This is a genomic window from Beijerinckia mobilis (assembly GCF_000745425.1).
Taxonomy (GTDB): domain Bacteria; phylum Pseudomonadota; class Alphaproteobacteria; order Rhizobiales; family Beijerinckiaceae; genus Beijerinckia; species Beijerinckia mobilis.
Window position 1 is genome coordinate 115,344 of sequence record NZ_JQJH01000001.1, and the last position, 115,343, is coordinate 230,686.

Consider the following 115,343-nt stretch of genomic DNA (forward strand, 5'->3'; position numbering starts at 1 on the left):
CGACCGATGCTTCCTCCGCCACCGGCCAGACGCCCAGCGCATCGCCCGGCTGATAGGAGAGCCCGGTGCCGGACAGGTCGAAACCGATCAGCCGCGTTTCCTTGTCAGAAGCCGACCCGCTCAGCCGCCGGTTCAGACATAAGGATACGGTGACGGGATGATCGCGGCTCACCCGTTTCGGCTCGACCGCAGACATGCCTTTGGATGACGCGGTGATCGTCACAGCCGTCGCCGGCGCCAGGGCTTCGGCAGGCGGCTGTCCCGCTTTGCTTTTGGCCAAATGGGTTAGCAGCCGGCCCCGCCAGTCCTCGACATCCTCTTCGTAATCGGGCTCGCAATCGAGGCGAGGCAGGATGGCCGTTGCCCCAAGCGCGCTTAAACGGCCGTCGAGCGCACGGCCGAAGCCACAGAAATTGGCATAGGACGAATCTCCCAGCGCGATCACGGCGTAGGAAAGACCCGAGAGTTTGTCGTCGCGGCCAAGCAAGGCGTTCCAGAACGGCGCACCATTATCCGGCGCCTCGCCATCGCCGAATGTCGAGACGACGAACAGTACCGTGCCTTGCAAGAGATCACGCGCCCGTCGTTCCTCAAGACCGGAGCAGAGGACGCGATGCCCCGCCTCCTGCAGCCATCGCGCGATCTCACCCGCCAGCGTCTCGGCACGCCCCGTCTGCGAGGCCCAAAATATCTGGATCGGTTCCTGCCTGCCGAAAGCATCGCTGGTGGCCTCCGGCCTGCTGCGGGAAAACAGGCCCGCCAGCATGCCATCGAAATGCAGGCGCTGGCCGGGTGTCAGCGGCGCGTGATCCGGCACCACCGGCAAGTGCGTCTCCGCACCGGAATCCCCGGCCGCGACGCCCGCCAGAAAGCCGCCGAGCCACAGCCGTGCCTCAACCGAAAAATCCTCCGGCACCGCGACGGACACGCCCAGCAGATTGGCGAGCGTCTCGATCTTTCCCTTCATCATCGCCTGCTCATTCGATCGACCGGAAGCCGCCACGGCCTGTACAGCTGGTTCCTTTTCGCCAAAGGCCCGGAGGCTGTTGTGGCCATAGGATGGTGCTACGGCTTCCAGAGCCACGGCGCATAATTTGAAGCCCGGCTGCAGCGAGATCGGATCGACGCAATCGCCGGTCAGCGCATTCACCGCGAGATTGGGGCCGAAACGGTCGTTCCAGTGAAACGGCGCGAAGCAGGTTCCCGGCGCGACGCGGTCGCTGAGGCGCGCGGGCAGAATGGCTTCGCCCCGGCGCGACCTTATGCGCACCGGCTGCTCCGCGCTGATGCCGAGACGCGCGGCATCGTCCGGATTGAGTTCCACGAAGGAGCCGGGGTTGAGACGGTTCAGGCTGTCGACACGCCCGGTCTTGGTCAGCGTATGCCATTGATGTTGCAGACGCCCGCTGTCGAGCAGAAAGGGATAATCGCCTCCCGGCTGTTCATCCGCCGCGAGATAGGGGCACGGATGAAACAAAGCCCGTCCATCAGGCTTGGGAAAATGCGGCCAGGGCCATTGCCGGCCGGGCGCCGGGGCCTGCGCCGGATCGACATAGCGGATCGGGTGCCGCGCCGCCGCATCCTGTGGCGGGCTCGGCCATTGCACCGGCCCCTGCAGCAGCCGCTCATGGCTGATGCCGCGCAGATCGTAACCAGTTTCAGGATTGGCGAAGCGGCTAAGCTCGGCGAAGACTTCGGCGGCGCTCTCATAGGCAAAAGCATCGCCATAGCCGAGCGCGCAAGCAACCTTTGCGATGATCTGCCAATCCGGCAAAGCCGAACCCGGCGCTGGCACGGCCTTGCGGGCGAGCGTCAGCGTGCGATCGGAGGAAACCTGCACGCCATCGCCTTCCGCCCACAAGGCTCCCGGCAGCAGAATATCGGCATAGGCGCCGGTTTCGGTATCGGCATAGGCATCCTGAACGATGATCAGTTCTGCCTTTTCCAAAGCCTCGATCACCCGGCCACGATTGGCGACCGATGCCACGGGATTGGTGCAGATGACCCAGAGTGCGCGGATCTCGCCACGCGCCATGGCATCGAACAGGCCGATCGTGCCCAGCCCCGCTTCCGCGCGAATGGTTCCTTCCGGCAAATTCCATTGCGCCTCGGTAAAGGCGCGGTCCTCGGCGCGTGTCGCCACGCGCTGGCCGGGCAGACCCGCACCCATATAGCCCATCTCGCGCCCGCCCATGGCATTGGGCTGGCCGGTAAGGGAAAAAGGCCCCGCGCCCGGGCGGCATATGGCGCCGGTGGCAAGATGCAGATTGCAAAGCGCATTGGTGTGAAACGTGCCGGCGACGCTTTGGTTGAGCCCCATGGTCCACAGACTCATCCAGGCATTCGCCTCGCCAATCCAGCGCGCCGCCGTCTCGATGTCGGCGGCGGCGAGCCCCGTCAGACCGGCGACATGCGCGGGCGTATAGGGCGCCAGAAAATCCGGCATCGCCCCAAAGCCGCTGGTGCAGGCTGCAATGAAATCCGCATCGATCGCACCATCACGCACCAGTATGTGCAACAGCCCGTTCAACAGAGCGAGATCGGTTCCGGAGCGGATTTGCAGAAACAGATCCGCCTTGTCGGCCGTCGCCGTCCGGCGCGGATCGACGACGATCAGTTTTGCCCCCGCGCGCTTGCGCTCGAGCAGGCGCAGAAACAGGATCGGATGACAATCGGCCATATTGGCGCCGATCACGAAGAACAGATCGGCGGCCTCGAAATCCTCGTAGCTCCCGGGCGGCGCATCGGCGCCGAGCGAGAGCTTGTAGCCCGCCCCGGCGCTCGCCATGCAGAGACGCGAATTGGATTCGATATGTTGCGTGCGCAAATAGCCCTTGGCGAGCTTGTTGGCGAGATATTGCGCCTCGATCGACATTTGTCCCGAAACGTAAAGCGCGATCGCATCCGGCCCATGCCGCTCGATGAGCGCGCGGAGCCGTTCCGCGATCCCGGCAATCGCCGCATCCATCGGCAACGGCACCGGCGCACCACCACGCACCGGGCGCGACAACGCCCCGGTCAGGCGGGCCGGCGTATTGATCGGCTTGTCGCAGGAACTGCCCTTGGTGCAGAGCCTACCGCCATTCGCCGGATGATCGGCATCCCCGCGGATACGGGTGATGCGATCATTCTCGACCTCCATGACGATGCCGCAGCCCACCCCGCAATAGGGGCAGACGGAACGGATGGTTTCAGCCGTCATCGCTTCAGACCAGAGCCGGCGCAAGCCCGGCCGGGGCGGTCTCCTCACGGCCACGGATTTCCACCTTGCCGTCGCAGAGCCGCGTCTCCCAGGTTCGCAGCTTTTTGCTCTCATCTTCCAGACAGACACCGTCGGTCAGACGGAAATGCTGCTTGTAAAGCGGCGAGGCAACGACGAGATGGCCCTTGAGATCGCCGATGATGCCGCGCCCGATGACATTGGCGTTGGAAAACGGATCGTGATTGTCGACGGCAAAGACGATCGGCTCGCCGCTGCCGCCCGGCACCCCATTGGGCAGATAGAACAGAGCAATCTGGGCGCCATCCTGCCAGGCGACCACGCCGGAATTGGCGACGAGATCCTTGACGCCGCACACATTCGTCCAGCCTTTCGGACCGCTGCCGGCAAAGCTCTCCGGCAGATTATCGGCGGGCTTCACCTGATCGCGCTCCGGCACCATGCGGATGTTCGGATCGGGCCGGGAATCGTTGACGAAGGTGCGGAAGCGTTTCAGCTTTTCCTCATCCGTCAAAACCTCCTGCCATTCGCAGCGATAGCTCGCGACCACGGCCTGCATCTGACGTTCAAGTTCATCGCAGATGCCGAGCGAGTCATGGATAATGACATCGCGCAGATAATCGAGCCCGCCTTCGAGATTTTCCCGCCAGGCGGCGGTACGCTGCAGCCGATCGGCGGTGCGCACATAAAACATCAGGAAGCGGTCGATATATTTGACGAGCGTCTCAAAATCGAGATCGGTCGCGAAGAGTTCGGCATGGCGCGGACGCATGCCACCATTGCCGCAGACATAAAGATTCCAGCCGACTTCGGTGGCGATGACGCCGACATCCTTGCTCTGCGCCTCGGCGCATTCGCGCGTACAGCCGGAGACCGCGAATTTCAGCTTGTGCGGTGCCCGCAACCCCTTGTAGCGGTTTTCGAGATCCAGCGCGCGGGCAACGGAATCCTGCACCCCGTAACGGCACCAGGTGCTGCCGACGCAGGATTTCACCGTTCTCGTCGATTTGCCATAGGCATGGCCGGTCTCGAAACCGGCGGCGAGCAATTCGCCCCAGATATCGGGCAGCTGATGCAATTGCGCGCCGAAGAGATCAATGCGCTGGCCGCCGGTGATCTTGGTATAGAGCCCGTATTTCTGCGCCACTTGGCCGAGCACGATCAGTTTTTCCGGAGTGATTTCGCCGCCGGCAATCCGTGGCACCACGGAATAAGTGCCATTCTTCTGCATATTGGCCATGAAAGTATCATTGGTATCCTGCAGCGGAATGTAGGCGGGATCGGTGATCGGCTCGTTCCAGGCGGAGGCCAGAATGGAAGCGGCGGCAGGCTTGCAGATATCGCAGCCGAGCCCACCATTGCCATAGCGCGCCAGCAGATCCTCAAATGTCCTGATCGCATGGACGCGGACGAGCGAATAAAGCTCCTGCCGCGTATAGGAGAAATGCTCGCAAAGACTGTGATCGACACTGATGCCGCGCGCCGCGAGTTCACTCTCGAAGACCTGTTTCAGGAGGCTCGCACAACCGCCGCAGCCGGTGCTGGCCTTGGTTTCCTTTTTGAGGGTCGCGAGATCGCCGCAACCGCCGTCGATCGCCTCGCAGACGCGAGCCTTGGTAACATTATGACACGAACAGAGAGTGGCCGTGGCGGGCAGCGCATCGGCACCGAGCAGCGGCGCGCCGCCTGATTGCGGCAGGATCAGCGCGGCGGGATCGGCGGGAGGGCGCATATCATTCTGCACATATTGCAGAATCGTATCGTAATAGCTGTTGTCACCGACGAGAATCGCGCCGGTGATATGTTTGCGGTCGGCAGAGAGCACGAGACGGCGATAGCTGCCGTCGGTCTCGCCAATGAAGCGATAGCTCGCCGAGCCCGGCGCCGTACCATGCGCATCCCCGATCGAACCGACATCGACGCCGAGCAGCTTCAACTTGGTCGAGAGATCGGCGCCGGTGAAGGCAGCTTCCTCGCCGGCGAGGACGGCGGCCGCCGTTCGCGCCATCGTATAGCCCGGCGCGACGAGGCCGAAGATCTGGTCACGCCATGAGGCGCATTCGCCAATGGCCATGATCGAGGGATCGGAACTGCGGCATTGACCATCAATGGCGATACCACCACGCGCACCGAGCACCAGTCCACTTTCCCGCGCCAGCGCATCCCGGGGACGGATACCGGCGGAAAAGACAATGAGATCGGTTTCGAGAAAAGTCCCGTCAGCGAAGACGAGGCGATGACGCCGCTGACTGCCCGCAATGATTTCCTGTGTCGCATGAGCGGTCCGCACACCGATGCCCAAAGCCTCGATCCGCTGTTTCAGCGCCCGGCCGCCATCGTCATCGAGCTGAACCGGCATGAGGCGCGGCGCGAATTCTATGACTTCGACCGCGAGATCAAGCGATTTGAGCGCATTGGCGGCTTCGAGGCCTAGCAGACCGCCACCGATGACGACTCCATGGCTTGCACCCACCGCAGCGGCACGGATCGCATCGAGATCATCGAGCGTGCGATAGACGAGCCCGGCGCTGCCAACATTGCCGGGCACCGGGGGCACGAAAGGATAGGAGCCCGTGGCAAGAACCAAAGTCTTGTAAGACATGGCGCCCGCATCGGTGAGGATCAACTGCTTCTGCCGGTTGATCGAACGCACGGGGGCGGCAAGATGCAAAGTCACGCCATGGGCGGCATGAAAATCCTCCTGATACAGTCCCAGCGTCTTGGCATCCTGCCCTTTCATGTAATCGGACAGATGCACGCGGTCATAGGCATGGTGACGCTCCTCGCCGAAGACATGGATGGCGAAACGCTCGTTGAGCCCATGCGCGACGAGCTGTTCGACGAAATGATGTCCGACCATGCCATTGCCGACGACGAGAACGGTCTCGCGCGCATTGAATTCAGTCATGGGGATTCCTCAAGACGAAAGGGACAGGGTTCAGGCGCGTCGCCGGATGGGGTCCACGGCAGCCAGCGCGAGCCTGAAACAGTCTGTATGTGTTGCGATGGGTGTATGAAGTCCGGCGCCCCGGGAGATGCGGGGCGCCGGACAGGCGGGGATGGTCAGGCCGCTCCGGCGACCTTGCCCATATCCGCGCCGGAAATCGCTTCCTCGGAAGCCGAACGCCAACGGCGCTGACAATAAAGGAGGCCGAGAAGCGCCAGAACAGCCAGCAGGCTGAAGAGCAGGAAGCCCGGGCCGTAGGAACCAGTGAGCTGCCGCGATGCGCCGAGCGAGGAAGCGAGATAGAAGCCACCGACGCCGCCGCTCATGCCGACGAGACCCGTCATGATACCGATGGAATGCGCGAAATGTTGCGGCACGAGCTGGAAGACAGCCCCATTGCCCATGCCGAGCGCCAACATGCCGAGGATGAAGACTGGCAGAGCCAGCCACATCGAGGGCAGACCGGCACCAACAATCGCGAAGACGATGGCGGCACCAATATAGAAGACAATGAGAGCCTTGACCCCGCCAACGCGATCAGCAATCGCGCCACCAACGGGACGGACGAAGGAACCGGCGAAAACGACGAGCGCCGTGCAGGTTCCGGCCCATGTCGGCGCCAGGCCATATTGATCGTTGAAATAGATGGTCAGCGAGGAAGCAAGCCCGACAAAGCCGCCGAAAGTGACACTGTAGAAGAACATGAACCACCAGCAATCCGCCTTTTTCAGCAGCGGCAGCCAGGCGGACAGAGGCCGGGCGGCCGGACGGCGCGGCGAATCCTTCGCAAGCACGATGAAGATGACGAGAACGATCATCAGCGGGATGGCGGCGAGGCCGATGACATTGAGCCAGCCATAAAGAACGGAGAGGCCCGGAGCGAACAAAGCCGCGAGCGCGGTTCCCGAATTGCCGGCGCCGGCGATGCCGAGCGCCGTGCCCTGATAATGCGGCGGATACCAGGAAGAGGCGAGTGGCAAGGCCACCGCGAAGGAAGCCCCGGCGAGACCGAGAACCAGCGCCAGCGCGAACATGAATTCATAGGAATGCGGCGCGATGAACCAGGTGGTCACGAGCCCCGCAATCACGACGATCTGTGCCGCGATACCAACGCGGCGCGCGCCATAACGATCGACGAAAGCGCCGAGCACGACGCGCAGAATGGCGCCCGCCAGCACTGGCGTTGCAACCATGAAGCCTTTTTGGGCAGCGTTGAGATGCAAATCCTGCGCGATCGAGATCCCGAGCGGACCCAGAAGCACCCACACCATGAAGGAAATATCGAAATAGAGAAAAGCGGCAAACAGCGTCGGCAGATGCCCTGCCTTGAGGAAACCTCGATCCATGGGTTTCGGTCCGATGACGAAGGTCGTACAAGATCGCTTCGTCGCCCATCTGGGCCAGGCAAGCCGCCGATGACCTGCCGGTTCGTTTTGGGCCAGCGGAATGTCGGATGGTTCCGAACCCATTCCGTGACTTGAAGCCTTTTCAAAGAATAGCGAAAAGACTTTCGGCCCGCGCCACATCCTTCCGCCGTTGAAAGGATGCTTCAATCGAACAGGGTATTTCAGTCTTGCCGCATCATCTTCTCCACGATCGGTCGATCGTCTTATTGGAGGGAATACGACAAGCCTTTACCCTGTGCAATTTGACGCAAGCTTTATGCCACACTGGAGAAATGATCGTTCTTTGCCGACAGCCCGTACGATCAAGGCGCACACAAGCATTTCAATGCCTTGACAGCAAACATTGTGCACATTCTTAAGGCAGTTTGATGGGCCTGCCCCACGGGCTGACTGTGAGAGGCGGAAGAAAAACCTACAAACCCTCGGGAAGCTTGGAACGCATCATCTCCCTCCGGTTGATGCGCCGCCCATCGACGATAAAGGTCCCGTCGCCAACGGCATGGATCGTCTTTTTCTCCTTGCGGGCCTTATCGTAATAAGCGGCCACACCAGCAAGGACGATGATATTGTGCCGCTCGACGATGTCGACAACCCGACATTCGATATTGGCCAGACATTCGCCGATAAGCGGCGCCCGGACATGGTTCGCCGGAACACGGGTCAGGCCGAATGTCGCGAATTTATCCGTATCTTTTCCCGAACACGTACCAATGCCGACAATTGTATCGATCAGATCCACGGTCGGAAGAGCGATCACGCATTCGCGCGTGTTCTCGAGCGCGGCATAGGAATAATTCCAAGGTCCGGTGGTTATGGCGAAGGAGGCGGAAAAATCCAGAACCATGGTCCAGCTGATGGTCATGACATTGTCTTTGTGACCATCATGCGTCGCGACCAGGATCACGGGACCCGGTTCCAACAGTGTGAACGCCTTGCTGATCGGCAGGGTCTCCATGCCTTCCTCCCTTCCCCGCTCCATTCACTCGCTATCCTGCCATTCCATACGATTGGTCGGCAAAACCTCTTTCATTTCCGTCATCTGGTTGAGCAAAGTGATATGATCTGGGTTGAAAACTTGCGTATGCGCTCCGGCGAGGAGACGATAGAGGTCGAAGGCTGCGGCCGCCTCTTCGCCCTTGTTCTGTAACAGCAGAATATTGGCGAGTGTATTGAGCGCCGAGGCGAGATCAGCGGTAAATCGCCGGGGTTGCCGATCCGCGAGAGAACGAAACAAGGCCGAAGCTTCTCTCGCCAGACCGAGCGCCGCCTCAAGCCGATCGAGACGCCGCAGCCTGTTTGCGTGATTATTCAGCGAACCCGCAAGATGATGGGTAAAGGCGTCAGGCCGCCGTTCCGCGAGCCGGCGATAGAGCAATGTCGCTTCCTCGGCGGCAGCGAGCGCTTCCGCATCGCGTTCAAGATCGCTCAGGCGATTGGCCAATGTATTGAGCGAACCTGCAAGGTTCGGCAGATAGACATCGGGATAGGCCATCGCCAAGGGACGGCGCAGGCTGACCGCTTCTTCCGCCGCGCATAAAGCCTCCTCGAACCGCCCGTTCGCGGCGAGACTATTGGCCAATGTATTCAGTGAAGCCGCAAGATCAGGTGTAAAGATATCCGGGCGGCTTTGCGCGAGGCGGCGGCGGATCACGACGCTTTCCTCTGCTGCCTCAAGGGCCTCCACGACGCGGTTGAGTGCGCTCAAACCATTGGCCAGCGTATTGAGCGAAACGGCAAGATCGCGCAGGAAGCGTTCGGGCTCGCATTCCGCAAGAGCGCGGCGCAGCCGCACACTTTCCTCCGCCTTCGCCAGCGCTTCCTCACGCCGGCCAACATCGCGCAAACGATTGGACAATGTGTTGAGCGCCATGGCAAGCTGGGGCGTGAAGGATCGCGGATCACGATCCGCCAGAAGAACAAATTGCTCCACGGATGTCTGCGCGACGGCCAAAGCCTCCTCTCGCAGGCCAAGATCGGTGAGCTTATTGGCAAGATTGTTCCGCGCCGTCGCGAGAACGGGAGCGAAGACCGCCCTTTGTGTATGCGAAAGCTGCTCGTAAAAGGTGACCGCCTCACGCATGATTGCAAGCGCCTCCTCACGCCGCCCCAAGGCGCTCAGCCTGTTGGCGAGATTGTTGAGCGCGCCGGCGAGATCCGCTGTGAAAATCTCGGGCGCGAGGCGACTCAAGGTGCGATAATGGCTCACGGCCTCATCGGCTATCACCGCAGCCTCTTGGCGCACGCCCAGATCACTGAGGCGATTACCAAGATTGCTGAGCGTCATCGCCAGCGCCGGCATAAACTGCTGCGGCGTCCTCGCCGCGAGACGCCGATAAATCTCGACGGCCTCACGCGCGGGCACAAGCGCATCGGCACAACGATCAAGGTCACCGAGGCAGCTTGCAAAAATATTGAGGGAAAAACCGAGATCGGCCTCTGCACTCTCACTACCCTCTGCGGTCAGCAGGTGGCGCAGGGCAAGAGCCTCCTCGGCAGCACAGAGCGCCACGCTCCGTCCGCCAGCCTCGCTGAAAAGATTGGCGCAAAGCTCAAGACTGTAAGCAAGACCCGCCATCGCTGCAGGCTGCTTCTGCTGGGCGAGTGGGCGATAGAGCGAGACGGCTTGATTGGCCTCCGCAAGGGCCTCACTCCATCGGCCGTGGCGGGCGTGGGTCAGCGCGCGCTCACGCAGGGTATGCGCCTCATCAAGAAGCTGGTTCATCGATCGCGGCCTTCTGTGATCCCTACAAGGCGGCTTGAGGCCCATCGTCCGGCATTCCGGAGCAACAAAGGCGCGCACAAGACTATCGGTATTTTCGAAAAAGCCATAACCGCATCATTGAATAGCCAGACACCGAAACAGGACGACTTTTAGCTGATCGAGAACGAGAAGATAGGCAGCAACGACGCCTAACAGCAGAAGAATAAGCCCGAAACTGACCGGCGTCATGAAAATGCCAAGGCTCGCCATAGCCGTGACCGCGAGCAGATCCAGGATCGAGCTCGTCATCAGCCAAAAACTTGGGCGCGACCGCCAGAACGGGCCGCGCTCACGGACCAGATAGACATTCCCCTGCCCGGTCGCGACGAGCATGAGGAAGACCAGGGTCTGCAATTCCCCCAGCGTAAGGCCAAGGAGGTCACGGCCGACGAAGAACACGCTGAAGGAAAGGATCAGGACCAGAGCCGCCAGCACCCCGCCCGTCAGCATCAACAGGCGCAGATCCCAGCGATCCGGCTGCGGCGAATAGGACACATTGTCGGTGGCAATCGACATGGTGACAAAATCATTGGTGAACAGCAGCAGAACGATCAGGAACGGCGTGATCACGAAAACCTGCGTGATGATCACGCCAATCGTCAGAAAGACAGCGATTTCGATCGTCTTCATGATCTTGTTGATCGTGTAGGTCAGCATACGCTGATAGATATGGCGGCTGATCCGTACGGCCGTCAGCATGTCGGTAAGGCCTGGCGCGGTGAGGGCAACGCCCGCTGCGGCACGGGCGACATCCGTTGCGCTTGCGACGGCTACGCCGACATCGGCCTGCCTTAGCGCAGGCGCGTCATTGACACCATCGCCCGTCATGCCAACGATGTGACCGGCCGATTGCAGCAACCGGATCAGGCGGATCTTGTCTTCGGGAAAGACACGGGCATAGACGCCATAATCAAGAGCCCTGGCGCTGTCGAGAGATGCGACCATGTCGGCGGAGGCGACCGGCCCATCGATGCCAATTCTTTTGGCAATGGCATTTGCCGTGACGGCATCGTCGCCCGTCACCATAATGACTTTGATCCCGAGTTCCTTCAATCCCTCCACCAATGCAGCGGAATCGGCGCGCGGCGGATCTTCCAGGGCGATGAGGCCCGCTAGCCGCAAGTCGGCGCGGCTCGTACCCTGGCCCACGGCCAGAACACGCGCTCCCGAGGCAGCAAGTCGCGTGATCGCCTCCCGAGTCACCACCTCTTGATTGATAGCCTCCTTTTTATCGGCTGCTCCGGCGACCAGAGCGGCGACGGCCTGCGGCGCACCCTTGACCACCCAAAGCGGCGCCTCCGCTCCCTCATAATGGCCGAGCGAATAGCGGCTGGCCGGATCGAAAGGAATGAAGTCGATCCGGCGCGGAGGAGCAGCAAGCAGATTGCGTGCGGCCGCCGCACTCAAAATGGCAAGGTCAATCGGATCCTGCGTCGCTGGATCGCTGGCAAGCGCGGCGAAGCGCAAGAGTTCATCGTCCGATGACGCCGTGAAACGGGTAAGCGCCGCGAGCGTCAGGCGGTTTTCCGTCAGCGTGCCGGTTTTGTCCGTACAAAGCACATCCATACCTGCCGCTTCCTCGATTGCCGAGAGACGTGTCAAGAGCACGCCGGAGCGCGCCAGTTCGGCCGCACCAAGAGCCGTTGCCAGGGTGAACGTCGCAGGCAAAGCCGCCGGAACGGAAGCGACGATCAGGATCAGCGCGAAGGACAAAACCTCTTCCGGCGGCAGGCCCGCCCAGAATGCGTAAACGAGCAGCGCGGAGATCAGCACGGCATCGATCGCAATCAGAATGCGCACGATCTTGAAGATGATCTCCGCCAGATGGCTGGTCGATCGCGCCGTCCGCACCAGTTCGGCTGTCTTGCCAAAACGGGTACGCGGTCCCGTCGCGATCACTTCGCCGGTCGCTTCCCCGCGCCGCACGATCGCTGCCGCATAGGCCGTCGCGCCTGCTCCAGCTTCGACACCGAGAGATTCGCCAGTCAAGCTCGACTGATCGAGTAAAATGCCGCCTTCGAGAATATGGATGTCCGCCGGCGACAGATCCCCCATGCGCAGATGGACGATATCGCCCGGCACGAGTTCCGCCGACACGATCGATCGCCAGCAGCCGCCGCGCAGCACGCGCGCATTGGCTGCGAGCCGATGCCTCAGAAGGTCGAGCGCCTTGCCGGCCCGTCCTTCCTCGACGAAGCTGATCAGGGCGTTGACGCCGAGCAGCGCGCCAATGACGGCGGCCTCTCCGGACTTCCCCAACAGAAATTGAAGGAGAATGACCGCTTCCAACATCCATGGAATTGGTCCCCAGAGCTTCTTCAGAAACTCGATCAGCGGATGAGTGTGCTGCTCCGGAATCACATTCTGCCCATAATGCGCCAGACGGCGACGCGCTTCCTCCTCCGTAAGGCCGGTCAAACCGTAATCTGTCTTTGCACTGCTGGACGGCTGATCCATGCGGCTTCTCTCCACCGACGAGCCGGAGTGTGGACCGCGCCGATCAGATTTTCTCGCGATCAATGAAGTGAAACGGCAAGCTTGTCTTTCTACCTTGGACATTGAAACGGTTCAATTCAGCTTTGTTGCTTACACGCGCGGCATCGCTCTTGTGGAAAACGGCAGGGCGCGCGATAACATTAAGCCGAATGATAGCACCGTCTTTTCGAAAGCTATTTGAGACATTGATACCAAGTCTCGATGAGAATGCCCTGTGCGCCTACCCGCGCAATGCTTTAACCTGAGCCAATTTCGCTTGAGATATGATTCGATCCCCCGGATGAGAAGTCCGCGCTGAAGGATTTGTTCCTGCCGCCTAAACGGCGACGCCACCTGCCGAGATGAAGCTGGTCCTCTGTGTTAAGGACGGTTGTTTTCATATGGCGGTCGATCTGCGCCATGACCCATCCACCTATCTGCAATAACAAGCCGATGAATATCGGTCGAAAGCGCGAAAAGGGTTATCATCCCGGCAGCCCCCGCCTCCGGCTTCCTGGTGATGGAGGTGGCGAGCGAGATGTTGTAACGTCGCTTTGTATATTACGTGCCCGAATCCGCGCGCGGTATTGCCTGGAACAACCCCGCACTTGGGAACAACAGGCCGCTGTCCGCCACCGACCTTTCGGAACTCGACCGCAACCATTTGCTGATTACGCCAAAATTTAAGGGATTCGATTGATGAAATGCCGTCATTGCCAAACGCCACTCGAACATGTGTTCCTCGATCTCGGTTTCGCACCACCGTCGAATGCCTATTTGAACAAGGAACAGATGCAGGCGCCAGAACTGTATTTTCCATTGAAGCTCTTTGTCTGTCATCAATGCTGGCTGGTACAGACGCTCGATTTCACACGCGCCGACGAATTGTTCAGCGCCGATTATGCCTATTTCTCCTCCGTCTCCTCAAGCTGGCTCAACCATGCGAAGCTTTATGCCGAAATGATCATGAAGCGCCTCGACCTTGACCAGAACAGTCTCGTGATCGAGGTCGCTTCCAACGACGGATATCTTTTGAGAAACTTCGTGGCGGCCGGAATTCCGTGCCTTGGCATCGAGCCCACGGCAAGCACGGCACGAGCGGCACGGGAAATCGGCGTGCCGGTGCTGGAAGAGTTTTTCGGCGAGGTTTTGGGGCAAAGGCTGGCCAAGGAAGGCAGGCAAGCCGATCTGATCGCGGGCAACAACGTCTTTGCCCATGTGCCCGACATCAACGACTTCACCAGGGGACTAAAGGCAGCGCTGAAGCCCGGTGGCACCATCACGCTGGAATTTCCGCATCTGATGCAGCTGATCGCATACAATCAGTTCGACACCGTATATCATGAACATTTTTCCTATCTGTCGCTCCATACGGTCGAACGGATTTTCTCGTCGGCGGGCTTGCGTGTATGTGATGTGGAGGAATTGCCAACCCACGGCGGGTCGTTACGGGTCTATGGCTGTCATGAGAACGACGCGCGCGCTGACGCGGCTTCTGTCGCAGCATTGCTGGCGCAGGAGGAAGCGGCGGGGCTGCATGATCTTGCCCTCTATGACACGTTCCAGGCGCGGGCCAACAAGGTGAAGGACGATTTCCTTTCCTTCCTGATCGCAGAAAAGGCAGCAGGACGCATGGTCGTGGCCTATGGCGCGGCGGCGAAGGGAAATACGCTGATCAATTATGCGGGGGTGAAGCCGGACCTGCTACCCTATGTCTACGATGCCGCGGCCTCCAAGCAGTGGAAATTCATGCCCGGCAGCCACATTCCGATCCTGCCCCCCTCAATGATCACAAAGCTGCGGCCGGACTCAATCGTTGTGTTACCGTGGAACATTGCAACAGAAGTGAAAACGCAGATGGCGCACACAAAGGAATGGGGGGCAAGGTTCTTCACGGCCGTGCCAGAGATGATGGAACTGCCATAAAGATCGTCATTACGGGTGGTTGCGCGGGGTAAAATGCCACCGCGCACCATATGCCAAGCTTTATGGCCACGCGAGTGGCACGTTGCGGCGGCGATCACAGGTTCCAGCCTTGCATCTCGCCTTGGACATTTGGTTTGCATGTCCAAAGCGGCGGGATGTTTACGAAAGACGCTTGAACCGACTTACCAACCAGGACCCCAGTAGCCGGGCCCGAACGGGCCATAACCCATCCCCGGTCCCCATCCCCAGGCGCCCCAGTTCCAGCTGGCATCCTGATATTCGAGCGCAATCATCTGCTGCTGATCCAGAAGCTGCTTCTGCTGGCGATAGGCCTGATAACGCGCAAAAGCTGTCTGATCGCCGACATAGAGGCAGTTACACACCAGAGGGTCAGCATAGACATAGGTTACGGCATTGCCGCGAACACGTCTCAGAAACTGGTGTGGCGGTAGTTGTTTCAACATGGCTTGCCGCTGCGGCGTATTCGCCGGCCGGCTGATGAAACCGGCGGCCGCCAAATGGTCTTCAGCCTCGCTCACGACCTGCTGTTGTGTCGCGCAGGCCCCGAGCAACATAAACGCCGCGGAGGATAAAATCGCCGCAATTCTTCCAGGAAAAGCCATCCTGATCCCCTTCTTCCCCTAACAGGAATCGTATGATGCCATAATTCAGAAAACCATTGGCAAAAATTTATCAGGTCTCCCGATTGATATCGGGCCTCAACGAGCAAGACCGACTAACTCCTGAGGGTCACGAGGGGCAATTCCGTTATTTTGAAAAGACGATTATCATGGAATTTCGGACGCAACGGACTTTGAAGCTTGAGCGCATAGATGCGGCAGGAATTTTCCAATCAAGAATCATTGGCCCTATCGGGGTTCCGAATCGGCCTGTGAAGCCGACCCGGTCTCACACATGAACATGCCGAATAACTGATCCGTCAAATTCACGCGGAGGTTACCTGCGATCAAGTATAGTCTTTCATCGCAAAGACAAGGATTTGTGTAAATTTCCACCGAGACACGGAAAGGGTTCGCCGCAGCTCGACAGGAAACCCCGTTTCCGTAAGTCCGTTGAAAAGACCTTGCCCACCGTCCCTCCCATCAAAAAAGACGGAATCCCAACAAACTGCAATGGAAAAGACGCGATTCCTTTTTATCGAGGGAGGCTTTATCTGATCAAAGGTACCATTGCAGGGTCAAAATGCGATGAATGTGCTTGCAAGAAAATTCAGAGCAGATCCCTGACCTTTAAAATAGGTAACGCTCGGCTTATCCGTATAAGTGGCACCGACCGTAAGCGATAAACCAGGTCCGAACTTCCATAAATAGGATGCCGTGATCGAATTATTGGCGTGGCGCGCGTAGGTCCCAGTTTTTACTGCCGAGAGATTCGTCAGATCGGCAAAATAAGAGCTCAATACATTATGCTGGTAGACGATCGATATCATGTCCGACGGTCGGGAATCGAATAGGCCGAAGCTATAGAGGCGTGCTTCGTAATATTGGCTGAAAATATTCGTCTGCGGCGGTGCATACATGAATGACACACCGCCGTAGATGCCGCGGTAAGCCTTTATCGGCGAGGAAGGTTCGATTTGCCAGAACTGGCGGTCATACAAGACGTAATACCCGTAATTCGTGCTCTCGCCATTGGTCTCATAATTATGAAACAAAGATGAATTGTAGATGATACCGGACCGAAACCACGTATAGGGATTATCCGGAGCCGCTTTCTGCTTATAACCAATCTCATCAATATAAAGGGCGCGCGCCCCAGGAAGGTTAAAGTCGAGACCGACCGGATTGGCACGCACCGAGTCATAAATCGTTGAAGAGGTGGGCGCCATGCTTCGTGCAACGCCGAACTGGTTATAGAAATTCTCTGCCATATTATATTTCATCCAGGCAGTCGGCTGCGTGACAAGCGACGCCGAAAGACCGAGCTGAATGGGAATTGAAGAGCTGGGACCGAAGGGATTTTGTAATTGTCCACCGACATAAATGCCTACGAAAGTCTGGGCATTGGACAAATAACCAAAACCCAATTCGACTTTCCTGTCGAAAAGACTTTGGTAATAGGCAAGCCGGTAAAATCCATAATTAGTCGGGATATAGGGCTGCCAGCTGCTGTTGACAAAACTGCTTCCAATCTGGAGCTGCCCATCAGGAATTCCATATTGAGAAAGGTCGTATGTCAGAAACATATTGGTTTGACTATTGATACTGCCTCGTTCTCCCCAATAGGTTTGCTTGCCCCTCGGATTCGTCAACGGCGTATCGAGTGTATTGACCGCAAAGGCGGATATATTGCCGGCCCAAAACCCAATTCCATATCGCGCGAGGTTTGATCTCCAACCATCGGTATCTTGCGTTAATGTATTACCGTAGGAGAAGAAAGGAATATTCCATCCCTTCCAGCCATAGACCGTGTCAAGCTGAGAGATAGACAATCTTGGAGGAGCATTCTTTACGATATCACCTTCCGCATTCACACGGCTACCTGATTGCTCTGAGCGCTCTGCTTCTGCAAGAGCCTCCAGTGAGCACAGGGTTGTTCCCATGCCAGTTCCAACCAAAACAGGTAATAAAGAGGTCATGCGACACAATAGCCCCGTGACGACACGCCTTGGTCTGGGGCATGATCTCGCATGCATTCCAAAATATTTCACCCCGTCCTCCCCGTATTATATATTTATCATCACCCGTTCAAATTCTTGGCCGCTAGGCCTCACTCATCGAATAGACTGTCGACATGTGATGAGAATGTTGAATGATTATCGATGACATTGCCTCAGGTGGCACCGCTTTTCGAAGACCATTCGCCGTTTATTCATTCAGCGTTTATTTCGCTGGATCACGATTTGCCACGGTTGTACCCAGATTTTCATTTCGGTGCTGGCACGCATCCATAAAATTTGTAGCCCTACTCCGTTGTCGCTCGGAGACGGAGCGTTCGCATCAATTGTAGCCCTGAGGCAATCGTCATCGCTTATTGTGTGTTTTCTCTGATTCTTGCGACATCGAGAGCGACATCGAGGATCATATCTTCCTGTCCTCCCACCATGCGTCTGCGTCCAAGTTCGACGAGGATCTCACGTGTATCGACGCCATAGATTTTCGAGGCATTTTCGGCGTGGCGCAGGAAGCTCGAATAGACGCCGGCGTAGCCCAGCGACAGGCTTTCCCGGTCCACTCGCACAGGGCGATCCTGCAGTGGACGGACAAGGTCGTCGGCAGCATCCATCAGGCGGTAAAGATCGCAGCCGGTGTCGAGGCCCTTGCGATTGAGCACGGCGATAAGGGCTTCGAGCGGGGCATTACCTGCACCGGCGCCCATGCCGGCGAGCGAGGCATCGACCCGGACCGCACCAGCCTCGATGCCCGCGACGGCATTGGCGACGCCGAGCGTCAGATTGTGATGCGTATGCACGCCGATTTCCGTTTCCGGCTTTAAGGTGTCGCGCATCGCACGGACTCGGGCGAAATAATCCTCCGGCAGAAGCGCTCCGGCGGAATCCGTCACATAGACACATTCAGCGCCATAGCTCTCCATCAACTTGCCCTGCTCCGCCAGTCGCTCCGGCTCGAGCATGTGGGACATCATCAGGAAGCCAACCGCATCCATGCCGAGATCACGCGCTGCCGCCAGATGCTGACGCGAGACATCGGCTTCCGTGCAATGGGTCGCGACCCGTACTGAACGGGCACCGGCCGCATAGGCATTTTTCAGATCATGGGTGGTGCCGATACCGGGCAAGAGCAGAACAGTGACAACAGCATGCGTGCAGACCTCCGCCACGGCGGCGATCCAATCGGCGTCGTCATGGGCGCCAAAGCCGTAATTGAATGTCGAGCCAGTCAGGCCGTCACCATGCGAGATTTCAATGGCATCGACCCCCGCCGCGTCAAGAGCGCGGGCGATCAACCGGACTGTGTCGATCTCATATTGATGGCGAACAGAATGCATGCCATCACGCAGGGTGACGTCCTGGATGTAAATCTTGTCAGTGTTCGGACGCGCCATCATGCAGCCTCCTTCGCAAGCACTGCCCCGGCCCAGCGATCGGCTGTGACCAAAGCCGCCGAGGTCATGATATCGAGATTGCCGGCATAGGCAGGCAGGTAATGGCCTGCACCTTCCACTTCGAGAAGGATGGTGGTCTTCAATCCGGTCGCGAGGCCGATGCCGGGTATGCGTACCGGAGCATTGTCACCGATGACATCGAACTGCACATTCTGTTTCAAGCGGTAGCCCGGCACATAGGCGTTCACGGCCTGCACCATGTCGAGAATCGAGGCTTCTATGGCCTCGCGCTCACCACCCTGGGAGAGGGTGAAGATCGTATCGCGCATGATTGGCGGCGGATCTGCTGGATTGAGGATAATCATCGCCTTCCCGCGCTCCGCTCCGCCCAGTTGCTCGATAGCCTTCGAGGTCGTCTCGGTGAATTCATCGATATTGGCGCGCGTGCCCGGGCCCGCCGACCGTGAGGAAATGGTCGCGACGATTTCGGCATAGACGAGGCGTTGGACAGCCCGACGGACGGCATAGACAATGGGAATTGTGGCCTGCCCGCCGCAGGTCACCATATTGACATTAGACTCGTTGATATTAGCATTTCCATTAACGGCAGGGATGGTGAAGGGGCCCAGGGCGGCGGGCGTGAGGTCGATGACCTTTTTGCCATGAGCCTGAAGCAGGGTATTGTTGGTGGCATGCGCCTTGGCGGATGTCGCGTCGAACACCAGTGCGATCTCACTGAACCGCGGCATACGCATCAGCCCCTCAATCCCTTCATGCGTCACCGGAACGCCAAGACGTACAGCGCGGGCGAGGCCATCAGAATCAGGGTCAATGCCAACCAACGCACCCATTTCGAGGTTCCTCGCAGTGTGCACGACCTTCATCATCAGATCAGTTCCGATATTGCCGGAGCCGATGATCGCGCATTTCAGTTTGGCCATTTCCATCAACTCCCGAAATATTTGATATTGTTCCCGTGCTGTCGGGCAGCTGCATAAAATTCGGCGCCTTTTTCAGCGACCGCATTCCACCAGTTTGCGCAAATCCACTCTGGGATCGGCGAGCAGGGCGCGATCCGTCACCTTGAAACGATTGGCGATCATGGTACGGATCGGCCTCATTTCTCGTCCATTGTCGATTGTGACAGCGCCGACAACCACATCGTCCACAAGCCCCAGCATTGTGGATTTGAAGCCCTCCCCTGTATTCCGATGAAGCCATTCCGATGCTTCATGAGAACCGGCGACCTGAAAGTTATGTCCATACTGGTCGGTCCAATACCAGGGCACATCCATGGAACAGGGTTCCCCGGTAACCATGCTACGCCCGACAGCCGCGCCTTGGCTCTGCGCATTGGCCCAGGTTTCAAAACGCTGGTGATGACGCGTCGCCGGATTCCATTGACGCACGGCATCCCCGGCGGCGTATATCTCCGGCCGGCTGGTACGACCGTATTCATCCACGACAATGCCATTTTCCACATGCAACCCAGCGGAGACAGCGAGCTCAGTATTGAGTTCAACACCGATGCCATAGACAACCAGATCACCGATGAATGGACGGCCATCTTCAGCGCGCAATAAGACGTCGCCATTGTTGCTGCATGAGGCCCCGTTCAGGGTTACCCCCAATTCGAACCTCACTCCCTTTTCGACGTGTAATCGGCGCAAGATATCAACGAGCGGATCAGGAGTGCCTCTGGCCATCAGGCGGTCAGCACGTTCGATCACAGTCACTGTTGCACCAAGAGCAATGGCACTTGCCGCGACCTCGAGTCCGATAATGCCGCCTCCCACCACCAAAAGACGGCAACCGGGTGTAAGCGCGCTGCGCAATCTCTCCGAGTCGTCGCGTGTCCGCAGGGTGAATACGCGCTCGCCAAGCTGATCAAGCAGCGGGTAGGCACGCGCCCGCGCGCCGGTTGCGAGCAGCAATTTATCGAAGGTAAACTCCTCGCCGGAGGCAAGCGTGAGACGATGTGCGGCCGAATCGAGCCGCACTACGGAGCCGCCAAACAGACATTCGATATTCTTATCCGCATAATAGGTTTCGGGATAAATGGTCAGTTGCGCCGCTTCGGGCTTCACTAACATTTCCTTTGAGAGCGGCGGCCGCTCATAGGGCGGATATGGTTCAGCACCCACCAGAAGGATTCGCCCGCTGAAGTTTGCCTCCCGCATGGCGGCTACGGCAGAAGCGCCGGCCCGGCCGCCCCCCACAACAACATACACAGGTACATCGCTTACATCGGCCCTTGCGTTCATCATTCTGCCCTCACGCAACCAGGCTTTCGGCGCTGACCATGCCCATGCCGGCGATCCATTCATCGATTGGATGGTAATAACGTCTCCGCGCTTTATAGCGGCCTGCGGCTTTGAGACTGGCAAAGGCAGCGATCCATGTGCGAATTTCGTGTCCCCCGCGTCCTCCCCGTTCCAGGATTTCGTCGTCCGTCATGGTAAGGAAACGATCGAGATCATCGTTGAGAAAATTGTCGATGAGGCCAAGATCCCATTCCGGATCGAGTGGCTGCGAATTCCCCTTGCGCTCGGCAAGCAGCCGGCCATTGTTCAACACATTCTCCTGGCGCTTGCGCCGCGCCTCTGGCGTTGGATTACGGCCAGCAATCAGGAATTCCTCTACTTCTGGTGGGACAGAGCCAAATTGCGGCGTCGGCGGATCATGCGAGAGGCCGCCAGAACCGATGACGAGAATGCGCTCAGGCCGCCCAGCGAGGAAACGCCCCACCGCATCCCCAAGCTTCAACACACGCCGGCAGGGTGGCAGGGGCTTTGCTGCGCTATTGATGAAAATGGGAATGGTGGGATAGCGCGTCACACTGCCGGTCAACAATTCCAGTGGCTGGGTGAAACCGTGATCCGCCTGCATGCGATAGGAATAGGCTACATCAACATCGTTTGCATTGACAAACTTCACCAAGTCATGGGCAATGGCCTCGGGCACATTGAGTGGACCTTCGCCGATATCCCAATCACCGGCGCATTGCGCGCGTATGCCAATGCAAAATGGCGGCATCAGATCGTAAAAAAAGCCGTTGAAATGGTCAGGGGCAAACAGCACGATCATTTCCGGATCATATGTCTCAACTTCCTGCGCAAGATGCGCGAACATGTCACGTGCGGTGGTCTCGACCTGGGGCTCAGGGTGGATGAAATCCATCATCGGGCTATGCGACACACAGATGAGTTTGAGACACATGATGCAGATCCTCCCATGATGATACGCCGACGCGTTTGTTGTTGTGTCGGTTAGAGCGTCAATCCACCGGCGACATGCCGGATGCCGCGAATTCCAAGTCCGCAGTCGGCATTGATCAACACACCTGAGAGCGTCCGATTGTCCGTACGGGAAGCCAGAAGCACATAGGGACCGGTGAAATCGGCGGGTTCGGGGAAGAACTGGAGCGGCAGAATCGCCCGGATCGCCTCGGGAGTGCGCGAATCCATAATTCTTTTATCCTGCTGGCCAAGTGCCTCTGGGCCGCGCAAATCGCTCGCCATGCCGCTCGGTCCTACCGCGTTGACACGCACTTTCGGTGCAAGTTCGTAGGCGAGCTCCCGTACGAGCCCGACAGCTGCATGCTTCGAGGCCGTGTAAAGAGGGCCTCCGCCTCCTGGATAAAAGGCCGCATTGGACAGGGTGAAGATCATGCTGCCCTGTGATTTGAGCAATTCCGGTGTGGCGGCCTTGGCGCCTAACAGATAGCCCTTCAGGTTGACGCCTATGAGTTCGTCAAACGCCGCAGGGAGATTCTCCGATGAGATATCGACGAGACTTATGCCGTGGTCCCAGACCGCAGCATTGCCGATAAAACAATCAAGGCGACCGAAATTGGCTATCGTCGCGGCAACAGCCTTTTCGTTATCTGTCATACTGCGCACGTCGCCGACAACAGCGACGAAATTTCTGGGAAAATCCTTTACGAGTTGTGCGACTTTCTCCGCCGACCGTTCCAGCACGCCGACACGGGCCCCCTCGGCGAGGAAACGCTCGACCAATGCACGGCCGAGCCCCGACCCTCCACCGGTGATGAGAACCACCTGATCCTGCAGTGCTCCCATCACCTATCTCCTGTCGGCACGAATACATAGATTGCATCGCCCTCGACGAGCGTCTCAAAGGTGGCGAGATCCACGGTCGCGGGCTGGGTCAGCGCCTTACCGGTTTTCAGGCAGAAATGAGCGGTATGGACCGGGCATTCGACGGTGCAATCATCCTCGATATAGCCCTCTGACATGGATGCGCTTCCATGTGTGCACAGATCTGCCAGTGCGTAATAATCGCCATTATGATTGAAGAGTGCGATCGCGGGACTAGTATCCAGGCGGCGCGCCCCTCCGGGCGGAAGATCCGCCGTGGTACAGACATATAATTTTTTCATGATTCACAACAGGATGCTGATATTGGCGGTGGTCAGGGTGAATTCATCGAGTTCAAGATGCCGGCCGAACAATTCCCATCCCGATGCTGTTTCGACGCGACGCAGACGATCACGACGAGTCCCGATAAATGTATGATGATCACGCTCTTTCGCAGCGCGATGGACCATGTAATTGCACGAAAGTTCCAATTCGTTCTCGACAATCGATAAAATACGGATATTCGAGACGAAATGACGCGTGCGCGAAGCAGGCTCCTCTGACCAGGCAATCCCTGTTTCAAGCCGTGCAATACGGCGCTCAAGCTGATATTTGTCTTCCTTGAAGATATAGGTCGTAGCAGGATGCAAATTCTTTTTACGGTCCCGCACCTGCGCAAGTGTATTGGTATCGAGGGTGTATGATATATCCTCCGCGACGACACCAAGCCATTCGCGGAAACGCCGGTCATCCAACAGTGACGCCTCAAGGTAGAGAAATTGCTCTACCTCATGTTGCAATACGGCGTCCGGCAATGGGCTTGGTTCACCGAGCAATGGGATCGAGGTAACGGCTTCAAGCATAGACCGCCTCCTTACCGACCATCACCTCGGCCTCGTAGGATGCGGCAAGCGCCTTGATCTCGGCCCAGCTCGATGCACACATCATATCGGACCAACGCTTATAAAAGCCTCTGGCTGCTGTCTCTGCAAATGTATTATTGGTGATTCCAGGAATGCCGTCTGCACGCTTTTCCTCGAAGCCAAGACCCATTTGCACACAGAGATCCGTCTGCTGGGCGATGTGGCCTCGCAACACTTTCTGCACTTCGACCCAGTTTTCGGAATCGTCCTGTTCCAACATGCCCGCCGGGCCAAAAGCACGGGCATGGCTCTGCTTGAGGGCTTCCTTGACATCATCAGGCGCGGCAGCATCTGCGATACAGAACGCCCAGACTTCGATTTCGTTTGGCCCACGAGGATGCCACACACGTAGAGTCTGCGTGCCATTGAGCCATGAAAGCGTTGGAAACATCGTGTTGTGGCCGGCAAGACGCAGAGCCCGCACGCGTCCGAGACGTTCTTCCACCTCGGGGAACGTTTCGCGGAAATAGTTTGAGACAGCTCCTGCCACCCACACATTGGCATCGGCGTTTTCCGTAAAGAAGAACGCACTGCCGTGACCGTTGCCGGAAAATTGGATTCCTCCAAGCCCGTTTGCCCAGGCTGGCTTTGCCGTCTGTCCTATTCCGAGAGGTGAACCATCCGGCTTATTCGTCGTCACGGGCTGAAGCACCTGCACTGCGGAGCCATGAGTGTATGGTGCGTGATATTGGTCGGAACAGAATTGCTCGGCAGCAAATTTCCAGTTGCAGGGAACCACCCATTTGTGGATACCGCCGACAACAACAGTACCACCATCACGACGGTCAAGGAAACCATCGAGATACCACGCCATGTCACCTAGGTCGTCCTCAAGCGACGGAGCGGTCACATCCCAATTGCCGAAGACAAGCCCCTTGTAGATGGCGAGACGCGGCACACGGCGCATGCCCCATTTTGATTTGTTCAACCGGCTTCTGTAAGCCTCCTCCTCCAGAGGAACAGAGGCAAGGGCGCCATCAAGTCCATAAGCCCAGCCATGATAGGGGCATGTCAGAAAACGTGTATTGCCAGCATCGGCGTGGCAGAGTTTCATACCGCGGTGACGGCACTGATTCAGGAAGGCAGCAACAGATCCATCCTTCTGCCGGACCACAAGAATTGGATCTTCGCCCATATAAGTATTGAAAAAGTCGCCAGCCTTCGGGATGAGGCTTTCGTGGGTCAGGAACAGCCATGAACGCGCGAAAATCCGCTCAAGCTCCTGCTCATATATATTCCGATCAGCATAAATGACCGGCTTGATCGTTCCGTGTTGGACATCGATCAGTGTGCGGACGTCAAGCTTGTCGTGCATAGAGTGACCTCCCTTGGTTCCGATGACCCGGTTCATTAAGTGGTCCGGGTGTGCAGGTGACGCGAGATTTCGCACCAATGGAGAGACAGTGGAAATATTTTGTTTCTTGCGAAGTGAGATGTAAAATGTCTAAGTGTATCCATGCAGCTTAGACATCTTAGATATTTCGTGGCCGTGGCCGAGGAATTGAACTTCACGCGCGCAGCGGAACGGTTGAATACGGCACAGCCTTCATTCAGTCAGCAGATCCGTGATCTCGAGGAGGAAATTGGTACGCCACTCTTGATCCGCAATAAGCGGCAAGTCACCCTGACCGAGGCAGGGAAGGTGTTTCTGGATGAAGCCCGCCTCGTTCTCGCTCAGGCACAGCGGGCGGTGGTCATGGCACGCCGTGCGGCACAAGTCGCTGAACGGAAATTCACCATCGGCTTTTTGCCTGCCGCCGAGGTTAAAATCTTCCCCAAAATGTTGACGGCGATGCGTGCGCGCTTTCCCAATTTCAATCTGATTTTTCGGAGCCTGACGACGCTGGAGCAGATCGAAGCGCTGGCAAACAAGGAGATCGACATTGGCTTCCTGCGCCCGCCTATAGCCGATCCATCGCTCGCCCTGGAAACGATCCTGACCGAACATCTGATGGTGGTAATGGCAGAGAACCACCCTATGAGTGTCCATCACGAGATCGATATCAGAGAAATGGTGCGGTTTCCATTTCTGCGGATTTCTCCTGAAACAGCGGGCGGCCTACACCAGGTAGTCGCGGACTATCTGCGAAGTGCGCAGGTTGAACCGACCGCATCTCAGGATGTAGACTCCGTCTTGACGATGATGGCTGTTGTCGGGCTCGGCGATGGCTTCACCCTGCTGCCCGATTATGTGGAACAATTGTTGTTCCGCAATGTCACGGTCCGCCCATTGCGGCCGCCGGTTCCAAGCGTGCCTCTCTGCATGGCGTGGCACAGGGAGAATCAATCGCCCGAACTTTCAGCGTTCCGCAACCTGGTAAATGAAGGTCTGGGCCGGGAACCGAAATAAGACATGAAAAGTCTTAATGACTGCGGGATTATGTATTGGCGTCGTCCTGGAGGTTTATCCATTTTGCAAGGCGTGAATAATATCGTCGAGGAACACGCCATAATGGAAGCAGCACAGGCAACGCATCCGGTTTTAACGCGAACACAGATATCGAGCGGCACACAGCCGGAACTGCGATCCCTATGGTCAGCCATCGCTGGTGGTGACATCCATTTGCATTTTATCGACGCCAAGGGTGTACGTACCCGCGTGCTAGAGGCAGGACAAGGTCCTGTTCTGTTATTGCTGCATGGGGTTTCCGGCCATCTTGAGGCCTATCAGCGCAATATTTTGGCGCATGCGGTGCATTTCCGTGTGCTGGCCGTGGATATGCTCGGCCATGGTTTCACGGACAAGCCTGCACGCAGCTATGAAATCATTGATTATGTCGAACATTTACGTGATCTGATCGATGCCCTGGGTGTCGAGAAAGTGCATATGTCCGGTGAATCCCTGGGAGGATGGGTGGCAGCTCGCTTTGCCGCGACCTATCCGGAACGGATCGATCGCCTGGTTCTCAATACGGCGGGCGGCATGATCGCCGATCCTAAGGTCATGGAACGGCTCAAGACGTTAAGCCTCGCCGCCGTACGCTCGCCAGATCGGGAAGCCACGCGGAAACGGCTCGAATTTCTGATGCTTGACCCGACCATCGTCACCGAGGATCTCGTTGAGGCACGCTTTGCCTGTTTCCGTCAGCCGGGGATGATCGAGACGATGGAACGCATCATGTGCCTGCAGGACATGGATGTGCGTATGCGTAACCTGTTGACACAGGAGGAACTGGGCCGCATCACCGCGCCGACCCTGGTGCTTTGGACGACCCATGATCCGACCGCTTCGGTGGAGGTTGGCCAGCGCCTGGCAGATCTCGTCAAGGACAGCCGGTTTACAGTGATGGAGAATTGCGGGCATTGGCCACAATATGAGGATCCCGATACGTTCAACCGGATCCATATCGATTTTCTACTGAACCGTTGAGCCATGCCCGCCATGTCTGATCTTACACTTGCACCGCGTTTGGATAGCGCGGAGATTCCCCTACTCGCGGATGAGCTTCAGCGCGCAGCAATCACCCGCATACCCTGTGCTCCCATTGCTGCGCGGCTGCCTGCGGGTGATCTCGAGGCTGCCTATGCCGTGCAGGAGATCGGCACGAACCGCGCGCTTGCCGAGGGCCGGATTCTCTCTGGCCGCAAGATCGGGATCACTTCCAAAGCAGTGCAAAAGCAATTGGGTGTCGATCAGCCCGATTATGGCATGCTGTTCGATGACATGGGGGTACCGGACGGCTGGGAGATCGCCCCTGATCGGCTCATCCAGCCCAAGGTCGAGGCGGAAATCGCTTTCGTGCTCGGTGCCGATCTCACGAGCGAGCATATAACTCTCGCAGACGTAATGAGTGCCGTGGAATATGCTGTCGTTGCCATCGAGATTGTCGATTCACGGATCGCCGAATGGCGCATCGGTATCGTCGATACGATTGCCGACAATGCATCATCCGGTCTTTACGTTCTCGGCAACCGGCCCCGCCGTCTCGATAGTCTCGATCTGCGGATGAGCGGCATGGCTATGTTCAATCGCGGCGAACTCGTTTCAAGCGGTGTCGGTGCTGCTTGCCTCGGCCACCCACTCAATGCTGTCTGGTGGTTGGCAAGGACCATGGTACGGGCCAATCGTCCCTTGCACGCGGGGGATACAGTCCTGTCAGGTGCACTTGGCCCTATGGTGGCTGTGAAATTTGGTGAGACTTATGAAGCCCATGTCGATGGCTTCGGCTCAGTACGCGCTTGCTTCGCTGCCAACTAGGGCTAAGACTGCTTACCTCGGCCTTGGGTCAGGCGTGGTGCTTGAGACGCTAGCTTTCGTCTCCCGTTTCGACGATGTCGCAATGATGCGCGAACCGTCCTTGCCGGCGCGCACGCAAGCGCGGGAGATAGCGATGGCCTGATGCGTCTTGCCCGTGCCGGTTCCACAGATGAGAGCGACTTTGCGTGCAAGTCGATAAAGTCGCCCTGCTGGAGATCGCGCACCCGCCATTCGTTGATCGGTCTTCCGTCGAAGGCGAAGTCGTCAAGACCCTTGGCGGGCAGCAGTTTGGCAATCATCAGTTGGTATTTGATTGAGTGTATGTGCTTTTCACCGATTTCGGCGGCCAGCAGATCGCCCACGATATGCGGCGGATCATGCTGACGTTGGACGCCGCCGGCCGCAGCCTATCCGATCAGGTGAAGAGGTCAATGACCTGATCGGATGGCTTCTCGGCGACGTCCTACCATCCATCAACCTTGCGCATCACGATCTCGCTGGAGGCTAGCAGTACCCCGAACAGCATGGAGACGGTTTCAGCGCAGGGCAGGATGGTCGGGGTCTTGATACGGCGCTAGCTACTGGAGCGACATCGCTCCAGCGGCTTCCTGGGCACGCAATTGCTGCTTCTCCTCTTCGCTCAAATTCTCAGGCTCTAGAACGACGAGGAACTTCTTGAGCGTGCCGTCGAAGGCGAACGGCATCTTGTCGGCGTACTCCTCCAGCACCGGGGTCCCGGTGTCCTCTCCGACATCGAAAGTTTCGTCGAGCGAGAAGCGCGAGCCGATAGTCTGCTCGACCCGTCCCTCGGCAACCTGCTTGCCGTCCACGAACAGGGTTCCGGTCCCACCCTTGCCGAAACCGCCACCGTCGTACTTGAAGGAGAAGCGGATCGCGTGATCGCCCGGAGGGACCGGCTGGTCGCTGACGATCCGGTATTTGTGCCCGGGTTGATTGGAATAGGCGTATGCGAATTCCGGCTTGCCGTCCTGCATCAATAGCGCCCAACCGCCGTAACGGCCGCCGATCGTAGCTAGAACGCCGTTCGATCCTCCGCCCTGCGGAATCGTCACGTCAGCCGCTATAGCCCAGGACTTGTTCTTGAAGTTCGGCGCCGAGCCCTCGGGTATGCGGATCATTCCCGGATAATAGGTGAACTCCGTTCGCCCGGCCGTCAGGCTCGGTCGGATCGCTGGATCGACACGAGATGCGAAGCTCGAATCCAAGGGGTAGACATTGTACTTCCTCGCCTCGGCGTCGAATACGCCCTGCAATTCCTTTAGCTTGTCAGGGTTCAGAGCCGCCAAATTGTGCGCCTGGCTGAAATCCTCGCTGACGTGGTAAAGTTCCCATTTGAAGTCGTCAGGATTGGGCTCGTAACCGCTCGTTACCCAGGGCAAGCGCAGCGGCGTTGTGCTCGCCATCCAGCCGTCCTTGTAGATGGCCCGATTGCCGACCAGCTCGAAATACTGGGTCGAGTGGCGCGTCGGCGTAGTCGGGTCACCAAAGGTGTAAGCGAGGCTGGTTCCGTCCAGCGGCTGCTGCTTCACGCCGTCCATCTCTGTCGGTGGCGTGACGCCCGTCGCCTCGTAGATCGTCGGCACGATGTCGATAACATGCGCGAACTGTGGGCGTATGGCGCCCACGTCTTTGATATGGCTGGGCCACGAGATCACCAGACCATTGCGTGTGCCTCCGAAATGTGAAGCGACCTGCTTGGTCCATTGCATCGGCGCATCCATGGCATGCGCCCAGCCAACCGGATAGTGGTTGTAGGTCGTCGGTCCTCCCAGCTTGTCGATCATCGAGAGAAGAAACGGCAGACTCTCCTTGACGCCATTGGCCGCCGTGCCGACCTCGTTGGTGGTGCCTTGCAAAGAGCCTTCCGCACTCGCGCCGTTATCGCCCATGATGAAAATGATAAGCGTGTTATCGAGTTGACCTCCTTCCTTCACTGCCTGGATCACACGGCCGATTTGGTTGTCGGCGTAGGATAGCGCGCCTGCGTAAACTTCCATCATGTGGGCGTAGAGACGCTTCTGATCCGCCGAGAGCGAGTCCCAGGCGGGAATCTGTTCTGGTCGCTTGGTCAGGTCGGTATTTCTGGGGACGATGCCGAGCTTGATCTGACGAGCCAGCGTCTCCTCACGAACCTTGTCCCATCCCTGATCGAACTGGCCCTTGTATTTCGCGATCCAGTCCGCTGGGGCGTGGTGCGGCGCGTGCGCGGTGCCAGTCGCGTAATACAGAAACCATGGCTTGGTGGGCGCCAAAGTGTGTTGCATCCGCAGCCAATCGATCGCTTTGTCGGCCAGATCGTGATCCAGGATGTAGTCGGGCCTGCCCAAATACGGTTCGATGGGCCGGGTGTTCTCGAACAGTGCCGGATGCCACTGATCCGAGTCGCCGCCAATGAAGCCGTAGAAGTATTCGAAGCCCAGGCCGCTTGGCCACAAGTCAAAAGGCCCCGCCTGGCTCGACATCCAGTCCGGGACATTGTGCATCTTGCCGAACCACGAGGTATTGTATCCGTTCTCGCGCAACGCCTCGCCGATCGAACCAGCGCTCTTGGGGACGAGTGAATTGTAACCCGGATAACCGGTGGCCATTTCTGTGATGACGCCACTCGCGACGCTATGATGGTTGCGCCCCGTGATCAGCGCCGCCCGGGTGGGCGAACAGAGGGCAGTCGTATGGAACGTGTTATAGCGCAATCCCGCATCCGCAAGTTGCTGGAATGTGGGCGTCTGAATCGGGCCGCCAAAGGTACTGCTCGCGCCGAACCCGACATCGTCCGTCAGGATTAGAAGAACATTGGGCGCCCCCTTCGGAGCCTCCACGCCCTTCGGAAAGTCCGGACGGGAGTCCTTCACCGTCCGTCCGATGACGCCCCCGAATGGCGGCTGCGGCTTCGGCAGCACGGTTTCCTGCGCTTGCGTCCCATAGATCGCGAGCCCGAAAAACGCGACGCATGTGGACGCTAGGCGGGTAATGATATGCCTCATAATCTTCCTCCCATCGCGGAGCATTTTTTTCTGAGTGACGGCAGATGAGATTCGTAGGCGCGTATGTCCTGTCGCAAAGTGTATTGGAATTTGCGAACGCAGCCTCAAGCGTTTTTAGTATATCCGATCAGACGGAGAGTATCAATCGGCCCGCAGAATTGACCACGGATCGGCGTCCAAAGTTGGCCCATTCGGACAAAGCTAGAGCTATAGCGCATACACTGGCGTAGCTGGCCAGTGGCGCGAAAGGCCTTGGCGATCTGGTCGCCGAGATCGATGCGATCCGTCGCGATGACGATGTATGCCGACGAGTACACAGTCACAATAGACTTGACCAATATCACCATCGTCGGGCTTTTGTCGGACCCTTGCATGTGCCAGACTACATCGCCTTGTCGGCAGGCCGCAGTGTCACGCTCATCGACGCGCTTCAGCAGCGTTTCGATAGTTGAGTCCTGTTGGTAACGTGCCACCTTCTTGTGGAGATGGTCGAACAGCATGTAGCGGCGCACAACCGCATGAACCACCGTGAAGCTTCATGTGCGGCGCGAAATCGAGGGCCACGCGCTTGCCCTCGACGGTTCCAAACGGCCTGGCCGGTTGATGACTTCTTAGGCGCAGCCGGACGGGTCCTCGCACTCCTTCCGCACACTCAACAGCTTGCGCGGCGTTCTGACAGTGCCGTAGCCAGGATCATAGCTGTTTGCCGACAACATGAGCTTGCTTTGCTTGACAATTTCGAAAGGGAGACTCTCTGTAGGGCTCTTTGTATAAACAGGATCTTCCCGATGTCGCCCCCTCGACCCACATTGAGGTCTGATCGTACTCGCGCATCGCGTTGACACAGCTGCGGCCGACTTGCCGCTGGCGCCGATATGGAGAGTGCAACGACAAGCTCAGAGTACTCAGCCGCGCTGCGATCGCCTCTTCGGCCGTCCTGAGCGCCACCCATTGGGGGGCGACTGCCGAGATGGCAAGGCTCCGCCCTCTGCTCGTCCAGGTTCCGCCCAAGGACAGGCACGTGGTCGGTCGATCAACCGGCCGGGGCAGCATCATCGGCGATCCACCGGGCGTCATAGTCGTGGGTGCTTCGACCGGCAAAGCCGGGCATTCGCCACCTTGATCTCCGCCGGCGACGCAGCCTTGAGACAACAACAGATAGATGTCCCGGACGTCGTAATAGGCGTTCACGATCTGCAGCATGTCTTTAGCGGGCGTGGTCCAGCTACCCTGGAACTAACCCTTCTCGATTGAATACTCTGCGGCACGGAGCCCGGCGTCATCGACGCTATCGACCGTTCCGCCCACGGGATTGACTTGAGCGTTCAATCCACGGTGACTAGGTCCAAATCCAGGCGGTGGTCCAAGAACTTGGCGCCGAACCGTTCGAATATCGTCCCGGGCACCACGATCGCGATTCCCGACAGTCAGTCAGTAGATATGTTCGGCGCGTTGTGCTGCTAGCATGAGAAAACAGGTACCTACAGTGTACAACTCATCTTAGTATTGATCCAAACGCTCGTGAATTGCACAAGCAATGGGGTCCGCCGCAGGCGGCGCATCAATCGATCGGAGACACAGCCTTTCAGCAGCGCCCCATGGTCTGGGAAAAACATTCAGAAAACCACCGCCGGCTCTCCGAAGAACTACGATCTAATCCTCCAGCTTATGTTGCCTGTCACTCCCACTCGATCGTTCCAGGCGGCTTGGACGTCACATCGTAGACAACGCGATTGATCCCCTGCACTTCATTGATAATTCTTGTTGCCGCTCGGCCGAGGAAATCCATTTCGAAAGAGTAGAAATCCGCCGTCATGCCGTCGACCGATGTTACTGCCCTTAGCGCGCAGACATATTCGTAAGTGCGGCCATCCCCCATGACACCGACCGTCTGCACCGGCAGGAGCACCGCGAAGGCCTGCCAGATTTTGTCGTAGAGACCCGCCTTGCGGATCTCGTCGAGATAGATGGCATCGGCCTGCCGCAGAATGGCGAGTTTCTCATGTGTGACTCCGCCAGGGCAGCGGATGGCGAGGCCTGGCCCCGGGAAGGGATGGCGGCCGACGAAGACTTCCGGCAGGCCGAGTTCGCGGCCGAGCTCGCGCACTTCATCCTTGAACAATTCGCGCAAGGGTTCGACGAGCTGCATGTTCATGCGTTCGGGCAGGCCGCCGACATTATGATGCGACTTGATTGTGACCGACGGTCCGCCGGTAAAGGAGACGCTCTCGATGACATCGGGATACAAGGTTCCCTGCCCGAGAAATTTCGGTTCCCCACGTCCGTCGGCGGCGATGGTTCTTGCTTCCGCCTCGAATGTTTCGATGAACAATTTGCCGATGATGCGGCGTTTCTGTTCGGGATCGGTGATGCCGGCGAGTGCGCCAAGAAACAGGTCCTGCGCCTCCGCGTGGATCAGCGGTATGTTGTAATGGCCGCGAAACAGCCCGACGATCTCCTCGGCCTCGCCCTGGCGCAGCAAGCCGTGATCAACGAAGACACAGGTCAGACGGTCGCCAACGGCCTCATGGATCAGGAGCGCGGCGACGGCGGAATCGACGCCGCCCGAGAGGCCGCAAATGACACGGCCGTCACCGACCTTGGCCCTGATGGCGGCGATCGCCTCCTGACGAAAGGCGCGCATCGTCCAATCGCGCGAAAGACCCGCGACTTTATGGACGAAATTCTCGATCAGTTTCGCGCCGTCCGGCGTATGCACTACTTCAAGATGAAACTGGACGCCATAATAGCGACGCGCTTCATCGGCCATGACGGCCATCGCCTCCTGCCGCGAGGTCGCGGCACGGATGAAGCCTGGCGGTAGATCGGTCACCGTATCGCCGTGGCTCATCCAGACCGGATAGGTGCCTCCCTTTTCCCACACGCCATCAAACAGCGCGGTCGGCGCCAGAACCTCGACATCGGCGCGGCCGAATTCACGTGTCGCGCCAGCACCGACACGGCCGCCGAGCTGTACCGCCATCACCTGTTCGCCATAGCAGATACCAAGCACCGGAACCCCGGACTGGAAAATGGCCTCGGGCACACGCGGGGAACCGGCATCGAGCACGGAAGCCGGTCCGCCCGAAAGGATCACCGCCTTGGGCGCCAGTGCGTCAAAGGCTCTGGCCGCCGACTGGAACGGCGCGATTTCGCAATAGACGCCTGTCTCCCTCACGCGGCGCGCGATCAATTGCGTGACCTGCGAACCGAAATCGATGATCAATACCTTGTCGTGATGGGTCACAATCTGCGGCAACGGATCGGCTTGGCTCATCGTGGGTTCCTGAAACAGGCCGGCGCGCTGGGCCGGAGACAGTGGCGTGGGTGGAGCAGAAAGAGGATGGACCGCCGCCCGACTGAAAACGCGGGCAACAAGCGCTGTTTCTGTAAACGCATCACATTTTTCCGGAAAGGTTTATCCGCCTTTCCAGATCATGTACGCACGCGGCGACCGTTCCGCCCGTCGAAACTGCCGGAAGGAACAGGGCTTTTCTAACCGGAGAGCGATTTGAAACAAGCCCGAACCGGCGGCAAAAAGGCTTCCCGCCACAATTTTCAGGGCTTCAGGGCGTGGCAGCGTCAACAGCGCTCGAAAATGCCCTTGCGTGCGGATTTGAGCAACGGCCGGTAATGGAGCGCGGCGACGCGCTCCCAAAATTCCTCGGCCAGTTGATCGGAGGCAAATTCAGCGAACAGAAAGCGTGGCCAGAGCGTTTCCGGCACGGCGCGCAGAAATGGGTCGAGAATGAGATTTTCAGCGCCCCCGACATCGAGGCGCAGGACATCGATACGGTCGAGCTTTTCCTCCCACACCAGCGTGGCGAGGCTTTTGGTGGGAATTTTCACGCGCTCTTCCAGCAGCCTTTCCTTCGCTCCGCCGGCAACCCGGAACGCCCCGCGCGGCGGATCGATGATGAGCAGCATTTCCCCATCATGATCGGCGATGGCGCAGGCGAGCGCCTTGACCGTCGCAAAGGAATTCTGGCCGATGTTGAAAACGAGACGCTCGAATGTCTCGGGATTGGGTTCGATGGCGAGGATGCGCGCGGCCGCCCCTGTGGCAGCCGCGGCGAAAAGACTGTAGCCGCCGAAACCGGCGCCAATATCGATGAAGACCGCATCCTGCGGCATGCAGGCTTCAAGGCATCGCCGCTCTGCGGGGTCGAAATATTGCGGAGTGAACAGAAGCCATTGATCGCGCAGGCTGTCATAGGGATAAAGCCGCATTCTCGCGCCGAGCGCCTCGACGTCGAGGGCGCGCCCTTTCATGGCGCGGGCCGCCACGGATCGCACCAGAAAGGCACCTTTGCGTCCGGCCCAGCTCGGCGAAGCGCCGCGCGTCAGATTGAGAAGATGCGCCAAAGCCCCCTGCGGCGCATAACGGCCAAAATGCGACAGATCATTCTCCCCGGCCTGGGTCTTGGATATGTCGGACCGCAAAATGTGAAACCTCCCCCGCACTCGCTCTTGACCAATCTTTTCGCCAACCGGATTTTCGCCCGTCTGCTTACGTTCTTCCGTTAGTGTCAGCTGTCTATCGTGCGCCCTCTGTCGCAAGGACTGCCCGCGCCAGTCTATCGAGCAATTCGGGAATTTTGGCGGGTGATCCGCAACCTGTCCAGAATATCCCCTTCAAAAATGCTTACAATTCGAATAATTTCAGGAGCGTCCGGTCGGAACTCCCATTCCCGCCAAGGATCACGATCAGGACAGTGCGGTTCGGTTGCACAGCCCCTGCGGGCCGACCCGATCCCTTCAGACATCGGGCAGTCCTTGCGCGGATCGCCTCTTTTCCGAAACGGCGCGGCTGCTTATGTTGGCAACCATATCGAACATTTTCGTTTGGATGCGCGGCTGCCGCTCCGCCAGGGCCGCTCACCGGTAAAGTGCGGAATAACGCCGAAATGGCCCGTTTTCAGCGGCTCGTTCCAGCGATATTCTACCGCAAGGCCGCCGTTCATCCGCATGCCAATCAGTCAGGATTACCACCATGACCTTCATCGATGCCGTGGAAAGCGCGGGCCGCAAGACTGGCCATATCAAGCTGCACGGGCCCGAGGCCTTTGAAGGCATGCGCAAGGCCGGCCGTCTCGCCGCCGAAGCACTGGACCTTATGAACGATCTCGTGCGGCCGGGCCTGCCGACGGAGGCCATCGATAAATTCGTCTATGAATTCGCCATGGACAATGACGCCTACCCGGCGCCGCTCGATTATCGCGGCTATCGCAAATCCGTCTGCACCTCAATCAACCACGTGGTCTGCCACGGTATCCCTGACAATAAAGGCATGCGCGAAGGCGATATCGTCAATATCGACGTCACCTTCATCAAGGACGGCTGGCATGGCGATTCGAGCCGAATGTATTATGTCGGCGAGGTCTCGCGCCGCGCCCAGAGGCTCGTGGAGACCACTTATGAATGCCTGATGCGCGGCATCGGCGTCGTGCGTCCCGGCGCGACGACCGGCGACATCGGCGCCGCGATCCAGGAATATGCCGAGGCCGAGCGCTGCTCCGTCGTGCGCGATTTCTGTGGCCATGGGCTTGGCCGCCTGTTCCATGACGAGCCGAACATCCTGCATTACGGCCGCCGCGGCGATGGCATCGTGCTCAAGGCGGGCATGTTCTTCACCATCGAGCCGATGATTAATCTCGGCCGGCCGCATGTCAAAATTCTCGCCGACGGCTGGACCGCCGTCACCCGCGACAGGTCGCTCTCAGCACAATTCGAACATGCGATCGGCGTCACCGAAACCGGCTGTGAAATCTTCACCCTCTCGCCGCGCGGCCTGCATCATCCTCCCTTTCAGCCTGCTGGCGTATGACCAAAAGCCGCATCTCCCGCGGATCGTCTGGCCACACTCCGGAGACGGTCTCCGGAGTGCTGGAAGCCGCTCAGCCTCTAATGACTGAACCGGGCCGCTTCCCGGAGGCGGAAACCGATGGGGAGGCAAATACAAGTCTCACTGGTGCCTCTCCGGGGAAGAGCCGCGGCGCGGCGGCGAAACCGCATTATCACGGGCACCGGGAACGTCTGCGCGAGAGGTTTCGCAATGCGGGTGCAGCGGCGCTCGCCGATTACGAACTGGTCGAACTACTGCTGTTTCGCGCCATTCCACGCGGCGATATGAAACCCCTCGCCAAGGCGCTTGTCGACCATTTCGGCAGCTTCGCGGAGGTGATCGCGGCTCATCCCGACCGGCTGGCCGAGTTCAAGGGCGTCGGCGATGCGGTCATCACGGAATTCAAGATTGTCGAAGCCGCCGCCATCCGCTGCAGCCGGCCCTCGGTGCGGCGCCGGCAGACCCTTTCAAGCTTCTCGGCGCTCATCGATTATTGCCGTATCGCCATGGCCAAGCTCGAGCGCGAACAATTCCGCGTTCTCTTCCTCGACCGCAAGAACGGGCTGATCGCCGACGAAGTGCAGGGCGAAGGCACTGTCGATCACGCGCCGGTCTATCCGCGCGAAATCATGCGGCGGGCACTCGAGCTTGGCGCCTCCGCCCTCATTCTCGTGCATAATCATCCCTCCGGCGATCCGACACCTTCGCGGGAGGACATTGCCATGACCCAGCAGATCGCGGCGCTGGGCAAGGGTCTCGAGATCAGCGTCCACGACCATCTCATCATCGGCCGGCAAGGCCATGTGAGCCTCAAGAGCCTGCAATTGTTTTGAGGATTTATTGCCGGTAATGCCCGGCCAGTAGACACACCCCTGGGTGCCCGCACGGAATGTTTCGGCATCGCTCTCTAACGGACGGATTCGAGCCCTGCTTCCGTGTCGATGTCGAAGAGAATTCCGGCATCAGCGGTGTTCCATTCAAGAACATGGTCGCGGACGGCCTCAATGAGCGTGCGTGCTCCCCGATCGCCCTCCAAATGGCCGATCGCACCAAACAGGGCACGCCCGAGCAGGACCGGATTACCCCACCGGCCCTGATGAACGGGGACGACCGCCGCCGGTTTCACTGGCTGTGTCTGGAAGGCTTCCACCAGTCCGGCAATCAAAGGCGCCGAGACCAGCGGCATATCGCCGAGCAGAACGACGACGCCCTCCACCTGATCAGGCAAGGATGAGACCACGCTTTGAAGCGAGGTCGCAAGGCCCATGGCATGATCTCCATTGCGGACGAAGGTCAGTGGCAAACCCTCCAGCGTCTCTTCGACGGTTTCCGCATCGTGGCCGGTTACGACGAGCACAGGATGCACAGGCGCGGCCAGCGCGGCTTCCGTCACATGACGGATCAGGGGGCGTCCCCGCAGCGAGGCCAGGAGCTTGTTGCCGCCGCCCGTCGCGGCGAAGCGTCGGCCCTGCCCCGCCGCCAGAATGGCGGCGGCAATGGTTTTGTCTTCGCTCATATTTATTTCACGCATAGATCATCAGCCACCGGCCCGCGCCGCCTCAACCGGCTGTGGTCCGCTGCCACGCAGGGGTTTGCGGCCGCTGGCGGCAATGATTTCGGCAATGATCGATACGGCGATTTCCGCCGGGCTCACCGCGCCGATATCGAGGCCGATCGGCGCATGGAGACGGGTGAGGCTTGCCTCATCGAATCCGGCCGCCCGCAGACGTTCAAGCCTTTTGCCGTAGGTTTTGCGCGAGCCGAGCGCCCCGATATAGAAACAATCGGCCTTGAGAGCAGCCGAAAGCGCCGGATCGTCGATGCGCGGATCATGGCTCAAGGCAGCAACCGCCGTCCCCGCGTCAAGCCAAGGGCCCGGCAGGACATCTTGCGGCCATTCAGCGAGAAGCGGCACATCAGGAAATCGTTCGGGCGTCGCAAAAGCGGTGCGCGGATCGAGAAGGACGGGATCGAAGCGGGTCATCCGCGCCAAAGGCACGAGCGCCTGGGCGATATGGCCAGCACCGATGATCAGAAGACGCGGCGGTGGCCGATGGACCTCGACGAACAGGCTGCGCCCCTCGTGATCGAGACTGCCGCTCAGGCCACTTTGCAGAAAAGTGGTGAAGACACCGGCGCGATCCTCGGCCGCGAGCGTCTCATTATCCAAAAGCTCCTGCGCGCCGGTCGCAAGATCGGTGACGAGCAGTGCGCTTTTGCGCGCGCGCCGCGCCGCATTCAGCTGCGCCAGCAGGGCCAACTGCATCAGTCGATCCTTTCCACAAAAACGCGAATTCTGCCTCCGCAGGCAAGACCGGCGCGCCAGGCGGTTTCATCGGCGACGCCGAATTCCAGAAGCCGTGGCTTGCCATCCTCCAGGCTCTCCATCGCCTCGGTAATGATTTCGGCCTCGACACAGCCGCCGGAAACAGATCCCTCGAAACGGCCCTCCCCATCAATGACGAGATGGCTGCCACAGGGCCTTGGCGCCGAGCCCCAGGTCTCGATGACTGTGGCAAGCGCGACGGCGCGGCCACTCTCTTTCCAGGCCTGCGCCAGTTCGAGAAGATCCTGATCCGGCTTCATGGTCTCGATCCTCAATCGGTGCCGTCCACCGCGCATGATTCTTTTGGCCGCGATCCTGGCGACACATCCCTCAAGGCAAATTCCACAAGGCAAATTCGTGGTGAAAATGGCGCGGGTTTCTTCCGCGCGCAAGCAAACCGCGTGGAAAAGCGCAGAAATTTCGCGGGAAGACCTTCAGCGAAACGTCCCGCCCTTATCGTCACCGGACGAAGGGTTTATAGATTCCTATAGTTGGCCGCGATTCGGCGCCAAGGCCGGCACGGTGCGGCACAAGGCAAGAAGCACCTGGCGCAAAGGAAACCCGGGCAAAGGAAACCTGGAGCATGACGCATATCCTCGTTGACGGCCGCTCGTTTCATGTGCTGCTGCAGGGCGATGCCGCCGCGCCCGTCCTGATGCTGGCGCATCCGCTCGGGGCGAGCCTGCACATCTTCGACCGGCTGGCCGAGGCGCTCAGCCCCTTTTTCCGCATTCTGCGCTATGACGCACGCGGCCACGGGGAGAGCAGCATCACGCCGGGCCCCTGCTCCATCGCCGATCTCGGCCGTGACGCGCTAGGCATCATGGATGGACTAGGCATTGAACGCGTCCATTGGCTCGGCCAATCGATGGGAGGCATGGTCGGCCAATGGCTGCTCGCCAACGCACCCGGGCGCATTGACAGGGCGGTGCTCGCCAATACGACCGCGCGGCCCGGCGATCCCAATTTGTGGAACACCCGGATCGCGATGGTGCGCGCCCAAAGCGTTGCGGGCATTGCCGATGCCGTCTTCGAGCGCTGGTTCACTGCAGAATTCCGCGCGGCCCATGCTGAGCTCATCGCTCCGGTACGCGCGCGTTTCGAGCGGACGGACCGCGAAGGCTATATCAGCTGCTGCACAGCCATACGCGACATGGATCTCCACGAAGCGATCCGTGTGGTGAAACAACCAGTGCTGGTGATCGTCGGCAACGCGGATCCTTCAACGCCGCCCGCGGAGGGACATGCTATCGCCGAGTCCATCGCATCCGCGAGGCTCGAGACCTTACCGGCGGCGCATATATCCCACATAGAAGCGGAGGCCGCCTTCACCCGCGCGGTAACGGATTTTCTCACCACTTCCCTCGAGACAGCGCATCCGAAAAAGGAGGCGGCCAAAGCAACACTCATCGGGCGTCCCAATCCCAGGCGGCTGAAACCTTCGCGCGGGCTCGCGAAATCGACGCGCGAAGCCGATGCCGAACACCCCTTGGCACCGCAAGGGAAGAAGGCGAAAGAGAAAGAATCGCACGCAAAGGAACCGAAAACCGTCAAGGCAGGAAAGGCGAAAAAGAAAAAAGCCGCGAGCGAACCCATCATCCGGCGGTTCCCTCCCCCGCCCGCCATTCTCGACAAATCCCTCAGCCGGAGGATCGAAAATGCCGAGCCAAAGCCTGAAGGCAAGAAGTCAAAGAAAAACAAGAACAAGGAAGAGTCCGGCGAGGCCTGATGGAGCGGAGCGCCGCGAAAGTGCACCCGCTTGAGGAGTGGCTATCGCTATCCGCCCCAGGCTTATTGCGTCGTTGCCGCCTTCGGCTCCTCTACTGGCTTGGTCGTCACCACCGGCTTGGTCGTCACCACCGGCTTGGTCGTCACTACCGGCTTGGTCGTCACTACCGGCTTGGTCGTCACTACCGGCTTGGTCGTCACTACCGGCTTGGTCGTTGACGCGGCTTTGGGTTTCTCCGGAGGCTTGGGCGATTTTTTCGCTACCGGCTTGTCATGGGTGCCGGAAGCGGCCGCTTTGGGAGCACCGGTCTTCACACCGGCAGGCGTGGTTTGCGCTGAAGCGGCGGAGGGCTGCTCCTGTTTGAGCGAAAAATTGATTGGCAGCGTGACGTCCATCTCGACGGGAACATTGTCCTTGGTCGCCGGGGCGAAATGCCAGCGGCGCACGGAGGCCACGGCAGATTGGTCCAGGATCTGGAAGCTACTGCTCTTCTTGACCCGGACATCCAGAGGCTCGCCCTTCGCCGAAATTCTCATGGACAGCAAGACGACGCCCTGCTGATTGGCCATTTTGGCCGATTCCGGATAGGCGGGCCAATTTTTCATCACGTCGCTGGCAATCGGATGCGGTGGAACGAAAGCGCTCTCCGGCTTTGAAGCACCCTTCGCTCCACCTTTCGAAGCTTCCCCTGCCAGTGCTGTCGCGGGGGCGTTTTGAGCACGCGCCACACCATCCACATTCAAGAGAAACGGAACGAAAAAAGATCCGAAGACGCATGCGCGGAAGAATGCCGCAGGCAAGCCCGACCTGCCAACCTTTGTCCGGCCAATATTCCCGCCCTGCTTATCCTCTGGAAACTGGACTGCCTGCATTCCCGATGACCAATCCTCGACAGAAATGAAAGAGTGTGGGGTTTCTCTCACCGCGCCCGCTAGAAATATTGCACGCGGCATAGCTTTCCTAAGCTCGGCGAAATGCAGCCATTCTGTCAACCGCCTGTAACCCTTTGCGTCATGCACCTTATTCGACAATATCGGGTGTCTGCCAGCCGATGTGCTGACCCGCATCGACCGCGATCATCTGACCGGTGACGTTCTGCGCCCGTGCCAGATAAAGCACGGCCTCGGCGATTTCCTCCGGCGTCACCGCGCGGGCAAGCGGCAATCCGGCGACCTCCCGCTCAAATCCCTCGGTACCCTGTTGATGATTGGGCAGCACCGGTCCCGGCCCGACCGCATTGACGCGGATGCGGCGCGGCGCGAAGGCCTGCGCCATTGTCTGCGTCGCGGTCCAGAGCGCCGATTTGCTCAAAGTGTAGGAAAAGAATTGCGGCGAGAGATGCCAGACACGCTGATCGACGATATTGATGATCGCCGCTTCCTCCCCCTCCGGCACCTGTACCGCGAAAGCGCCGGAAAGGATGACCGGCGCACGCAGATTGACGGCGAAATGCCGTTCCCAGAGATCGGCGGAAAAATGCATCGCATCGTCGGGCTCGAATAGGGCCGCATTATTCACGAGCAAGGAGAGTGGCGCGATTTTCTCACACACCTGCGCCATTGCGGCGGAGACGGCGGCAAGATCGCCGAGATCGAAAGCGAAGACCTCCGCGATTTTGCCTTCCGCGCGCAGAGAAGCTGCAAGGGCCTCGGCCTGCGGCCGTGAAGCTTCGCTGCAATGAAGCGCGAGACGGTAGTTTTCGCGCGCCAGATGTTCGGCGATCGCGCGTCCAAGCCGTTTCGCCGCACCCGTGACCAGGGCGGCCGGCCACCGATGAACGGATGCGTTTCGGTCCTGCATTGCAAGGCTCCCTGACAATTCCCAGAGCCATCCTCCTACCACAGCTCTGACCGGCAAAGGCGGCAAAGGATGCGGTGGCGCGATGGCACTAGAGCATTTTCCTAAACTATTGAATCATTTCGCGATTTGACTGCCTTGAAAAGGCTCTGTTTTTTGAGTGGAGCGTTTCTGGATATATCCGAAACGCTCTATGCATTTTCCTCCGATTCCCGGAATGTCACGCGATGGATTTTCCGCGATTCTTCCGCAGCGCCTTTGCCGGTTGTGGCGCAAGACGCTTTTCCACGGCCGAAATGCGCGTTATTGCCTATTCACCGCTGCCGAATCGGCAAGGATCCCTGCCTTTGGAGACCCGCATGACGAGACCCCGGCCAGGCGACGATGATGAAACCGATTTCGGTTTTACCCGCGTCCCGTTGCAGGACAAGCAGGCGCGTGTCGATGCCGTGTTCCATAAGGTCGCTTCGCGCTACGATCTGATGAACGATCTCATGTCCGCCGGCATGCATCGTGTCTGGAAGGATCTTTTCACCGCCCAAATCCGGCCGCCACGGAACGCCCCCTACCATCATCTGGACGTGGCCGGCGGCACCGGCGATATCGCCTTCCGCATCGCGCAGGCCGGATCACCGCGCACCGAAGTCACCGTGCTCGACATCAATGGCGACATGCTGGAAGTCGGCCGCGAACGGGCGCAAAAGCGCGGACTTGCCGAGCGGCTCACCTTCGTCGAGGCCAATGCCGAGGACCTTCCCTTTCCCGATCGCACTTTCGATTCCTATACGATCGCTTTCGGCATCCGCAACGTGCCGCGCATCCCCCGCGCACTGTCAGAAGCCTTCCGTGTTCTAAAGCGCGGCGGACGGTTTCTGTGCCTCGAATTTTCCCATGTGGATGTTCCTGGCTTCGACCGGCTCTATGAAAGCTATTCCTTCAAGGCGATCCCGCTGATCGGCCAGGCGGTGACGGGTGATGCCGATTCCTATCGCTATCTCGTCGAATCGATCCGCAAATTTCCCGATGCGGATCTTTTCGCCGATATGATCGCCGAAGCCGGTTTTTCGCGCGTTTCCTTCACCCGCCTTTCGGGCGGTATCGTCGCCATCCACAGCGGCTGGAAATTATAAGCGGCGGCCAGGGAGCCGGATTGGCGGCGGCTCCGTTACCATTCGCGCGCTGTGCACCCAGAGCATTTTGTCTTCACATTAGATCGCTTAGTGGTTCCATCTACCTGAAAATACTCTAATTTTCTGAGTGGAGCGTTTCTGGATATATCCGAAACGCTCTAGCGCAAACCCTGTCCCGTCTCGTAATCTCAGGAGCGACGGTTGAGCTTTTCGCCCGGGTCCTTCTTGCGTCTTGCCCGCGCGGGCTTCGTGCTGGCGCGCGAAGGCGTGTTCAGCGCGGTCGATCCGGTGATATTGCCGCCGCCCGCGCGGCTGCCGCTCGCGCTCGCCAAGCTGATCGCCCGCCGCGACACAGGCAAAACAGCCAAGCCCGGCGGCAATCTCTCCAATGCCTTCAGCCGCCTCGGGCCATCCTATGTGAAGCTCGGCCAGTTCCTCGCCACACGTCCGGACGTCGTCGGCCCAGTCGTCGTGCAGGAACTCGAACATCTGCAGGACCGCATGGCGGCCTTCCCGCGCGAGACGGCAGTGGGGATCATCGAGACCGCCTTCGGCCGGCCGGTCGATAAAATTTTCGTCGAACTCAGCGAACCGCTCGCCGCCGCCTCCATCGCCCAGGTCCATCGCGCCTTGGTTAAGGATGCCGTGGGCACCCGCGAGGTCGCGGTGAAAATCATGCGGCCGGGGATCGAACGGCGTTTCCGCCGCGATCTCGGCGATATGCTCACCATCGCAAGACTCGCCGAGCGCCTGATACCGGACATGCAGCGCCTGAAACTCGTCGAAGTCGTCGAGACCATGGCCCGCGCGGTGAAAATGGAGATGGATTTCCGGCTCGAGGCGGCAGCCGCCTCGGAATTCGGAGAAAACACCGCCAAGGACGAGGATTTCCGCGTTCCATCGGTCGATTGGGACCGCACCGCAAAGGATGTCCTCACCCTCGAATGGATCAATGGCATTCCGCTGTCCGATATCGCGAGCCTCAAGGCACGCGGCTACGACCTGCCTGATCTCGGCCGCATCGTTATCCAGTCGTTCCTGCGCCATGCCATGCGCGATGGCCTGTTCCACGCCGACATGCATCAGGGCAATCTGTTCATCGACCCGCAGCAGCGGCTGGTCGCCGTCGATTTCGGCATTATGGGACGGCTCAATCTCAAGGAGCGGCGGTTTCTGGCGGAAATCCTGTATGGTTTCATCATCCGCGACTATCGCCGCGTCGCCGAAGTGCATTTCGAGGCCGGCTATGTGCCGCGCACCTACCGGATCGAGGATTTCGCGCAGGCCATCCGCGCCATCGGCGAGCCGATCCATTCCCGCACCGCCGACCAGATTTCCATGGCCAAGCTGCTCACCCTGCTTTTCGAAGTGACCGGCCTGTTCGAGATGAAGACCCGGACCGAGCTCGTGATGCTGCAAAAGACCATGGTGGTCGTCGAGGGCGTGGCGCGCAAGCTCGATCCTAAGCTCGATATGTGGTCGACCTCCGAACCCGTGGTGCGGCGCTGGATCGAGGATAATCTCGGCCCCGTCGGCAAGGTCCAGGACGCCGGCCGCGCGCTCGGACAGATCGGCCGTTTCGCCGCGGAATTGCCCGCGTTTCTGGAACGGACGGAAAATCTGCTCACAGGTCTTGAGACCATCACTGCGAGCGGTCTCAGCCTCTCGGACCCATCGTGGCGGCAAGTCACCAAGGCAACGGCGCGCGCCGGACGATCAGGCCATACCGCGCTGTGGGTGATCGCCATCGCGACCCTTTTGATCTTATGGCGCCTCTACCAGCTTTAATCGGAAGCTACTTGGGGGCTGCCTCTTTTCACAAAATATTCCGTGGATTATCTCTGGTGAGTGAGCCTATATCGTCCACGCAGCCATCCGCGTTCAATCCCGCTACGCTGGCGTATCGAGACTCACCTTGATCTCGATGAGACACGCAGGGTGATCGACACCCTGCGGCGGCCCGCTTATCCGGCAATGAGGAAAGACCATGGAAAAAGCCGGCGGCAAACGCATTCTACTCATCGTCGGCGGTGGAATCGCGGTCTATAAAGCGCTGGAACTCGTGCGCCTCCTGCGGCGCAACGATCATACCGTGCGGGTCGTCATGACCGAGGCGGCGAAACATTTCGTCACACCGCTTTCCTTCGCCAGCCTCGCCGGAACCGCCGTGCCGGAGACCCTGTTCTCGCCCGATGAGGAAGCGCGGATGAGCCATATCGCGCTGTCGCGCGATGCCGATCTCGTCGTTGTCGCACCCGCGACCGCCGATCTCCTCGCCCGTATGGCGCAGGGCCTTGCCGATGACCTCGCCACCACGCTGCTGCTTGCGACGGATAAGCCGGTGCTCGTCGTCCCGGCCATGAACGTGCGCATGTGGATGCATCCGGCGACGCAGCGCAATATGGAGACGTTGCGTGCCGACGGCATCGCGATCGTCGGCCCCGAGAACGGCGACATGGCCTGCGGCGAATATGGCCCGGGCCGGATGAGCGAGCCGCCAGCCATTCTCGCCGCCATCGAGACAAAACTCGCCGCCACGAGTCACATCGCGCATAATCTCACGGAACCGAACCTTTCAGGCCATCGCGTCATCATCACCTCCGGACCGACCCATGAGCCTATCGATCCGGTGCGCTATATCGCCAATCGGTCCTCCGGCAAGCAGGGCCATGCCATTGCCGCCGCGGCAGCGGCCGCCGGTGCCGAGGTCATGCTGGTGAGCGGTCCGGTCTCCCTGCCCGATCCTGCGGGCGTCACCACGCGGCATGTCGAGACCGCGCGGGAAATGCTCACGGCCGTCGAGGATTGCCTGCCGGCCTCCCTGTTCATCGCCGCCGCCGCCGTGGCCGATTGGCGTCCCACCGATAGTGCGGAAGAAAAGATCAAGAAGACTGGCAATGTCCCGCCGCTTTTGAGCCTGGTCGAAAACCCGGACATTCTTGCAACCATCGGTCGGCCGGGTCCGGGACGGCCGAGGCTCGTCGTCGGTTTTGCCGCCGAGACGCAGAATCTGCTCGCGCACGCTCAAGCCAAACTCGAGCGCAAGAAATGCGATATGCTCGTCGCCAATCATGTCGGGCGCGGTTCGGACGTCATGGGCGGAGACTCCAATCAGGTCACGGTCTTGACGCGCGCGGGCGCCGAGCCATGGCCACCCCTCTCCAAGAAAGCCGTGGCCGAGCGCCTGATCGCCGCCTGCGCCAGCCTGCTCGCGGAATCTGCCAGATGACTTATATTCCAACGTCGCATCAGCCAACGCCAGGCCAGAGGCCCTCCGTCCTCGTCAAACGCCTGCCACATGCGCAGGGACTTGATCTGCCCGCCTATCAAAGCGCCGGCGCGGCAGGGCTCGATCTCGCCGCAGCGCTCCCCGAAGGCGTCATCCTCGTACTGGAACCCGGCGGACGCCATCTCGTGCCGACCGGATTCTGCCTTGAAATTCCGCCGCATTACGAAGCCCAGGTGCGGCCACGCTCCGGCCTCGCCCGCAAACATGGCGTCACGGTGCTGAATACGCCTGGCACGGTCGATTCCGATTATCGCGGCGAGATCTCGGTGATTCTGATCAATATGGGCGACGAGCCTTTCGAGATCGTGCGCGGCACGCGCATCGCCCAACTCGTCATAGCCCCCTGCGTTCAGGCCGATCTGATCGAAGTCTCGACATTGAGCGAGACGGAGCGCGGCGAAAACGGCTTCGGTTCGACAGGGTTCAACGCGCCAACACGTGTCCCTCGCCGATGATTCTCCTGTCGCGCCGCAATCTCCTGGCGCTTGCCGCCGTGACCGACATTGCCCTGCACGCCCGCCCGCTCCCCGTCGCTGCCAAGGCGCTCGCGAGCCGTTTGCAATTGCCGCCACGCCATCTCGAAACACTGCTCCAGGCGCTGGTTCGGGCCAATATTCTCAAAAGCGTGCGTGGCCCGCGCGGCGGCTATGAACTCGCGCGGGAGCGGCGCCGCATCAGTGCTGTCGATATTTTGCACGCGGTCCAGAACGAACAGGATATGGAAAACGGCGATTCCTGCGAGCTGATCGATGATGTCCTCGGCCCCTTGGTGGAGGAAGCCGGTCAGGTTTTCCTCAAACAGCTGGAGCAAATGACGGTCGACGATTTCTGCCGTCTCGCCGAAACGAAACAGGTCACATCCTATCCAACGGTCGGACCGGATTTCGCCATTTGATCCACACGCCGCGCGCCCGACTACACCCCAAAAATCATGCGCCAAAAATAACGCGCGGTGACCACTTTTCGGCTTGGCGCATTGACAAAGACAGGGCGCATCGCTCACGTGTCCGGTTCATCGAGCGATCGTCAATAGTATTTTTGAATGGAGCGTTTCCGGATGGATCCGAAACGCTCCATCGTAGAGCCGGCAACGGGAGGCGGATCCATATGACGCAGATTTACAAGGGCGCCACGGGCAAGGACCTCGCAGCAACCCATGGCTATCACGCCGAACTGATGAGCGATGGCGAAAGCGCCGTCTTGAGCCTGCTCAATCTCGGCACCAAGACCTGGAGCATGGCAATCATCGACGATGCCTCGACGCTGACCAGCAATGTCGCCTGCGATGCCTATGCCGCGCAAATCGTCGCAGCACCGCAAACGCTGAAAACGGTGACAGAGGACGAAGACGAAGCCTATTATGACCGTTGTCTCGATCTTGAAGACAAGTTCAAAGCCGAAATCGCCGGCCCGCAGGGCGTTGATGTCGATGACGAGGAAGAAGACGCGGATAATGATTATCTTTAGTATATCTATGGATAATTGACGAAACTCTGCCTTGTTGAAATTCATTGGCTGGAACGTGACTATTCCACTTGACGGAGGGCGGCCAGATATTATTCCCTTAAGGATATAGTTAAGGATCCGTAAGGGATACACGACCTTGAAAGTACGCCGTTTCCGAAGCACCTGTTCCCGGCTGTCGGGCTTGTTCCTGCCGTTTCTCGCCTTTGATGCGCATGCGCAGGCTGCCAAAAACCAGGCCGCGAGCAGTCAAACCACAAGCAGCCAAGCCGTCACAAGCAGAGAAACACTCGAGCTTCCCGTCGTCCATATCGAGGCACTGTCGAAAAAGCCGGTGCTGGCCGGCAGCATTCCGGATACGCCGGAAACCGCCTATCAGGTCAGCAACAAGGCCATCAATATTCTGAGCCCGGGCGGCAGCGGCAATCCCTATCGCGCCATCTCCATTCTGCCGTCCGTCTATGCCCCAGCGATCGACCCCTATGGCCTTGCCTCGGTTCCCGGCGGCAACAAAGGCATCAGGATTCGCGGCGAGGCGAGCCAGCACGGCAACAGCATCGGCACTGTCGACGGTATCCCGCTGACGGGGATCAATCCGGGCCCCGGCTATCAATGGCTGTTCTCCAACGAGAATATCGAAGGCATCGAAGTCTATCAGGGCCCGATCGCACCGGATAAAGCGGGCTATTTCACCACGGCGGGCGTTATCAATACGCGCCTGCGCTGGGGCGAGGACAAACCGGGCCTCGAATTCACACAGGCACTCGGCTCGTTCAATCTCTTCCGCACTTTCTCGCGTGTCGATTCCGGTGCCATGTTCAACAATACGACCCGTTTCTTCGTCTCCGGTTCCTGGACGGATGCGGACAATTGGCGCGGCCCGGGCAAGGGCGCAGACAATAATGCGACCGCCACATTCGGCCTCACGACGCAGATCACCGATCAATTCGACGCCAAGCTTTACTTCAGCTATGCGCATATGCGCCAGAATACATTGCGGCCGCTGACTTATTCGCAGACACAGAACCTCGGCGCCTATCGCTATTTTGATTATTCGGCGAGCCCCGGTGCCGGCTATACCTATATCAACAACAACCGCCAGTCCTATGACGATTGGGTCATCCTGTCGGAAATGACCTATCATTTCGACGGCAATACAAAGCTCACCGTCAAGCCGTTTTATTTCAGCGAAAGAGGCTTCGCCCTTGATGGCATGGCCACCAACGGCATGGTGCGCAACTGGCAGATGAATCACGACTGGTATGGCGTAACCAGCGAGATCTCGACGCGGCTTGCCGAGACCGACGTGAAATTCGGTTATTGGTGGACATCGCAGCTACCGCCCGGGCCGCCGACATCGTGGCAGATGTGGACCCCGACCTCCTCCGGCGGATTGACCAACGGTATGTGGTCGATCCTCGCGCAGCCGACGAGCCGGATGGAAACCAACAGCGCCTATGCGATGATGGACAAGAAACTCGGCGCCCTGCATCTGCAGGCGGGCTCGCGCTTCATGTGGCAGCAGATCGCCGGCATCAATGTCTTCAACAATACCGGCACGAATAATCTCTCCTATGACGCCGCGCTTTCGGCCTCACCCGGCATCAATGGCATGCGCAGCGTCAGCCCTCATACATTCTCTGCCTTCCTGCCCTATCTCGCCGCAAGCTATGATCTGACGCCGGATTTGCAGGCCATCGTCAGTGCGGGTTCCAATTACGGCGGCCCATCCTTCGACGCCTTCCCGGTTTATCAGCAGAATGCCGCTGCTTTCGCCGCCAGAGGCATCAGCGCCGATCAATTATGGAGTTCGATCAAACCTGAGACCTCGATCAATATCGATGCAGGCTTCCGCTGGACCCATCAGGATCCGGTGCTCGGAATGGCCATGCTCGAACCGCGCTTCTATTACGCGCGCAGCCGCAACAAGAATGTTTCCTATGACAATGGCATCGGCATAAACTACAGCCAGAATGTCGGAGAAACCCATGCGATCGGCGGCCAGCTAATGGCGCATTGGTTCCCGAAGGAAGAGCTGGACCTCTTCGCCTCGCTCGGCTACACGCGCAATGTCTTTGATGCCGATCTGCCGACGCTGCCCGGATCCTCTGCCGCAACCATCGCGGCTGCGGAGGTAAAGGGCACGCAATTTCCCGACGTACCCAACTGGACATTCGCCGCCGGTCTCAACTGGCATACACGCGACGCCTGGCTTGGCGGCGGCCAGCTCACCATCACGCCAATCGTCAATTACATCAGCGACCGCTGGGGCGACACAACGCGGACACAATATCTACCTGGCTATGCGACCGTCGATCTCAATATCGCCTATGATTACCAGACGCCGATCGGCCTGTTCAATGCCAGCCTGACGGTAACCAATCTCTTCGACAAGAGCTACATCGGCTTCGTCAACACGTCCTATTATCAGCAGGCTCAGGGCACCAGCGCCTATTATTATCCGGGCGCGCCGAGAGCGATCCTTGGCAGGATAGCCCTGAAATTATGAGTGCGGCATCGTAATAGCGATCCGCCGGGCAAACAAACACCAAAACGGCGTCGCGCGGAGCGCAACGCCGTTTAAAATTCCGTGGGACTGATGGAGTGTACAGAGCCGCAAATCAATGGACGCTTACCATCTGCAGGTGATTTTCCATGGCATTGGCCAAAGCGGCATCCCGGGAATCCGTCAGGATGATCGGCTTACCATCAGCCGCCAGCAAGGCGAACAGATTGAGGCCAGGCATGAGTTCCGGCGCGTCGGGAAACAGACGGCTCACTTCCTCCGAACGCAAGGATTTCAGATAGGCGACCCTGCCGCCGCCGAGACTCGCAAGCTGCTCATCCGTGAGCAACGGAGCGGTGTGTGTATTGTTTTCATCCAGCATGTAAAGCGCCTTTCTTGCAAATTGACATCTTGCATTCCGAAGGGCCTGATTTGAAGTCTGCGAACGCCCTCATTCTCCCGCAGGATCGCCGGAAAGGTTTCCCAATCCGCCAGACGTATCGGTTCGGTTGCACCCTTTCGAGGTTTCAACCGACCGCACCCCTTTTTGGTTCAATTGCGGTCGACGATCTCGATCTTCTGCACCACCCGGTTTGGATCCGGCCTCACCAGATCAATGGACAAGAGCCCATTGGTGAGATCGGCACCCGCCACCTGCATGCCATCGGCCAGAAGGAAGACACGCTGAAACTGCCGGGCGGCAATGCCGCGATGCAGATAAAGCCTCGTCTTATCGTCCTGCTGACGGCCGCGGATCACCAATTGTCCATCCTCGATGGTGATTTCCAACTGATCCCGCGTGAAGCCTGCGACGGCCAGAGTGATGCGCAGCATATCGGTCTGTGCGCCGTCCCGCGCGATCCGCTCGATATTATAAGGCGGATAGCCGTCGGACGTCATGCGCGTCGCGCGATCGAGAGCCCGTTCGATCTCGTCGAAGCCGAGGAGAAACGGGGAATTGAGGGTTGGTAGACGTGACATTTGCAGAAAACATCCCGCGCGAAGCCTTCCGGCCTTCGTTCAGCGACCCTTCCGGCATCGCTGTCGACCACATATGGCATGTGTCGCCGCAGGTTCAAGAGCCCGGCAGAAAAAGCCGTGACCAACAAGGTTAACCAAGACAAGGGCATACGGGAGGTCGAAGGCGCACAGTCTCGCGGCGGCGGCCCGGCCTGGGCGCTTCCCTCCTTTGCGGCCGGGCGTTACAGCATTCCCGGCAGCACGCGGTCCGGCGGCCGGTGACCATCCATGAAGGTCTTGATATTGATCAGCACCTTCTCGCCCATGTCGATGCGGCCTTCGGTCGTCGCCGACCCCATATGCGGCAACAAGGTGACCTTGCCCGCCTTGGCGAGACGGATCAGTTTCGACGAGACGGCGGGCTCATGCTCGAAGACGTCGAGCCCGGCGCCGGCGACCTGTCCGGCTTCCAGCATCCGCGTCAGCGCCGCTTCATCAATCAGCTCGCCACGTGCGGTATTCACGAGAATCGCATGAGGCTGAAGGTGGCTCAGGCGGCGCGCCGAGAGAAGATGATAGGTCGCCGGCGTGTGCGGACAATTGATCGAAACGATATCCATGCGCGCCAGCATCTGGTCGAGCGATTCCCAATAAGTGGCTTCCAAAGCCTCCTCGATCTGCGGCGCGACCTTGTGGCGATTATGGTAATGGATCTGCAGGCCGAAGGCCTTAGCCCTGCGGGCGAGCGCCTGGCCGATACGGCCCATGCCGATTATACCGAGCCGCTTGCCGGTGATCCGCCGCCCCAGCATCCAGGTCGGCGCCCAGCCGTTCCATTCGCTTTCCGGAATGATCCGGGCGCCCTCGACGAGCCGGCGGGCGACCGCCAGGATGAGCGCCATCGTCATATCCGCCGTATCCTCGGTCAGGACGCCCGGCGTATTGGTCACCGTCAGGCCACGCTTCAGCGCGGAATCCACATCGATATTGTCGACACCATTGCCGAAATTGGCGATGAGCCGCAATTGCGGCCCGGCGGCGGCGATGAGCTCGGCATCGATACGGTCCGTCACCGTCGGCACCAGAACCTCGGCGGTGGCGAGTGCCCTGGAAAGCGCCTCCCGATCCATTGGCACATCATCGATATTGAGCTGCGTATTGAACAATTCGCACATTCTCGTCTCGATGACGTCGGGCAATTTGCGCGTCAGAACGACGAGAGGCCTTTTCCGCACCATTAGAATGTTCCCGTATCGTTTCCGGCCGTCCAAACGCCCATTCGACCATCAATCCGGCTGCGCGGTCCAGATGCTCTTCGTGACAGTCTTCGAGACAGCAGCCGCCACGCCGGGCGGCTGCTCTTCACGCCACCTTAACCTTCAGTGCCGCATAGACCGTCGGTCATCGGCATGGAATGGCCTTCGGCGATTGGGATAGTTTCCGGTGCACCCTTCCCAATACAGCCTCTGAACTTCGTAGCAGATGGCGGGTCAAAGACAAGAACGATGCCGGGCGGGCATCCTGCAATTCGATCGCCGCCAAATCGGGCATGGTGTCGAGGTGCTGCCCGACATTCCGCTCACGGGATGTCTCTCTTGATCCTCACCCGACGCACCTGCCCGGCGGGTGAGGCGCATGAGTTTTATGAACCAATTCGTTTGCTGGAAAGTAGCCTCCACTTTCCGGAGCGAAGCGGTGGCCAGACCGAAAGGGAAGAGAAGAGCAATGTCGTATGCCTTGCGGACCGGATCGTTTTTCCGCCGACATCACCTTGCTGTTGCGCCTTCCCAGCCCGCCGATCGACCGAATTTCCGAAACCGATTCTTCTCGGCGCTTCTCGCCCTCGGCTTCTGTTTCGCGGCCGCCGCTCCCGCCCACGCCCAGCAGACCGGCTCCGCCACCGGCCTGCCCTTGCCGCGTTACGTCAGCCTCAAGTCCGATCGCGTGAATCTGCGGGAAGGCCCCGCAAAAGACCATCGCACGACCTGGGTCTTCCAGCGCGCCGGACTGCCGGTCGAAATCACCGCCGAATTCGAGACCTGGCGCAGGATCCGCGATTCCGAAGGATCCGAGGGCTGGGTGTTGCATTCGCTGCTTTCGGGACGCCGCACCGCTTTGGTCGCGCCATGGAAGAAAGGCGAGGATTTCCCGCTCTATGACAAGCCGAGCGATGATGCCGACATAAGGGCCAGGCTGCAGGCCAATGTCGTCGCCAATGTGCGCCGCTGTGATGGCAAATGGTGCCGCCTTACCGGCAAGGGCTATGACGGCTATTTCCCGCAAACCTTGTTGTGGGGTGTCTACCCCGGCGAAAAAGTGGAGTGATCACGGACACAGGTGATCGTGGCAGACATGTGTCTTCGCTCTCACGCGTCTCTTGGATTCATGACCTTTGGTTTGACGCAACAGATCGCTGATCTGGAGCGTTAATCCGAAGGGATTGCACCAAGGAAATGCGCCATGTTGCTTCGGCGGGAGGCCCAGGGGGAAATCAAGGAAGTGGATGGGGTTGAGGCTCTCAAAACCATCGCCATTTCGCAGCCGAGCCACGCCTGGCTCTCGGGCCAACTCGCGCGGCACTGGGGCAATGCGCTTTTTGTGCGGCCCAAGCCATTCGACGAATTCTGCCTCGCCACAGAACAGCACGATATCGGCTGGCATGAATGGGAGCGTGCGCCCGTTCTCAATGCCGCAACCGGTCTGCCGCTGCAATTTTTCGAAATGGCGGGCGCTATCCATACGGACCTCTGGCGCGAGGGGGTGAACCGCGCGCGGAATTTCGGCCGTTTTGTTGGTGTCCTCGTCTCGCTGCATGCGGTGACGATCTTTGGTTTTGCGTTCGATCCGGCCAAGGCGACACCCGACCATGCCGCGAAAGTCCAGAGCTTCCTTGCCGCTCTGAAATCCCAGCGCGCGGAATGGCTGGAAAGCCTGCGCACCAATCCGGCCTATGCGCCCTATGTCAGTGAAACCCTGCTCGACGACAACAGGCGGCTGATCGCTCTGTTCGACCGTCTCTCCCTGGATATTTGTTTCGGCATCACGACGGAAAAGACTTACCCCGATATCCCCGTCGCGCCCGGAAAACGGACGGCGTTACATCTGTACCCTGTGAATGGTGATAAAGGTGTGTTGGCACTCAGTCCCTGGCCTTTTGCCGCGGAAGAAATCAGAGTGCGCATCCTTGGCCGGCTTCTCGAAGGACGTTTCACAACACAGGCCGACCTTGATGCCGCCTTGATGGAAGCCCCTGACTGCGCCATCGAGACCATTCTGCGCGCTGGCTGAGGGGCAGACCGCCCATATTCCCTTGCGCGCACCATGATTATTGCGCGTATAAGGCGCTTAATCGTTTTGCGCGTATAACGCGCTTGGCAAAAAGCGAAGGCGTGAGCACAATGGCGCGCGCCGATCACAGGCGCCCCACGGAGCTCGCTCATGACCAGCGAACTGACCTATCTCGGCTGGACACTCGTCCTCGCCCTTTTCCAGATTCTCGCCCATGCCTTCGCCCGCACCCGCGAAACAGGGCTTACCTATAATATGAGCCCTCGCGACGTGGCGGGACCACCTGCCGGGGCCATCGCCGGACGGCTCGCGCGGGCACAGGCCAATCTGTTCGAAACCCTGCCGCTTTTCGCGGCCGCCGTGCTGATCGCCCATGTGGCAAGCCGCGACAGCACCCTCACCCACTGGGGCGCCTTGCTCTATTTCTGGAGCCGCGTGGTCTATGTGCCGCTTTATATCTTCGGCATTCCTGTCGCACGGACCCTTGTCTGGGGTGTCGGTATTGCCGGCCTCGTCATGATTCTCATTGCAATCCTGGCATGATACCTTCGTCTCACGATCGGTGACGACATCCTTGCACGCCTGTCGCCTGCTTGCAGCCATCTCTCACACTTTGCTGATTGTGGCTGCTCTTCTTGCCACGGCGCAACCGGCAGCTTCTGCGGAAGAATGCCGGACATTCGCCCGGCTCGAACTCATCTTCGGAGGCGATGACAGAGGCCACCCCATCAGCAGCGCCGCCTTCTCCCGTTTCCTCGCCCGCGAGGTGACGCCGCGTTTTCCCGATGGGCTGAGCCTGTTCGAAGGCCAGGGCCAATGGCACGATGCGCACGGACACAGGATCTTGGAATCCTCCCGCATGGTCTTGATCTTTTACATCCCCGACGCCCAATCCGACGAAAAGATCGAGGCCATTCGCAGTGCCTATAAGCGGCAATTCCACCAGCAATCAGTTTTGCGCGCGGATGGCAACACCTGCATCTCCTTCTAACGCAGAGTCCGCGCCCGACGGGCTCTCTCTTTAAGGCGTCTTCGAAAGCCCTATCTATGAGGAGATCGGTGCCGACATCGATCCGTCTATGAAGAGGGGCAAGCCACCCATGGCGAAATCGATCATCGTGACCCTGCCGCACACGCTTGGCCCCGACGAGGCCAAACGGCGCATCGCCGAGCGTATCGACCTTTTGCGCAACGCTTATGTAGACAAGATCGCCTATTCGGAAGCGGTCTGGACCGAGGACCGGGCCGATCTGCGCGTCGTCGCCTTCGGCCAGACCGCGACGGCGCAAGTCTTTGTGCTGCAGGAAACGGTACGGGTCGAGGTGCAATTGCCCTGGATTCTCGCAACCCTTTCGGGCTCGATCCAGAATGTGCTGACGCAGGGCGCGAAAGAATCCCTGCAACTCGGCTATACGCCGAAAAAGGGCTGATCTTTTCCGCTCAAGCTCCGGCCTCAATCGCTGGCATTGCCTCGGCTGGATAATCGACCCCGGTCAGGTACAGGCCGGCCGCGGGGGCAACCATACCACACCGGCGCCGGTCGCAGGCCTCAAGCGCCGCACGCAGATCGGCAGCACTCCATTTGCCGGAACCGACCATTTCCAAGGACCCCACCATGGAGCGCACCTGATGGTGCAGGAACGAGCGGGCGCTTGCCCGGATCTCGATGAGGTCGCCCCGCGCATCGACACCGAACTTCTCCAGGGTGCGGATCGGGCTCGCCGCCTGGCATTCGGCCGCGCGAAAGGTCGAAAAATCATGGCGTCCGATCAGGACCTGCGCCGCTTCATGCATAGCCGCCACATCGAGCCGCCGTTTCACCAGCCAGGCATGACCCGCTTCAAAGGTCAGAGGCGCCCGCCGATTGACGATGCGATAGAGATAATGCCGGCGAATAGCTGAGAAACGCGCGTCGAAAGTCTCCGCCACTGGCTCTGTGGCGACCACCGCGACGAGAGCCGGACGCATATGCGCGTTCAGGGCATCGCGTAGCACGTCGGGCCGCCATTCCCGTCTGAGATCGGCATGGGCCACCTGCCCGCTCGCATGGACGCCCGCGTCAGTACGCCCTGCGCCGCGTATCGTGACGGGCTCGCCATTGATCGCGGCAAGAGCGGTCTCGATGACCTCCTGCACGGAGAGCCCGTTCTTTTGCCGCTGCCAGCCAACAAAGGGCGCACCATCATATTCGATGCTTAATTTATAGCGCGGCATCGGCTTCCGGTGAGGGCAGCAAAGTGCCTTTGGGGAGTTTCACACCACGCAAAAAAGCCTCGACGCTCATCGGTGCCTTGCCGGATCGCTGAATTTGCACGGGCCGGATCGCGCCACCGCCAAGCGCCGCAATCGACAGATTCTCATCCATGATGAGCCCGGGCTGACCGCTGAGAGCCTCATCAGCCTCGGCCGCGAGAATCTTGATGCGCTCCAGCCCTTTGCCGAGATCCACCTCGAAAAAGGCGCCCGGAAAGGGCGAGAGCGCCCGGATCAGATTGTAAATATCCCGCATGGGCCGTTGCCAATCGATCCGTGCCTCGGCTTTTTCGATTTTCTTTGCATAGGTCACGGCTTCGTCGCCCTGCGCAGCGAGTTCGCTTTGCGGCGTGAAGGTGAGCGTGCCCTTTTCGAGTTTGTCCAAACCTTCGACGATCAGCCCCGCCGCCCTTTGCGACAGCAGATCATGCAAAGCACCACCGCTCATCGCGGCATCGATCGCGACTTTCGCCGTCAGCCCCACGGGGCCGGTATCGAGCCCTTCTTCCATGCGCATCAGCATGACGCCGCTCTCTGTATCTCCGGCCATGATCGCGCGCTGTATTGGAGCAGCGCCGCGCCAGCGCGGCAGCAGTGAGGCATGCAGATTGAGCGCGCCGTAACGGGGCAAATCCAGAATACCTTTGGGCAGGATGAGACCATAGGCGACGACGACAAGCACCTCCGGCGCATAGGAGGCCAAAGTCGTCAAAGCCTCTTCCCCGCGCAGGCTTTTGGGCGTCTCTACGGGCAGATGGTGTTCCAGAGCCTTCTGATGCACTGGGGATGGCGTCATATCGAGCCCGCGCCGCCCGGCAGGGCGCGGCGCCCTTGTATAGACGGCAGCGATCTCATGGCCCGCGCCGATCAGGGCCTCGAGAACCGGCACCGAGAAATCCGGTGTTCCCATGAAGACGATACGCAAGAAACACCTTTATCCCAACGGGGCGATATCCCGGGACGGATGCAAGACTCCGCTGGCGGCTGGGCCGGCTCCGCGCCACACGTAGGCGCATATGGGCACCAAACCCGCAGCACAGCGCCTTTATGCGATGCTCGGCGCTTTGGCCTTAGCCTTATCCGGAGAAGGTCCGTCGCGCTTCACCGCCTTGGTGAATTTCTTGACGATGCGCTCGCGCTTCAGACGAGAAATATGATCGATGAAGAGGACACCGTTCAGATGATCGATCTCATGCTGCACGCAGGTCGCGAGAATGCCATCGGCTTCAAGGATCTGCCGCTCGCCCTTGCGGTCGAGATAGCCGACGCGCACCCGGGCGGGACGCACCACTTCCTCGTAGAAATCGGGAATCGACAGGCAGCCTTCCTCATAGCTGGACAATTCGTCCGATGCCCAGAGGACTTCCGGATTGGCAAGCGCCAGAGGTTGCGGCGCGACATCCTCTTCCGCGCCATCCTCGCCCTTACGGCGTTTGGCGACATCCATGACGATGACACGCTTCATGATGGCGATCTGGCTGGCGGCAAGGCCGATGCCAGGAGCGTCATACATGGTTTCCAACATGTCATCCATCAGGCGGCGAATCTCGGAATCGACCTCGGAAACCGGGTCGCAAACACGCCGCAGGAGGGGATCCGGAATGGTGATGATCGAACGAAGTGCCATGGCAAATAGATAGTCCGAAGGGGAAATGACGTCAATTATCAAGCAAGCCAGATCCGCGCCAAGCGGCACTATCACTCTTCAAACGGATTCTTTGGGCCGGTTTCAGGTGGATTTGCTCGAAGAATCTGTATCCGTTGCATCGCCGAGCTTGTCCAGCAATCGGCTCAACGGCTGCGGCAAGGAATCCTGCAAGGTGCGCTCATAAAGCGTGTAGAGTTGGCGCTGGATACCCGCGACAGTCGGACGTATGGCAAGCTGCTCCATGAGCTTTTCCACGCGGGTTGCCGTGGCCTCTTGCGGAATCTCGATCACCTCGCCGCGCGCCGCCACCTCGATCGCCTTGAGCAATTCCTCCATCCGCATCCCCTTGGCGATTACCGGACAGGGGCGACCTTCAAAGTGGGAAGGTTCGAGAATCTCAGCATATCCGGTAAACAAAGCCACTTTGAGCGCCGGAAAACGGTTTGCGATTTCCCTGATGAGATCGGGTCCCATCATCCCCGGCATCGCATAATCGACGAGAACAAGGTCGATGACTTCCGTCTCGGCAAGCAGTGCCAGAGCGGCGGCCCCATCGGCGGCGGTCGAAACGAAATGCCCTGCCTCGGCAATTTCATCGGCGACGACGTGGCGCACCAGAGGATCATCATCGACGAGCAGGATATGGAACCGTTCCATGGCTAGGCCTCCCCGATCGTACCATCTAACCAGAGGAGGAAGACCGGATTTGTTAAACGCGGAAGGTCCGTGCGTGTTCCTGAGCTTTGCACCTCACGGTGCGCGCTGAGGGCGCGATCGGAATCGCGCCCTTTTTATCGGAGACTGCCCGATTGGGCAATTCATCGAAGACTGAGCACTTCCTTGCTTTCCACGGTCGAATTCGCGCGCAGACGATAAACCAGCGGGATGCCGGTATCGAGTTCCATCGAGGGAATGGTCTCGGGCGTCAGACCGTCGAGAACCATGACAAGGGCGCGCAACGAATTGCCATGCGCGGCGACAATCGTCTTCCGGCCATCCAGCACGGCGGGCAGAATGTGCTGACAATAATAGGGCAATACGCGCGCCACCGTATCCTTCAGGCTCTCGCCGCCCGGCGGTGACACGTCATAGGAACGGCGCCAGACATGGACCTGTTCCTCGCCCCATTTCTGGCGCGCATCATCCTTGTTCAGCCCGGAGAGATCACCATAATCGCGTTCATTCAGGGCCAGATCACGTGTCGTCGGCACATCCGGCGTGCCCAATCCGTCGAGGATCAATTTCAGCGTATGCTGGGCGCGCGTCAAAGCCGATGTGAAGGCGATATCGAAAGTGAGTCCGCGTTCCTTCAGCGCCCGGCCTGCCGCCTGCGCTTCCGCGACGCCCTTTTCCGTCAGATCCGGGTCTTTCCAGCCCGTGAAGAGATTTTTCAGGTTCCAGTCGCTTTGACCATGGCGCACCAGCACGAGTAGACGATCCATAGCGCATCCTTCACAGCAAGACCTTGAGCGGAGCCTTGCAGCTCCGCGAAAACGAAGCGGTCTTCACCCCGTAATGGCCGGGCGCGTCCGCTTCAGACCTTATCGCCTCCCTATTCTGCCAAATTCCTGCCGAACCGATGGGCAGGCGGTGGCATTCTTCCCTTTAGGAAAGCAGGGTTGCTGGCGATGCATGACGCTTAATCGGATCACGCCATCCACGCAACGCCCAAGCCGGATACTCAAGCCAAACACTCAAGCTCGAGGCGCTCGTCAGGAACCGCGTAGATCTTCAATGGATCAGGAATGAGCGGGCTGATATTCGCCGCACCAATCATCGCCAACGGTCAACGGCCAATAAGTTTCGGAGGCAGCTTCCGATTCGTGAATCGTGAAAGCGTCCTCTTCATCATTCCCGGTGAGATGGCGTGCTATGGCACCAAGATAATCGGCGACGATCCGGTCGAAATCCGAGCGCGTTTGCGGTGGCGAGCGCCGGCAGGCGCCGCGCGGCCGGTCATCAAAGGCCGGCATATCCGTTTCCGCCACCTGCTCCCAGAATCGGCACTGTGAACAAGTGGTAGCGTTCTGCCCGCCCATGGCCCTGCCCTATCCTGAACCGCCCGGCACCGCGCCCTTCCGGCGCTTGTCAGCCACGATCATGCAGCGGATAGGCCAAGTGTGTCGCGCAAGCGCATCCCGCGCCGGAATCCTGAAACGGCACATTGAAATTCATGCCGGTTTTGAGCCAAATTCGTTGAGATTTAGCCCCCCAGACCTCATTGATCCTGGCAGGACAAGATCAATGAGACGTTTGATGATTCATGAGCGCCGCATCCTGTTCTGGACATCGCGGCGTGGAACGATCTATGCCTTTGCCGTGGTGAAACCCTCGCATGTTGCATGTTTTTGCATCCAGGCGGAATTCCGGAGCGGAATGTGAATGCGGGCCGGCGCGTTGCGCAATTTCCGCTTGCGCTCCCGACAACGAGCGATTTCGACCGGTCAGAAGGCACGATCGTGAACAAGCCCGATATCAACGATTACATGGATCTGTTCAAACGCTACGGAAAGGATTTCGGCGCCGCCTATCTGGAGCCGGAAGACGAGCGTTTCCGTTTTCTTTTCGATCAGATTTTGCGACTACTGATCCAGCCTTCGGATTTCAATCTGACCTTGCCGGAACCGTTCCGGACCACGGCGCATCGCTATCTTGCGGGAGATGAGACGACAGTTGCCCATATGCGCATCGTCGAGAACCGCCATTTCATGCTCAGTGATCTCTATGATTACGTGCACTTGCGTCTGACCATGGGCGGCAAGCCCTGGTAACGGAAGGGCTTTCCTGTCCGAATAGGATTGCTGCTGTTGTTTTCATCCTGCCAGTAGCCAAGCCTTGAAAGAACGATGGGCATCCTGGAGGGGACAATGCGATTCCAGCGTCTTTTCCGATAATATTGAATCGCTTTGAAAAGCCCTGATTTTTGAGTGGAGCGTTTCGGATCTCTTCAAAACGCTATAGCGCCTCCGGTCTTCGAACCGACAAGAACGCACCGCCTCTTTAATCAAAACTTCTCAATCCTCGGCGTCGTCCTCACAAAGGCGAAGATTGACGGGTGCCGGCGCGCCGACGCGGCGCAAACGCACGACTACATCGACGCGTGAAATCTCGTAACCTTCCGGCGCGACAAATTGCTCCGCAAAACGCGCTGCGGCCTCCCCGATATCTTCGATCTCACCGGATTCTTCAAAATAATAATGGCCGTGGTCGGTCGTATTCGTGTCGAAGATGGTCTTGGTCCCCTCGATGGCGAGACCACGCACGAGTCCAACATCGGCAAAGAGGTTCAGCACATTATAGACGGTCGCAAGAGAGGTCGGCATGCGCGCGGAAGTGGCTTCGGCCGCCAGCGCATCGGCTGTCACGTGCCGTTCTCCCTTGCTGAACAGAAGCTTTGCGAGCCCTAGCCGTTGGCGCGTCGCCCGCAGCCCGTATTTTTCCAACAGAGACCGGTGCTGCTGTGTCGCTGCGGAAGACGGCGCGGAAGCATCTGGAAGGGCTCTGATCATGACAAATACCTATGAACGTCTCTGGTTCGGACCAGGGATTCGGACCAAGGATATTGACACATTCGGAATGGTTCCGAATGCGAAGCGAAAATCATCTCATGCTCACGAACCGTTCGGAGACCTCCCGACAGGCTCGTCTACTTGCGAATAGCTTGCACTCGCAATTATAATAAAGCAATGTCCATACCATCATCAGCCTGTCAATCCAAGCCTCGGTGCATTGCCACACCAAGCCATCGCGACGGCCGGCAAATGAGACAATAAGCTATTGTAATTACAATAGATTTAAACGGGAAGACGCATTACGCATCGTGAAGACACAGAGCGTGAGGAAACCCCTGCTTCCATCGCTCTTTCCGCTTGGCGGTGTGCCGGCAGGGAAGGCTGCATTATTGCGGCAACGACCACGATCTGAGTGCAAGCGCGGTTCGCTGCCTCGAAAATCGACACGGCCCAACCCGAAAGCAGACAGCTTTTTGGAAAAATTTAGAGCATGTCCGGTATCAGTCGATCAATTCTGCTCAAAAATTAGAGCTCCTCGGGCCAGCCTATCCCGCGCCGATGCACAAGGCTGCAAAACACAAGGCCACAAACAAAGAGACACGCGGCGGATCTTTCGATCCGCCGCGTGTCTCAGAAAGACCTTTGAGATTCGACGTCTTCTAGACGATCAGCCGAATTTGAACAGCACGCCGAAACCACCGCGCGGATAGTTCCAGGTGATCTCCCCATAGGGCTCCGCCACGACGCGACAGGTGCCGCATTCGACACAGCCATCGGTCGAAATTTCCACCTGGCCGGAATCGGCCTGGGTATAGCAACCGGCAGGGCAGACATGCGTCAGGGCCAGGAGCCGGGATGAAGGCACCGTATGCGGTGTAACCGTGATGTGCGGGCGGCCGGCATCGACGAGATAACGGTTCTGGAAGAGCTTGTCTTCCACACGAACCGGAGTTGTAGTTTCAGTGCTCATCAGCGTTCCTCACGAGAAAACGAAATCCAATTCTGGTTTACCAAGGCTTTGACGATCAGCGCCAGCCCCGGGCCATTCCGAGAACGTCGCCAAGCAGACCTTTGACGCGACGCGTACGGAAGAAGGATTTGACGATCTCGTTCTCTTTGCTTTTCTTGTCCACACCGTCGACACGGAACCATGTCTGCGCCGCCTGGGAAAGAAGCTGCGGATAGGTCGTAAGCAAATGCTTGTTATGGAGGACCTTCGGAAGGTTTTTATACTTCTTCAGATCTTTCATGACGAAGGATTCATCGAGCCGCGCTTTATAAGCGGCTAGATTATGCGCCGTCATCGGTGCATTGCGGGTCTTCAGATCAAGAATGGTTTCCGCCGCGATCCGTCCCGTCGTCATGGCGAGATTGGAGCCTTCACGATGAACAGCATTCACGAACTGGCCGGCGTCACCGACGATCAGCCAGCCGTTGCCGAACAATTGCGGAATGGCCTTATAGCCACCTTCCGGGATCATATGCGCCGCATATTCCTTGACCTCGGAACCCGCGAGCAAGGGCTTCACCGACGGATGGTTCTTGAAAGCTTCGAGCAGCCCATAGGGCGACTGATCGCTCTCGGTGAAATCAGAGATCAGGCAGCCGATACCGATCGAGATACATTCCTTATTGGTATAGAGGAAGCCCGTGCCAACCATACCTTTGGTGATCGTGCCGGCCGCTTCGATCACGACGCCTTCATCACCCTCAAGGTTAAAGCGTTGCTCAACCGTCTCACGCGGCAGGAAGTGCATTTCCTTCACCGCGAGCGCGACCGTATCCGGCTTCGGAATGGAGCGCAGGCCCGCCCGCGCGCCGACGAGGCCGGATACGCCTTCGGCGAGAACGACGACATCGGCATAGATGGCTTCGCCATCGCGGTCGGTGCGAACGCCGATCACCTTGTCATGCGCGTCGCGCACCAGTTCCGTTACGGTGGTTTCGCAAAGGATCAGGGCGCCCGCCTGGACAACGCGCTTCGAGAACCATTTGTCGAAAGGCGCACGGATGATCGTATAGCGGTTCGGCTTGTCCTCGTTGAAATCTTCCGAGCGATAATGCGCGCCGCAATAGGATTTATCATCCATCATCCACAGGCGCTGTTCGATGATATGCCGCTCGAGCGGCGCATCCTCGCGAAAATCAGGAATGATCTTTTCCAGCGCATCGGCATAGAGAATGGCGCCCTGAACATTCTTGGAGCCCGGATATTCACCGCGTTCCAACTGCAGGACCTTGAGGCCGCGGGTGGCCAGAGTATAAGCGCAAGCGTTGCCGGAAGGACCCGCACCGACGACGATCGCATCAAACTTTTCGTTCGCCATATCCGTCTCCTTTACTCAGCCGCAGGCCGGGCGGCGGCCAGGGCGAGACGCTTGCGGAAAGCTTCCGTCAGCGCCGGCAAGATTTTCGTTGCGTCCGCGACAATGCCGACATGCGCAAAATCGAAGATCGGCGCGTTCGGATCGGTATTGATGGCGACGATGAGATCAGCGCCTTCGACGCCGACGCGGTGCTGAATGGCGCCGGAAATACCCGCCGCGATGTAAAGACGCGGACGGATCGTCTTGCCGGTCTGGCCGATCTGGCGATCGGAAGGAATCCAGCCCTTCTGGACGAGCGGCCGCGAGCCACCCCATTCCGCGCCAAGCACTTCAGCGAGGTCACGTACCAATTGATAGTTTTCGGCATTCTGCATGCCGAGACCACCGGCTACCACCACATCGGCGTAAGGCAGGTTGGCCTTGCCGGTCGCGCTGTCGGGCAGAAAGGACAGGACCTTGGTGATGATGGACTCTTCCGGCAGGGCAACTTCATGCCGAATGATACGGCCGGTCTTGCCGGCCTGATAGACAGGCATGGGCGCAACGCGCGGACGCATGGTCGCCATCTGCGGGCGATAGTTCAACGTATAGATGGTGCAGAGCAGCGAGCCACCGAAGGTCGGGCGGGTGGCGGCGAGAGAACCATCCGCATCCACGTCGAGTTCAGTGCAATCGGCCGTCAGACCAGTGAGCAAGGTGGTAGCGACGGAGCCGGCGAGGTCACGGCCGAGATTGGTCGCGCCCATCAACAGGATTTCCGGCTGATATTTATTGACCAGCTCGGTCATCGCCGTCGTGTAAGGCTCGTTGCGATAATCGGTAAGCGCCGGGTTTTCCACAACATAGCACAGATCGGCACCGTAACCGAAGCTGTCCTTGATCGCATCTTCGGTCCCGCCCGGAGCGCCGAGAATGACCGCTGCCAGATCAACCTTCAGCTTGTCAGCGAGCTTGCGGCCTTCACCCATCAATTCCCAGGACACAGGATGAACCACACCGCGTTCGAGTTCGATCAGAACCCAGACGTGCTTGTAGCTCTTGAGATGCTCGGGCAGTTCCTTCTTGGTATTCGCACGGCTGTTCCCAGCCGCTGGAGCCGCGGCTTTCGCTGGGGGAGCTTTTTGATTCATAGTTCCTATCCTTCAAGCAAAAGGCGGCTCAAAAGCCGGCAGCCATTTTCTGGATATCCTGTTCGAGACCCGGCTGACGCTGATTGATTTCACCGATCACAGCATCCGAAATTTCAGCCGGCGTCTTGCCCTGAACCTCGATCTGGAAGGCTTTTTCGGCGCGCGGAGACGGCGCGAACACTTTCTTCACGATCGTCGGAGACCCCTTCAACCCGCAGAGCGCAAGATCCGGAATACCCGCCTCAGCCGCATTCCAGGTCACGATTTCCGAACGGGCGCCGCGCAGAGCATCTTCGATCGAGCCCCGGCGCATGTCGTTCGTGCCTTCGAGCATGGTCACGAGACAGGGCAGCTTCGTCTTGAGGATCTGGATACCGCCTTCCGCACGCCGATGGATGACGATTTCACGCGCCGCCAGATCGAATTCGTCGATCTTTGCGACATAGGTGAGCTGCAAAAGATTCAGCCGCTTGGCAATGCCAGGCCCGACCTGGGCCGTATCGCCATCGATCGTCTGCTTGCCGCAGAAGATGATGTCCGGCTCACCCCATTCCTGCGCAACTTTCTTGATCAGATAGGACAGAGCATAGGAGGTCGCGAGCGTGTCGGAACCGGCGAAGAAACGATCCGTCAGAAGAACCGCACGATCTGCTCCATAAGTCAGGCATTTGCGCAAGGAGGCATCGGCCATGGGCGGACCCATGGTGACCACCGTCACTTCACCGCCGAAGCGGTCCCGCAGGCGCAGCGCTTCCTCGAGCGAGAACAGATCATAAGGATTGATGATCGTCGGCACACCCTGCCGCATAATCGTATTGGTGACGGGATGAACACGAATCTGCGCAGAATCCGGCACCTGCTTAATGCAGACGACGATATGCATTATGAAACCTCTCGATCATGCGTGAAATGGGATAGATCATTTTTTGAGCAAATTTCGGACCATGGACATACAAGCTTGAATAAGAACGTTCTTTTCAGCTTGAGCACCTCCGTCCGAAATCTGGTTTTCAAGTGGCGAACCTTCGCCGAAAAGTAAAAACTATTTCAGAAGATCGGTGAAAGGTACGATCGGCGGTGGCGCCGGCGTCTTTTCCTGCACCGCCTCCTTCAAAACCTTGAAGACACGCTCTTTCATTGGATCGGATTTCTGGAAATCCTCATAAGCTTTTTCCAGAATCTCCTTGCATTTCGTCCGAACAACGTCTTCCGACAGACCCTCGAAATCTTCTGTCGCAAGATATTGTCCCATTCTCTTCATAATGTGCATACGTACGACATTCACCTTGTTGGGATCATAGGGAACGTCCAGCACTTTGAAAAAATCTTCCGCCGACGACAGTCCTTGCAAGGTTTTCAATGTCTCGCTCATAACCCTCACATGCCTCTCATATGTCGCGAATGTCTCATCGCTTTTCGTGAGACCATCCGAGCGCGATGCCCGGGTGTATCATGCCATGCAGCGAACGTGCTCATTCGCATCAGGCCCCGCAAACCGCTAACCGGCAGGGAGCCAGACGCACGGATCCGTCGGGACCCGTCCTTTCAGCAAAATCGCATCGATTCCTGTCGAGCGGCTTCCGATCCGTCCCTCTCGCAAGAGGTATTTCTATAATCGGAAAAAGTGAGGGCCGCTCCAGACCAGCCATCCACACCCGAAAGCGCAAGGGCTCGATCAAATCTTATCGTCTCTCTGTGGAGCACCGGAAACGGGTTCCTAAGCTTTGCGCTTATCCCGTCCGGGGATCAGATACGTCCGGTTCCTTTGGGATCCGAGGTTTTTGCGTCATTGTCACCGTCCCAGAGGAAACTCATCAGGACGCCGCAAGCCGCTCAAACCTCGAGATTAACAGGAGCGTATTCCGACTCGAGACATGAGAGAATTCTTAACATGGCGATCTCATGACGATCAATCGAAAAAAAGAGAATCCGCAAGTGTTGCGTTCTATTACTCCCCGTTTCCCTCACGAAATTACGTTTTCAGACTCCGGAGGGAAAAACGCCACAACGGCTCGCGCAACTACCGACGCCCTATCGACAAGGAAAGATACCCTGATCATGAGCTAGATGTACCGTATTTCTACTTTTATAACCTTTCCAGATTACTGGAATTGCTATGATGAGTCACATCTCTACAGAGTTTTGACTGTTTCGAAATCTAACACCACGACTAATCGAACGGACCTTCGCACATCAATAGTGTAGCCGAAGAGATCAGCGCTCATCCGCTCGGACGTACACATATGCAAATAACACATACCTGCTATCTGCGGCGCATCAGCGCATAACGGACCATCAATTGATCACAAGCGGCGTCCACATGTCGCCGGTATGAGCGCTTGCGATTTTCGCTTCCCGATAGAAATCGAGGAGAATATTACCCGGAACGGAAGCTTTCTCCTGTTCCGCATAGAGTTTAATGCGCGCCAGGACGAATTTCGCCTCATCCGCAGACACGCTGAGGCCCTGTTGCGCAAGTGCGTTGGTTACGGCCCTCAGCCCCGAATGTTTCCCGAGAACAACGTGGTGGGAACGGCCCAGGAGCGCCGGATCAAGCGCTTGATAACATTGCAGATCCTTCAGCAATCCATCGACATGAATTCCGGATTCATGCGTGAAGACAACTTCACCCACAATGGCCTTGGCTTCAGGAATGGACCGTCCCGCGGCACTGGTAACGACACGGGCAACGCCAGCAAGGGCGGTCAAATCAACCTCGGTTGACAACCCGTAAAGCGATTTGACGGCTACTGCGACCTCTTCGAGGGGCGCATTACCGGCACGCTCACCAAGCCCGACAACAGTGACGCTCGCATGTGTCGCCCCGGCGCGCAGCGCCGCCAAAGTATTGGCGGTGGCGAGGCCCAGATCATCATGCGCGTGAATTTCGATCTCCAGGTCGGTACCTGCTCGTAACTGCTCAACCATGGAAAACGTCATGAAAGGATCAAGAACACCCAAGGTATCGGCAAACCGCAATCGCCGGACACCGAGCGATGCGCCCAGATCTGCCAGCTCCCCCAGGAAAGAAAGATCCGCACGCGAGGCGTCCTCGCAACCAAGCGCAACCTCAAGCCCCTTATCGCGGGCATAGGGAATGAAGCGACTGATCATATCGCGGGCATAGGCGCGATCAGCGGAAAATTTTGCTTTGAGCTGAATATCGGAAACCGGCAGAGATAAATTAATCATGCCGACGCCTGACGCGACCGCTGCGTCAATATCTTGCCGCACCATGCGACACCATGCGATAATTTTCGCAGGAAGCTTTTCCGCAACAACATCGCGGATTGCGGCAATTTCTCGCTCGCCCATCGCGGGCGTGCCCGCTTCAATTTCTGGAACGCCAGCTCCCGCGAGCGCTTTGGCGATGGCAATTTTCTCTTCCGGCGAAAAAGCAACACCGGGGGCCTGCTCGCCATCGCGCAATGTCGTATCGTTGAGAACGATCGGCTTCTTGACCGAATCCTTAACGGAACCCGCCATCGCAGTCACCAATTCCGCTGGGGAGCACGGTAGCGCACGTTCGCCGAGACTACTTCTCCCCACCCATTACAATCAATGCAACCGACGATCAGAGCTTGGGCAGGTTCGATCCGACCGGAATGACGCGGATCATGCGTCCCGTCGCTTCGACCAGCTTCGCCTGCACGCCATTCAAGGTCATGGAAGAGAGCTGGCAACCGACACAAGCACCCGTCATCTTGACGAACACTTTGTCTCCCTGCACATCGATCAACTCGCAATCGCCCTTGTCGCGCTGCAGATTCGGACGGATGCTTTCAATCGTTTCCGCGATCAATTGCCGACGCGCAGCCGCAACAGCATCGGAGACAACCTCGGCAGCGCCTTCCTCGGGAGCCGACTCGACCACTTTTTCCGCCGGATTCAACATCACGCGTTCCTTAGCTAAATGATTTGCCGCAAGAGCAGGAATTTGTCGCGTTCGGATTCTCGAACACGAAACCCGCACCTTCCAGGCTTTCGACAAAATCAATCTGCATGCCAGCCAACAGCGGCTGAGACAGCGAATCGACAAAGACTTTGACATCGTCGCCCGCGTCGACGACCGTGTCGCCATCACGCGATTGGGAGTCGAGACCGATCTGATACTTATAGCCCGCACAACCGCCTGCTTCGGCTTTCACACGAAATCCGGCGCCATCTTTCCCAGAACGCACCAAGGCGGCTTTTACAGCGCTGAGCGCACTGTCAGTAAGGGAAATCATCCGCAAACCTCCATCACTTATATGTCGCTAAGGAAGCAAACTCTATACCAAGACATAAACTGTTGATTTCATGAATTCAACGTAAAAAGATTTATTGTCATGAATCCAACAAATCGGCAATCGCGACTTCCATACAATCCCCGGGAATCCTTGCTTTTCGCGTCATTTTCATAAGCCGAAACAACAGCATAAAAATCACAGGATACCCAGCCGTTTGTCAATTCCGGCGGTGCAGACATTCCGCTGGGAGAAGAATTAGCTCATGACCGAGGCTCTAATGCATTAAAAATAGGTCTAGGCTGTTCCGAAATTGCGATCCAATGCCAAGAGGCAATGCTTCCCTCGACGCAATCTGCAACATGGAAAAAGAGCAACTTTCTTCAACAGCCGCAATGCGTTCGATTATGATCGAGTTCATGAGCATCGCGCTAGAATGCGTTGAGCGCGTAGTCCGTTAGAGCATTTCCGTAACACGGAAATGCTCTACAGGAGGCATCATCAACAGAAAGGAGGGATCACGCGGCCATCTGATCGGACTCAGAGGAATTCGTTCGCTTCATCTTTGGCTGCGAGACGAGCAGAACGAGCATTCCGGGCGAGAACGGCTTCGCCGGAATCATCGCCATAGCAAACATTAAATTCAGAACAGGAATCGCAGGTTGGCGAGGGACACATCGTAAACCCCTCTTCTTCGCACAACGAACGATAAAGGAAACGCTTCCAACGCATGTTGCGCGTATTTTTCGACGCCAGAGAATAATAATGCTGCTCGAGGAGACGTCGCAGGTCCGACCGCTCGGCGAGACCGAGATCTTCCCAAAGATGATTATCTTTCAAGGATCGATGGGCGATAATGCCGGCAAGCCATTGGCCCACTTTATCGCCTTCGGAAACATGTCGCAGCAAGAGGCCGCGCACCATCAATTCCTCATCATCGCATTCAGGCGCCACTTCGCTTGGCCCTGCACCCTGAACCAAATGATCCAGGTGGAGATAGGCGAGCATTTCACGAAATAGCGGCTCGTCCAGACCGAAATCAAAAAAGCGGGGCGAAACACCAGGCTCCGCCTCCACCAGAATATGCAGCACCAGCAGCCCAAGAACCTGCCTGTCGAAGCTGTCCGCGGAAGGGATATTTTCCGCAGCACTGCCAGAGGCACTCAAGACAGGTTGATCATCGGCAGCGAGCATTGGTTTGCCTCCACAGGATCCCCTAAAATGCCCAATAGCATTTTAGGGGTCATCATGCGGCAAACCCATGCGCGAACGTCGGGTTCGCCTCCAATCAATAAGGCTCGGAGGCCGATTAGACTCCAAGAGCCTCGGCTTCACTCGCCTTCGTATGGGTCTGGCAATCCTTCGGGCAAACACGCGCGCAGGCGCCGCAGCCGATGCAAGCACCAATGTCGTTCATCGCCATGACCTTGCGATCGAAATCGTCATCGTCCTCGTCTTCGAGCTCGACAATGTCACCGTCTTCATTGACACCCTTGAGGGTCATGACATCGCGACCACAGACTTTATAACAACGGCCGCAGCCGATGCAGGTCTCCGGATCGATAGCGGTCAGGAATTCCGGCTCCCACATGCGGCCGTCGCGCGTATTCTTCGCTTCCATTGGAATAATCCTCTTGGCTGCAATTTCCTAAGCGGCCGAAATATTGCTCAATTCAGCGCGCTTGCTTTCAAGTATTTCAAACGCTTCATGGGCACGCTGCGCAACGCCTAGAATCTGCTGCCAATTAATGGGGAGTTCTTCCGACAAATCATGCAGATCCATTTTCGCCTGCATGGCTTTCGCAGAAAGCTTCTTGATTTCGGCCTTCAATTCGTCAACATCACTCACCTTGAGCGCCCCTTTGTTTCGAACCAATCAATATTTTGCGACTTCCGGGAATTTCTCGATCATGGCGACACCCGCGGCGACTGCCTTGGCGCCTTCATCCGCGAGCTTGTTGAGGCTGTCGTAGCCATAACGATGCACATCGCGCAGCATCTTATTAACGACGATCAGACGGCCCGCCATCAGAATGATACGGCCGAAACCTTCATGCGACATCTTGATCATCGGCGAAACCATGCAACCGGTTTCACGCTCAATCGTCAGACCAATCGCATTGTAGAACAGCTCAAGCCGCCAGATTGTCTCCGGATCGGGATCACCGACGAGCGGGATTTCCTTGCGCTTCTGCTTATCGACGATATAGGGCTCGATCAGGTCGTAATCGGTTTTGCCTTCCCAGGTGCCGTGCATATCCTGGGCCCGCCATTGTTTGACGAGTTCCTTCACGAAAACCGTATCCATCGCCGCCAGATCTGGCGTTGCCACTGCCGCTTCAGACATCATACACCTCAATCATCATCATAATCGACTTCAACCTTGTCACCGCTCTTGGCGAGCGCCTTGCGCAACCACGGCGGCGGAGCCGGCGCCTTCAAGACATCCTGCAATTTATCGAGGAGGTCGGCGATCGACTCGGGTTCCTTGACCTTCATCGGGAAAATATTGTTGGCGACCACACGGGCCGCGCCGGAGCCGCCGATCGCTGCGACATAGAGGATTGCGCAATCCTTGATAGCGGCGATTTTCGGTTCCAGTTTGTCTTCGTTACCATCTTCCTGCAGGTCACCGTTGAACTCGATCGTCTCGAGGAACTGATTGCCCGCGGGCGTCACGCTGTAAATGGAAATATTCTTAGCCCAGCCGAAATGGGCGTCAACGCGCTCCAAATCCTGGGTCGCAAATGCTACTTTCATCGGACCTCCTGCACCAAATCTTGCGCGCTGCTTGTGTTAATGCGTTGTCGATGCCGGCGCATGCTCCGAGGCATGACCTTCGACCGGATGCGGATACCACGTGTCCGGCCTGACAACATGCATGTTCTCAATGAAGACATTGGCGATCTTGAAGATCAGATCACGCGCTCCACGATAGCCGACACTAGTGATATGCGCCGCACCCAGCCGGTCAAAAATCGGCAGGCCCATGCGGAACAAGGGAATATGCAACCGGTCCGCCGCCTGACGGCCATGAGCATGAGTGATGAGGAGATCACAGCCCGGCGCCATTTTCTCGAAATCCTCGAGATCACCGACGAGCACTTCCTCGATCGGCACCTGTTCGAGTATGGGCTTGTCGTTGGTCGTCACCGCGACCTCGATCTTGCATCCCATCTCATGCAGGAAGTTCGACAGATCGTAAAGGAAGTCCGGCTCGAGACCGATGGCGAGTTTCTTGCCGCCTGTGTGGAAATGGCCATCGAGCATGGCATCGACGAGTTGTCCGCGTTGCCGCTTGATCTTGTTCGGCACTTCCCGACCACTGATTGCGGCCAGATGAGCAATGAACTCATCCGTCGGAATCAAGCCAATCATCCGGTCGAAAATACGGAACGGAATCCCGGCCTTTTTTTCAAGGGTTTCCGCTGCCAGCCGCATATGCGAACCGAGAGCGATGGCATGGAAAGCATCCCCGAGATCGGCGATCTCTTCAAGAGAGATACCGCCAAGCGTCGTCGGCGTGAAATCCTCCGGAATATGCCCATCGAGCGATCCAGCCAGATCCGGCAAGAAATAAGGCTCCAGACCAAAGGCTTCGATAATATCGCGCAATTCATCGAGATCGCCGGGTGTCAAATGACTTCCCGGCAGAACGACCAATTTCTTGGGATTGCGCGGCGCATCCACCTCGACGGGTTTCACCAGAGTTTCAATAATCTTCGCGACAGTCTTCTCCCAACCGTCCTGGAAGGCATCCTTGAAGTCGGGTGTCGACACATAGACGAGCGAAACATGCTCGAGTTCGGGATGCTGTTGCCGCACGAGCTTGATATAGGCGTCAACGTCGTCACCTTTGGTTTCGGTGACGCCGGTGGAGCAGATACCAATCAGGCGGGCCTTCTGCTTGTTGGAAATATTGACGATCGCCTGCTCGACATTCTCATAACCGCCGAGAACCGTCGCAACCTCGCTCATGGCTGTCGTCTGCAGCGGGATCGCTTCCTTGAAATGGCGCACGAACAACACCAGCCCGAAGCTGGTGCAGCCCTGCGAGCCATGGAACAGCGGCATGGCATCCTTGACGCCCATGAAGGCGAGAGCACCGCCCACCGGCTGGCTCATCTTCAAAGGATTGACCGTACAGGCTTTCTTATTGAATTTTACAATAGCCATGACGATCCCTCATCATTCAGCCGCGATGCGCGGAACGGAAGCAAGAACCTCGCCAAGAATTTCCTCGACGGTTTCACCGCAGCTGCCACAACCGCTGCCGGCTTCCGTCTCCGCCGTGACTTCGGCGACGGTGCTGAGCCCCTTCGCGCGAATGGCGTCCTCGATCGCGCCGACAGTGACTTCCTTGCAGTTGCACACTTTCTTGGCACGGCGCTTTTCTTCTGCTTGCACCGGATCAAGTACGACAGCTTCGGCCGGCTGCAGAACATCCGCGATGATATCTTCAATCGTACCGCAGCAACCGGTGCAGCCACCGCCCGCATTGGTCGCCGCCGTCACATCGGCAACCGTCTTCAGGCTGCCCGTACGGATCGCGTCTTCGATCGTGCCGAGATCAACGGATTTGCACTTGCAGATCTTTTTCGAACGGCGCTTGGCTTCCGCCTTCGCCGGATCGGCGGCGAGTTCAGCAGCTTCGCGCGCCGCCTCGGCTTCAGCCTTGGCCTGCCAGGTTTCAGCCGGATTCTGCCAGGGAGCAGCGCGGCGCACTTGTTCCCAGATCGGATTGTACAGCGCCTTGTCGATTTCCTTCACCAGCGCGACCATGCCTTCATAGCCGGCATAGGCGTGATGGCGCTCCTGGTTGATGTCGAGCCACGGCATCGACGCCTTGAGCGCAATAAACTGCGAGCGGCCGCCGGACAGCATGATATCGGCCCGCGCATCCTTCAACATATTGTACATCTCGCGCGGCGACATGTCGTCGAAGGCATGAGCATCTTCGCCCATGAGTTCCTTGATTCGCTCTTTATCTTCCTTTGTCGACTTCTTGACACTGGTTCCGACAATTTCGAGACCGACTTCCTGAAGCGCCGCGACCACCGACCAGGATTTGACACCACCGGTGATGAGCAGAACTTTCTTGCCCTTGAGGCGAGGCGTATAGGCGGCCATGGCCTCCCAGGCCTTCTTCTCTTCGCGGGCGATAACCGCCTCGGCGCGATCCATAAATTCCGGCGGCGCGCCCTGGTCGATGACCAATTGGGCAAGCTGGCGAATGGAATCGCTCATATCGCCGATGCCGTAGAAAGACCCTTCGAAATAGGGGATGCCGTAGCGGTCCTCGAGCTTGCGGGTGATGTTGATCATCGCCTTGGAGCAGACCATCATCGTCGCCTTGGCACGATGAGCCTGAGCGACTTCGTTATATTTGGCATCACCCGAGATGCAGGAGATGATGCGGAAGCCGATTTCCTTCAAAAGCGGCTCGACCTGCCACATTTCGCCGGCGAGGTTATATTCGCCAATGATGTTGACGTCATAAGGCGTCGTATATTCCGGTTCGACCGTGCCGATGACATGAGCAAGCAGTGCCTCGCCCGCGAGCTTGTTGCCGAGATTCTTCGGTCCCACGAAGCCGGGGGAGTTCACCGGGACGATCGGCTTGCCGAATTTCTTCGAGGCCGCCTTGCACACCGCATCAATATCATCGCCGATCATCGCCGGGACGCAGGTTTGATAAACGAAGACCGACGGCGGGTTATATTTTTCGATGATTTCCTTGATGCTCTTGTAGAGCCGCTTCTCACCGCCGAAGACGACATCCGTCTCATTGATATCGGTCGTGAAACCCGTGCGATAAAGCGACGAGCCCGAGGAAAAGGCACCGCGATTGTCCCAGGAATTGCCCTCACAAGCGATCGGCCCATGGACGAGATGAGCAACATCGGTGATCGGCTGTAGAGCGATCTTGGCGCCATCGAACGCGCAACCGCCAGCCGCGCCACCCGGCTGCAATTGTTTCGTGCACCCCTTTTTCTTTTCCTTTTCAGACTTGCCGGCATTTTTGGCGCAGCCAGGCTCGTTGAAAACGTCTTGAATTGTGGCGGAAACACTGCTCATCGAAATCTCCTCGGCGCTTTCCAGCCAGTCTTTCTGGCCGGGCCTCGATGCAGCGCATGCTCATGAATCGCACAGCGGCTGCCTCACGAGGCGTCAATCTCGCATCGAACGGACGGGATGCTTCTAAAAATCTGCCTCTAGCACTATGCTAGCAAGAACTATGCACTCGGCAAGACAAACATTCCAGTTCACGGAAGGTTTTTAGAAGCATCCTCAAAGACACAGTGACGCATTCGGAAAAGACTTCTTTTGAATGCCTGTCAAAAAGAAAGCGGGATGGAAACGGACCATGTGAAAATGGACTCCGCTTCACCCCGCTCTGAAAATCTTTCGCCGAAGCAAAAAGGAGAACAGCTCGCGCTGTTCTCCCAGTTTCGATTAGCGAATGATGTCGTAGCTGAAGTCCGAATGCGCCGGAACGATCGTGTTCTTGTCGATTTCTTCGAAGATACGATCGAGGATCCAGACGAGGACGTTAAGACCACCCTGGTAACCCCACACCGGATAACGGTGATGATGGTGACGATCGAAGATCGGGAAGCCGATACGGATCAGCGGGGTACCCGTGTCGCGTTCCAGATACTTGCCGTAGGTGTTACCGATCAGGAAGTCCACCGGCTCCGTGAAGAGCAGCGAACGCATGTGCCACAGGTCGCGCAGCGGATAGACATGGCAGTTCTTGCCGAACGGGCTGGCGGCCAGCATGGCCTGAACCTTTTCAGCCCACTTCGGCGAACCGTTGGTTGCCAGGATGTGGGTGGGTTCGCCGCCATTTTCCATCAGGAACTGAGCGAGACCAATGCAGAGGTCCGGATCGCCGTAGATCGCGAACTTCTTGCCGTGGATGTGGGCGCTGGAGTCAGCCATCGCGTCGACCAGACGGCCGCGCTCGAGCTTGATCTGCTCCGGAACCGCTTTACCGCTGAGGCGCGAGATTTCAAGAAGGAAATCGTCGGTCGCCTTGACACCGATCGGGTGGTTGAAAGCAACGGTCTCGTGCTTCCATTCTTCACCGATGTACTTCAGCGTCTTTTCGGTGCAATATTCCTGCATCGAAATGGTCGCCTTGGCGTTCACGGCAGCGACGGTTTCGTCGATCGTGGTGCCGCCATCGAACATGCGGAAGGTGCCATCGGTGGGCGTATCCCAGACATCGCTGTTGTCGGCGATGATCGTGTATTCAACACCCATCATGTCGAAGAGGCGCTTGATTTCACGCAGGTTACCGACGGTGTAGGGGTCGAAGCCACCGATGAAGTTGATGGTTTCATTCGGAACGCGCTCGAGCTTTTCAGCGGTGCCGGACTTACCACCCCAGAAATGTTCGAAAACACCCTTCAGGACGTTGTCGTAGCCGGTGATGTGGCTGCCGACGAAGGCCGGGGTATGCGCGAACGGGACGTCATAGTCCATCGGGACCGAGCCCTTGTCCTTCGCGGTCTTGATGAAGGCGTTCAGGTCGTCGCCGATGACTTCCGCCATGCAGGTGGTGGAAACCGAGATCATCTTCGGCTTGTAGAGGTTATAGGTGTTCGCCAAACCGTCGATCATGTTGTTCAGGCCACCGAACACGGCCGCGTCTTCCGTCATCGAGGACGAAACGCAGGAGCTCGGCTCCTTGAAGTGACGGGAGAAGTGCGAACGATAATAAGCGACGCAACCCTGGGAACCATGGACGAAGGGAACCGTGCCTTCGAAGCCAACACCCGCGAAAACGGCGCCGAGCGGCTGGCAGGCCTTGGCCGGGTTGACGGTCAACGCTTCACGCGCAAAGTTCTTTTCACGATATTCAGGGGTCTTGGTCCACTCGACAACCCTCTGAACTTCATTTTCCGCGACCGGGTTTTCGAAGTTCTTCTTCTTGTTCGCGAGCATCTCCCGATATTCCGGCTGACGGAACAAGTCGAAGTGATCGAGAACGTGATCGGCGTTCTGAGGCATGCTGGAAAATCCCTTTTATTGGTTTGTCTCGGTGCACCCCGACATATGCCCTCCTCCGTGAGGAGGAGGGCACGGGGAGATATTAGAACGGAGCCTTGGTCAAACCCCAAACCGGGGAATTGATGGCCATGTCCATATCGCGAGCGAAGATGGCGAAGCCATCGTAGCCATGATACGGGCCCGAATAGTCCCAAGAATGCATCTGACGGAAAGGAACGCCCATCTTCTGGAAGACGTACTTTTCCTTAATGCCGGAACCAACCAGATCGGGCTGGATCTTCTCGACGAACTTCTCGAACTCGTAGCCGGTCACGTCGTCGTAGATCAGCGTGCCGTCCTTCACATAGTGGGTCGTGCGCTGATAGTCGTCGTTGTGGCCGAATTCATAGCCGGTACCGACAACTTCCATGCCGAGATCTTCGTAAGCGCCGATGACGTGACGCGGACGCAGACCGCCGACGAAGAGCATGACCTTGCGGCCATGGAGACGCGGACGATACTTCTCGATGACGGCGTCGGACAGAGCGCGATACTTCGCGATGACCTTCTCGGCGTTTTCCTTGATCCGGTCATCGAAGTGGCTGGCGATCGTGCGCAGCGATTCCGCGATCTTGGACGGGCCGAAGAAGTTATATTCCACCCACGGCACACCGTACTTTTCTTCCATGTGGCGGGAGATGTAGTTCATCGAGCGGTAGCAGTGAAGAACGTTCAGCTTCGCCTTCGGGGTCGCCTCGAGTTCGGCGATCGAACCGTCACCCGACCACTGAGCGATCACGCGGAGGCCCATTTCCTCGAGAAGGATACGGGACGACCAGGCGTCACCACCGATGTTGTAGTCGCCGATGATCGCGACGTCATACGGGGTGAGCTCGATACGGGCAGGCTTGCCTTCCATCTTGTCGAACACCCAGTCACGAACGGCGTCGTTCGCGATGTGGTGACCGAGGGACTGCGACACGCCACGGAAACCTTCGCAGCGGACCGGAACGATGGTCTTGCCGCCATATTCCTTGGACTTCTGCTTCGAAACGGCTTCGATGTCGTCACCGATGAGGCCGATCGGGCATTCCGACTGAACCGTGACACCATGGTTCAGGGGGAACAATTCCATGATTTCGTCCATGATCTTCGCGAGCTTCTTGTCGCCGCCGAAGACGATGTCCTTTTCCTGGAAGTCCGAGGTGAACTGCATGGTCACGAAGGTGTCAACACCCGTCGTGCCGATGTAATAGTTACGACGCGCCGCCCAGGAGTACTGACCGCAGCCGACCGGACCATGGCTGATGTGGATCATGTCCTTGATCGGACCCCACACCACGCCCTTCGAACCGGCGTAGGCGCAGCCACGGATCGTCATCACGCCCGGGACAGACTTGATGTTGGACTTGACCGAGCAGTCCTTGCCACCTTCCTGGAACTGGTTGAGGTGCTTGGCGCGGTTCTTCTTGCTCTTTGAGGGATAGGCCTCCAGGACCTCAGCAATGAGTTCCTTGTTCCTCTGCTTGATTTCTTCGATTGTTTCGGGTGCCGATAGGCTCATGCCAATCTCCTGAAGTATTCGTCGTAGTGTAAAGACCGGCCCCTCCGGAGAGGGGCCGGCTTAAGGCCAATTAGGCCGAGAGCTGCTCGGCGGTGAGGCCGACCTGGGACTCGTCGACCTGCTTCATGATGCCGAAGGACATCAGGATGTCTTCGAGTTCGTCCATGGTGATCGGGGTCGGGATGATGCCGTTGCCCTTGTTCGCATGGACCTTGTTGGCAAGCGTACGATACTCGTCGGCCTGCTTGGAATCGGGAGCATATTCAACAACCGTCATACGACGGAGCTCAGCATGCTGCACGATGTTGTCGCGGGGAACGAAGTGGATCAGCTTGGTGCCAAGGCGCCGGGCGAGCTCTTCAGCCAGCTCGAGTTCCTTGTCGGTCTGACGCTCGTTGCAGACGAGACCGCCCAGACGGACGCCGCCCGAGTTGGCATACTTCAGAATGCCCTTGGAGATGTTGTTGGCCGCATACATGGCCATCATCTCACCGGACATGACGATGTAAATTTCCTGAGCCTTGTTCTCACGGATCGGCATGGCGAAACCGCCGCAGACCACGTCGCCGAGAACGTCGTAGGAAACGTAGTCAACGTCTTCGTAAGCGCCGTTTTCCTCGAGGAAGTTGATCGAGGTGATAACACCACGACCCGCGCAGCCAACGCCCGGCTCCGGACCACCCGACTCGACGCAACGGATGTCGAGGTAACCGACCTTCATGACGTCTTCGATTTCGAGGTCTTCAACGGAACCAGCGGCAGCGGCGAGGCTGAGGATGGTGTCCTGGGCCTTCGAGTGAAGGATAAGACGGGTCGAGTCAGCCTTGGGGTCGCAGCCGACGATGAGGATCTTGTGGCCCATCTGGGCGAGGCAGGCGAGGGTGTTTTGGGAGGTGGTGGACTTGCCGATACCACCCTTACCGTAGAACGCAATCTGGCGCATTTAAAGATCTCCTAAGTGCCGTTTTGCTATTTAACCGTGGACCCGAGACGCATGATTCCTGCCACAATTCCTGCATCAGGTTTCGATACGCCATGGCGGCGCGGGACACGACACGTCACATGCCTTCATATCGGCGACGCATCCCTGCGCCTTCTCTCGCAATCAGCGTGCCAATCTTCCGGAAAATGTGAGACTGTTGAAAATATTTGCATTTCTGGCGACACGCCGAAATGTTTGGTCGTGTTCAGATTCCGACAACGCCTTTTTGCTGTCACGAACGAAACAGCATTTCTGAATGGCGAGCCGAGCGATGAGGGGACGCCACGACCTTCCGAACAAGCGACACATTGAATAAAGGGGGCGTAGAAAAAAGGGTCGAATTGAGCAGCGCCCGGAATTCAAAGCGCATGTGCGTTTAAGTCCGTTTAAGAATTGCAAACAGGATTGGGCACGCCGGGCGGGTCGCTCGCATTTAGTATAGAGTGCCAAACACCCGCGCATCTCAAGCGCGGTCCAACGAGCGAATAAACGAAGCGCAACACGTCTGGGATAGCAGCCCTTGCCGCTCGACCGGCCGATGCGCTAAAATCCGAAGTCAATATGGCTGCCGGGTATAAAATTTGCTGCGGCAGTGCGATCGACAGCGTCGGGCGACGCATTCAGGGAGCAAGGTCAATATGCAGATCGGCGTCGATAATGACCGCAGGGTCGAAAACAAGCGCGTCTTCGTCATCGACAGTGACGGTGTGACGGGTTCCATTCTTCAATTCATGCTCGAAGATCACAACGAGACGCATGAATTCGCCTCGTTGCAGGAAGCATTCGATTCCTCCGAGAAGGTGGTCTATGGCAAGACCGAAAAGACGATCCCCAATCTGGTCATCGTCGGCGTCAATATTCTCGAGGAAAAAGGTCTTGATGCTCTGAAAGAGATCAGCGCCAAATTTCCGGACGCAAAAATCGTCGTGCTCGCCGATAATGCGGAAAACCCTCTCGCCAAGGAAGCCTTGGCAAAAGGCGGTGGCGCCCACGGCATTCTGACCAAACCCTTGACCGTCGAAACTGTACGGCGGAAGGTCGACATGCTTCTCGGCCGCCTGAAGAGCGAATTCGTGCAATTGACTGATTTCAGCTTCTGAGATCTCTCGGTTTGCCTATTGAAAGCGCGGCTTTGCCGGGTTTTGTCCTGGCAAGCCGATCGATCCGCTGACGATCACATTTTGGCATCGGACCGAGCAGCCAGGCGTCCGGTGCCTTTTTCATGATCGTTTCAGATCCATTGTCGTTCTGTTGCGCAGGCGATGCCAGACCGCGTAATCCCCACCTTCGCGCGGAAGGGTTCGCATCCCGCGCGAGTGATGCTGCTGCCGCAAATCGACAGGACCATAGGATGATCCATGGCGCGCGGAACCGGACAGTCCCTATCCCTCCTCCTGGCAGTCTTGTCCAATCCTGCTCGCCGCTTCCCAATTTTGCTTCCTTTCGAAACCCGCGAACGATTAGCACGACGCGTGCTCGCCTTCCGGTCGCGCCCGTGGCCGGCCTGATGAAAGGCGGCCCGTCATCCTTCCGGAGGCTCACGACCATGCATATCGTCTTTTACGAAAAGCCCGGTTGTTCCAATAACACCCGTCAGAAAGCCCTGCTTGAAGCCGCAGGCCATGACCTTGATGTACGCAATCTTCTTGTCGCACCCTGGACGGCGGAACAGCTGCGTTCTTTCTTTGGTGACCGGCCTGTCGCCGAATGGTTCAACAAGGCGGCCCCTCAGATCAAATCCGGGTCGGTCAATCCGCAAACACTCAATGCCGATGAAGCAATCGCGTTGATGCTGGCGGAACCGATCCTGATCCGCCGGCCCCTGATCGAAGCCGCGGGGCAGCGTCGTGTCGGGTTTGATCCGGCTGAAATGGAGGCCTGGGTTGGCCTGCAGGCACCGCGCGTGCAAGGCGTGGATCTCGAAAGCTGTCGGCGGCCCGAAAAAGCGGCGCCCTGCCCGGATCAGCCGCCGCAAAAGGAAGCCCATTCATGACGACCGCGCTGCCCCCCGCCAATGCAGCGGATGTGATCCTTGCCTATCATCAGCGCACGAAACATAAGATGGACCGGTATGCTGCCGGTCCCGAAACCCTCGACTGGTCGGAACAACCCAATCCATTTCGCTCCTTTGCTGGCGCGGAGGCGCGGCTTCTGCCCCTCAGTGCGGAAGCTTTCACCACGCCTTTTTCCGATATCTACAATCCCGAGCGCGTGGCCGCGGCACCGTTCGACGAGACCTGCCTCGGCGCGCTTCTGCAATTGTCGATGGCTCTGAATGCCTGGAAGGAATATGGCCCGGACCGCTGGGCCATGCGCAGTAATCCTTCGAGTGGCAATCTGCATCCCACCGAAGCTTATGTGCTCGCCCGCGGTATTCCCGGCCTCGCGGATGGCGTGCATCATTACACGCCCACCAACCACGGGCTCGAGTTGCGGTGTCCACTGGCCGACACCCCTGCTCTTTCGACTTCGGCCGATGAACCGGCCTTGTTCATCGGCCTTTCCTCCATCCATTGGCGCGAGGCCTGGAAATATGGCGAGCGGGCCTTTCGCTATTGCCAGCTCGATGTCGGCCATGCCATCGGCGCCCTGCGCTATGCGGCAGGCACGCTCGGCTGGCACCTCCGGATGGTGGAAGGCCTGACGAGTGGTGAGATCGCGCAATTGCTCGGTCTCGACCGCGACGGCGATTTCTCGGGCGGTGCCGAGCGCGAGGCTCCCGACATTATCCTGCGCGTCGTGCGCACACCCACGGCCATGCCGATCAAGGGAAACGAAACCGACTCCTGGCTGAAGCAGCTCGCGGATTGGCGCGGCAAGGCCAATGTGCTCGATCGTCACCATATGTATAAATGGCCAGTGATCGATGAAGCTTCCGCCGCGACCAAAAAGACCGAACCGAAAGCCGAACCGCACTATCGAGGCAATTTTCCCGGTATCGGTGAAGGAACAATGGAGCCTGCGCCTCAGGTGATCCTCAACCGGCGCAGCGCGCAGGCCTTCGATCGCACAGCGCGCATGGGCAGCGGCTCGTTCTATCATCTCATCGACAGATTACTCGCGCGCGCGGTCGCGCCCTGGGATGTCTGGTCCTACAAGCCGCGCCTGCATCCGGTCTTCTTCATCCATCGTGTCGATGGGCTGGAGCCCGGTCTTTATATTCTGCTCCGCAACGCCGATGCGGAAATGCGCCTGAAACAGGCGACGCATCAGGAATTCGCCTGGAAACGGCCGGAGCATGTTCCGCCGCAATTGAATTTCTTTCAGCTGCTGCCCACCGATTGCACAAAAGTTGCCCGGACCCTGCATTGCCATCAGGCGATCGCCGCGGATTCCTGCTTTGCCCTCGGCATGCTGGCGGAATTCGACGACATCGTCCGCGACGAGCCCTGGCGCTACAAGCAATTGCATTGGGAAGCCGGCCTCATCGGCCAGGTCCTTTATCTCGAAGCGGAAACGCTCGGATTCCGCGGCACCGGCATCGGCTGTTTCTTCGACGACGCGATGCACGAGATTCTTGGCCTCAAGGATGCACAATTCGCGACGCTCTATCATTTCACAGTCGGCTTGCCCCTGATCGACACGCGTATGCTGACCCTGCCCCCCTATGGGGAGCGTACGATCTCCACGGCATCCGACACGGCTCCGACGGAAGGACAAACCATGGCTGAGGAAGCGAGCTTCGAACGCATCGGTATCGACACCGCACGGCAATTGCTGGCTGATGAAAGGACGCTGGTGCTCGATGTGCGGGATCCGGGTTCCTACGAAAGCGGCCATATTGAGGGCGCAGAACATGCGACGGAAGCCAATCTGTTCCATTTCCTCTCGACGACGCCGAAGGATACGCCGGTTCTGATCTATTGCTATCACGGCAATTCCAGCCAGGTTTATGCAAAGACCTTCGCCGATTTCCGCTTCAAATCGGTCTATAGCCTCGATGGTGGCTATGAAGGCTGGCGCAAGGCCAATGGCTGAGACGCGACGCGACAGTTTCTCCTTCCTGCCCTCCCTCCGGTATGTCCGGATGTTTCCGCAACAGGATCTTTCTCATGGCTAGCTATCGCAGGATCTCGATCGACGAGGCGCGTGGCATATTGGGCGCAGACACTTCTCCCCTCGTAATCGATGTCCGCGATCCGGCTTCCTTCGAAAAAGGCCATATCGAAAAAGCCTTGCGCGTCGATCTCACCAATCTCGAAGGGGTGCTGAAGGAGACGCCGAAAACGACGCCAGTCCTCATTTATTGCTATCACGGCAATTCGAGCCAGGCCTATGCCAAGGCATTCAGCGCCGCCGAATTTACCGATGTCTACAGTATGGATGGCGGCTATGAGGAATGGCACAAGGCCGAAAGCCGGGCCAATGCCACGCCGATCGAGGAAGCACCTCCGGTCGAAGGCCTCAGCGATGCGCTCGAAGCCTTTCTCAAGGAACATGGCTATCCCAAGGGCGGCGTCAATGCCGTGACTCCGCAAGATCTCATGACGCCCCTGATGCGTGCGGCTCATCTCAAGGCCAAGCCGATCGTCGCCGAATTGTTGCAGGCCGGCGCACGCGTGGATGCCAGCAACAATGATCAGAACCAAGCCTTATGGCTGGCCTGTGTCGGTGACGATCCCGAGATCGTCGACATGATCATCGCCGCCGGCGCCGATCTCAACCATGCCAATATCAACGGCTCAACGCCGCTGATGTATGCAGCCTCGGCCGGCAAGGCACAGGCCCTAGCCAGGCTTCTCGCCGCTGGCGCCGATCTGGACTATCAGGTCGATGGTTTCAGCGCCATCGATATGGCCTCGACACTCGAATGCCTCAATATGATGCGCGAAGCAAAACGTCAGGCAAAAGCCGCCAAAGCCGCAGCGGGCAAATAGAGCCGCTCCATATCCAATGAATCTGGAGCGTTTCGGCCCGGAAGCAACAATGCAGTCCGTTTGCCAGCGGGATCGTGATAAAGCATTCTGATTAGTTTGAAACGCTTCACAATCCCATGGCTCTGAAAATACTCTATTTTTGAGCCGTGTATTTCTGGATATATCCGAAACACACGTCCACTCTCGTGATCCTGAAGGGTTACATTTCAAGAGGGTTACATGCCTGAGCTGCTGACTCTTCTCGCGGATTCAAGGGACGGAAAACATTTCGAGATCACACTCGAACATACGGAAGGCGATAATGGCGTACTCCGTCTCGAAAGCTGGAGCAGCAATCTCGACCACCGCCGCGATGAGCCATCCCGCGATGACTTTCTGAAGCTTTACGACATTCGCTTCGATCGCGTTCAAAGGCTCATCTGCAAAGCGAAGATGAACGGTTCCTATCCGACAATCACTTTCATGTTTGCTCCGCCACAAGATGGCAAGCCAGCAACCATACGCGCTGTCATTGCCGATACATTCGCCAGCCAGGGCGACGGAACGCTGGATTATACGCTCGATTCCGTCGATTATGAAAAAGTGATGCGTTTCCTGTCGGAAGCCGCGTTTCCGATGATCGAGGCATCCGTCATCAAGAACGAGAAAGCTGTTCTTCGCCGGTGACGATGGGCGAGCGCACTCCCATATGGGCAGGCGCCGCACCAGCAATGCCGAAGCAAATCAACGGGGCTTGATAGAGCCCTAAATTCTCAACGTCAGACGAACTTTGGACGAGATGCGCGAGTGGCTCTTTGATAAACGGCGCCAAGCCTGCTTTCAAAGATCCTCCTCAACGGTCAGGCTGCCGCATGTAATTTTCGAATTCGGTACGAATCCCGCTGTCCTCGCCCTCAGGAGCATTGCCACTTCCCATGGTGCGATCGGCGGGATTTCCGATGACATCCTTCGGCACCATGCTTCCAGCAGCCTCATCACCAAGGACTCTTGTTGCTGGTCCGGCTTTTATCGTCGCGGGCGCCGATTGCGTCATCGTATTATAGCTAGGGGTGGTCGGTGCCAAATTCACCTGGGCAAGAGCCGCATCCGACATGCCGATGAAAATCAGGGCGCCAGACAAGAGATTTCTCATTTTCATTTGCCGATCCTCGCCAGACAGAATGAACCGCTTCAACGCCTGTTTGAACGGTAAAGCTGCCAAATGCAGCCTCCTTTCACGCAACGCCGACGACAATATTTTAGATGCTATTATTTTAAGCGCAAACAGAAGCGCCGAAAAGCAGAACGGATAATCCGCCTTCCGCTCATCTTTCCAGCGGGAAATATCTGGTCATCGGTTTCATTTGCCAAGAGAAGCGTGTCGGAAAACAACAGACGCTCTTTACGGATGAGACGCCGACAATCCTCAGGCTTTCTGGAGCGTTCCGGACCTATCCGAAAACGCTCCAACCAGGCCAACCACGGCATTTTACGGCATTTTCAGGCACGCTCGCCTTCCCGACGATTTCCAGCCGGCTTTTCCCATCGCCAGGGATCGAATGCGTCTCCGCGGCACGAACGAAGATGGCGCGAGAGAATTTCATCGCTTCAATGCAAAAAGATCAAGAGAGATCCACCGCATAACGCTTGAGATCTTCCAAGGCGCAATAAGCAAGCGCGCCTTCATGCGTCGCCCTCAGAACGACACGCGGCATTTTGCCTGCCTCGAAGGCTTCCTGCCAGCGCGGCGCGCAAAGGCACCAGCGATCTCCCGGCTTCACTCCGGGGAAGCCATATTGCGGCAGGGGCGTGGAAAGATCATTGCCACTCGCCTTGGAAAAAGCGAGGAACTCTTCCGTCGCCACGATACAAACCGTATGGCTGCCTATATCCTCGGCGGAAGTGTCACAGCAGCCATTGCGGAAAAACCCCGTCAATGGATCGAAGGAACAGCTCTCCAGCGGTTGTCCCAGCACATTGCGCGAAGGCCTGCGGCCCCCATTTCCCGTATCATCTCTGAACATGAAGGCTCCAAGCCGAAAGGAAGCGGCGAACGCTGCGTCCGCCTGACCTTGAGAAAAGCTGGCGAAAACTAGGTAGAGACGGCATGCGCCCCGGACCCGTGCTTCCCTCTTGTCCATGCAACAGCAAAGCCGAGCTCCCCTGCCCGTATGAAGACGCATTCTCCCGCAGCCTGTCACTGGCGATTGCCACACAACCAGACGGCGATTTTTCCACGTCGGGGGTTTACGTCAACAGCAAGCAACGTTCATGAGTGCGATTTATCCTGTGACACAGACAATGGCAATAACAGCGCGGCGCCACCCGCAGTGACCACGGCAGGATCCGGCTCTCGGTCCAGTCCCGATGAAACGCGAAGTGCTAAAGACAATTGTTTCATTCCGAACATGGACCTCTGACAGAGAGATCTCACATAGACGTGAAGAGGAGATTTGTCTAAACTGACTGTCAGTTGGTTCTTCCATGTGGCCGGTACGGGGGCGAGGCCAGCTGCGAGAACGCAGGCATGGAGAGACGGCTCGAGCCCGGTCTCGTCGCCTGGAGCAGTTTTGATCGTTGCACAAAACTCCTCTCGGATGCGACGAGACCGGGCCAATCCCCGGAACCTACGGCTTTGCCGGCTCACGCTGAAGGGACCGCCCCACGGGTTTGCCTCCCTCGCGTCAATTCGCCAGATAGATCCCAAAGGATCGCGGTCGCAAAGCTGCGGCAAGCCCCCCCCGCTTTCTCACTCCCCATGACGATGCGCGACGCCATCAAAATGCCCGAGAAAGCCGCACAGCCCCTCCCAATCGTGGTCCGGCGCCATTTTAAGGTTAAATCCCCTTTAACCGCTCCGCTCTACTTTAAGGCATGAACAGTCTGCCGAGGCCGTTGGGGCACGCTTTGGCCGTCCCGAGCGAGTCCGCCTGATTGATGGAGCCGTTCTCAAAGAGAACAGCTCGCCATCATGGAACACGTGAGACGCATGCGAACGACCTCACATTATACCGTCATGGATCATATTCCCGAACCCGTGCGCATTTTTACGGCGCGGCGGGGCGCGGAAATCGCGGGCCTTTGTCTTCTTTTCGGGATGATTTGCCTCACTCTGGCGCTTGCCTCTTGGTCGGTCCAGGATCCGAGTTTCAACCATGCGGCGGATGGTCCGATCCGCAATTTCGCCGGCGCGCCCGGCGCCATCATCGCCGACCTGCTCATGCAGATGCTCGGTCTGTCAGTTCTCGCTTTCGTGCTGCCGCCGGCCTTTTGGGGCTGGCGGCTTCTGACCACGCATAAACTCGACCGACTCGGAACCCGGCTGGCTCTATGGTCGATGGGCATTCTCTGTATGGCCGGCGTCGCATCGCTGCTGCCGCCGACTCATAGCTGGCCGCTGCCGACAGGCCTCGGCGGTGTTCTCGGCGATGCCATACTCTTCCTGCCTCAGAAGCTTTTCGGTTCGTTCCGCGTCGGCCTGATGCTTGTCGGTGCCGTGCTCGCCATCGGCACCCTGCTGTTTCTCGCGGCCAGCATTGGCCTGCAGCCGCATCCGCTCGATATGGAAGATGTTGCCGAGGACGAAGATATTCCCGCCCCCACGCTCGCGCGCGCCGGCAAGGATGAAGATGTTGCCGGCGCCCCGGGACTTCTGCTCGTCGGCCTCACCGGCCTGGTCCAGCTCGGTCTCGCACTCAAGGGGATGATTGCACGCGCCCTTGAGCGGCGCCGGAACATGGCCCCATCGTCTCCTGCTCCCTGGCAGGTGGGTTGGCGCGAACATCACGGTGATTTCGACCCGCCACTCGATCTCGCCGCCGAGCCGTTGCAATGGCTGGAACCAGCGCCCGAACCGCCCCCCTTCGAGCCAAGCGCCTATGCGCCGCGCGCGACCCGTGAGGCGGCCCGCCGTCAGCGCGCCGCTGCCGAAACGCGGCAACCGACGCCCGTCGACGAATGGCCCCCCGCTCCAGAGGAAGCAGCGGATGATTATGATTTCGCCGCGGATCTGCCGCCGCTCAGCGTCACGCCGCCAGCCCCGCCGCTGAAACCCAGCGCCCGGGCTCTGCAGGAAAGAAATGCGGGTTCTGCCGCCACGCCTTTCCGCGTCTCAGCCCGCAACGCCAATCAGGAATTCGAACTGCCGCCGCTCGCCATGCTGAGCGAGCCGAAGAAACAGACCACCCGCCTTTCCGAGGAAGCTCTGCAGCAGAACGCCCGCGTGCTCGAAGGCGTTCTGGTCGATTTCGGCGTCAAGGGCGAGATCATCAATGTCCGCCCCGGCCCGGTCGTCACCCTTTATGAACTGGAGCCCGCCCCCGGCATCAAATCCTCGCGCGTGATCGGGCTTGCTGACGATATCGCCCGCTCCATGTCGGCACTGTCGGCGCGCGTCGCCGTGGTCCAGGGCCGCAATGCCATCGGCATCGAATTGCCCAATCTGCGGCGGGAAACCGTTTTTCTGCGCGAGCTTCTCTCAGCCCAGGATTTCGAGGAGAGCAAGCACAAGCTCGCCATCGCGCTCGGCAAGAATATCGGTGGCGAACCGATCATCGTCGATCTTGCGCGGATGCCGCATCTGCTCGTCGCCGGCACCACCGGCTCGGGCAAATCCGTCGCCATCAATACGATGATTCTCTCCCTGCTCTACCGGCTGAAGCCGGATCAGTGCCGGCTCATCATGGTCGATCCGAAAATGCTGGAACTCTCCGTCTATGATGGAATCCCGCATCTTCTTACGCCTGTCGTCACCGATCCGAAAAAGGCCGTTGTCGCGCTCAAATGGGCGGTCCGGGAGATGGAAGACCGCTACAAGAAAATGTCGAAGGTCGGCGTGCGCAATATCGATGGCTTCAACAGCCGCGTCGCCGAGGCCGCCGCCAAAGGAGAAGTGATTACGCGAACGGTGCAGACCGGATTCGACCGCGAGACCGGCGAGGCGGTTTACGAACAGGAGGAAATGAACCTTTCGGTTCTGCCCTATATCGTCGTGATCGTCGATGAAATGGCCGATCTCATGATGGTCGCCGGCAAGGATATCGAAGGCGCGATCCAGCGTCTCGCTCAGATGGCGCGCGCCGCAGGCATCCACCTCATCATGGCGACGCAGCGCCCCTCGGTCGATGTCATCACCGGCACGATCAAGGCGAATTTCCCGACCCGCATTTCCTTCCAGGTGACTTCTAAGATCGACAGCCGCACCATTCTGGGCGAGCAAGGCGCCGAACAATTGCTGGGCCAGGGCGACATGCTGTATATGGCCGGCGGCGGCCGCATTTCGCGTGTACATGGTCCCTTCGTCTCCGATGGGGAAGTCGAAAACGTCGTTGCGCATCTGAAGACGCAGGGGCAGCCTGATTATCTCGATGCCATCACCGCCGAGGATGAAGAGGGCGAGGCCGACGAAGCCGCGAGCCCCGGCAGCATGGATGCCGAGGAAGGCGGCGATCTTTATGATCGCGCAGTAGCAATCGTCCTGCGCGACAAGAAATGTTCGACCAGCTATATTCAGCGCCGTCTCTCGGTAGGCTACAACAAGGCCGCCTCATTGGTCGAGCGCATGGAACAGGAAGGCGTCGTCAGCGCGCCCAATCATGCCGGGAAACGCACGATTCTGGTCGGCGGCGGCATTGATCGCGGCGCCTTCGACCTTGCCGCAGAGGGATGATCATCAGGCCGAAGTGAGCAATCAGGACGAACATACAGACAATCAGATCCCGCCACAGAGGTTTCATCGGGATCACGCATGATCATCGTATTCCATGCCGTATTGCGGGCCGCAGAATGATACAATCAACCGTTTTCAACAGGCCGTCGTGCTGATTGCGAGAGGGCTGCAACGGCTTCAGCGGCTCTCCATCGCCGCCCGGATCTTCCCGGAATCCTCCCTTGTCGCAGGATTATAGACCACCATGGTCAGGTCGGTGCGGCCATCGACCGCGAAAACCGAAAATTCAAAGGCGATCGGGCCAAGAACCGGATGCCTTATGTGCTTGATGGCCTCGCCATAAGTGCCGCTAACCTCGTTGTCACGCCACATCTCCTTGAACTCCGGGCTCTGTCGGCAAAGCTCTTCCACAAGAGGTCCCATCTCGACCGCAGCCCCCGCACGGACGGCGTCCAGGCGAAACGCACCCAGGGCAAATCGCGCGACGCTTTCCCAATCATATTGCGCGGTGCGGGCGCGCGGGTCGAGAAAGAGAAAACGCAAAATATTGCGCTGATCCGGCGGAAGCGACCCGTAATCCATCAGCAACACTGTCGCCGCGCGGTTCCAGGCCAAAACATCCCAAGTCGCCGTCCTTATGATCGCCGGGCTAGGATCCAAGGCATCGAGCACGCGCTGCAGCCGTGGCGTGATGGCGCCATTCTTTTGATAGCGCGCTTCAGGCGGCCGGCCGAGGCCGAGCAGAAAAAGGTGTTCGCGCTCGATATCAGTCAGCATGAGAGCACGGGCGATCCGGTCGAGCACATCCGCCGAGGGCGCTCCCCCACGGCCCTGTTCGAGCCAAGTGTACCAGGTCGCGCTGATATTGGCCCGCTGCGCCACCTCTTCCCGGCGCAGACCGGGGGTCCGGCGGCGTTCCGGGGAAAAGCCGAAAGCGGTAGGATCGAGCTTCATGCGCCGATCCTTCAGATAGGTCCCAAGCGCGTTCTCGTCAGAGGAAAACTCGGTCATCCTGTTATTTGTTTTACTATGATAATCTCACGACTTTACCAGAATAGATCAGCAGCCGAAATTTGTCTCCAATGAAACCCGGAGACAGAGTTCATGCGTGTATTTGTAACTGGCGCAACCGGAAACATCGGCTCGGCCGTCGCCAAGGAATTGATCGCGGCAGGCCATCAGGTTCTCGGCCTCTGCTGCCGCGAGGAGGAGAAAGCAAAAGGCCTGACCGCCGCCGGCGCAGCGGTCCATCGCGGATCACTGGAGGATCTGGACAGCCTGAGAACCGGCGCCGCGCAATCAGACGGCGTCATACATCTCGCCTTCAATCATGATTTCTCGAAATTCGCGGCAAGCTGCGAGGACGACCGGCGTGTCATCACGGCACTGGGTTCTGTCCTTGCCGGGTCGAGCCGTCCACTGGTCGTGACCTCGGGGACCGCTATCGCCAATAGTGTGCCCGGTGAACCGGCCAAAGAAGACAATCCGATCGTCGGTTCTGACCGACATCCCCGTGCCGCTTCGGAAGAAGCCGCCCTCGCCGCAGCAGCAGCGGGAGTCAATGTCACAGTGGTGCGGCTCCCCCAAGTCCATGATCCGGTCACACAGGGGCTGATCACTCCAGTGATCACAATGTATCGCGAAAAGGGCGTATGCGCCTATGTCGGCGATGGCGACAATCGCTGGCCCGCCGCCGCTTTTCCCGATGTGGCCCGGCTTTACCGATTGGCTATCGAAAAGGCCGAGCCCAACGCAAGATATCACGCAGTCGCCGAGGAAGGCGTCCCGATGCGAGAGATTGCCGAGACCATCGGCCGGCGCCTGCAGCTTCCGGTCAAATCCATCTCTGCGGAGGAGACGGAGGCCTATTTCGGCTGGCTCGCCAGTTTTGCGGGTCTCGACCTTCCGGCCTCCAGCGAGCAAACCCGCAAAAACCTGGGTTGGATCCCAAGCGAACCAGGTTTGATCGCCGATCTCGAACGGCTTCAGTTGCACGATCACTGAGACAAACAGGATGTAGCGTCAACCTGCCCTGCTCCAAGCAAACTTTCCAAAGTTTGCCTCCTTCCCAAAAGGATTCCCTGCGGGCCTTGCTGCCGCGATAGAGTTCTGCCTCGCCGTACACATTGTTGCTGACACTGCCCCGCCCAGACGACATCACGCCGATCAGTCCTGTCGGCGAGACCAATGTTTCCAGACGCTCGATCACCCGCATTGGGCTCAAGGCGTTGGTGAGCATGATCTGCACGAACATAGCGGGGGAGCCGGCTCCAATCGTATCCGTGTCATTGGGATTGCTAATCCCGGCATTCACGAACAGCATGTCGACCATCCGCCCCGCTAAACGGCCATACAGCGCGGCAAGCTGATCCGACTTATTGATGTCGAGAGTCTCAATTTAAAGCGACCGTCACTTATGTCCGCGAGTTCGTGCAACAGGGTTCGCCCGCCTCCGGCGCGCACAGTACCGATGACATACCACCCCTTTTTCAGGAATTCGGCCGCCATGGCATGGCCGAGACCTCATCAGGATGCTAAGCCCGCTCACCGCTGGCTGCGCGACATCGCGCCCTCGATATGCCGGCGAGCCTATCCGCGACGGCGAGGATGACGATGATCCGACTGGTAGGAGCAGGTTACGGCCCTCAAACCGAAGCCAAAGGGATATGAGAGGGACCACTGCCTGCAGGTAGTGAGCCGGTTCCCGCCCAGCACTCACACGCCCTACATCCATTGCACGCGGCTAAAACTCGACGTCATCGCGATCCAAATGCTCGTAGCGGCTCGCCGAGATGACCATCACATATGATACCCTCCACACCCGCCGGCATCAGCGTCCTATAGAAGGCCAACCTCACCCTGCTTACTCAAAACAAATGACCATTGAGCCAATCGTCGTCAACCATCGAAAAAATCGATCGACACGCTCGCACCGCACGCGGGTTGGCCCAAGGCTGCGGGCGGCCACGCCATATCAAGGATCTGAAAGCACCGAAAAGAAAACCAGAAAAGCCGCCCTAGGGCGGCTTTTCTGGTTTTCTTTTCGGTAATAAAATTTGGAGCGGGCGAAGGGATTCGAACCCTCGACCCCAACCTTGGCAAGGTTGTGCTCTACCCCTGAGCTACACCCGCATCCAGAAGCGCTGCGTCAGCGCCGTGGGCACCATATGGCCTAAACTTCTCACGAATGCAACATGGCTTCGCAAAGAAAATGCATTTCCGCCGGATCTCTTTTTCCTGTGTGGATAAAGAGGACGGACGACAAGGCTCAGGCTTAGCGATATGAAGCAGGTCTCCCTCTTCTCCTGCGCGCCAGAGGCGCAGGTTTATGCTTTCTCCTGCCTATGAGGGGGACTAATAACGAATATGATTCCCATTCTGCTTTTTTGTGCCTGGGAATTTGCTCCGTCTAATAGTTTCATGGCATGTCTTCCCGGAAGATGGGTTGAAGAGGTTTGAGATCATGGCAGGTCCGGAAACACCAGCAATGCTGTCCCCTGAAGGGGAAAAATCATCGTCCATTGCCGAGACGACGACCGGGACTTTTGGCCAAGATGTGATCATGGCCTCCAAGCAGCAACCGGTGCTGGTCGATTTCTGGGCTCCCTGGTGCGAACCCTGCAAACAATTGGCGCCAATCCTAGAAAGAGTGGCGAAGGCTGCTAACGGCAAGATCAAAATCGTCAAAATGAATATCGACGAAGACCCTCAAATTCCGGCCAGACTGGGTGTTCGCTCGATTCCCGCCGTGATCGCCTTCAGCCAGGCCCAACCTGTCGATGGATTCATGGGAGCCTTGCCGGAAAGCCAGGTGCGAGGCTTCGTCGAACGTCTCGTCGGCCCACTTGAAGAAGAAGAGGATCTCCTCGCCATCGCGGAAGGCCTGCTCGCGGCCGAAGATCCTGTAAGCGCCGCGGAAGTCTTCTCTGCAATTCTGAAAGAGGATCCCGGCCAATTCGCGGCTGTCGGCGGCCTCGCCCGTTCGTTCCTCGCTGCGGGCCAGATCGAAAGCGCGAAGAAGATTCTTCTCTCGGTCCCTGGAAATGCGGAACGTGACCCTTCCATCGCGGCGGCAAAAGCCGCCGTCGAACTGGCAGAGCAGGCAGCTTCACTTGACGACGCGGCCGAACTGGCCCGCAAGATCGAGGCAGATTCTGAGGACTATCAGGCGTTGTTCGACTATGCTCTGCTGCTCAACTCAAAAGGAGAGCGTGAGGCAGCGGCATCAGCTTTGCTGGATATTTTCAAACGCAATCGTCAATGGAATGATGAAGCCTCGCGCAAGCAATTATTGCAATTCTTCGAAGCCTGGGGCCCGATGGATAAAGCGACAATAGCGGCTCGCAAAAAGCTGTCCGCTCTCCTGTTTGCCTAGGCGTCTAATCCCGACGCTAATGGCGTGGTTCAAGAAGAAAATGATTGGGCATGCAAGGATCTCCCATGAGCATCAACACGCCTTACCGTAGCCCCGAGGAAATGCCTTCTCTCTTTCCCCTGTTTCCGCTCTCCGGCGTCCTGTTGCTGCCGCGAGGCCAATTGCCCTTGAATATTTTCGAGCCTCGCTACCTAGCCATGGTGGACGATGCTTTGAAGGGAGAGCGAATCATCGGAATGATCCAACCAGATACGGATGCTCCTGGCCTTGCGGGCGTTCCGCCATTATTCCAGGTCGGCTGTGCCGGGAGGATCACGCAAATCAGTGAAACCGGCGATGGCCGCTACCATCTGACCCTGACGGGGATCAGCCGGTTTCGAATCCTCAAGGAAGCCGAAGTCGATACGCCCTACCGCCAATGCTATGCCGATTTCAACTTCTTCGCCACGGATTTCAAACCCGGCTCGGGAGAAGAATATGTGGATCGAACAAGCCTGCTGCGGACTCTACGGGAATTTGCGGAGTTCAATGATCTGCAAATCGACTGGAAGAGTATCAACGACGCTCCAAATGAAGCTCTTGTAAACGCATTATCAATGATGAGCCCTTTCGGAGCGAAGGAGAAGCAAGCGATCCTCGAAGCGATCGATTTGAAAGCCCGAGCGGATGTGCTTATTGCCATTACCGAACGTGAATTGTCACGTGGGCGACGGGAATCGCCCCTGTTACAATAACACACATTCCTAGATATCCATCGAGCAGGCGACTGATCTTAACGGGCGGTCATTTATAATTGTCGCCTGCAATGCTATACTTGTATCTTGGGCAATTTTGTCAGGAAAAGCACGCTTCCATCCTCTTCATTCATCACCTGCATCATTGCCCAGAGGGCTGTAATATCCGGCGAAGAATGGGGTGCCGACGCCATCGACAGGATTGAAGACACCATATCGATAACCTTCATTAGCGGGCACCCAGCTTTCAAAACGCGCTGTATTTGTCGCGATCGCAATTTGTAACGGATCCAGGTGAGGAAAAGCCCCCCAAGGTCTGCCGCGCGTCGGGCCACTGGCGTGACCATGATCCGGCAAAGGGTAGAAACCGAACCCGGACTCCGGATCTCCAACAAGCGCAACATAACGTCCGTGTCGCCGTCCCGCCGCATAACGTCGCGTGTCGTCTCGGCTTCTGCTAACCGGATACAGATAGGTTATATGTGTTCTTCCATCGGGGAGAACATGTACGACTTCTTTTGGAGAAATAGCGCCAGACCGTTTGTCAACCTGCTGTCCCGGATGACCCTTTAATCTGCTCGAGGTCAAGGTTTCTGCATGAATGGCTGATAACGGAAATGATATTCCCACGATAGTGCAGATGATTTGTCCCCAACCACGCCGCATAATCAGTCTCCAGGAAAAAGACGACAATTCCCGACGAATGGAAGTCTCAAGCATTGTCTCCACCCGGTAGAAGTTCTCAGATCGACGGCCTTCCAATCGATCAGTGAATGATTGTATCGTCGCCGACAACAGATGAACCGTCGCCTCCCTCGCCGGAAGGCATGCCCCTCTGCCCATCCAAAACATTCCCGGTTCAGGTTGCGCGCCAGGGATCAATGACAGCGACGCCGCATCCGATGAAATCCTTCGTCTTCTGTGTAGCGATAATAGCCCCATAGGTTCTGGCCGTTGCGGCAATCATCGCATCTTCAACCTCTATCGGGATTCCTGCAGTTTCACGCGCATGCCGAATTTCGGCATAGAAGACAGCGCAAGAACTATCAAAAGACAGAATCCGATCACGAAAACCTGTTTCAAAGAAAGTGACGACGCGCGCAACCAGATTGTCCCGCTTACGCCCGGCCGGCATTAACGCGAGGCCATAGCGGACCTCGGCCTTGCAGATTGCCGCAGTGAAAAGTGTTTCTGGTGTTTGCGCCATAATATAGGAAATGACTGCGGAATTCGGTTCCACTTTCATCAATTCCGCGATGACGCTTGTATCGAGAAGTATCACGATTGATCCGGCGGGTTGTATGAAGAGCTGGAGAAGTCGATGCTGGCTCGCCTGGCAGAGCCACCGCGCGCCGGAATATTGACGTCGGTTCCATTGACCTGGCCAAAAAGACGACGAGCAAGATCCGCCAATGTTTCGCGCGCGGGGATTTCCTCTCTTGCGACGGCAGTCCGCAACAGCTCCCGCGCTTCTTCCTCCAAAGAACGGCGATGCGTCGCCGCCCGCGCTTTCAGCCGGGCGTGGAGCGCATCATCCACATTTCGAATTAAGAGACTGGCCACCTTTAAAAACCTCAAATCCTGTGAGCTGGAACTGAAAAGCCAAGACTCATGCAGATGCCGCACATGGGGACTCAAGCCCAAAAAACAAAGTATTATCAATCGCTATTTCGAGTAGCATCATCTCGCTAAACGGGCAATGCCTCTTAATCGAAATCCCCCGTCCGACGATTGTGGAACGTCTATTCCCGCATGAAATGATCGAGAATAAAAGTAATTTTTCTGAGGCCTCAGCGTAACACGCCGCCGCATTCCGGCGGCTCCGAAACGGCCACCAAAGATAAAGACCGCATTTGCGATCTCTTTATATAGAGGCGCCTTTCCGTCAGAGAAGAAAGCATTCCTCATCTCATTCTGAAACCGTCCGAACCCCCTACCATTATCCACAAGGATAAACGACGCTGCAGCGCACGCAAGCCATTATCCTGGAAACCTTTATTGACCGTTCGATCAGAAAATTATTTCAGCCAACCCCACCGCATTCCATCGTGATCAATGCACATTTGCATCGCATGAATTTCCAGAGCGGACAGGACCTCGCTGTAGCCATGACCGTTGCCTTTTATCTCTGATAGGGAATTTGGCATCTCCAATCATATGACCTCCCGATGTTTACTCGAAAATGGAAACAAGAATGGACCAGAGGAGCGAAAAACCACCCCCAAAAACGCGATTTCCTCGTGAAAAATGAAACAACTAGCACAACATAATTATGTCTTATTACAAGGCGCCATGGTCACGGCCATCGTTGACATTTTGGCAATATAACGCCTTAATACATCAATCGCTGATTACTGAAATCTTCCAAGAAGAGCAGCAATTCCTAAAGCGAAAACGCTTAGATTGCGTTTGCAGATGTTGTGTTCTGCTGCATTTAATAAACAACGCCTCTATCGTAGAATAAACTATGGAGAGCTTATGGATAATCATATCGAAGCAGAAGTCGAAAGCCCTCCGATCGAAACGATCTGTGTCGTAAATGGAATTTTGAAAACCAGATGGACAGATGAACGCATAGCCCGCCTCGGCTTTCTCGTCGGCCTTGGCTGGTCCGGCGAGCGGATTGCAGCCGATCCATTGATACGATCGACGACGAATAACATACACCGTCAGGCACAACGCTTCGGTTTAAGGTTCAGAGCAGCCTCAGCAACACAACTTCAAAAGCCGATCCGAGAGGTGTTGGACGCTGCGGCGATGAAACGCGGTATCACCCAGGAAAAACTGATCCAACTCATTCTGGCGACATTGGCGCAGGAACCGACTCTTATCGATAACATTCTCGACGACGGCGAATAACAGCAAGTCACAGCTTCTTTTAAGCCAGGGATTATGATGGATCAGTCCAACAAATCCACGAAAGTCCGAAAAACAAGGAAAAGCAGTCGAACATTATTCGAGCCGACAGACGAACAAAGGCGACAGGTAGAAGAAATGGCAGGATTTGGCCTTCCCGAGCGCCTGATTGCAAAGTCGATGAATATCGATGAAGCGATATTAAATAGATGTTTCAAGAACGAATTGGATGTCGGGATCATCAGGGCGAATATAAAGGTAGCGGAAAACCTTTTTCGACAAGCAATTAAAGACGATCCGAAAAGCATTTCAGTTGCAATATTTTGGGCCAAGACACGGATGGGATGGAAGGAAACGATTACGAACGAAACACGTATCTCTTTCATTGAACGTGATCATCTTGATCTTGAAGTATGATGAGTATCCGTTTCAGTGTCGCCCAAAACCACGCAAGAGAAGTTCTCTCTAAACATCGATATTCCTGTATCTTCGGCGGTACACGCTCAGGGAAAACGTTTCTTATTTTGCGTGCCATCATTCACCGCGCGCTGCGCGCCTCCAATTCGCGTCACGCGGTATTGAGGTTTCGAGGGAATGCCGCGCGGGCATCGATCGCCCTCGATACATTTCCTGTTGTGCTACAGCGTTGTTTTCCCAATCTCGATGTCGTCGAACATAGGCAAGAGGGATATTTCCAGTTCCGAAATGGATCGCAGATCTGGATTGGTGGTTTGGATAATCAGGATCGTGTCGAGAAAATTCTCGGCCTCGAATTCGTCACGATTTTCCTGAACGAAGCGTCGCAGATTCCATATTCGTCAGCAATCATTGCATTTACGCGTCTGGCTCAGGTCGTCCCCGAGCTCAGACAACGGGCATTTGTCGACCTCAATCCCGTTGGCAAGAATCATTGGACGAACAAGCTTTTCATCGAGCACCGGGACCCCGTGACCATGGTACCAATTCGCAATCCGGAAGATTATGGGTCCGCTCGTCTCAACCCGATCGACAACGCACATAATTTATCGAAGGACTTTCTCGACAGTTTGGATAATCTTCCCGAAAAGCAGCGTAAACGCTTCTACGAAGGCGCCTTTGCCGACGAAATCGATTGCGCCTTATGGGATTACGAGCAAATTGCCGCCTGCCGCTGCCCAATTGATAATATTCCAGAATCCGATCGTGTCAGTGTAGTCGTTGCTGTCGATCCTTCCGGCGCATCAAATAGCCAGGATATGAGTTCGGACGAAATTGGGATCATCGTCGCCGCCCGGGGCAGAAACGGAAAGGGCTTCATACTCGCCGATCGATCATTACGAGATGCGCCCTCCGTCTGGGGTCGTATCGCTATACAAGCCTATCATGAGTACCACGCCGATTGTATCGTCGCAGAATCAAATTTCGGCGGCGCCATGGTTGAGGCTGTCATTCGCGCCGCAGATCCGAATGTGCCCATAAGGATGGTGACAGCTTCACGAGGAAAGGTGATCCGTGCCGAACCTATTTCTGTGTTATATCAGCGTGGTCTTATACATCATGCAGGACGATTCCCCGTTCTCGAAGAACAATTATGTCATTTCACAACCCATGGCTATGTCGGAACAGATTCACCAGATCATGCAGATGCTATGATCCATGCTATGACTTATTTACTCTGCAGTTCTAACGATACAGGTATTATCGAGTTCTACAGACGCATAGCCGACAAAAGTCCATTTCCTGAATAGCGGATAGTCCAATCTATCACAATTATGAATTATGAGCACACCGTCAGCGGTGCCACTGCAGCGTCTCCCGCAGGAAATCAATCTATAAAAAACAAGGATGCTTCGATCAATGGTAGAACGCCGTGGTATTCAGGGTATCCCCTTGTCACCTTATCAGATCAGCATTCATTACAATAATTCATATTCTCAAAATTCGTCTGAAGGGACTTCAGATTGGTTTGGCCCACAGCGACCAATGCCTCCCATAGCGCCACCCGAAGTCTCAGGACGCCAATGGGATTTTCAGCCCGGATACAACCTTTCGTCAAGTACACGATTCAATAATACAATAGGCTTCCCGGAATTACGCGCATTTGCTGATGGCTATGATCTCCTGCGTTTGGCCATTGAAACTCGTAAAGATCAGGTTGTCCGGTTGAAATGGTCGATCAAGCCGCGGGTCGCCGGCGCGTTCGATTCTGCAAAGCTGGAACAAATCAATCGATTTTTTTATAGACCAGACGGACACCATACATGGGACACATGGCTCCGTATGATCCTGGAAGATCTTTTTGTTATCGATGCTGCGACAATCTATATGCATCGGGATCGGGGCGGACGCCTAATCTCTCTGATGCCGATTGACGGCGCAACAATCAAGCCCGTCATCGACGATTGGGGGCGCATCCCGCAACCCTTCTATAAAAACGGTGAAATTGTTTATCCCGTTGCCTACCAGCAAATTCTCAAAGGCCTGCCCGCTGTTGATTACACAATACGTGACCTGATCTACCGCCCCCGAAATGCGCGCACACATCGTGTCTATGGTTACAGCCCCGTCGAGCAGATTATTTCAACCGTCAATATAGCGTTACGACGCCAGGCATTTATTCTCGATTATTACACAGAAGGTAATATCCCGGCTTCATTAATTGGTGTTCCAGAAACCTGGACCCCCGATCAAATTGCTAGTTACCAACGCTATTGGGATGCTTATTTTGACGGTGTCGAAGGACGTCGACGGAAAGCCAAATTTGTTCCCGGAGGCGTGGCCAAGACCTTTATTCAGACACAGGAACCAGAACTCAAAAATCTGTTCGACGAATGGCTTGCTCGTCTTATCTGCTTTGCTTTTTCTTTATCGCCACAAATGCTGGTTACTCAAGTCAATCGGGCGACAGCAGAAACTCAAAAGGATCTCGCTGAGGAGGAAGGTTTATATCCTCTTCTGTCATGGCTCAAATATTTTATCGATGAAATCATCGAGAAGGAATTCGGCGCTCCAGAATTGGAGTTTTCCTGGGGCAGTGACACCAAAATGGATCCCGCCGTTCGCGCGACTATTCTCGCCGAATATATCAGCAAAGGCGTCATGACGATCAACGAAGCGCGATCCGAGCTGGGATTGGCTCCTCTAGCGGAAAATGCTGCCGACAGACCGATGGTCCTGACAACCGACGGATATGTACCATTACAAATATTTGGAGACGCCCAATCCACCAGAGAACAGAACTCCAATATTGACTCGCCGACATGAAATATACACAGGATAACGATGTCGCATCCTTTGCTGTTTGTCCCCCTCACAAAAATAGATCAAGAAAAGCGGCTTGTCTTCGGGATCGCTACCGCCGAAAAGATCGATCGCTCCGGAGAAGTCTGCGACTATGCTTCAACGAAGCCTTTGTATGAGCAATGGTCTCAGGCAATTGCCCAGGCAAGCGACGGTAAGTCATTGGGCAATATTCGCGCTATGCATCGTGACCTTGCCGTCGGCAAAATCATAGCAATTTCATTTGATGACGACGCAAAGCAAATAGAAATTTGCGCCAAAATCATCGATGATTCCGAATGGAAGAAAGTCGAGGAAGGAGTTTATACCGGCTTTAGTCAGGGCGGTGTTTATGCAAAGCGATGGATCGATGACAATGGTGTCACTCGATATACCGCAGACCCATACGAGATCTCCTTGGTGGACATGCCATGCCTACCGACTGCTACGTTCCAGATCATCAAAGCCGGCGGTCAAATGATCGAAAGAACGTTTAAAATAGGAACTCAGGATCCAACGCTTGAGGGATTGCAGCCGGAAAATGACGCTGTTGATGCAGGTCAGATCTGTTTGGATACTGTCATTCTGGAGTCCTGGAGCAAAGTGACAACAATTATCCAGGAATTGGAAAGCATTTCAGAGGAAATATCACTCGTACCTTCATCAGACACACAAGACTCGATCAACCACGCGGAATTCGCTGACTATATTAAGAGTCTCTGCACAATTCTCACTAGCGCTCTCACGGGCCAAATCGCCCAGTTATTTGTCGATTGTCCTGATGATTTTGTACAAGCTGCAAGTTCAGACGGTGAGCCCACCCAAAAAAACCTACGTAATCGACACTCGACGCTCACGAAAATTTTGCCTCTCTCCCTGAATACCTTTCTGGCAAAAACGCGTCTTTACAACAATCGTGTCGCGGAAGATGACCGTACCGTTCCAAAAATTGCGGATGCTACAAAAACACCGAAGTCAGATAAGCATCAGCACCTGGAAAAGGCTTTGACTGCGGCTGTGGAATTAGCCAATACGACACATCAGCTCATCGAGGATCAATTACTCCCGACGTTACACAAAATGTCTGATCGGCTCGAGGCGATCGAGTCTCAGCCACAACCTCTGCCATTTACGACCGAGACACGGCCCTTAAGCAAAGCACAAGACACAAGCGGGTGGAATGTCGATGATCTCGATCAAGCATTCAGTCAGATGAAATCAGAAGAACGAGAAATGTTTATTTTCAAATATCTGCTGAACCAGCCAAAAAAAATGGGCTTGGCTCACCGGTAAGCCTCGGTCGGAAATAAGATTCTTACCGAGCATTTTTCCGCGAAAAACGTCGTGAGATTGGGCTTTTCTCATCCCACACGCAACCAGAATCCCATCTATATTTCAGATTATTATTAAAATTCGAACTATTTATAGGAGAATTGTATGACGTCTACTGCCCTGGATGTCCTCGAAAAGCTCAAGGTCGCGCCCGCGATCAATGATCCACGCTTCGTCAAGAATGGGACATTCACTCAGAGCAGCTCTGCCCTAAGCGGACTGACGTATTATGATCTCGAACTTGGCGCCAAGCTTGTTTATCCTGTTCTCACTCCGCTCCGCAATATCATTCCCCGTGTTTCTGGCAAGGGTGGTATTCAAGCGTCCTGGCGGGCCATTACGGCGATCAACGCGGGTGGAATGCGGCCAGGAGTATCAGAATCGAACCGCGGTGGCGTTCAGACGATTTCAACGCAGGACCGCGTCGCCACTTACAAAGGAATAGGTATAGAAAGCACTGCCTCCTTTGAAGCATTTTACGCTGCTCAGGGCTTTGACGACATCCGCGCGCTCGCCGCAAAAACTGGCCTTGAGTCGCTCATGCTCGCGGAAGAAAGCATGATTCTTGGTGGCAATAACTCGCTGCCGCTTGGTTCAATTACCGCTCCCACCATCAAAGCCCTTTCGAGCGGAGGATCGCTTGCGGCCCAGACGTGGTCTGTCATTGTCGTTCCGCTATCCCACGATGGAATGATCAACGCCTCTGTCGTTGGCGGTATTCAACAAAATATTCAGCGCGCCAACGCAGATGGTTCGACAGATTCGTTCGGCGGCGGTGCCGGCTACAAAAGCCCGAGCGCAACGATCACCACCTCTGGCTCGACTTCTTCTCTCACGGCAAACGTTCCTCCGGTTTCCGGTGCCCTGGGCTATGCGTGGTTTTGGGGGGCGGCGAACCAGGAAACATTGGGTGCCATCACTTCGATCAACTCTGTGATCATCACCGACCCTGCAACCGGTACGATGAAAGCAACCTCGCTGAACAATAGTTCAAGCAGCGATCCCACTGATTATTCCGTAAACAACCTTGCATTTGATGGCCTGCTCACGCAGGCGATGCGTCCTCAATCGGGGGCTTATTATGCCATCCAGGGAGCAGGAGATCCGGGGGTCGGCACGCCACTTTCCGGGGATGGTGCCGGCGGAATTGTCGAAATTGATGCGGCACTCAAATCACTGTGGGATAATCTACGCTTGTCACCGGATACGATCTGGGTGAGCAGTCAGGAGGCTCTCAATATATCGAGAAAGATTCTCTCCGCCTCAGCAAATTCTGCGCAACGATTTGTCTTCAATTCGGAACAGGGAATGATTGGTGGTGGCGTGATGGTGCGCACCTACCTCAATCGCTTTTCGATGCAGGGTGGATCCGTCCTCGACATCAAAATTCATCCAAATATGCCCTCGGGGACGCTTCTCATGACGACAAGTCAGCTGCCCTATCCTCTGTCGAATGTCGGCAATGTCATGCAGATCAGAACGCGACAGGACTATTACCAGATCGAGTGGCCGCTGCGGTCACGTCAATATGAATATGGTGTCTACGCTGACGAGGTGTTGCAGCATTATTTCCCGCCGAGCATGGCTGTCATCACCAATATCGGCAACGGCTGACGCCATTTCGCATCACCCCCCAAAGAGGCTGACAGAACGTCAGCCTCAAACCCTGAGTGTGTGAGGCTGTATGGCGTCGATCTACGATCTTGTCAGTCTTTCAGATTATAAAAATTATATGTCTTTATCGCAGACAACAGATGATTTACGTATACAAACCCTCATAACATCCGTAAGCCGCGCGATTCTGACAAGATTAAATAGGGGAAATCTGCTCCCAACACCTTATCTAGAAGTTCGAAACGGGATGGGCCAGAGTGCCTTTTTCCTGGATAATTGGCCAGTAACCTCCATATCCTCCCTCACAATCAACGGCCATTTAATTTCCCCGATTCGAACAGATACCGATATCTCATGGTGCGGATCTGGCTACATTCTCGATGAGTTTGACGAGCAACCGCCAGGCAAGCCCCAAATGGTGACGCTTCGCGGTGTTAGATGCCACCACGGTATCGGGAATATCCAAATTGCTTATACCGCTGGCTACCAGGTAAACGAAGCCGTTAATCTCTCCTCGGCAGCGGCGTGTGCGGTTACGGTGAAACAACCTTACGGCGCGTGGGCGAAAGACATTTTTGTTGTTGATACGAACAGCCGCGTGTTTACGACAGTAACCAGCAATCCTCAATCCGGCCAATATACGGTAGATCAAGGAAATTATCTGTTTTCCACCGCCGATATTGGCACTCAATTATTAATTACCTATGCATATATACCAGCGGACATTGCCTTGGTAGCAATGGACTGGATTGCCGATAGACAAGCTTATTTGAATCGGATCGGCTACTCATCAAAGTCTCTGGGAGGCCAAGAGACTGTTTCCTATCTCGTCAAGGCGATACCAGATTTCGTAGACGGCATCTTACGTCAATATATGAAAGTGATGTAGCGACACGCATGACGGCTATCAATGACACTGTTGCATATGAAAAAATTCTAAACCTTCCCGCTGGTATAAAAAAAAATATTTTCGATCGCCTCAACGCCTCGAAAGCAAAGGTAGGTCGTAAGGGAGATCCTTTCGATATGTTCATTGTCACCGACGATGACCAATTGTCGGCGACGATCGTCAAAGAGAAATGGAGTTCCGTGAAGGGAAATTCCGGGCGCCCCGGTTTTCCGGCTGCCAACCGCGCATTGAATGGGAAATCGCGCGTCTCTCTCACACCATTGAAATCGCATTCTCTGACGCAGTTTAGAAAGCCCAACATTGCCCAAAAGAATTTTGCGGCGACAGAACAGGTTCCCTCCCAATTTGAAGGGGAACTCATGGCCATGGCATATGCTGCGATCGATGAGGCTCTATTATGAGCGGAAGAGAAGATGCAATCATTGCTTTATCCGGGCTTCTGCAGACAGCTTATCCATGGAACTCAGCCCCTTCCAGGAGATTGAAACTTTGGTCTGATGTTCCACAAAACCGGCGTCCTGCGCTCTTTGTCTTTGAGGGAGGCCGCGAGCAATATAATTATAGTGGGGTCAATTGTAAGCGGACGATAGAAATACGTCTGTTTATTTATACAAATGCGCATGACAGCGACGGCTCAATCGATTTGAACAATATAATGGATGCCATCGACAGTGCGCTTCAGCCGGTCGGCGCAGATATTCAAACCGGCCGCCAAACCCTTGGTGGAATTGTGCATCATTGCCGTGTCGAAGGGGAGGTTTTCAAGGACCCGGGCGATCTTGACGGCGACGGGCTTCTCATCATTCCGATCCAGATACTACTCCCCTAACGCCCTTTGTCATTTATTGCCAAACTGGAAACATCGATTATGTCTATTTATAGCTTTGGATCCGGCATTCTTTATGGCCTGCGGACGGATATCGCAAACGCCACACCCGTCAATTTTGGTCTCATACAGGATGTCTCCATAGACGAAACGCCAACCATCAAAGAGCTTTACGGACAAAATCAGCGTCCAGTCGCCATTGCGCGTGGAACCATCAAAACAACAGGCAAAGCGACTCTCGCCAGAATTTCGGGATTGGCGATGGCTCATCTATTTTACGGGGTTACGCCGAAAGCGGGACAGCTGGCGACGCAATTCCAGGAACAGCACACAATCCTTGATACCGGCTTGCTTGATACCAATGTAAATTATCAGCAAACATTTGCAGATGATTATGGTGTCGTTTCCGCAGCAACTGGTCTTCCATTCGTAAAAGTGGCCGATACGCCAACCACCGGGCAATATTCCATCAACGCGGGCGTTTATACCTTTGCCACGGCCGACGTCGGCAAAACAATTCTTATTACCTACACCTATGATATGCCAGCAACCGGCCAGAGCTTTACGATTCAAAATCAGCTTCTTGGCACGACACCGATGTTCCAATGCCAGTTTTATACAAGTTTTAATGGGCAGAGCGTGTCACTCAAGCTGAACGCCTGCACGGCAAGCAAATTCTCCTTTGCCACAAAATTGGAGGATTTCACCATGCCCGACTTTGAGTTTTCGTGTTTCGCGGACGCTGCAGGCAACGTCATGACTTGGTCGTTCTCCGAGGTATCCTGATATGATGAGGACAAATGCAAAGCAAATCCGTCTTGGTCACAAGGAATGGACTATTCGGCCATTGACCTTGGGACAGGTGCAGGCAATTGAGCCGGTTCTCCTCGCAAGCGACGGCGCAGGTACGATCACGACAGCCCTCGCGATCCTTCGCGTCGCCCTTTTGCGGGATTTTCCCGCGGATGTTCCGGCGCTGGAAGATATTGAAACCGACGCCAATGAAATCAGCGTGGCTATGAGCACGATTCTGCAGCTCGGTGGATTTATCAGGGAGGTTCAGCCGGGGGAGGATCGTGCCGGGGAAAGCCCGGCACAGACTGGCGATGGATCTACGCGCGCCTGACGACAGTGCTCGGCTGGTCCAGCACACAGATAGATGATATGGCGATGCCCGATCTGATTAATCTGTTTGCATACTGGCGAGAGACGCCACCTTTGCATGAAATTTTTTGTGCTATCTATCAGATCGGATCCCAAACATCACGCCGAAAACCGGATGTAATTGTCGGTGACAAAGATCCAAGTGGTATCGGAGATCTGATTCAACGGTTTCCGAACGGCTTTATTGCGTAACCTTATATAATTTACGTTTCCATACTTTGATACGGACTTAGATAAAACTCGGCCGATCGCGGTTCCGGCGGCCAGCCGAGTTTTTCCAAGAATCCGCAGCTTTGGACTGCAATGCCTTTGTTGAGTAAAGCAGGTGTCAGTATTTTTTTTGCGAACCACATCTTCTCTTGCATGTCTTGAACAAACATTTCTTCCGGCAGAGAATTTCCAGGACATCCGAATTCCCTTTTAATGCGGGGTTGGCATTTGGCTGATAACGAAATAGCAATCAAGTTCAGCGCGGATGTTTCCGCATTGCGCAGCGCTACCCAGGAAGCAACCGACCGGCTGAAGAATGTCGGTAGCTCGGCGCAAAATGCGGCGCAAACGACCTCCAATTCTTTTAACCAGCTCAATACTATATTTGATTCCGCCAAGACAGGCGTTCAGGGCTACTCGCAAAATCTCGCGCAATCGAAAAGCAATTCCTTGGAAGTGGCCTCAGCCATCCAGGCAATCACGGTTTCTTCCGTGGAATTGAACCAAAACCTGGAACGTTTGCAACAAGCAAATACGGCAGCGCAGGTCACAGAGGCGGAACGCTATGGTGCACTCATGAGTCAGACGGACTTTCGGCGCGCCTTGATCCGAGAGGAAGCCCAGGATTATCAGTTAGGCTATCAAGAGGAATTATCTGCATTGCAACGCGTCAATGCCGATAAGCTTGCCGCAATCAAGGCTCATTACGAGGCATTGAAGGCACTTCAAAATCAAGGTTCGGTTGAATATAATCGCCTGAGCGATACGCAGGTTCGCGTGGAGCGTCAGGCTAACCTCGAGCATTTGCGTGATGTGCAGGATATCAATCGTCAATTGGTTCGGGACTACAGATCCAGTTTCGTTATGATTGGAGACAATGCGACAAAATCCCTCATGGGCATGCTCGAGGGACAAAGAACCCTGAAAGAATCTGTACGCGGCATGCTGCTCCAGATCATTGAAATGTTCGTGCAGGCGAGAGTACGCACAGTGGCGGAGTGGTTGGCAGGCACGATGGCGCAAGCACAAGCATCCGTCGTGAGCGAAAGCGTCAAAACTAGCGCGGTGTCAGCGGGCACGAGTGCCCGCTCGGCATTGGAAAGCAGTGCCTCCTCCGTCTCGATGGCCGGTACTTTTACCAACGTCCTTAAAAGTATTCTGGCCTCGGCGAGCCAGACTTTTGCCGGTATTTTCGGCTTCTTATCGCCTGTTTTGGGTCCGGCGGCGATTGGCCCTGCAGCAGCGGGTGAAGCGACAGTATTGGCGGCGGCAAGCGCCTTGCCATCTTTTGCCGTTGGCGCATGGTCCCTGCCGAATGATATGGTTGCGCAAGTACATCAGGGCGAGATGATTATTCCGGCAGGTCCCGCGGCGATGATGCGGTCCGCATTGTCGAGCAGCGACCGTGGCCCGGTCACTGTCCAGCATTCAACAAATTTCAATGTGAGTGCACTCGACAGTCAAAGCGTCTCACAGTTCTTTCGACAGAACGGAAAACACATTATGCGTAGCATTAACGATTCCGTCCGGGTGGGCGCACATCTAGGATTTTCAAAACTTTCAAATCTGTGAGAATGCGTGTACTTGATTACGCCCAATAGCGGTCAGGAAAATCGATGCTGTACACGCCGTTCTGTATAGCAAGATGGCAGCCCATATTATCCGCTTTGATGCATTCAGCTGGCGACGTCACGCCCGCTCCTATGATCCCGCAGGACCGGGGTACCTGCGGCGGATCGGGCTCTCCCGATTTGTCCTAATAAGCAACGCTGATCTGCGCGAAAAGCCCGCGAGCATTCTGGCCGCCGGCAAGATGGAAACGATATTGCACACTGACATCGACGAAAGAATGGGGCGCATGATAATCATCGCCGCGAAACCACAACCGGCCCGCGATTCCAGGCCCAATGCCGAGCGCCCACGGCGTGCCGTAAACATTATCGTAGCGGCCGCCAAGAGCGACATGCGGCGTCAGCACGAGCCCATCTGCGACGCCATCAATCCGGAAACTCTCGCCGGCTCGCCATTCGTAATTGGCGATCGTCTGCGCGCTCACGACATAGCGGACCACCTCGCCATAGAAATTCCACATGAACCATGAGGGCATGTCATAACGCAGGTCGAGCCCTTCCCCCTGCGAGAAAGCGGCGCGCAGCATCCATTCATTTGCGGGCCCGTAGCCGCCGGGGTTCCACATATGCGCGCCTTCCAGAATGAGATTGAGGTCGGCAAAAGGCTTGCCCCGCGCACCTGCAAAGACCTGAATCGTCTTCGTTCCAGTCGCTCCACCCGTCTGGTCGTAGACCGTTTCGAAAGCGCGGGCGAAAAGTTCGACGATCGTGCGGTCGCGATAGCCGATGGCCGGAGGACGCCAGTAAACCTCACCGCCAACCTGCGCGACATCGCCGGTGCTGCGGCTCAAGGGTACGAGAAAATTCGGTATCGTGCCCACGGCGCCATAAGCAGCCACGGCATTGATACCCCATTGCCGGTCCAGGTCTGAAATCTGCCGCTTGACCTGAAAGATCTGCTGCGGCGTCATGCTGATCACCCCCGAACGCGCAGCATCGACACCGGCTTTGAAGAAGTCGATTGCCGCCTGATTGTCGAAAGCGCGCATCGACGCATAGCCAGCGTCGAGCAAACCATTACCCTTCAATTCTCCTGACGCCCGCGCCTCGGCGAAGAAGCGGGTTGCCTCGACATGGGCTCCCGCCCTTTCGGCGAGATAGGCCCGTTCCAGCCCGTCGAGACCATCGAGAAGCCCCACCCGCTCAGCCCCTTCATAAAGGCTCTGCGCCGCATTTGACTCGCCAAGTGCGTTCAACGCGCCGACCTGACCGCCGAGCGCCGCAACTTTCTGCCTTCGTGTATGCGCCTTCTCCGCTGCGGCGTTAAACGCGGCAAGGGCATATGCGCCAAAGACCTCCGCGTTCCCGCCGGACAACGCGCTGGGCGCGCGTTCCACGGGATCGATTCCCGCGTCAAAACCACTGAAAAAGGGAATGGCACGCGGCCGCCGGGCTTCCTGCTGCAAGGCCGCATAGACATTGCCGCGCGCTATGGAGGCATCGAAACTGCCATCGCCGTCGAGGGCTGACAGTGCTGCGAGCGCCTCTTCACTCCGGGCCGCCTGAATCAATGCCTCAACACGCGCCACCCGCCAGGAACGCCGTTCCGCAATGCTGGCACCTGGCAAGGCGAGTGCCGCCGCAAAATCCTCTGCCGCCTCGGCCGGCTTTTTGAGCCTCAGGCGCAGATTTGCCCTCATGGCATAAAGACGCGGCGCCGGGCCAAGAGCGGTGAGAGCCACGCCGGCCGCCTGTTCCGCCGCGCCGAGACGCCCCGCATTCGTCAAAGCATCGACAAGAAGCGCCCGGTAAGCGGCGTTGCCCGGCGCTTCTCGCACCGCCATTGCGGAGAGGGAAGCCGCCCGCGCGTAAGCGTGTTCGCGCATGGCGCCATAGGCGGCCGCAGCCGCCCTATAGCCAGGCGGTGGCGGAACTGTTTTTTCCGGTGGCCGCAGCAAAGCCGCCTCGGTCGTCGCCAGCAGTTTCTGGTAGGATGGATTATCGGGCTCAAGCCGTACCGCTTCCTGCGCCCGTTCGTGAGCCTCGCGATAATTCCTTTGCGCGAAGGCACGATAGGCGCCCTCGGCTGCCTGAAACGACGGCAACTCACTCCCCGGCCGTGTCGCCGCGAGCACATCCTGCATATCCTTGAGGAAATCCGCATAGGTTTGGTCGGAGGAGCCTGCTGCCGCCTGCCGCGCAGCTAGGAGCGCCGCAGCATAATCCCCCTGGGCGAAAGCGCGATGCGCGGCCTCGAATGCCTCCTGCGCGGATTTGTAAGAAAGCTGGGCGGCTTCGCCCTTCCCCTGCTCTATCGGCGCCTTCCCGGCATTTTCCTGGCCTTCCCGACCTGCTCCCCGCACACGGCGGATCTCGGCGAGAACCGCGAGCAAAGCACGGCTGCCGTCGCCACCAGCGACGAAGCGGTCGGCCTCCGTCTCGGCCTCGTCCAGGCGGCCGGAACGTTCCAGTGCCTGAACGATATAAAGGCGGAATTGCGGGGCGTCGGGACGTTGGCGCAACCCCTCGCGCGCAGACGCGAGGGCTTTGTCATAGTCACCCTGCGTCAAAGCCAGTTGGGCTTCCTCGGCAAGACGGAAGGCTGGCCCAGATAAGGGCAGCGGCACCACATCTGCCTGGGCAATGACCTCTCCCGGGCTTGCGACAACAGCCGCGAATGCACCGCACAGACCAAACAGATGGCTGCGAAGAATGGTGAAACTGCCGGGCCGGGGGCGCGAGCCGTTCTGCTGCCTCCCCTTCATGGCGCGCCATCCTGCGCGATCTGATGCGCTGCCACCGGCGTTTGCCCCTCAGGCTGAGCCGCATATTGGGCTGCAAGCGCCGCCTCGATCATGGTCAAGGTCAACACCCCCCTGCGCAAGAGATATTCACCGACGAGCCCATCCACCTCCGGGTCGTATTCATCAAGCGCCTCGGCCAGACGTGCCTTGTCGACAAATCCATGGTCGATCATGAAGGTACCCCTGGCGGCACCCTTCTGCCGGCCAATCGCTCCAAAAGCGGTGCTCTCACCGTCGAGGAGACGCAGGGCGGCTTCAATCTCGCTCTCGCGGGCAATACGGAGGCCGGGAATTGGAAGGAAGTGCGCCGCCAATTCCTTTGCCGCGAACGGCGACAAAGGAGCCGCAATCGCAAGGCAAAGACGGGTCTCCCCCTCCGCCCGATAGGGAACCGCGTGCCAAAGGTGCCAGGGATGCTGTGGCAGGCCCGCGGCGCCGTTACGGACCATGAGTGCCGTCAGATGCACGCGCGGAACCTGCAACGCATAGGCGACCGCCTCGGCAATGGTCTCCTCGTCGAGCGCGCTATGGGAATGGGGCACATGACCAATCGCCTCGGCGGAAGGATAGAAGTGCATCGTCTTGTCCCAGCCAAGCGGTGTGCCGAAGAAGAGATTGGACAGAAACAACCGCCAAGCGCGCACGGTCGCGGCGAAATTGACGAAATTGGAGATCAAGGCGCGCGGCAACGAGAGCACACCATGTTCCCAGCCATAGAGCTGGCGGGTGAAATAGAAACGCTGGACAAGACGCAGACAGAGCGCCACGCCATTGGCGGCAAGCAACCAGAACAGCACGGGATGCAGGAGGAACAGCGAGGGATAACGGCCGGGCCACAGGCCGAACATCGCGATGACATAAAGGACGATCATCTGCGCCGTCACGAAATAGGCGAGAACCACGACGAGAGATGTCACCAGCCCTTTGCGATCCCGATAGAGAAAATATTTTGTCGCCAGCGATCCGCGCCACCCGATCTCCCGCCAGCCCTGAAAGCTGATTCCGAGCGTCCAGCGCGCCTTTTGACGGTAGGAGGTGCGGAAAGTATCAGGAAAAAATTCGCGCACGCAAAGCGGCGCATCAAGCCGCATGGGTTCACGCCGCCCATAGCCGAACCAGCGGTGACGAAGGGTGACAAAGGAAACCGGAAAACGGCAAAAGGCAGAGCGCATGCCATATTCCGCCAGCCGCACGCCAATATCATAATCCTCGGTGAGAACGGAGACATTGAACGGCTGCTGGTCACGCTCCTGCGACAACAGCAGAAGCGCGCGGCGCGAGAAGCAGGTGCCGACGCCCGCCGAGAGGACCATGCCGGACAGACGCTCACGGATGATGAGATCCTTGCCGTGCCATTCCGCGAACTCGTCCATATAAGTGCCGGCAATCAGCTCATACCATTCACGTTCGAGCGACATGACCGGGATCTGGATAAGATCGGTACCCGGAAGAAAGCTGTTGAAGAGCCGCAGCTCGAGCGGATGAACGACATCCTCGCTGTCATGCAACACGACACCGGCAAAGGCGACACCATGCGTCTGCTCATGCGCGAGAATATCGCGGACGATCCAGTTGAGACAATCGGACTTGCAGGTCGGGCCGCCATGCGGGACGGTCACACGGACGAGATGTGGATAACGCCGGCGCATACGTTCGACTTCCGCCGCCGTGCGCGCATCATTGGCATAGACACCAACGAAGATAGCGTAATGCGCATAATCGAGCGTGCCGACCATGGTCTCGACCATACGGGCGATGACGTCATATTCGAGCCAGGCCGGTACCATGATGGCGATCGGCTGCTCGGCCTTGCCTTCGATCTCGGCGAGACTAGGTGCCTCGTCCGATGATTGACGGCGCAGGAAGAACCACGCCTTGCGACCCCAAAAACAGGCGTCGACGAACAAATCGTCAACGCTCGAAATGAAAATGACGATTGCGCAGGCGATCACCGCACGTTCCAGCGCGCTGGAATAATCGGCGATGAAAAAGGGCCAGTAAAGCGGCATCAATTCTCCCGTTCAGCCGCGCGGCGGCGTGCACGGCGAGCGGCAAAGAGCAGGATCAAGAAAAGAAAGCCGGTCCCCAGCGCGACAGGCACGGCCCATTCCCGCGGGTTTTGAATCAGCGCATCGACCCCCGTTTGTGGAATATTATCTTGGGGAGGAAGCACAGCACCCGGATCGCGGCGATCAAATTCGGCC

Annotated in this window: 106 protein-coding genes, 1 tRNA gene and 1 pseudogene (2 of these 108 cut by a window edge); 44 read left to right on the forward strand and 64 right to left on the reverse strand. The window is 57.4% G+C overall.

Annotated elements, in window-relative coordinates:
* The 6 genes from DL88_RS00480 to DL88_RS00505 form a co-directional block, all read right to left on the reverse strand.
* On the reverse strand, positions 1-3,250 hold the 5' portion of the coding sequence (locus DL88_RS00480; protein ID WP_245270562.1) for a bifunctional nitrate reductase/sulfite reductase flavoprotein subunit alpha. It extends 902 nt beyond the left edge of the window; the window shows 3,250 of its 4,152 coding nt (coding positions 1-3,250); its start codon is at positions 3,248-3,250; its stop codon lies beyond the left edge, outside the window.
* Positions 3,207-6,128, reverse strand: coding sequence for a nitrite reductase large subunit NirB (gene nirB, locus DL88_RS00485; RefSeq protein WP_034990656.1), 2,922 nt, complete (start codon positions 6,126-6,128; stop codon positions 3,207-3,209). The genes DL88_RS00480 and nirB overlap by 44 nt, the downstream gene beginning before the upstream one ends.
* A 155-nt stretch (positions 6,129-6,283) precedes the next feature.
* Positions 6,284-7,513, reverse strand: coding sequence for a nitrate/nitrite transporter (locus tag DL88_RS00490; RefSeq protein ID WP_034991128.1), 1,230 nt, complete (start codon positions 7,511-7,513; stop codon positions 6,284-6,286).
* Positions 7,514-7,985: 472 nt separating this feature from the next.
* Positions 7,986-8,552, reverse strand: coding sequence for a flavin reductase family protein (locus DL88_RS00495; RefSeq protein WP_370736373.1), 567 nt, complete (start codon positions 8,550-8,552; stop codon positions 7,986-7,988).
* Positions 8,553-10,295, reverse strand: a complete 1,743-nt coding sequence (locus DL88_RS00500; protein WP_051955417.1) for a tetratricopeptide repeat protein — start codon at positions 10,293-10,295, stop codon at positions 8,553-8,555.
* Positions 10,296-10,409: 114 nt separating this feature from the next.
* Entirely contained in the window at positions 10,410-12,791 is a 2,382-nt protein-coding gene (locus tag DL88_RS00505; protein WP_051955418.1) for a plasma-membrane proton-efflux P-type ATPase, read from the reverse strand.
* On the opposite strand from DL88_RS00505, the gene DL88_RS00510 reads away from it, so the two are divergent.
* Both DL88_RS00510 and DL88_RS00515 read left to right on the forward strand, forming a co-directional pair.
* Complete coding sequence (locus DL88_RS00510; protein ID WP_034990659.1) at positions 12,790-13,011, forward strand: hypothetical protein; 222 nt, start codon at positions 12,790-12,792, stop codon at positions 13,009-13,011. The genes DL88_RS00505 and DL88_RS00510 overlap by 2 nt on opposite strands.
* A gap of 497 nt (positions 13,012-13,508) precedes the next feature.
* The gene (locus DL88_RS00515) at positions 13,509-14,735 is read left to right on the forward strand and encodes a class I SAM-dependent methyltransferase (protein ID WP_034990661.1); all 1,227 of its coding nucleotides are present in this window, start codon (positions 13,509-13,511) and stop codon (positions 14,733-14,735) included.
* Positions 14,736-14,917: 182 nt separating this feature from the next.
* Here DL88_RS00515 and DL88_RS00520 read toward each other — a convergent pair whose 3' ends face one another.
* The 10 genes from DL88_RS00520 to hcaE form a co-directional block, all read right to left on the reverse strand.
* Entirely contained in the window at positions 14,918-15,358 is a 441-nt protein-coding gene (locus DL88_RS00520) for a hypothetical protein (RefSeq protein WP_051955419.1), read from the reverse strand.
* A gap of 575 nt (positions 15,359-15,933) precedes the next feature.
* The gene (locus tag DL88_RS00525) at positions 15,934-17,334 is read right to left on the reverse strand and encodes a carbohydrate porin (protein WP_169741514.1); all 1,401 of its coding nucleotides are present in this window, start codon (positions 17,332-17,334) and stop codon (positions 15,934-15,936) included.
* Between the two features lie 392 nt (positions 17,335-17,726).
* The gene (gene dmpG / locus DL88_RS00530; RefSeq protein WP_210165247.1) at positions 17,727-18,761 is read right to left on the reverse strand and encodes a 4-hydroxy-2-oxovalerate aldolase; all 1,035 of its coding nucleotides are present in this window, start codon (positions 18,759-18,761) and stop codon (positions 17,727-17,729) included.
* Positions 18,761-19,702, reverse strand: coding sequence for an acetaldehyde dehydrogenase (acetylating) (locus DL88_RS00535; RefSeq protein ID WP_034991136.1), 942 nt, complete (start codon positions 19,700-19,702; stop codon positions 18,761-18,763). The genes dmpG and DL88_RS00535 overlap by 1 nt, the downstream gene beginning before the upstream one ends.
* A 72-nt stretch (positions 19,703-19,774) precedes the next feature.
* Positions 19,775-21,028 (reverse strand): 3-phenylpropionate/cinnamic acid dioxygenase ferredoxin--NAD(+) reductase subunit, encoded by a 1,254-nt coding sequence (gene hcaD, locus DL88_RS00540; protein ID WP_169741515.1) that lies wholly within the window; start codon positions 21,026-21,028, stop codon positions 19,775-19,777.
* Positions 21,029-21,035: 7 nt separating this feature from the next.
* Positions 21,036-21,980, reverse strand: a complete 945-nt coding sequence (locus DL88_RS00545) for a 3-carboxyethylcatechol 2,3-dioxygenase (protein WP_034990665.1) — start codon at positions 21,978-21,980, stop codon at positions 21,036-21,038.
* Positions 21,981-22,030: 50 nt separating this feature from the next.
* Positions 22,031-22,843, reverse strand: coding sequence for a 3-phenylpropionate-dihydrodiol/cinnamic acid-dihydrodiol dehydrogenase (gene hcaB / locus DL88_RS00550; protein ID WP_034990666.1), 813 nt, complete (start codon positions 22,841-22,843; stop codon positions 22,031-22,033).
* Entirely contained in the window at positions 22,843-23,163 is a 321-nt protein-coding gene (gene hcaC / locus DL88_RS00555; protein ID WP_034990667.1) for a 3-phenylpropionate/cinnamic acid dioxygenase ferredoxin subunit, read from the reverse strand. The genes hcaB and hcaC overlap by 1 nt, the downstream gene beginning before the upstream one ends.
* A 3-nt stretch (positions 23,164-23,166) precedes the next feature.
* On the reverse strand, positions 23,167-23,724 hold the full coding sequence (gene hcaF, locus DL88_RS00560; protein WP_084704713.1) for a 3-phenylpropionate/cinnamic acid dioxygenase subunit beta: 558 nt from the start codon (positions 23,722-23,724) through the stop codon (positions 23,167-23,169).
* Positions 23,717-25,099, reverse strand: a complete 1,383-nt coding sequence (hcaE, locus tag DL88_RS00565; RefSeq protein ID WP_034990668.1) for a 3-phenylpropionate/cinnamic acid dioxygenase subunit alpha — start codon at positions 25,097-25,099, stop codon at positions 23,717-23,719. Before hcaE ends, hcaF begins: the two co-directional genes overlap by 8 nt.
* A 141-nt stretch (positions 25,100-25,240) precedes the next feature.
* Here hcaE and DL88_RS00570 point away from each other — a divergent pair, with 141 nt between their 5' ends.
* From DL88_RS00570 to DL88_RS00580, 3 genes are all read left to right on the forward strand, one after another.
* Complete coding sequence (locus DL88_RS00570; protein WP_034990669.1) at positions 25,241-26,134, forward strand: LysR substrate-binding domain-containing protein; 894 nt, start codon at positions 25,241-25,243, stop codon at positions 26,132-26,134.
* A gap of 102 nt (positions 26,135-26,236) precedes the next feature.
* Positions 26,237-27,154, forward strand: a complete 918-nt coding sequence (locus DL88_RS00575) for an alpha/beta fold hydrolase (RefSeq protein ID WP_084704790.1) — start codon at positions 26,237-26,239, stop codon at positions 27,152-27,154.
* 12 nt (positions 27,155-27,166) lie between these two features.
* Positions 27,167-27,982 (forward strand): 2-keto-4-pentenoate hydratase, encoded by an 816-nt coding sequence (locus DL88_RS00580; protein WP_034991141.1) that lies wholly within the window; start codon positions 27,167-27,169, stop codon positions 27,980-27,982.
* A gap of 93 nt (positions 27,983-28,075) precedes the next feature.
* On the opposite strand, the pseudogene DL88_RS20710 reads toward DL88_RS00580, so the two are convergent.
* From DL88_RS20710 to DL88_RS00600, 5 genes and pseudogenes are all read right to left on the reverse strand, one after another.
* Positions 28,076-28,374, reverse strand: a pseudogene (locus DL88_RS20710) (ATP-binding protein); the annotation flags it as partial.
* Between the two features lie 186 nt (positions 28,375-28,560).
* On the reverse strand, positions 28,561-30,987 hold the full coding sequence (locus DL88_RS00585) for an arylsulfatase (protein WP_084704716.1): 2,427 nt from the start codon (positions 30,985-30,987) through the stop codon (positions 28,561-28,563).
* A gap of 104 nt (positions 30,988-31,091) precedes the next feature.
* The gene (locus DL88_RS00590; protein WP_034990670.1) at positions 31,092-31,514 is read right to left on the reverse strand and encodes a hypothetical protein; all 423 of its coding nucleotides are present in this window, start codon (positions 31,512-31,514) and stop codon (positions 31,092-31,094) included.
* Between the two features lie 1,151 nt (positions 31,515-32,665).
* Complete coding sequence (gene guaA / locus DL88_RS00595) at positions 32,666-34,264, reverse strand: glutamine-hydrolyzing GMP synthase (protein ID WP_034990671.1); 1,599 nt, start codon at positions 34,262-34,264, stop codon at positions 32,666-32,668.
* Between the two features lie 305 nt (positions 34,265-34,569).
* Positions 34,570-35,430, reverse strand: a complete 861-nt coding sequence (locus DL88_RS00600) for an FkbM family methyltransferase (protein ID WP_051955421.1) — start codon at positions 35,428-35,430, stop codon at positions 34,570-34,572.
* A 550-nt stretch (positions 35,431-35,980) separates the two neighbouring features.
* On the opposite strand from DL88_RS00600, the gene map reads away from it, so the two are divergent.
* Together map and radC are read left to right on the forward strand one after the other, a co-directional pair.
* Positions 35,981-36,814, forward strand: a complete 834-nt coding sequence (gene map / locus DL88_RS00605; protein WP_034990672.1) for a type I methionyl aminopeptidase — start codon at positions 35,981-35,983, stop codon at positions 36,812-36,814.
* An 80-nt stretch (positions 36,815-36,894) separates the two neighbouring features.
* Complete coding sequence (radC, locus tag DL88_RS00610) at positions 36,895-37,665, forward strand: RadC family protein (protein ID WP_034990673.1); 771 nt, start codon at positions 36,895-36,897, stop codon at positions 37,663-37,665.
* Positions 37,666-37,739: 74 nt separating this feature from the next.
* Here radC and DL88_RS00615 read toward each other — a convergent pair whose 3' ends face one another.
* Genes DL88_RS00615 through DL88_RS00625 form a run of 3 tightly spaced genes read right to left on the reverse strand, consistent with a single transcriptional unit; the run spans position 37,740 to position 39,418 of the window.
* On the reverse strand, positions 37,740-38,348 hold the full coding sequence (locus DL88_RS00615) for a nucleotidyltransferase family protein (protein ID WP_034990674.1): 609 nt from the start codon (positions 38,346-38,348) through the stop codon (positions 37,740-37,742).
* Positions 38,349-38,369: 21 nt separating this feature from the next.
* The gene (locus DL88_RS00620; protein ID WP_034990675.1) at positions 38,370-39,098 is read right to left on the reverse strand and encodes an XdhC family protein; all 729 of its coding nucleotides are present in this window, start codon (positions 39,096-39,098) and stop codon (positions 38,370-38,372) included.
* A complete protein-coding gene (locus tag DL88_RS00625; RefSeq protein WP_034990676.1) occupies positions 39,098-39,418 on the reverse strand; it encodes an XdhC family protein in 321 nt (106 codons plus the stop codon). Before DL88_RS00625 ends, DL88_RS00620 begins: the two co-directional genes overlap by 1 nt.
* Here DL88_RS00625 and DL88_RS00630 point away from each other — a divergent pair.
* Both DL88_RS00630 and pcaD read left to right on the forward strand, forming a co-directional pair.
* Positions 39,417-39,761 (forward strand): hypothetical protein, encoded by a 345-nt coding sequence (locus DL88_RS00630; RefSeq protein ID WP_034990678.1) that lies wholly within the window; start codon positions 39,417-39,419, stop codon positions 39,759-39,761. The genes DL88_RS00625 and DL88_RS00630 overlap by 2 nt on opposite strands.
* Positions 39,742-40,887, forward strand: a complete 1,146-nt coding sequence (pcaD, locus tag DL88_RS00635; RefSeq protein WP_084704719.1) for a 3-oxoadipate enol-lactonase — start codon at positions 39,742-39,744, stop codon at positions 40,885-40,887. The genes DL88_RS00630 and pcaD overlap by 20 nt, the downstream gene beginning before the upstream one ends.
* Before the next feature lie 62 nt (positions 40,888-40,949).
* On the opposite strand, the gene DL88_RS19130 is transcribed toward pcaD, so the two are convergent.
* Both DL88_RS19130 and DL88_RS00645 read right to left on the reverse strand, forming a co-directional pair.
* Entirely contained in the window at positions 40,950-41,615 is a 666-nt protein-coding gene (locus DL88_RS19130; RefSeq protein ID WP_169741516.1) for an energy transducer TonB, read from the reverse strand.
* A gap of 292 nt (positions 41,616-41,907) precedes the next feature.
* Positions 41,908-42,687, reverse strand: coding sequence for an SDR family oxidoreductase (locus DL88_RS00645; RefSeq protein ID WP_034990680.1), 780 nt, complete (start codon positions 42,685-42,687; stop codon positions 41,908-41,910).
* Between the two features lie 356 nt (positions 42,688-43,043).
* Between DL88_RS00645 and ubiE the strand changes: the two genes are divergently transcribed.
* From ubiE to DL88_RS00680, 7 genes are all read left to right on the forward strand, one after another.
* Positions 43,044-43,814: a bifunctional demethylmenaquinone methyltransferase/2-methoxy-6-polyprenyl-1,4-benzoquinol methylase UbiE gene (ubiE, locus tag DL88_RS00650; RefSeq protein WP_034991148.1), complete on the forward strand. Its 771-nt coding sequence runs from the start codon at positions 43,044-43,046 to the stop codon at positions 43,812-43,814.
* Positions 43,815-44,015: 201 nt separating this feature from the next.
* The gene (ubiB, locus tag DL88_RS00655; protein WP_051955423.1) at positions 44,016-45,602 is read left to right on the forward strand and encodes a 2-polyprenylphenol 6-hydroxylase; all 1,587 of its coding nucleotides are present in this window, start codon (positions 44,016-44,018) and stop codon (positions 45,600-45,602) included.
* A gap of 199 nt (positions 45,603-45,801) precedes the next feature.
* Complete coding sequence (coaBC, locus tag DL88_RS00660; protein WP_034990681.1) at positions 45,802-47,043, forward strand: bifunctional phosphopantothenoylcysteine decarboxylase/phosphopantothenate--cysteine ligase CoaBC; 1,242 nt, start codon at positions 45,802-45,804, stop codon at positions 47,041-47,043.
* The gene (dut, locus tag DL88_RS00665; RefSeq protein ID WP_051955424.1) at positions 47,040-47,558 is read left to right on the forward strand and encodes a dUTP diphosphatase; all 519 of its coding nucleotides are present in this window, start codon (positions 47,040-47,042) and stop codon (positions 47,556-47,558) included. The genes coaBC and dut overlap by 4 nt, the downstream gene beginning before the upstream one ends.
* Entirely contained in the window at positions 47,555-47,998 is a 444-nt protein-coding gene (locus DL88_RS00670; protein ID WP_034990683.1) for an RrF2 family transcriptional regulator, read from the forward strand. Before dut ends, DL88_RS00670 begins: the two co-directional genes overlap by 4 nt.
* A gap of 212 nt (positions 47,999-48,210) precedes the next feature.
* Positions 48,211-48,570 (forward strand): hypothetical protein, encoded by a 360-nt coding sequence (locus DL88_RS00675; protein WP_034990685.1) that lies wholly within the window; start codon positions 48,211-48,213, stop codon positions 48,568-48,570.
* 136 nt (positions 48,571-48,706) lie between these two features.
* Entirely contained in the window at positions 48,707-51,076 is a 2,370-nt protein-coding gene (locus DL88_RS00680) for a TonB-dependent receptor (RefSeq protein WP_084704724.1), read from the forward strand.
* A gap of 112 nt (positions 51,077-51,188) precedes the next feature.
* On the opposite strand, the gene DL88_RS00685 is transcribed toward DL88_RS00680, so the two are convergent.
* The 3 genes from DL88_RS00685 to DL88_RS00700 form a co-directional block, all read right to left on the reverse strand.
* On the reverse strand, positions 51,189-51,455 hold the full coding sequence (locus DL88_RS00685) for a BQ00720 family protein (RefSeq protein WP_034990686.1): 267 nt from the start codon (positions 51,453-51,455) through the stop codon (positions 51,189-51,191).
* A 170-nt stretch (positions 51,456-51,625) separates the two neighbouring features.
* Complete coding sequence (locus tag DL88_RS00690; RefSeq protein WP_034990688.1) at positions 51,626-52,054, reverse strand: Hsp20 family protein; 429 nt, start codon at positions 52,052-52,054, stop codon at positions 51,626-51,628.
* A 221-nt stretch (positions 52,055-52,275) separates the two neighbouring features.
* Complete coding sequence (locus DL88_RS00700) at positions 52,276-53,271, reverse strand: 2-hydroxyacid dehydrogenase (RefSeq protein WP_034990692.1); 996 nt, start codon at positions 53,269-53,271, stop codon at positions 52,276-52,278.
* A gap of 487 nt (positions 53,272-53,758) precedes the next feature.
* Between DL88_RS00700 and DL88_RS00705 the strand changes: the two genes are divergently transcribed.
* The 5 genes from DL88_RS00705 (at position 53,759) to DL88_RS00725 (ending at position 56,751) form a co-directional block, all read left to right on the forward strand.
* Entirely contained in the window at positions 53,759-54,358 is a 600-nt protein-coding gene (locus tag DL88_RS00705; RefSeq protein WP_084704727.1) for an SH3 domain-containing protein, read from the forward strand.
* Between the two features lie 135 nt (positions 54,359-54,493).
* Positions 54,494-55,321: a DUF3891 family protein gene (locus tag DL88_RS00710; RefSeq protein WP_051955426.1), complete on the forward strand. Its 828-nt coding sequence runs from the start codon at positions 54,494-54,496 to the stop codon at positions 55,319-55,321.
* A gap of 150 nt (positions 55,322-55,471) precedes the next feature.
* On the forward strand, positions 55,472-55,864 hold the full coding sequence (locus DL88_RS00715; RefSeq protein WP_034990693.1) for an MAPEG family protein: 393 nt from the start codon (positions 55,472-55,474) through the stop codon (positions 55,862-55,864).
* Positions 55,865-55,883: 19 nt separating this feature from the next.
* A complete protein-coding gene (locus tag DL88_RS00720) occupies positions 55,884-56,312 on the forward strand; it encodes a DUF3574 domain-containing protein (protein WP_245270564.1) in 429 nt (142 codons plus the stop codon).
* A gap of 109 nt (positions 56,313-56,421) precedes the next feature.
* The gene (locus tag DL88_RS00725) at positions 56,422-56,751 is read left to right on the forward strand and encodes a polyhydroxyalkanoic acid system family protein (protein WP_034990695.1); all 330 of its coding nucleotides are present in this window, start codon (positions 56,422-56,424) and stop codon (positions 56,749-56,751) included.
* A gap of 10 nt (positions 56,752-56,761) precedes the next feature.
* Here the strand turns inward: DL88_RS00725 and truA are convergent, their stop codons facing one another.
* The 6 genes from truA to DL88_RS00755 form a co-directional block, all read right to left on the reverse strand.
* Complete coding sequence (truA, locus tag DL88_RS00730) at positions 56,762-57,535, reverse strand: tRNA pseudouridine(38-40) synthase TruA (protein ID WP_034990697.1); 774 nt, start codon at positions 57,533-57,535, stop codon at positions 56,762-56,764.
* Entirely contained in the window at positions 57,522-58,499 is a 978-nt protein-coding gene (fmt, locus tag DL88_RS00735; protein ID WP_051955427.1) for a methionyl-tRNA formyltransferase, read from the reverse strand. Before fmt ends, truA begins: the two co-directional genes overlap by 14 nt.
* 120 nt (positions 58,500-58,619) lie before the next feature.
* A complete protein-coding gene (def, locus tag DL88_RS00740) occupies positions 58,620-59,201 on the reverse strand; it encodes a peptide deformylase (RefSeq protein WP_034991166.1) in 582 nt (193 codons plus the stop codon).
* 102 nt (positions 59,202-59,303) lie between these two features.
* Positions 59,304-59,879 carry a response regulator gene (locus DL88_RS00745; protein ID WP_034990699.1) on the reverse strand — a complete coding sequence of 192 codons (576 nt, stop codon included), beginning with the start codon at positions 59,877-59,879 and terminating at the stop codon, positions 59,304-59,306.
* 161 nt (positions 59,880-60,040) lie between these two features.
* The gene (locus DL88_RS00750; RefSeq protein ID WP_034990700.1) at positions 60,041-60,664 is read right to left on the reverse strand and encodes a 2,3-bisphosphoglycerate-dependent phosphoglycerate mutase; all 624 of its coding nucleotides are present in this window, start codon (positions 60,662-60,664) and stop codon (positions 60,041-60,043) included.
* 297 nt (positions 60,665-60,961) lie between these two features.
* A complete protein-coding gene (locus DL88_RS00755) occupies positions 60,962-61,195 on the reverse strand; it encodes a hypothetical protein (RefSeq protein ID WP_034990702.1) in 234 nt (77 codons plus the stop codon).
* A 405-nt stretch (positions 61,196-61,600) separates the two neighbouring features.
* On the opposite strand from DL88_RS00755, the gene DL88_RS00760 reads away from it, so the two are divergent.
* Entirely contained in the window at positions 61,601-61,993 is a 393-nt protein-coding gene (locus DL88_RS00760) for a hypothetical protein (RefSeq protein ID WP_245270565.1), read from the forward strand.
* A 243-nt stretch (positions 61,994-62,236) separates the two neighbouring features.
* Here the strand turns inward: DL88_RS00760 and irrA are convergent, their stop codons facing one another.
* The 19 genes from irrA to nifH form a co-directional block, all read right to left on the reverse strand.
* A complete protein-coding gene (irrA, locus tag DL88_RS00765; protein ID WP_051955428.1) occupies positions 62,237-62,731 on the reverse strand; it encodes an iron response transcriptional regulator IrrA in 495 nt (164 codons plus the stop codon).
* Positions 62,732-63,401: 670 nt separating this feature from the next.
* A complete protein-coding gene (locus tag DL88_RS00770) occupies positions 63,402-63,704 on the reverse strand; it encodes a ferredoxin family protein (RefSeq protein ID WP_034990703.1) in 303 nt (100 codons plus the stop codon).
* A gap of 55 nt (positions 63,705-63,759) precedes the next feature.
* Entirely contained in the window at positions 63,760-65,061 is a 1,302-nt protein-coding gene (locus DL88_RS00775) for an FAD-dependent monooxygenase (RefSeq protein ID WP_034990704.1), read from the reverse strand.
* A gap of 11 nt (positions 65,062-65,072) precedes the next feature.
* Positions 65,073-66,191 carry an electron transfer flavoprotein subunit alpha/FixB family protein gene (locus DL88_RS00780; RefSeq protein WP_034990706.1) on the reverse strand — a complete coding sequence of 373 codons (1,119 nt, stop codon included), beginning with the start codon at positions 66,189-66,191 and terminating at the stop codon, positions 65,073-65,075.
* A 28-nt stretch (positions 66,192-66,219) separates the two neighbouring features.
* A complete protein-coding gene (locus DL88_RS00785; protein ID WP_034990708.1) occupies positions 66,220-67,074 on the reverse strand; it encodes an electron transfer flavoprotein subunit beta/FixA family protein in 855 nt (284 codons plus the stop codon).
* 159 nt (positions 67,075-67,233) lie between these two features.
* Positions 67,234-67,563: a nitrogenase stabilizing/protective protein NifW gene (gene nifW / locus DL88_RS00790; protein ID WP_034990710.1), complete on the reverse strand. Its 330-nt coding sequence runs from the start codon at positions 67,561-67,563 to the stop codon at positions 67,234-67,236.
* A 923-nt stretch (positions 67,564-68,486) separates the two neighbouring features.
* Positions 68,487-69,677, reverse strand: a complete 1,191-nt coding sequence (gene nifV, locus DL88_RS00795) for a homocitrate synthase (RefSeq protein WP_051955429.1) — start codon at positions 69,675-69,677, stop codon at positions 68,487-68,489.
* Between the two features lie 88 nt (positions 69,678-69,765).
* Positions 69,766-70,086, reverse strand: a complete 321-nt coding sequence (locus tag DL88_RS00800; protein WP_034990713.1) for a NifU family protein — start codon at positions 70,084-70,086, stop codon at positions 69,766-69,768.
* Positions 70,087-70,096: 10 nt separating this feature from the next.
* Entirely contained in the window at positions 70,097-70,420 is a 324-nt protein-coding gene (locus DL88_RS00805; RefSeq protein ID WP_034990715.1) for a HesB/IscA family protein, read from the reverse strand.
* 537 nt (positions 70,421-70,957) lie between these two features.
* Positions 70,958-71,611 carry a nitrogen fixation protein NifQ gene (locus DL88_RS00810; RefSeq protein ID WP_084704730.1) on the reverse strand — a complete coding sequence of 218 codons (654 nt, stop codon included), beginning with the start codon at positions 71,609-71,611 and terminating at the stop codon, positions 70,958-70,960.
* Between the two features lie 115 nt (positions 71,612-71,726).
* Entirely contained in the window at positions 71,727-72,038 is a 312-nt protein-coding gene (fdxB, locus tag DL88_RS00815) for a ferredoxin III, nif-specific (RefSeq protein ID WP_034990716.1), read from the reverse strand.
* A 27-nt stretch (positions 72,039-72,065) separates the two neighbouring features.
* Entirely contained in the window at positions 72,066-72,266 is a 201-nt protein-coding gene (locus DL88_RS00820) for a CCE_0567 family metalloprotein (RefSeq protein WP_034991177.1), read from the reverse strand.
* 27 nt (positions 72,267-72,293) lie between these two features.
* Positions 72,294-72,764 (reverse strand): NifX-associated nitrogen fixation protein, encoded by a 471-nt coding sequence (locus DL88_RS00825; RefSeq protein WP_034991179.1) that lies wholly within the window; start codon positions 72,762-72,764, stop codon positions 72,294-72,296.
* 8 nt (positions 72,765-72,772) lie between these two features.
* Positions 72,773-73,177 carry a nitrogen fixation protein NifX gene (gene nifX, locus DL88_RS00830; protein ID WP_034990718.1) on the reverse strand — a complete coding sequence of 135 codons (405 nt, stop codon included), beginning with the start codon at positions 73,175-73,177 and terminating at the stop codon, positions 72,773-72,775.
* Positions 73,178-73,213: 36 nt separating this feature from the next.
* The gene (gene nifN, locus DL88_RS00835) at positions 73,214-74,593 is read right to left on the reverse strand and encodes a nitrogenase iron-molybdenum cofactor biosynthesis protein NifN (RefSeq protein WP_034990720.1); all 1,380 of its coding nucleotides are present in this window, start codon (positions 74,591-74,593) and stop codon (positions 73,214-73,216) included.
* 12 nt (positions 74,594-74,605) lie between these two features.
* Positions 74,606-76,495, reverse strand: a complete 1,890-nt coding sequence (gene nifE, locus DL88_RS00840; RefSeq protein ID WP_034990722.1) for a nitrogenase iron-molybdenum cofactor biosynthesis protein NifE — start codon at positions 76,493-76,495, stop codon at positions 74,606-74,608.
* Between the two features lie 378 nt (positions 76,496-76,873).
* A complete protein-coding gene (gene nifK, locus DL88_RS00845; RefSeq protein WP_034990724.1) occupies positions 76,874-78,436 on the reverse strand; it encodes a nitrogenase molybdenum-iron protein subunit beta in 1,563 nt (520 codons plus the stop codon).
* A gap of 82 nt (positions 78,437-78,518) precedes the next feature.
* Complete coding sequence (gene nifD / locus DL88_RS00850) at positions 78,519-79,979, reverse strand: nitrogenase molybdenum-iron protein alpha chain (protein WP_034990726.1); 1,461 nt, start codon at positions 79,977-79,979, stop codon at positions 78,519-78,521.
* Between the two features lie 70 nt (positions 79,980-80,049).
* Positions 80,050-80,922 (reverse strand): nitrogenase iron protein, encoded by an 873-nt coding sequence (gene nifH / locus DL88_RS00855; RefSeq protein ID WP_034990729.1) that lies wholly within the window; start codon positions 80,920-80,922, stop codon positions 80,050-80,052.
* Positions 80,923-81,599: 677 nt separating this feature from the next.
* Between nifH and DL88_RS00860 the strand changes: the two genes are divergently transcribed.
* The 5 genes from DL88_RS00860 (at position 81,600) to DL88_RS00880 (ending at position 86,504) form a co-directional block, all read left to right on the forward strand.
* Positions 81,600-82,061: a response regulator gene (locus DL88_RS00860; protein ID WP_034990731.1), complete on the forward strand. Its 462-nt coding sequence runs from the start codon at positions 81,600-81,602 to the stop codon at positions 82,059-82,061.
* Positions 82,062-82,507: 446 nt separating this feature from the next.
* Positions 82,508-82,954, forward strand: coding sequence for an ArsC/Spx/MgsR family protein (locus DL88_RS00865; RefSeq protein ID WP_034990733.1), 447 nt, complete (start codon positions 82,508-82,510; stop codon positions 82,952-82,954).
* On the forward strand, positions 82,951-84,939 hold the full coding sequence (locus DL88_RS00870) for a SagB family peptide dehydrogenase (protein ID WP_051955430.1): 1,989 nt from the start codon (positions 82,951-82,953) through the stop codon (positions 84,937-84,939). Before DL88_RS00865 ends, DL88_RS00870 begins: the two co-directional genes overlap by 4 nt.
* Positions 84,940-85,013: 74 nt before the next feature.
* Positions 85,014-85,838 (forward strand): rhodanese-like domain-containing protein, encoded by an 825-nt coding sequence (locus tag DL88_RS00875; protein ID WP_034990735.1) that lies wholly within the window; start codon positions 85,014-85,016, stop codon positions 85,836-85,838.
* Between the two features lie 219 nt (positions 85,839-86,057).
* Entirely contained in the window at positions 86,058-86,504 is a 447-nt protein-coding gene (locus DL88_RS00880) for a hypothetical protein (protein ID WP_034990737.1), read from the forward strand.
* A gap of 166 nt (positions 86,505-86,670) precedes the next feature.
* Here the strand turns inward: DL88_RS00880 and DL88_RS00885 are convergent, their stop codons facing one another.
* Positions 86,671-86,976, reverse strand: a complete 306-nt coding sequence (locus DL88_RS00885; RefSeq protein ID WP_156970862.1) for a hypothetical protein — start codon at positions 86,974-86,976, stop codon at positions 86,671-86,673.
* Between the two features lie 463 nt (positions 86,977-87,439).
* Positions 87,440-87,841 (reverse strand): DUF2237 family protein, encoded by a 402-nt coding sequence (locus DL88_RS00890; protein ID WP_034991181.1) that lies wholly within the window; start codon positions 87,839-87,841, stop codon positions 87,440-87,442.
* 965 nt (positions 87,842-88,806) lie between these two features.
* Between DL88_RS00890 and DL88_RS00900 the strand changes: the two genes are divergently transcribed.
* On the forward strand, positions 88,807-91,485 hold the full coding sequence (locus DL88_RS00900) for a DNA translocase FtsK (RefSeq protein ID WP_051955432.1): 2,679 nt from the start codon (positions 88,807-88,809) through the stop codon (positions 91,483-91,485).
* A 177-nt stretch (positions 91,486-91,662) separates the two neighbouring features.
* Here DL88_RS00900 and DL88_RS00905 read toward each other — a convergent pair whose 3' ends face one another.
* Positions 91,663-92,496 carry a helix-turn-helix transcriptional regulator gene (locus tag DL88_RS00905; protein ID WP_034990743.1) on the reverse strand — a complete coding sequence of 278 codons (834 nt, stop codon included), beginning with the start codon at positions 92,494-92,496 and terminating at the stop codon, positions 91,663-91,665.
* Between the two features lie 93 nt (positions 92,497-92,589).
* Here DL88_RS00905 and DL88_RS00910 point away from each other — a divergent pair, with 93 nt between their 5' ends.
* Positions 92,590-93,489: an SDR family oxidoreductase gene (locus DL88_RS00910; protein ID WP_034990745.1), complete on the forward strand. Its 900-nt coding sequence runs from the start codon at positions 92,590-92,592 to the stop codon at positions 93,487-93,489.
* Between the two features lie 1,053 nt (positions 93,490-94,542).
* Here DL88_RS00910 and DL88_RS00915 read toward each other — a convergent pair.
* Positions 94,543-94,617, reverse strand: a tRNA-Gly gene (locus DL88_RS00915).
* Between the two features lie 331 nt (positions 94,618-94,948).
* On the opposite strand from DL88_RS00915, the gene trxA reads away from it, so the two are divergent.
* Together trxA and DL88_RS00925 are read left to right on the forward strand one after the other, a co-directional pair.
* Positions 94,949-95,860 carry a thioredoxin gene (gene trxA, locus DL88_RS00920; protein WP_034990747.1) on the forward strand — a complete coding sequence of 304 codons (912 nt, stop codon included), beginning with the start codon at positions 94,949-94,951 and terminating at the stop codon, positions 95,858-95,860.
* A 65-nt stretch (positions 95,861-95,925) separates the two neighbouring features.
* Positions 95,926-96,594, forward strand: coding sequence for an LON peptidase substrate-binding domain-containing protein (locus tag DL88_RS00925; RefSeq protein ID WP_034990749.1), 669 nt, complete (start codon positions 95,926-95,928; stop codon positions 96,592-96,594).
* 126 nt (positions 96,595-96,720) lie between these two features.
* On the opposite strand, the gene DL88_RS20070 is transcribed toward DL88_RS00925, so the two are convergent.
* From DL88_RS20070 to DL88_RS00940, 3 genes are all read right to left on the reverse strand, one after another.
* A complete protein-coding gene (locus DL88_RS20070; RefSeq protein WP_156970864.1) occupies positions 96,721-97,314 on the reverse strand; it encodes a hypothetical protein in 594 nt (197 codons plus the stop codon).
* Positions 97,315-97,453: 139 nt separating this feature from the next.
* The gene (locus DL88_RS00935; RefSeq protein ID WP_034990753.1) at positions 97,454-97,876 is read right to left on the reverse strand and encodes a type II toxin-antitoxin system VapC family toxin; all 423 of its coding nucleotides are present in this window, start codon (positions 97,874-97,876) and stop codon (positions 97,454-97,456) included.
* On the reverse strand, positions 97,873-98,220 hold the full coding sequence (locus DL88_RS00940) for a FitA-like ribbon-helix-helix domain-containing protein (protein ID WP_370736374.1): 348 nt from the start codon (positions 98,218-98,220) through the stop codon (positions 97,873-97,875). Before DL88_RS00940 ends, DL88_RS00935 begins: the two co-directional genes overlap by 4 nt.
* A gap of 777 nt (positions 98,221-98,997) precedes the next feature.
* On the opposite strand from DL88_RS00940, the gene DL88_RS00945 reads away from it, so the two are divergent.
* The 13 genes from DL88_RS00945 (at position 98,998) to DL88_RS01005 (ending at position 110,336) form a co-directional block, all read left to right on the forward strand.
* On the forward strand, positions 98,998-99,453 hold the full coding sequence (locus DL88_RS00945) for a hypothetical protein (protein WP_245270567.1): 456 nt from the start codon (positions 98,998-99,000) through the stop codon (positions 99,451-99,453).
* Between the two features lie 33 nt (positions 99,454-99,486).
* Complete coding sequence (locus tag DL88_RS00950; protein WP_156970866.1) at positions 99,487-99,867, forward strand: hypothetical protein; 381 nt, start codon at positions 99,487-99,489, stop codon at positions 99,865-99,867.
* Positions 99,864-101,177, forward strand: a complete 1,314-nt coding sequence (locus DL88_RS00955) for a phage terminase large subunit (RefSeq protein WP_051955434.1) — start codon at positions 99,864-99,866, stop codon at positions 101,175-101,177. Before DL88_RS00950 ends, DL88_RS00955 begins: the two co-directional genes overlap by 4 nt.
* Before the next feature lie 109 nt (positions 101,178-101,286).
* On the forward strand, positions 101,287-102,693 hold the full coding sequence (locus DL88_RS00960) for a phage portal protein (protein WP_034990760.1): 1,407 nt from the start codon (positions 101,287-101,289) through the stop codon (positions 102,691-102,693).
* An 18-nt stretch (positions 102,694-102,711) separates the two neighbouring features.
* Positions 102,712-104,001: a hypothetical protein gene (locus DL88_RS19135; RefSeq protein ID WP_051955435.1), complete on the forward strand. Its 1,290-nt coding sequence runs from the start codon at positions 102,712-102,714 to the stop codon at positions 103,999-104,001.
* Positions 104,002-104,145: 144 nt separating this feature from the next.
* The gene (locus tag DL88_RS00970; RefSeq protein ID WP_034990762.1) at positions 104,146-105,654 is read left to right on the forward strand and encodes a hypothetical protein; all 1,509 of its coding nucleotides are present in this window, start codon (positions 104,146-104,148) and stop codon (positions 105,652-105,654) included.
* 70 nt (positions 105,655-105,724) lie between these two features.
* Positions 105,725-106,543 carry a head-tail connector protein gene (locus tag DL88_RS00975; protein WP_034990764.1) on the forward strand — a complete coding sequence of 273 codons (819 nt, stop codon included), beginning with the start codon at positions 105,725-105,727 and terminating at the stop codon, positions 106,541-106,543.
* A gap of 8 nt (positions 106,544-106,551) precedes the next feature.
* Positions 106,552-106,965, forward strand: coding sequence for a hypothetical protein (locus DL88_RS00980; RefSeq protein WP_034990766.1), 414 nt, complete (start codon positions 106,552-106,554; stop codon positions 106,963-106,965).
* Positions 106,962-107,393, forward strand: a complete 432-nt coding sequence (locus tag DL88_RS00985; RefSeq protein WP_034990768.1) for a hypothetical protein — start codon at positions 106,962-106,964, stop codon at positions 107,391-107,393. The genes DL88_RS00980 and DL88_RS00985 overlap by 4 nt, the downstream gene beginning before the upstream one ends.
* Positions 107,394-107,432: 39 nt before the next feature.
* Positions 107,433-108,176, forward strand: coding sequence for a hypothetical protein (locus tag DL88_RS00990; protein WP_034990770.1), 744 nt, complete (start codon positions 107,433-107,435; stop codon positions 108,174-108,176).
* A 1-nt stretch (position 108,177) separates the two neighbouring features.
* Positions 108,178-108,516, forward strand: a complete 339-nt coding sequence (locus DL88_RS00995) for a hypothetical protein (protein ID WP_210165242.1) — start codon at positions 108,178-108,180, stop codon at positions 108,514-108,516.
* 44 nt (positions 108,517-108,560) lie between these two features.
* Positions 108,561-108,746 (forward strand): hypothetical protein, encoded by a 186-nt coding sequence (locus DL88_RS01000; RefSeq protein ID WP_051955437.1) that lies wholly within the window; start codon positions 108,561-108,563, stop codon positions 108,744-108,746.
* A 246-nt stretch (positions 108,747-108,992) separates the two neighbouring features.
* Complete coding sequence (locus tag DL88_RS01005; protein ID WP_034991202.1) at positions 108,993-110,336, forward strand: hypothetical protein; 1,344 nt, start codon at positions 108,993-108,995, stop codon at positions 110,334-110,336.
* Between the two features lie 184 nt (positions 110,337-110,520).
* Here DL88_RS01005 and DL88_RS01010 read toward each other — a convergent pair whose 3' ends face one another.
* The 3 genes in view from DL88_RS01010 to DL88_RS01020 are tightly spaced (each overlapping or abutting the next) and all read right to left on the reverse strand, a layout consistent with a single transcriptional unit that may run on beyond the window.
* Positions 110,521-113,100, reverse strand: a complete 2,580-nt coding sequence (locus tag DL88_RS01010; protein WP_034990774.1) for an NfrA family protein — start codon at positions 113,098-113,100, stop codon at positions 110,521-110,523.
* Complete coding sequence (locus tag DL88_RS01015) at positions 113,097-115,148, reverse strand: glycosyl transferase family protein (RefSeq protein ID WP_084704733.1); 2,052 nt, start codon at positions 115,146-115,148, stop codon at positions 113,097-113,099. The genes DL88_RS01010 and DL88_RS01015 overlap by 4 nt, the downstream gene beginning before the upstream one ends.
* A protein-coding gene (locus DL88_RS01020) for a cellulose biosynthesis cyclic di-GMP-binding regulatory protein BcsB (RefSeq protein WP_156970870.1) crosses the window boundary here: on the reverse strand, positions 115,148-115,343 show its 3' portion. The gene runs 1,988 nt beyond the window's last position; 196 of the gene's 2,184 nt are visible here — the last part of the coding sequence; its start codon lies beyond the right edge, outside the window; it ends in the stop codon at positions 115,148-115,150. Before DL88_RS01020 ends, DL88_RS01015 begins: the two co-directional genes overlap by 1 nt.

Excerpts from the sequence above, each read along its gene's own strand:
- DL88_RS00525 (WP_169741514.1), bottom strand. The coding sequence starts at position 17,334 with ATGACCTCTTTATTACCTGTTTTGGTTGGAACTGGCATGGGAACAACC.
- DL88_RS01000 (WP_051955437.1), top strand. The coding sequence starts at position 108,561 with ATGCCCGATCTGATTAATCTGTTTGCATACTGGCGAGAGACGCCACCT.
- DL88_RS00545 (WP_034990665.1), bottom strand. The coding sequence starts at position 21,980 with ATGTGTCTCAAACTCATCTGTGTGTCGCATAGCCCGATGATGGATTTC.
- irrA (WP_051955428.1), bottom strand. The coding sequence starts at position 62,731 with ATGATCAGAGCCCTTCCAGATGCTTCCGCGCCGTCTTCCGCAGCGACA.
- guaA (WP_034990671.1), bottom strand. The coding sequence starts at position 34,264 with ATGAGCCAAGCCGATCCGTTGCCGCAGATTGTGACCCATCACGACAAG.
- DL88_RS00880 (WP_034990737.1), top strand. The coding sequence starts at position 86,058 with ATGCCTGAGCTGCTGACTCTTCTCGCGGATTCAAGGGACGGAAAACAT.
- DL88_RS00625 (WP_034990676.1), bottom strand. The coding sequence starts at position 39,418 with ATGAAGCCGGATCAGGATCTTCTCGAACTGGCGCAGGCCTGGAAAGAG.
- DL88_RS00800 (WP_034990713.1), bottom strand. The coding sequence starts at position 70,086 with ATGTTGAATCCGGCGGAAAAAGTGGTCGAGTCGGCTCCCGAGGAAGGC.
- DL88_RS00950 (WP_156970866.1), top strand. The coding sequence starts at position 99,487 with ATGATGGATCAGTCCAACAAATCCACGAAAGTCCGAAAAACAAGGAAA.
- DL88_RS00785 (WP_034990708.1), bottom strand. The coding sequence starts at position 67,074 with ATGCATATCGTCGTCTGCATTAAGCAGGTGCCGGATTCTGCGCAGATT.
- DL88_RS00925 (WP_034990749.1), top strand. The coding sequence starts at position 95,926 with ATGAGCATCAACACGCCTTACCGTAGCCCCGAGGAAATGCCTTCTCTC.
- dut (WP_051955424.1), top strand. The coding sequence starts at position 47,040 with ATGACTTATATTCCAACGTCGCATCAGCCAACGCCAGGCCAGAGGCCC.
- DL88_RS00900 (WP_051955432.1), top strand. The coding sequence starts at position 88,807 with ATGCGAACGACCTCACATTATACCGTCATGGATCATATTCCCGAACCC.
- DL88_RS00775 (WP_034990704.1), bottom strand. The coding sequence starts at position 65,061 with ATGGCGAACGAAAAGTTTGATGCGATCGTCGTCGGTGCGGGTCCTTCC.
- nifE (WP_034990722.1), bottom strand. The coding sequence starts at position 76,495 with ATGAGCAGTGTTTCCGCCACAATTCAAGACGTTTTCAACGAGCCTGGC.
- DL88_RS00490 (WP_034991128.1), bottom strand. The coding sequence starts at position 7,513 with ATGGATCGAGGTTTCCTCAAGGCAGGGCATCTGCCGACGCTGTTTGCC.
- DL88_RS00750 (WP_034990700.1), bottom strand. The coding sequence starts at position 60,664 with ATGGATCGTCTACTCGTGCTGGTGCGCCATGGTCAAAGCGACTGGAAC.
- hcaF (WP_084704713.1), bottom strand. The coding sequence starts at position 23,724 with ATGCTTGAAGCCGTTACCTCGATCCCATTGCTCGGTGAACCAAGCCCA.
- DL88_RS19135 (WP_051955435.1), top strand. The coding sequence starts at position 102,712 with ATGTCGCATCCTTTGCTGTTTGTCCCCCTCACAAAAATAGATCAAGAA.
- DL88_RS00700 (WP_034990692.1), bottom strand. The coding sequence starts at position 53,271 with ATGGTGCGGAAAAGGCCTCTCGTCGTTCTGACGCGCAAATTGCCCGAC.
- DL88_RS00705 (WP_084704727.1), top strand. The coding sequence starts at position 53,759 with ATGTCGTATGCCTTGCGGACCGGATCGTTTTTCCGCCGACATCACCTT.
- radC (WP_034990673.1), top strand. The coding sequence starts at position 36,895 with ATGACTGAACCGGGCCGCTTCCCGGAGGCGGAAACCGATGGGGAGGCA.
- map (WP_034990672.1), top strand. The coding sequence starts at position 35,981 with ATGACCTTCATCGATGCCGTGGAAAGCGCGGGCCGCAAGACTGGCCAT.
- DL88_RS00690 (WP_034990688.1), bottom strand. The coding sequence starts at position 52,054 with ATGTCACGTCTACCAACCCTCAATTCCCCGTTTCTCCTCGGCTTCGAC.
- def (WP_034991166.1), bottom strand. The coding sequence starts at position 59,201 with ATGGCACTTCGTTCGATCATCACCATTCCGGATCCCCTCCTGCGGCGT.
- DL88_RS00520 (WP_051955419.1), bottom strand. The coding sequence starts at position 15,358 with ATGGCTTTTCCTGGAAGAATTGCGGCGATTTTATCCTCCGCGGCGTTT.
- DL88_RS20070 (WP_156970864.1), bottom strand. The coding sequence starts at position 97,314 with ATGCTTGAGACTTCCATTCGTCGGGAATTGTCGTCTTTTTCCTGGAGA.
- DL88_RS00670 (WP_034990683.1), top strand. The coding sequence starts at position 47,555 with ATGATTCTCCTGTCGCGCCGCAATCTCCTGGCGCTTGCCGCCGTGACC.
- nifV (WP_051955429.1), bottom strand. The coding sequence starts at position 69,677 with ATGGCGGGTTCCGTTAAGGATTCGGTCAAGAAGCCGATCGTTCTCAAC.
- DL88_RS00505 (WP_051955418.1), bottom strand. The coding sequence starts at position 12,791 with ATGGATCAGCCGTCCAGCAGTGCAAAGACAGATTACGGTTTGACCGGC.
- nifH (WP_034990729.1), bottom strand. The coding sequence starts at position 80,922 with ATGCGCCAGATTGCGTTCTACGGTAAGGGTGGTATCGGCAAGTCCACC.
- DL88_RS00510 (WP_034990659.1), top strand. The coding sequence starts at position 12,790 with ATGCGGCTTCTCTCCACCGACGAGCCGGAGTGTGGACCGCGCCGATCA.
- DL88_RS00970 (WP_034990762.1), top strand. The coding sequence starts at position 104,146 with ATGACGTCTACTGCCCTGGATGTCCTCGAAAAGCTCAAGGTCGCGCCC.
- dmpG (WP_210165247.1), bottom strand. The coding sequence starts at position 18,761 with ATGGCGCGTCCGAACACTGACAAGATTTACATCCAGGACGTCACCCTG.
- DL88_RS00995 (WP_210165242.1), top strand. The coding sequence starts at position 108,178 with ATGATGAGGACAAATGCAAAGCAAATCCGTCTTGGTCACAAGGAATGG.
- hcaD (WP_169741515.1), bottom strand. The coding sequence starts at position 21,028 with ATGATGAACGCAAGGGCCGATGTAAGCGATGTACCTGTGTATGTTGTT.
- DL88_RS00615 (WP_034990674.1), bottom strand. The coding sequence starts at position 38,348 with ATGAGCGAAGACAAAACCATTGCCGCCGCCATTCTGGCGGCGGGGCAG.
- DL88_RS00875 (WP_034990735.1), top strand. The coding sequence starts at position 85,014 with ATGGCTAGCTATCGCAGGATCTCGATCGACGAGGCGCGTGGCATATTG.
- DL88_RS00515 (WP_034990661.1), top strand. The coding sequence starts at position 13,509 with ATGAAATGCCGTCATTGCCAAACGCCACTCGAACATGTGTTCCTCGAT.
- DL88_RS01015 (WP_084704733.1), bottom strand. The coding sequence starts at position 115,148 with ATGCCGCTTTACTGGCCCTTTTTCATCGCCGATTATTCCAGCGCGCTG.
- DL88_RS00535 (WP_034991136.1), bottom strand. The coding sequence starts at position 19,702 with ATGGCCAAACTGAAATGCGCGATCATCGGCTCCGGCAATATCGGAACT.
- nifN (WP_034990720.1), bottom strand. The coding sequence starts at position 74,593 with ATGGCTATTGTAAAATTCAATAAGAAAGCCTGTACGGTCAATCCTTTG.
- ubiE (WP_034991148.1), top strand. The coding sequence starts at position 43,044 with ATGACGAGACCCCGGCCAGGCGACGATGATGAAACCGATTTCGGTTTT.
- DL88_RS00495 (WP_370736373.1), bottom strand. The coding sequence starts at position 8,552 with ATGGAGCGGGGAAGGGAGGAAGGCATGGAGACCCTGCCGATCAGCAAG.
- DL88_RS00645 (WP_034990680.1), bottom strand. The coding sequence starts at position 42,687 with ATGCAGGACCGAAACGCATCCGTTCATCGGTGGCCGGCCGCCCTGGTC.
- DL88_RS00975 (WP_034990764.1), top strand. The coding sequence starts at position 105,725 with ATGGCGTCGATCTACGATCTTGTCAGTCTTTCAGATTATAAAAATTAT.
- DL88_RS00870 (WP_051955430.1), top strand. The coding sequence starts at position 82,951 with ATGACGACCGCGCTGCCCCCCGCCAATGCAGCGGATGTGATCCTTGCC.
- DL88_RS00985 (WP_034990768.1), top strand. The coding sequence starts at position 106,962 with ATGAGCGGAAGAGAAGATGCAATCATTGCTTTATCCGGGCTTCTGCAG.
- hcaE (WP_034990668.1), bottom strand. The coding sequence starts at position 25,099 with ATGCACGACAAGCTTGACGTCCGCACACTGATCGATGTCCAACACGGA.
- DL88_RS00780 (WP_034990706.1), bottom strand. The coding sequence starts at position 66,191 with ATGAATCAAAAAGCTCCCCCAGCGAAAGCCGCGGCTCCAGCGGCTGGG.
- DL88_RS00725 (WP_034990695.1), top strand. The coding sequence starts at position 56,422 with ATGGCGAAATCGATCATCGTGACCCTGCCGCACACGCTTGGCCCCGAC.
- DL88_RS00960 (WP_034990760.1), top strand. The coding sequence starts at position 101,287 with ATGGTAGAACGCCGTGGTATTCAGGGTATCCCCTTGTCACCTTATCAG.
- DL88_RS00570 (WP_034990669.1), top strand. The coding sequence starts at position 25,241 with ATGCAGCTTAGACATCTTAGATATTTCGTGGCCGTGGCCGAGGAATTG.
- nirB (WP_034990656.1), bottom strand. The coding sequence starts at position 6,128 with ATGACTGAATTCAATGCGCGCGAGACCGTTCTCGTCGTCGGCAATGGC.
- DL88_RS00885 (WP_156970862.1), bottom strand. The coding sequence starts at position 86,976 with ATGAAAATGAGAAATCTCTTGTCTGGCGCCCTGATTTTCATCGGCATG.
- DL88_RS00630 (WP_034990678.1), top strand. The coding sequence starts at position 39,417 with ATGGTCTCGATCCTCAATCGGTGCCGTCCACCGCGCATGATTCTTTTG.
- DL88_RS00905 (WP_034990743.1), bottom strand. The coding sequence starts at position 92,496 with ATGACCGAGTTTTCCTCTGACGAGAACGCGCTTGGGACCTATCTGAAG.
- DL88_RS00585 (WP_084704716.1), bottom strand. The coding sequence starts at position 30,987 with ATGAGGCATATCATTACCCGCCTAGCGTCCACATGCGTCGCGTTTTTC.
- DL88_RS00770 (WP_034990703.1), bottom strand. The coding sequence starts at position 63,704 with ATGAGCACTGAAACTACAACTCCGGTTCGTGTGGAAGACAAGCTCTTC.
- DL88_RS00955 (WP_051955434.1), top strand. The coding sequence starts at position 99,864 with ATGATGAGTATCCGTTTCAGTGTCGCCCAAAACCACGCAAGAGAAGTT.
- DL88_RS00755 (WP_034990702.1), bottom strand. The coding sequence starts at position 61,195 with ATGCCGGCCTTTGATGACCGGCCGCGCGGCGCCTGCCGGCGCTCGCCA.
- DL88_RS00860 (WP_034990731.1), top strand. The coding sequence starts at position 81,600 with ATGCAGATCGGCGTCGATAATGACCGCAGGGTCGAAAACAAGCGCGTC.
- DL88_RS00580 (WP_034991141.1), top strand. The coding sequence starts at position 27,167 with ATGTCTGATCTTACACTTGCACCGCGTTTGGATAGCGCGGAGATTCCC.
- nifW (WP_034990710.1), bottom strand. The coding sequence starts at position 67,563 with ATGAGCGAGACATTGAAAACCTTGCAAGGACTGTCGTCGGCGGAAGAT.
- pcaD (WP_084704719.1), top strand. The coding sequence starts at position 39,742 with ATGACGCATATCCTCGTTGACGGCCGCTCGTTTCATGTGCTGCTGCAG.
- DL88_RS00575 (WP_084704790.1), top strand. The coding sequence starts at position 26,237 with ATGGAAGCAGCACAGGCAACGCATCCGGTTTTAACGCGAACACAGATA.
- DL88_RS00710 (WP_051955426.1), top strand. The coding sequence starts at position 54,494 with ATGTTGCTTCGGCGGGAGGCCCAGGGGGAAATCAAGGAAGTGGATGGG.
- DL88_RS00715 (WP_034990693.1), top strand. The coding sequence starts at position 55,472 with ATGACCAGCGAACTGACCTATCTCGGCTGGACACTCGTCCTCGCCCTT.
- trxA (WP_034990747.1), top strand. The coding sequence starts at position 94,949 with ATGGCAGGTCCGGAAACACCAGCAATGCTGTCCCCTGAAGGGGAAAAA.
- truA (WP_034990697.1), bottom strand. The coding sequence starts at position 57,535 with ATGCCGCGCTATAAATTAAGCATCGAATATGATGGTGCGCCCTTTGTT.
- DL88_RS01010 (WP_034990774.1), bottom strand. The coding sequence starts at position 113,100 with ATGAAGGGGAGGCAGCAGAACGGCTCGCGCCCCCGGCCCGGCAGTTTC.
- DL88_RS00620 (WP_034990675.1), bottom strand. The coding sequence starts at position 39,098 with ATGCAGTTGGCCCTGCTGGCGCAGCTGAATGCGGCGCGGCGCGCGCGC.
- DL88_RS00675 (WP_034990685.1), top strand. The coding sequence starts at position 48,211 with ATGACGCAGATTTACAAGGGCGCCACGGGCAAGGACCTCGCAGCAACC.
- DL88_RS00890 (WP_034991181.1), bottom strand. The coding sequence starts at position 87,841 with ATGTTCAGAGATGATACGGGAAATGGGGGCCGCAGGCCTTCGCGCAAT.
- DL88_RS00810 (WP_084704730.1), bottom strand. The coding sequence starts at position 71,611 with ATGCTCGCTGCCGATGATCAACCTGTCTTGAGTGCCTCTGGCAGTGCT.
- DL88_RS00865 (WP_034990733.1), top strand. The coding sequence starts at position 82,508 with ATGCATATCGTCTTTTACGAAAAGCCCGGTTGTTCCAATAACACCCGT.
- DL88_RS00990 (WP_034990770.1), top strand. The coding sequence starts at position 107,433 with ATGTCTATTTATAGCTTTGGATCCGGCATTCTTTATGGCCTGCGGACG.
- DL88_RS00685 (WP_034990686.1), bottom strand. The coding sequence starts at position 51,455 with ATGCTGGATGAAAACAATACACACACCGCTCCGTTGCTCACGGATGAG.
- DL88_RS00805 (WP_034990715.1), bottom strand. The coding sequence starts at position 70,420 with ATGATTTCCCTTACTGACAGTGCGCTCAGCGCTGTAAAAGCCGCCTTG.
- nifK (WP_034990724.1), bottom strand. The coding sequence starts at position 78,436 with ATGCCTCAGAACGCCGATCACGTTCTCGATCACTTCGACTTGTTCCGT.
- coaBC (WP_034990681.1), top strand. The coding sequence starts at position 45,802 with ATGGAAAAAGCCGGCGGCAAACGCATTCTACTCATCGTCGGCGGTGGA.
- hcaB (WP_034990666.1), bottom strand. The coding sequence starts at position 22,843 with ATGGGAGCACTGCAGGATCAGGTGGTTCTCATCACCGGTGGAGGGTCG.
- nifD (WP_034990726.1), bottom strand. The coding sequence starts at position 79,979 with ATGAGCCTATCGGCACCCGAAACAATCGAAGAAATCAAGCAGAGGAAC.
- DL88_RS00745 (WP_034990699.1), bottom strand. The coding sequence starts at position 59,879 with ATGGAACGGTTCCATATCCTGCTCGTCGATGATGATCCTCTGGTGCGC.
- nifX (WP_034990718.1), bottom strand. The coding sequence starts at position 73,177 with ATGAAAGTAGCATTTGCGACCCAGGATTTGGAGCGCGTTGACGCCCAT.
- DL88_RS00825 (WP_034991179.1), bottom strand. The coding sequence starts at position 72,764 with ATGTCTGAAGCGGCAGTGGCAACGCCAGATCTGGCGGCGATGGATACG.
- hcaC (WP_034990667.1), bottom strand. The coding sequence starts at position 23,163 with ATGAAAAAATTATATGTCTGTACCACGGCGGATCTTCCGCCCGGAGGG.
- DL88_RS00910 (WP_034990745.1), top strand. The coding sequence starts at position 92,590 with ATGCGTGTATTTGTAACTGGCGCAACCGGAAACATCGGCTCGGCCGTC.
- DL88_RS00980 (WP_034990766.1), top strand. The coding sequence starts at position 106,552 with ATGACGGCTATCAATGACACTGTTGCATATGAAAAAATTCTAAACCTT.
- DL88_RS00500 (WP_051955417.1), bottom strand. The coding sequence starts at position 10,295 with ATGAACCAGCTTCTTGATGAGGCGCATACCCTGCGTGAGCGCGCGCTG.
- fdxB (WP_034990716.1), bottom strand. The coding sequence starts at position 72,038 with ATGGAAGCGAAGAATACGCGCGACGGCCGCATGTGGGAGCCGGAATTC.